Raw genomic sequence first — 115343 nt, forward strand, 5'->3', positions numbered from 1 at the left:
GCAAATCTCAGACCGTGCCGCTCAAGTGCATTTCCCAACACAGGACTTTTCTGGAGCGCGTAACGAATCAGCCGATTCAAGCAGTGTTTCTACTGTCATTGAAGCCGGAGAAGTGCAAATCACCCAAAGCGTTGACGTCGTCTACCGTTTGCAATAAGAGCGGAGATGCCGAATGAAAATGATAAGAGGGGCTGGAAAATAGGTATAAAACAACCTTTATCCCAGCCCCTAAGCAATGGGTAGAACCGTCACGACCTTTTTATGTAGGATGTAATCCATAAAAACTGAAGGCCATTATTCTTTTTCTTTGAGCTTCAATAAATAATGAGTATATCCCTTAAATGTATCCTCTGTTTCTCCATAGGATATATCTTCATTTGCAACATAAATATTGTCATTTGTAATATAAAACGCAGGATTTGCCAAAATCCCATCTTCTACATACATAATATAATGTTCGATTTCATTAACACCTAATTCTTTTTTAATCTCTTCATAATCAAATAGAGAACTCAAGCCCTCAAAGTTTTCAAGATTTTCCCCGCCTACCTCATCATAATATATATCATCGTAGTCCTTCATGGTGATGAATTCAAATCCTTCTGATGGATTTCCTCCAAATCTTCCTGAGGTTTCAGAAAAATAACTCTCTCCTATGGAAAACTCTACACCTGTGAACGTTTCTGTTACTGCTTTTACGTCATTTTGATAATCTTCTTCACTTTTTGCAGAATACTTGCGCATATACGCTACTTCCTCAAATGTGTATTCTCCATAAAAATCAGCTATATTTAAAGACGGATGATCTGCAGATTGATTAGAAGCCCCTCCACACCCTGTTAAAAAGAAAATAATGATACTGTGCAAAATAATGTTACACATTCTTATCTCCCCCTCCTTTTATACGTAGTATACTCCTTTTTTGTCACTTGATAAACAGTTATTCCAATATATTCATTCAATTTACTTTTATTAGTATATTAAAAGCGGATCTTAAAATCGACAGGCGTCAATACATCCAGATGACACATGTCATTACTTAAACTATAGACAATATAAAAAACAGTGAACTTATTTTACAATTTCTAACAAACCTTTTAATTTATTTATTTCATAAGTAGGTTTTAAGGATGTAGGATTTTCTTTGTACGCAGGATTGAACCAACAAGTATCCATACCATAGTTCATTCCACCTTGAATATCTGAAGTCAACGAGTCACCCACCATTAGTGCATTTGATTTATCTGTAATCTGCAGCTTATGAAAAGCATAATCAAATATTCCTGTTTGTGGTTTTTGGAATCCAGTGGATTCAGAGATAATAATATGTTCAAATATATCTTTGAAAGGAGAACCGTTAATTCTTGATGTTTGCACAATCGTGTAACCATTTGTAATAACGGCTAACCGTTTATGTGAGAGAGCCTTAATAACTTGTTTTGCACCTTGAACGAGGTGCGTTTGTTCTCCGAGAAATTTTAAGTAGTCCTGATTAAATACAACTGCGTCAATTTCAAGTTCGTGCTCTAAAAATAATCTCCTAAATCTCTCCGAACCTAGTTCAACTAGTCCCATTTTTCCATCTTCTAAATCTCTCCATAATACTTTGCTAATTTCCTGGTAACTCTTTTTGTACAAGTTTAAACCAGTTACTAAATTATAGTGATTAAAGACCTTATAAAAAGCTACTTGCTCCGATTTAGCAAAATCAAAAAGCGTGTCATCTATATCAAAAAAAATAATATCGTAATTCTTCATTTTATCCCCTTTACTTTCTAATTTTGTTAAGGATACTTAGAAATGTAGACACGTCCCGAGATGTTTGGGTGTTGACCTTCTCTCCAATCACCTGCTCTATTTAGTGAAAAACGCTTCCGTCAGCTTATCGATTAATTCTTTATCCACAAGACAATCTCTTATCGAAACAACAGCAAAGTACGGAGGGAGATCCAATTGTGCCAGTAAACAATCGTCATAAAGTAAACTGAGCGTCAATTCTTTCTGCGGCGTAATGCCTTTTTCGAGCAGACATTCTGCCAACTGCGTGTAAATCGTCTGCCCCTGTTCAGAAATCGAACTTTCCACTGCAAATTGCCCGGCCATGCTTTGCCACCATACGTTAAAAGAGTGATAAATATCATTATATTCCTTTAACGTATCCTCGCTTTGAGCGAACAGGCGTTGATAAAATAAGCTTTTCTCATCGATGAAAATTCCCAGGTCATTTGTTGGGTTTTCAGAAATCCGCCTTGCTACTTCACTCCACACCTCTCGATACCGCATTTCAAAGTCTTCTTGAAACTCACCTCTTGATGGCAGGTAGGGAAATTTCCATTCATCCTTATTTTGATAGCGATTTAGAAAGAGATTTTGGATATAAACTAAAAAGTTCAATGAATAACTGGCTTCAATTTTCATTAACAACGCATTTTTCATATAAGCTCCCTCCTCCTTCAAATTTGCTTTACTAAAGATATATTTCTACTTCTTTCTTTAAGAAAAAAACCCTGCTGTTACAGGATTTTTCAAACCGTAGACAAAACTTGTCTCTTTTGGGTTGGTAACGCTGGAGGATGTGTGTTTCTTCAGTGCCGGTGCCAGTTGGCTAATTTTTTGGTCCATGGCAGCAAAAACAAGCATCGCCTGCATCAAATTTTTTCCTACCCTTTTAGGTTTGTCCAACGCATCCATTGCTTTTTGTTTCAACTCTGCAAAGACACGTTCAATCGTTGCTTACTGTCTTACAATAGATCGCTCTATTTATGGTCAAGCAACCTCCCTTTTTTCCCCTTAGACAAAGCGGACGGGATGGGAGGGCCGACTCCTGCAGGAAGAGAGGGCAGGTTGAAATCCACCGGCGTGCCGGTTAGTTCAACGCCCTCCTGCGGAAAGCGTGCCCCCATCCCGGGAGCGGGTTCGAAGCTCCGGATCGTGACAAATCCTTCTACCAAAAAAGTCTGTCGACCGTCTCGCTTTTGCGAGACTTTGTCGACAGACTGAAAAATCCTGCTGTAACAGGATTTTTCTCAGCGTATTAAAATGTCACCACGGCAATAAAAGCCGGATTCCACCGATTCCCGCTAGAATCATGATGATCAGGTTGAAGTTTTTCTGCGGGATATATGGCAGGATTTTGATGCCGATTAATGAACCGAGCAGGATAATTGGAATAAACCATAAATAAAAGACAAACGTTTCTCCGGTAATTAAATCGAGATTCACGTACAGTGGCACTTTTATCAGATTAACGGCTAAAAAGAACCACGCGCCTGTGCCGATAAAGACGTTCTTCGGCAAAGCGAGCGCCAATAAAAAAATAGCCATCACTGGCCCGGCTGCGTTCCCTATCATCGTTGTAAAACCGGCCAATGTTCCCATTACGCCGATAAACACCTTCGATTGCGGGACATTCGTCAGCCATCCCGATCTGGCTCTTGCCCGATAAATTTGCAAACTGACCATACTAATGATAATAAGTCCTAGAATAACTTCAATCGGCCTGCTTACGGTGACAAAAAATAATAGCACATAGCCGGCGGCCAGACCTCCGAGAACCCATGGCAGCATCCGCAGCAACGTTTTCCAATGGACCGTATGACGATAATAGGTGACCGCAATCAAATCAGCGGTAATCAGCATCGGCAGACTGATTCCAATTGAATCGCGTGCCGGAAAAATCGAAGCCATTGTTGCGACAACGAGAATCGTTAGCGCCGGCAGGCCCGTTTTGGCAATTCCGATAAAGATGGCACAGATGCCGACAAGGACAATCTGAAACCAGCTTAACTCTAACATAAAGCTCTCCCTCTCCTTCTCTCCTCTTTACAACCTCTACCAGTATACCACTACGTTATTCATTAGACCCCCTAAATATGTCGAAAACATGACTGTGGCAGTCGATTTTCGCCTGAATTTGCTCTTTTCTTTTTCGTTTTCTCCTTTTTTCGCAAAAATTTAAGCATCCTACTTGAAAGTCAAAAAAGGTCAAAGTATAATATAGTCAAAGATAGTCAAAGTCAAACTAATTTCAAGGAGGGTCTATCAGATGAAATGTCAACAGTGTAACCAACGTGAAGCAACCGTAAATGTGAGATTTCAATTGAATCAAGATGTCCACCAGCTCCTTTTATGCCATACATGCTATCAATCGTTACAAGCCGGCTCGAAGATTCCTTCCGGGTTTGGAGGCGGGTTTTCGTCAATGTCGTTTGATCAGTTCTTGAAACAATTCGGCGGAGCGCAACCAGCTGGGACTGAAGGAGCTGCGGCTGTTCAGCAAGAAGGACGCGGCGGTGGCGGCTTTTTGGATCAATATGGCCGTAATCTGACACAAGCGGCAAAAGCTGGTCTGCTCGATCCGGTAGTTGGCCGCGATGATGAGGTGGCGCGCGTGATTGAAATTTTAAATCGCCGCAACAAAAATAACCCGGTGTTAATCGGCGAACCAGGTGTCGGAAAAACAGCAATTATCGAAGGCTTGGCGTTACACATTCATGAAGGGACCGTCCCATCCAAGCTTAAAAACAAAGAGGTTTATTTGCTTGATGTCGCTTCGCTTGTCGCCAACACGGGCATTCGCGGTCAATTTGAAGAGCGGATGCAGCAGCTGATTGCCGAGCTGCAAAGCCGCAAAAACATTATTTTATTTATCGATGAAATTCATTTACTCGTCGGCGCCGGCTCAGCGGAAGGCTCAATGGATGCGGGAAACATTCTCAAACCAGCTCTCGCCCGCGGGGAGCTGCAGGTTGTCGGAGCGACAACCTTGAAGGAATATCGCTCGATCGAGAAGGATGCCGCGCTTGAACGCCGCTTCCAGCCCGTCAAGGTCGACGAGCCGACAGCAGAGCAGGCAATCGAGATTTTACAAGGTCTAAAGGAAAAATACGAAGCTTATCACAACGTCCAGTATACGGACGACGCCTTGGCAGCCTGCGTCACCTTGTCACACCGTTACCTTCAGGATCGCTTTTTGCCAGATAAAGCGATTGACCTGCTGGATGAAGCAGGCTCAAAGAAAAATTTAGAAGCCGGTCTGACAAGCAGCGATGAAATCGAAAAACGGTTGGTCGAACTGGAGCATGAAAAGAAAAAAGCGCTTCAGGACGAAAACTATGAAGCAGCTGCCAAGCTTCGTGACGAGGAGGCCGCGCTTGAAGCCCGTATTCAGTCAAAAGAAGATGTGAAAGCTGCGATTGAAGTTGCGGATATTGAAGCGATCATCGCCAAGAAAACTGGTATTCCGGTCGGAAAGCTGCAGGCTGATGACTCGTCGAAGCTCAAGCATTTAGCGGAAAACCTCAGCAAAAAGGTCATTGGGCAAAAGGAAGCAGTCGAAAAAGTCTCCAAGGCGATCCGCCGCTCCCGGGCAGGCCTGAAAGCAAAGCACCGGCCGATCGGTTCCTTCCTTTTTGTCGGTCCTACCGGCGTCGGGAAAACAGAGCTGACAAAGTCATTGGCGGAAGAATTGTTCGGCTCGAAGGAGGCGCTTGTCCGGCTTGATATGAGTGAGTATATGGAAAAGCACGCCGTCTCGAAATTAATTGGCTCCCCTCCTGGCTATGTCGGCCATGAAGAAGCCGGTCAATTAACCGAGAAGGTGCGGCGCAACCCGTATTCCATCATTCTTCTCGATGAAATTGAAAAGGCGCATCCCGATGTCCAGCATATGTTTCTGCAAATTTTGGAGGATGGTCGCCTGACAGACAGCCAGGGCCGCACGGTCAGCTTCAAGGATACCGTCATTATTATGACAAGCAATGCCGGGATCGCCGACAAAAAAATAACCGTCGGCTTCGGTGCGACCGATGCCGTCAAGCAAACATCCGTGCTTGATTCGCTCTCCGCTTACTTTAAGCCGGAATTCTTAAATCGCTTTGACGCGATCATCGAATTTAATCATCTGAACAAAGACGAACTTGTCCAGATTGTTGAGCTAATGCTGAATGATCTTCAGCAAAGTCTTGCTGAACAGCAGATTTCCTTATCCGTTTCAACCGAAGCGAAGGAAAAGCTGGTCGAGCTTGGCTACCACCAGGCGTTCGGCGCCCGCCCGTTAAGACGCGCGATCCAGGAGCAGCTCGAAGACAGAATTACCGACATCCTGCTCGAAGAAGGCACAATTACGGCAATCGACGTCACCGTGAAGGATGAAGAGATTTGTGTACTGTCAACTAAGTAAGGCTTTCGCAGCCGTTACTCTCCTTTTGGCAAAACAAGCAAAGGCAGACTCAACAGGAATTTTTTCGATTGAGTCTGCCTTTTTATGCTGCTGGGAAGCGGTTTACGCCTCCGCCACGGCACCATTCAGCTCTTCGGCCGAGGTTGCGACCTCAAAGCTTGCTTTTTCAATTTCCATGACGGCCATCATCAATTCTTCCATCTTCTCCTTCACATTGCTGAGAGTCCGGCCGCTTTGATCAATCGAGAGCACGATGTCCTGATACACCTCCTGCATATTTTCAGAAGCGCTTAATCCCGTTGAAACAGCTCCTTCCACATGCTGCAGGGACTCGATGACTGCTTCGGTCAGATGGTTCGAATTCTCGATTAAATTTTGGATTTGCCCGATGGAATTTTCGTCTGTTCGGCCAGTTTCCGGACTTCATCGGCGACAACGGCGAAGCCTTTGCCGTGCTCACCGGCCCGGGCGGCTTCGATTGCTGAATTTAGCGCCAGCAAATTGGTTTGGTCGGCAATTCCTTTCACGAGTGTAATGACATTCGTAATTTCTGTCGTCGAGGAACTAAGCTGGCCGATCGCTTTATTCATATCCTCCGTGTATTTTTCAATTGAACGAATCTTTTCGAGCATCGCCCGGAGTGTATTCTCTCCCTCCACGCTCTTTGATGTAGCTGTCATAAATGTTGCATTGCTTTCACCGGTTTTGCCATTAATCGCTGCCAGGTTCGTAGTTAGCACTTTGGTTGCGGCCTGTGTTTCTTCAGCTAGAGCGACCAGGCCTTCACTGACGATTAAAATTTTGTTGCGCAAGTCTTTTTTCCCTTCGTCGTAGCGCCCGTGAATTTTGGCCACCGTCTCCTTCTCATACGCTTCCAATACGATTTGCTGTTCAAAGCTTAGCAGCTTGTTCATAGCTGAGATGATCGTATAACGCTCCGTTTCGATCTCCACTTCTTTGCTAATGAGAGAAAATAGCGCCTGCTGTAAATTTTGGAACGCGCCCATGTGGATTTGAGCGACTCGTACTCTCTTTTCAAGAAAGGCTGATCCATTCGGCAATGAAACAATTCTCTCAAATGCAGTTGCAACGTTTTTTCCAGTTTGGCAACCTCTGTATGCTGCTCAATCATCTCTCTTAATTCATTTGTTTGCAGCATTTTTTCGTAAAACGTCTTTACTAACCTCCCGCTATGCTGCTCGATTAACGGCTTTACTTGTTTTATCGCTTTTAAATCCTCCTGTTAATTGAATCATCGCCAGCTTGTCCTGCATGCTTTCATCTTCGATCTCAATAAGGACATCAACTTGATGATTATTGAGCCACCTTTTTAGCTTGTTGTTTCTTTTCCTGCTTCCAAACAAATTCACTTTTCTCTCTCCTTCGTTTGGCCGGTTGCGCTACTCACTCCAACTCTCCCAAAGCGCCCATTTCCAGAAGAACCTTCATTGTTCCCAAGTTATTTGTCTCAAGTATAAACGAAAAGAAAAAAGAAGATAACTCATTTTGTAAAATTCAGATTTATCCTGATTAGCACTGTGAAAACGGTTGAAATAGCGATGGAAGGAAACCAAATGCTCTGCTTGTCTGTTTAGATTATTTCGTAATTTAAGTCGCTTGAGTTGAGGGAAAAAAACGCCAATTCTTCAACTCGGCTTCGGTGGCTTACGTGAAGAACAGATTACAGAGGAGGTTTTGAAGCTTTATGATGCCTGTTTTTTTATAAACCAGATAAATTTAGTTAAGGAAGTACCTGCTCGTTGACCGATTGTCACCCTTTTTCATTTTCCCTACAGCCACACCGTCTTTTCCTGATACGGCGTTCGTTTCTTCTCCGTCGCCGCTTCGGTTTCGCCTTCTGCCGGGTAGCCTAAAAAGATCGTTCCGACGACCTTTTTGTTCGCCGGCGCGCCGATGAAGTCATGAAGCCGCTGATCATGGACGAGGCCGACGCCGCGTGTGCGCCAGACAAAGCCGAGGCCGAGCTCCCGGGCGGCGAGCCACATCGAAAAAATCGCGCAGCAAACCGCGTATTCGTTGTCCTTCGTATCCGCTTCGTTTTCCGCGATGTCGGCAGTGGCGATGATGATCACCGGGGTTGTTCTGACGACTTTGAGCGAGCTTTCAATGAGCGACGGCTTTGTCGGAAAACGCTCCTGCAAATAGCTGTGAGCGAGCTGTTCGTATTTTTTCTTTGCTTCACCTTGGATGACGTAAAAGCTCCATGGCTCGCGCAGCCGGTCATTCGGCGCCCAGGTCGCGGCTTCAAGCAGCTGTTCGATTTTCTCCCGTTCCACTTCTCTGTTCGCATAATTGCGAATCGCCTTGCGCGCTTTTAACAGCTCAAATCCATTCATGCTTGCTTCTCTCCTTTTTCTTTATCCTTCACTTTGGCAATCCCTCTAAAGCGCTCCGTTGTAAACGCGGGCGTCATTTTTTCTTCCTCAAAACGATAAATTAATGAACCCTCCAGGCGAATCGACGGATCAAGATGGCGTTGAATGATTGCGCGCCCGACTTCCGCCGAAGATGCGGCGTACCAGCTTCCTTCCGGGTATACAAGCAGCACACAAGCATCCTTGCAGCGGCCGTTACATCTTGTTCGTGTCGTATGAATTTTCTCGTCAAGACCGAGGCGGCTAATTTCATCGCGGACAGCCTGGGTGACTTCCTCACCGCCATGCTTCATGCACGTCGAGCCGTTGCAAATGAGAACATGCTTCTCCGTCCCCGTTAAATTCCATGTCGTCATCGTTAAACTCCTCCTTGTTTTTGAAATTGCGTATGAGACTGAAAGCTGTTATTTTCTCGAAAATTAAGAAAGGATAACATTTTCGGGGTAATTCGAGGAAGGGCGTCGGCTTCGCACGTTACGTGGAGGGCTGAAAAAAGCCCGTTTTCAGCCCTCCTTAAAAGAATTGTAACGGCTCCGCACGCCGCTTCTATGAAAAGCCGCTGCGCGGTTTTCTTAGAAGCGGTACCGGCTTCCAGTCAATCAGTGCGGCGTAAAAGTGATGCTCGTACGTAAAGACGCCATCCTTTTCACGGACATACGGCGCGAGTGACTGCCTGATCACCTTTTCATCAATATCCGCAGCCAGTAGACGGCGGCTGTTATCTTTGAGTAACGCTTCCTCACTCGTGAATCTGTATGTTTTCGTCAGCGGCACAATGTTGCAGCTGGCGTAAATGCCCATTTCATATAACAGATGAACAAGATGAATATAATCGCGGCGCGGATACTTCAGGTGATAGCCGTGGGCAGCTTGCAGATCGAGATAATGCGGACGCATCGGCGCGGTCGTCATACCGATGATCGCCCGTTTTTTAGCATGAGCGTTCATGCGCTCAAGCGCGCGGCGGATTTCCTTGATCCGGTAATAGCAATTGACGCCGATAATCACATCATGCTGCTCCGGCTGATAGTCCTCCCATTTCGCCAGAACATATGTAAGCGGCAGCTGCTTCTCCTGATTAAGCCGCTGTAAAAATTGCAGGCAGCTTTCCGAGCTGTCGACACAGGTCAAAGCCGCTGCTTTTTCGGCCAAAGCAAATGTATAATTGCCCCAGCCCGGACCGATTTCAAGCACCGTATCCCCTTTTTCGACATACGTCAGCAACGCTTGCGTAATTTCCTTCGCATACTCGTCAACATGCTCGCCACTCCGCTTTTTTTCGAGGTGGCGGCGCCAAAATTGCTCCTCTTCTTCGTCATCTTCCATTCGTGTTGGCAGCCTGCCGTTTTCATCCTTCATTCCGTCAAGCCAAAGCTGTTCCAGCTCGGATATCGTCTGCTTCACCGGCTCACCTCCGCTACAGCGGCTACCGACCGGACAGGCAAATAGGTAATGTGGACGCTGTTCGTTTTCGGATGAATGATCACATCTGTTTCCACCTGAAATACGCGGCGTAGAAGCTGCTCGGTCAGCACCTCGACCGGCGTACCGGAAGTGACGATTTCACCGTTATCGACGACATAAATCCGGTCGCAATAGGCCGCGGCGATGTTCAAATCATGCAGGGCGGCGATGACGGTAACGCCAAGCTCGCGCGCGATTTCCATCACCTGTAGCTGATGATGGATGTCCAGATGGTTCGTCGGCTCGTCGAGAACGAGAATTTGCGCCTGCTGGGCAATCGCACGGGCGATCATCACACGCTGCTTTTCACCGCCTGATAGCGTGATAAAGCTGCGCTCACGGTCCTCCCACAGGCCGACCTGCTCCAGTGCCCGCTTTACAACGAGGCGATCATCGTCGCTATCAGCTTCAAACCATTTTTTATGTGGTGAGCGTCCCATCAGCACCATTTCCTCGACAGAAAAGTCAAATTGTGCCGCTCCCTCCTGACTGACGACCGCCATATACTTCGCTGCTTCCTTCGCCGAGCAGGCCGCCCAGTCAATCCGGTCGACATAAATTTCTCCCTCATCGAATGGCAGGGCCCGGTAAATGGATTTCAGCAGCGTTGACTTGCCACTCCCATTCGGGCCGATGATGCCGATAAACTCACCTGAGCGGACGTCAAGAGACATGTCCTGAATAATCGGACGCTTTTGAATCGAAGTTGTTACGTTCTGAACGGCAATTTTCATTTTCCTTCCCCTCCAAATGAGTACTTGCTTTTCCGCAGCAGCCAAATAAAAAAGGGACCTCCGCATAGGGCGGTAACGATACCGATCGGCAGTTCCTGGGGCGCGACGACGAGCCGGGCGAATACATCAGCCCAAATAACGAAAATCGCCCCGGCAAGTGCGCTGATCGGCAGGACACGGCGATGATCCGAGCCGACGGTCAGCCGGACTAAATGAGGAATCATCAGGCCGACAAAGCCAATCGCCCCGCTCACCGCGACGACGACGCCTGTCAGCAATGCGGTGATAACGATCATCCATTTGCGAAACCTGTCCATATCAACACCTAGCGTACCGGCTGTTTCTTCTCCTAATAAAAGCAGATTCAGCGGCCGGAACTGGACAAGCAAGCAAATCAAACCGAGCGTGACGGCGATCACTGGTATGAAGAGATGATCCCATCGCGCCCCGGCAAGGCTGCCCATCATCCAGAACATCGCATCGCGAATTCCGCGCTCGTTCGGACTTGAAATGACGATAAAGCTCGTGATCGCTGATAATATCATCGAGACGACGACGCCGGCAAGCAAAAGCCGGGTCGTCGTCAGCCGCCCGGCGACATGGGCGAGCATATACACGAGCAGTAGCGAGAATAGTGCACCAAGAAACGCCGCTGTTGAAAGAGCATACTGGCCGAACACACCGAAGGCGCCAAATAATATGACGAGCGTCGCCCCGACGGAGGCTCCTGACGAGATCCCCAAAATATACGGGTCGGCAAGCGAGTTGCGAACCAGAGCCTGAATGACGACACCGACGACGGCGAGCCCCGCGCCGACAGCGACGCCTAGCAGCACACGTGGAAAGCGGATATCCCAAATAATCCGCTCCTGCGCCAATGTCCAGTCCCCCTGAAAAGAGACCGGCAGCAGCGTTAGCTGATTCAGCGCGATTTTCCAGACGGTAAGCGGATGAATCGGCACCGGGCCGAGCATGACACCAAGCGTGATGGAGACGAATAGCAGCAGAAACAGAATGAGAATGGCAGCCACAAGCGGAAAAGGCTTGCTCTTCGTTGGCCCTTCTTTGCTTTGAAACCGATTTTTCTCCTTACTCACCATACCTCTCCTATCTATTCGTTGTCATAAAATCCTTCCACAAGCGTTTCCAGTGCGAGCGCGATCCGCACCCCTTCCGCCGCCGTGCTTAACGGCATGACGACAAAATGCTGATTTTGAACGGCAGTCGTGTTGGTGAGCATCGGGTTTTCAAGCAGAAAATCAATCTTCTCGTCGGCTGCTGTCGTGCCGTAATCCATAATGACGATGATTTCCGGATCACGCTCAACCACTTCCTCCCAGCTGACGTCCGGCCAGTGCTGCTCAAGCTCAGAAAAAATGTTCTCCCCGCCGGCGACGGAGATCAGCTCATTCAAAAAGTTCTGCCCGGCTGTTTTCGGAGTCGTGTCGCCGCTGTCAAACACAAATACCCGCGCCGCTTCATCAACCTCCGGAATGTCGGCTGTTAATTCAGCGATCCGCGCGTCAGTTTCAGCAATAAACTGTTCAGCCCGATCCTCCACTTGGAAAATCTCGGCGACATGGCGAATATCCGTGTAAATATCCTCAAGCCTCGGTGCCGTCTTCATTGAGGATTCGTGCAAATACGGAATAATCCCGTATTCAATCAGCTCCTCCTGTGTCCCAAGACTGTCCTCGCGAAACGCGCTCGGCCAGCCGGCATAAGCGAAGTCTGGCTCGACCGCGAGAAACACCTCCTTCGATGGATAGGTGTCGGATAATACCTCGACCTTCTCATACGCCTCTTTGTACCCCGGCAGAATTTCATCATCCAAATAAGCAGTACCGACCATCCGGTCTTCAAGACCGAGAGCGAGCATCACTTCGGTGACATGCTGATTCAGGCTGACCGCCCGTTGCGGTGATTCGCTCACTTCAAGCGTGATACCGTTATTTTCAATTTCAATGACTTGTCCGCTCTCACCTTCGGAAGTGGCCGGCTCTCCTTGATTACAGCCGGCCAGCAGCAAAACGAGACTAACGAGCAACCCGCTGCACTTCACGATATTCAACTTCATTTCTTTCTCCCCTTATGAAAATCGTAATCATTACGTTTTATTTTACTTCATTTTTTGTTGATTGCAACTCTTTTTTTACAAAGTCATCCGCTGTAAACCAGGATAACGTTGGATAAAGGGAGGCTACCTCGCCGACGATAATGATCGACGGATTGCGAACGTCCGCCTGTCTGGCTTCAGCGACAAGCTGATTAAGCGGCGCAGCAATCACCCGCTGGTCGGCCAGCGTCCCCCACTCGATTACCGCCGCTGGCGAATCAGGACTGCGGCCATATTCAATCAGCCTGTCAACGATGTTCGGCAAGTTTTTCACCCCCATATAAAAGATGACCGTATCAATACCGGTCGCAAGCGCCTGCCACCGTTCGGCCGACAGCTCCCCTCGCGCCGTATGGCCGGTGACACAGGCAAATGACTGACCGAGTTCGCGATGCGTAACCGGGATTCCAGCATATAATGGGGCAGCAAGTCCGGCAGTAATGCCCGGAACGATTTCATACGGAATGCCGTGCCTGCGGCAATGCTCCGCTTCTTCACCGACGCGGCCAAACACCCCCGGGTCACCGCCTTTTAAGCGGACGACGACCTTACCGGCCTGCGCATGGGCGAGGATCAGCTCATTCAGCTCCTCCTGCCTGAGTGTATGATGATCGGGCAGCTTCCCACAGTAGATTTTTTCACTGTCTTCTCTCGCATGCCGAAGCAGTGCCGGATTGGCAAGGCGGTCGTAGATCAGCACGTCAGCTTCCTGAATGCATTCCAATCCGCGGACGGTGATCAACTTCGGATCACCCGGTCCTGCCCCGACAAAATAGACGATTCCATCTTTACGCATGATCACAATTCCTCCCCTGCCTCACGGCGACGTTTCTGATAGGCGGCGCACGCTTCCACCCAATTTGGCGCAAGCTGCGGCGCCGAAGCAAAATGAAGATGGGTATAGCCGGCAACGAGCTGCTTCATCTGATAGCCTTCCTGCTTGCTGCCGCGGAGGCCGTTCGTTTCATAAACCGCCATTTGCGGTCCGGAAAACGTAGCTGCCGAATAATGAAATTCATGGCCGCGTATGTGTTCGCCCCGCTTCAGCAGAAAGCTGTCTTCGAGCAGAGTGGCCTCACGATAGCCGAGCGCGGCGAGTCGCGCTTGCATGCGCACCTCCATCGGAATCAGCCCGACCATCGGAAATGTCTCTCCCGCTGTCGTCGTCAGACTTTCCCCTAAATACATATAGCCGCCGCATTCGGCCAGCGTCGGCATCCCGTTGCTAACCGCTTGCTTGATCGCCTGCTTCAGTCCCGTATGACCGGCAAGCTCCTTTGAAAATTCTTCTGGAAAGCCGCCGCCGAGATAAAGTCCGTCACAATTTTCCGGCAACGATTCGTACTTCAGCGGGCTGAAAAAGACAAGCTCAGCCCCGGCCTGACGCAGCAGGGTGAAGTTTTCCTCGTAATAAAAATTAAACGCTGAATCATAGGCAACTGCGATTTTGACGCGGGGCTGCGGCATCGTCTGCTGAAAAAAATCCGTTTGTCGTTCGAGCAGCGGAGCCGCTTCGGCCTGCTGCTTCAAGAGTGACAAATCAACCTGAGCGCTGATCACATCGGCTAGCCTCGTAAACAGCTGATCATGCTCACCGCGCTCCAACGCGGGTATGAGGCCGAGATGACGTTCGGGAATCGCCGGGACATCGCCTTTTTTCAAGTAGCCGGCGACCGGAATGCCGCATTCCTGCTCGATCGCGTCTTTGCACATTTCAGCATGGCGCGCACTGCCTGCCTGATTGAGAATGACCGCCGTAATGCTAACCTCTTGATTGAGCGCCTGATAGCCTTTCACAATCGCCGCGGCGCTGCGGGCCATGCTGCCAATGTTGACAACGAGCACGACAGGCGTTTTCAGCAAAATGCTGATGTCGGCACTGCTTCCTTCATCACTCAGCGTCGACTTTCCATCATATAGCCCCATGACCCCTTCAATCAGCGAAAGATCCGCTCCGCGGCTGCCTTCAAGGAAAATGTCGGACACAAGCGGACGCGAAAGCATCCAGCTGTCCAGATTGCGGGAAATTCGCTTCGTCAACGCCGTATGATAGCTTGGGTCAATATAATCGGGACCGCATTTAAAGCCCTGAACGGTCAGCCCCTGGCGCTGAAATGCCGCCATCAGGCCGAGTGTAATCGTCGTTTTTCCTACGCCGCTGTTCGTTCCGGCAATCAGTAAACGTGGCTGCATCGGCCTCACCTCTCTTCTCCTTTTCGGGCAATCGAAATCGTCACATTGCCGCTTTTCTTCTTTTCAAGCAGCAGCTGCCTGCTTTCTGCCGTCCGCATCGCGGCCGGCTCACTGACGCCATAGGCCCCTGTGTAGCGAAACACCGTTTCCGAAGGGTTCGGGAACGGAATTTCATTCAGCTCCGCCGGGCTGTAGCAAATAAACTCCCATTGAAACTTTTCACAGACGGCAAGCAGTCCGACCTCATCCTTTTTCAAATCAATCGTGCTAATACTCACGACTGAGTTAGGTGAGAGTTCAAGCTCCTGCAACGTCTCGAAAATAACCGCTTCAATTTCGTCCGCCGACGTTCCGCGGTTACAGCCGATCCCCAGGCAAAGTGTCTTCGGCCGGTAGAGCACACCCTTTGTCCGTAAAATGGTCATCCACTTTTTTGACAGCAGCCGGTCTGAAATGACGAGAGTGGCATGAAAGCGGTCCGGCTCAGTCTCCGCTAACGAGGAGACAAGTGTAAAGTGAGACGGCAGCGGTTTGTCATGCTTCCACCAGTGACGCTCCCCCGCCTCCTGGACGATCAGCACCGGCTCTTCATTGACAATTGCCGCACTGACCGGCGTTACAGCCTGTTCATCCTCAATCGTCCAGCCGAATTCCCGCCCGAAAATGTCGACCGGAATCGTTTTCTGAACATCGGAAGCCGTCGTAATTACCGGGGTCGCGCCAAGCAGTCCGGCAATCTCCTCCGTCAGCTCATTCGCTCCGCCGACATGACCGGAAAGCGCGCTGATCACAAATTGACCGCGATCATCAACGACAACAACAGCCGGATCGACTTTCTTTCCTTTCAAAATCGGGGCGATCATCCGGATGACGGCACCGAGCGAGATCACGATCACGAGTCCGTCATATTCGGCAAACAGCCGCGGCAGCTGAAGCTTGACCGAGCCTTCAAACAGCTGAAAGCCCTTTTCTTCCTCATCGCCATAAGCATGCTTCGTCATATAGTACAGGTCGGCATCCGACCGCTTCTGCCAAAGCTGGCGAATCAGTTCGGTGCCATGCTTCGTGATTGCGACAAAAGCGATCTTATCCATTGGCCGGCTCTCCTTTCCGAAAGCCGTGCGTAAACGTTTTGTCATAGAGCTTTGACTCGTATTTGCCGCGCTGTTCGAGCAATGCTTGATCCGCGGCCTTGCTGATGATCACCATTGCCTGCTTGCGGATGCCGGCTTTGCGCATCTCCTCATCCACCGTGCCGAGCGTCGCCCGGACAATTTTCTGATCAGGCCATGTCGCCTTGTAGACAACGACGACGGCGTCGGATTCCTTCCAGCCGGCAGCCAAGCATTCGCGCACGACTTTTTTCATCAACGTCGCGCTTAAAAACAGGGCGAGCGAGCATTGATGCTTGGCGAGGTCGATCAGCTGCTCTCCTTCCGGCATCGGCGTCCGCCCTTCCGCCCGCGTCAAAATGACGGATTGCGTCAGCTCCGGTATAGTCAGCTCAATTCCGGCCGCGGCAGCCGAGGCGAAGACCGAGCTGACACCGGGAATGATCTCATAGCCGATGCCGCGCTCCTTCAAGTAGGTCATCTGCTCAAAAATCGCACCGTAGACAGCCGGATCGCCGGTATGGACGCGCGCGACGCTGTGCCCCTTTTCCACTTCCGCGGCGATGATTTCGATGATTTCCTCCAAATGCATCCCGGCCGTCTTGATTACAGCTGCTTCCGGCTTTGCCTGCTCCATCAGCGCCGGGTTGACGAGCGAGTCGGTGTACAGCAGGACATCAGCCTCCTGCAAAATCTTCTGACCCTTCACGGTAATTAAGTCGGGATCACCGGGCCCGGCGCCGACGATATACACTTTCGCTTCAAGCATGAACGCCACATCCTTTGCGCACGAGCATCAGCGTTAAATATTCCAGCTCTGCGGTTTTTAATTCCGTCACATCACGCCAAATGTATTCCTCGGATGAAGTGACCTTCGTTGCGACCGCCGCATCCTGTACGAGGTCAAGCTCCTCGAGAAGCTCGATCATCATCGGCAGCACCTTGGCGACCTTGATGAAGACAAGCCCGTCATGGTCCAGCAGCGCTTTTTTCATCTGCTGGCGATCTTCGGTTGCCGGAATGACCGCCATCCAGTCATCGCCGTCCGCCAGTGGAATGCCAAGCTGTGACGCCACGCCATTGACCGAGGAAATGCCGGGGATCGATTTGATCGGCACCTCCGGATGGGTCGCTTTCATCGTCCGTTGCAAATGAATAAATGTGCTGTAGAGCATCGGATCGCCCTCTGTCACGAAAGCAACGGTTTTGCCGGCGGACACATGCGCATAAATCTCAGCGGTAATTTGCTGCCATTGCTCTGTCAGCACAGCCTGATCCTTCGTCATCGGAAAGACGAGGCCGAGCATCTCTTTTTTGTTCATGTCAACAAATGCTTCAATAATTTGATGGGCGTAGCTTTTACTGCCCTTTCTTTTCTTCGGATAAGCGACAACATCAGCCTCCTGCAGCTTCCGGTATGCTTTTAACGTAATCAGCTCCGGGTCGCCAGGGCCGACGCCGACGCCGTACACTTCACCTGTTGCCATCTGTCTCCTCCTTCGTTGCTGTCAGAATATAAATCGGATTTAACGCATCAAATCTTGTCATATGTAAAATCGGCTTGCTCCGCGACAGCTGGGCAAGTGTCATCTCAAGCGCAAGTCCTGCCTCCTTGAAAGCGTCCTGTGCTGTCGCCAGCGTTTCGATCGTTACGGCGTTCAGCACAATCCGGCCTCCCGCTTTTAACCGTTCCGCACAGGTTCTAATAATTTCCGGCAGCTCTCCTCCCGTCCCGCCGATAAAGACGGCATCCGGATCGGGCCAGCTGTCAAGCTGCGCCGGCGCTTTGCCATGAACGACGGTAAAATCGGTGCGAAATGTTTTCATATTTTCATAGCAATTGGCCAGATCGGCTTCGTTTTTCTCAATTGCAAACACTTGACCATCCGTGGCAATCCGCGCCGCTTCGATCGCGACCGAGCCTGTACATGTGCCAATATCCCAGACGGTGCTCGTTTTTCTCAGCTTCAGCGCGGCAATGCTGAGCGTGCGCACTTCTTTTTTGGTAATCAAACCTTTATCTGGCTTGCGCTGACTGAAAAGATGATCATCGATCCCGAGCGGGAACGAAGGCGCCTTTCCGGTCTGCTTCAGGATGACCAGATTGAGTGGGTTCGCATCGTAGCGCGTAAGCTCGTCCAGCTCAAACCAGCCTGTTTTCTCATTAGCGCCGCCGAGCGCCTCTGCTACGAACGCTTTGTATTCGCTCATACCATAGTCGAGCAAATAGGCGGCGATTGCTGCCGGACTGTTCGTTTCATCCGTCAGCAGACAGACCTTCTTCTGCCCGTCGATTTTTTGCGCCAGCCCTTTCATCGCCCGTCCGTGTACGCTGAGAAACGTCGCATCATGCCAGCTTTCCTGCATTTTCGCAAAACCGGCCTGAATTGAGCTGAGCGCCGGATATAGTTCAATACTCGGTACTTTTTTCGCCAAATAGCCGCCAATCCCATAAAATAGCGGATCACCTGAAGCGAGAATGACCGTTTTTTTCTCCGTTTCGAGCAGACGTTCAACCGTCGCCTTCAACCCGCCTTTCAGTCCGATTTTCTCCCCCTGATATTCTGGAAAGAACGCCAGCTGGCGCTCACCGCCGACGAGCCGCTCGCTTTCCGCTACCCATTGCTGGTAGAGCGCCGGCCAGGCAGCCGGTCCCTGCTCACTCATGCCAATGACCTTCATTGTCGCGGCCATCTCACCGCCTCCCTTCCTAATAGCTCATTTTTCATCGTCAACAGAATCGTTTCAATCGTCAGCCCACCGTTCACTTCCTGCAACCCGGCCTCTGATGCATAGCGGCACAAGCGCTGAAAGAAGTCAGAATATCCCGCCTCATAGAGCATCGTCCCGACCTGAGAGGCGGTATTCGCCTGCAAAATCTCCTGCTGAAGCTCCGACGGGACTCCACTATCCGCGGCGACCTTGGCGAGAAATTCAAAGCTGACCGGAGCGCTTTTCGAATGGACCATCATCACGCCCTGGGCGACTTTTGAAAATTTCCCCATCATCCCGACGAGGGTCACCTGCTTCATCCGTTTCGCCTTGCACTGCTTCAGCGTAAAGCCGACAAAATCACCCATTTCGATAAACGCTTCTTCCGGGGCATCCGGGAAAAGCTCCATCGCATATTTTTCACTCCGTCCGCCCGTCGAGCAGATGACATGCTCGCAGCCGCTTTCCTTGGCGACCTGCAGCGCCTGGGCGATGCTTGCGCGAAATGCCGAAGTCGAAAACGGCACGACCGTTCCCCTCGTACCGAGAATCGAAATGCCGCCGATAATGCCGAGCCGGCTGTTTAACGTTTTCTTGGCGATTTCCTCTCCATCCGGCACGGAAATGATGATCGAAATGCCCCGCTCGACGCCAGTCTCCTCCAACACGTCCTGTGCAACCTCAAACAGCATCCGGCGCGGCACAGGGTTAATCGCCGCTTCCCCGACCGCTACCGGTAACCCCGGCTTCGTCACCCGGCCGACGCCGACGCCGCCATCAAGCGTAATACCAGGCGCGCTCTCCCAGGCAACACGAGAAATAATTCGTGCCCCGTGTGTCGCATCTGGATCGTCGCCGCCATCCTTAATGATTGCCGCCTCGGCATAGTGTTCGGTAAATTGAACAGACTCCATTTGGAAGGTGACAATCTCTTTGTTCGGCAGCTTAATCGTCGCTTCGTTAACCGTTTTTTGCGTAATTAAGCTCAGAAGCGCCGCCTTCGTCGCCGCCGTTGCGTTGGAGCCTGTCGTATAGCCATGCCGCAGCTGCTTTGTTTCCTTTTGCCCGCTTGCCATCTTTTCAGCCTTGCTGCTCCGCCATCAGGGAAATCGCGTTGATCGCCGCCACGGTTACCGGACTGCCGCCTTTTCTGCCAATGTTCGTAATAAACGGTAGATCAAGCTTCGCCAGCTCTTCCTTCGATTCAGCTGCCGAGACAAAACCGACCGGCATCCCGACGATCAGCGCCGGCTTTGCTTCCCCATTTTTCACGAGGCGAATCAATTCAAGCAGCGCGGTCGGCGCGTTTCCAATCGCGAAAATGCCGCCCTCCGCCAGCTTGACCGCCTTGCGCGTCGCCACAATCGCTCTCGTCGTGTTGAGCCGTTTCGCTTCCTCGATCACATCGGGATCGGAAATATGAACGTGAACGCTTCCGCCAAACTTTTCGATACGCGGCTTGCTGATGCCGCTTTGAATCATTTGCACGTCGGCGATTACCTTGCAGCCAGAACGAATCGCCGCCACACCGGCGCGTACCGCATCAGGATGAAAGAGCACGCTTCGCCCGAGCTCGAAATCAGCCGAGGCGTGGATCACCCGCTGAACGACCGGGTATTGCTCTTCGGTAAAGGAGTGCTCGCCCAGCTCCTCGGTAATCATCTGAAAGCTCTTTCCTTCAATCTCCTGCGGCTGTACGGTCAACGGTTTAAATTCTGTTTTGAAATCCATTTATTTTCCCTCCATCAGCTTAGTGACTGTTGCTACAACATCTTCCTTCGTATGAACGAGATCGTGGACATCCTGCTTCGGCCGTTCGATGACGATCACCTCTAAGCCAAGCTCCCTGGCGGCTTCCAGCTTCTCATCGACCGAACCGACCTTGCCGCTTTCTTTCGTAATCACGAGTGTGACGCCGAACTGGCGGTAAAGCGCCTTGTTAAGCTCCTTTGAAAAAGGGCCCTGCATCGCGACGATGTTTTTTTGCTCAATACCCAATTGTTCACAGCGCTCCATATTGTCCTTGCGCGGCAGCATCCGCGCGATCATACGTAAGTCAGGCAGCCCGAGCAGCTTGTCCGCGAAGACAGCGAGCGTCTTGCTGCCGGTCGTCAGCATAACGACCCCTTTATGCTGACTCGCAAGCTCAGCTGCCTCGGCGTAGTCCGCGACGAAGCTGATCCGCTCATCCTCGGCAATCTTGCTCGCCTGCCGCTCAAACCGGACATAAGGAATGCCTGCCTGTTCCGCGGCCGCGTGCGCATTTTTTGAAGCCTCCTCGGCAAAAGGATGGGTCGCATCGACAAGGAGAGAAATGTGCTTTTCCTGCAAAAGCGCCGTCATTTCCGCGATCGTCAGGCGACCGACGCGCACCGGAATTCCGGCCTCGCTGACGCTTGCCGCCCCGCTCTCCGTCACGACGCTCGCCAATAACGGATAGCCCGCATCCTTTAAGGCGATGGCCACTTCGCGGGCATCACTCGTTCCGGCCATAATAAAGATCATCCGCTTTCACCTCTCTTTTGCAGATTTGTTTTGCAAGCCCCACATCCACCTATGAAAGCAAATACGTTTTAATGATGATGGTGGTGATGATGATCGTGGTTGTGGTCAAGCTCAAGATGCTCCTTCGCGAATAAACGGTACTGACAGTTATCGCAGTTTAACGCGGCCAATCCTTGTAATGCTTCCTCGGCTCTTTCCTTGAAAATCGTCGCCAGCAGCGGATGGAAGCCAAAAAACTTCGTCATCAGAAACGATGCGTCCGGATAGCTTCGCTTGAACCCCTCAAGCTTCTCCTCCATCCGGTCCATCAGCACGCCGCTGAAAAAGAAGTAAGGAAGCAGGCAAACCGAGCTTGCGCCGAGCTTTAAAGAGCGCTCGACAGCTTGTTCCACCGTCGGCGAAGTGACGCCGATAAACGACAGCTCGACATCGGTCATATTCAGCCGTTCACTAAGCAGGCGCGAAATTTTGTACAGCTCACTGTTCGCATCACCGTCACTGCTTCCGCGTCCAACGATCACGAGGCTGCTCCCTTCCTTCACCTGCCAGCCGGCTTCTTTCAACCTGTCGGCTAAAATATCAATCACGCCCGGATGCGACCCGATCGGCCGGCCATATGTAAAAGAGACGAGCGGAAACTTCTGCCGCGCCTTGTCCATGTCCGCCGGAATGTGGATTTTCGCATGCCCGGCCGAGAAGAACATCATCGGCACGAGCGCGACCTTCGTCGCCCCCTGCTTCACGCACGCTTCAATTCCAGCGGCAATCGACGGCTCGGCAAATTCCAGAAAACAGGTTTCGACAATATCAGCCTTGACCTGGTGCTTCATCCCATTGACGAACTCCTGCAGCTGCTCGTTTCCCTCCGGCTTTCGGCTCCCATGGCCGATAAATAATACAGCTTCCATCTTTTCTCCTCCTTTTGTTAATCGCCGCACACATTGTCAACAGCGATCGGCTCCGGCACGTCACGGTACTGATAACCGGCAACGACCTGGACCCGTTTAAAAAACTTGTGAAACCGTTCATTCGGCATGCCGCGCTGCTGGAAATCGCGGACAACCTTGACGACTGTTGCGACGAGCTGCTCCTTGCTCATTCCTTCGGCGACGAGCTGGCCGACATGGGCGTTTCTCCCTGTCGTTTTCGCCCCTAAAAACAAATCAAATGCTTTTTTGCGGTAAATGATGCCGATATCGTTCGTCGGCGCGCCGTAGCACGCCATTCCGCAGCCGTTGAAGCCGATCGTCAGCCGCTTCGGCACGGGATCGCCGCCAATTGAGCGAAAGATCTCATCAAGCTGCGGCAATGATTCGCCCTTGTCACCATCACAAAAGTCACACGCCTTAATCGTGACGACATCGCCGACCGGATGCAGCAGCAGCCCCTCCCGTTCAAGCTCGGCCGTCACCTGCGCCGCGTCCCCCGTTTTCATCGTCACCTTCATTTGATGATCGGGCGTATATTCAATCTCGCCTTTATCGCCAATTACCTCGCCAATCAGCTGCATTTGCGCCGCGCTGAATTTTTTGTTGGCAAGACCTGGCGAGAGCGCAAATTCAAACACCGTTTCCTGCCTGAACAGGCTTTCCGGCTCCAGCTCAACGTCACGCTTCCCGCCACTTTCCTCCCCATTCAGGAGAGAAAGTGCTTCTTCTGCCAGCTCGCGCAGCGATCCCCGCGCCGGTTCGGGTCCTGCTTCCTCGGCAAGCTTTTGAAGCGAAGATGAAGCCGGTTCAACTTCCTCTTCACCTTGATGAAGCGCCCACGGCTCGTGCTCCGGCTTTAAGCGCTGATGCGGCCGCAGAGCCTGCTTCGCTTCTCCAAGCGTATATTTTTTCTGATAGCCGCGCGGCGTGATCATCTTGCCGTCGTACATAAACGTCGATCCATTGCCGATGATGACCGTCGTCAGCATCCCGATCTCATGCTCAAGCATCTCGCCGAGCGTTGTCATCACGATATGCTGCCGTTCGCGATAGGCGCTTTTGACAAGTCCGACCGGCGTGTCGGCAGAACGGTATTGCAGCAAAATCCGCTGCGCCTCCTCAATCTGTCTCGTCCGCCGCCCGCTTTTCGGATTGTAGAGCGCAATCACAAAATCAGCCTTGCCCGCAGCGTCAAGTCTGGCTTTAATCAGCTCCCACGGCGTTAGATGGTCACTGAGGCTGATCGTGCAGGCATCATGCATAATCGGTGCGCCGAGCAGCGAGGCACAGGAGTTAATCGCTGAGATCCCGGGAATAATTTCAACCTCGACCCCATCCTGCTCCGTCCAGCCTTTTTCAATTAACACCTCATAGACGAGACCGGCCATGCCGTAGACGCCGGCATCCCCGCTTGAAATAACCGCAACCGTCTTGCCCTCTTCCGCCTGACGCACGGCTTCCTGTGCCCGGCTCACTTCCTCCGTCATTCCGGTCCGGATAATCGCTTGATCCGTCAGCAACGGTTTAATCAAATCCACGTACGTGTTGTAGCCGATAATTGAATCACTTTCAGCGATCGCTTCCCTCGCCCGGCCTGTCATATGCTGCTCGTGGCCCGGCCCGAAGCCGATCAATAAAAGCTTTCCTTTCGCTCCCATCGGATGTCCTCCTTTTTGACCTTCGGGGAAAGCGGGGCAATAAAAAAAGCCTCCACCCGCAAAAGGGTTAGAGGCTAGTCCTTTTTTATCATCATCTGAAAAGGAATCCAGCAGAGACAGCATTGTCGTCTCCTGCTCTAACACCTCCCCATCTCCCGTAGGTCAATCAGTGTCGTTGGAAAAGGCAGGTCTCCTGGCTCAAGGTCTTACGCTGCTGCTCCTTCCCGTCCGATGGACAGTGGCTCGTGCATACAGCAATCCTTTTACAGTGGCGGGACCGCGTCGGCTTTTCACCGAACTTCCCTTTTAGAAAGTCAACGATGACTTTCACCTTTTCCCAAACATATGCAATTTCATGTTTCTTTTACAGTACGTAACAATCTGATAGAAGTCAACTATTTTTTCCTGCTTTCATTGTTTCACAGCTTACGAGAGATTCACTGTGATAAACCGGATAATCGGCGATTTCAACTAGTGGAGAAGGACTTTTTCTCATTGACAACACAGCTTTTAAAAAGATAATGATAGTAGGATTCTTTTTCCATTCTAACATTATTAGAAGCCATTCCTCATAAAGGAGTCATAGAGATGAAACGGAAAAAAGCAATGATGATTTCGGCAATTGTTGCTCTAATCGCAGCGACGGTTTACGTGATCGCCGATGCGACAGTCGTTAAAACGGCTCCGCTACAATTGGGCATGATGGAAACATTTGAGAATTACGAAGAACGACTGGAGGGCAGCGATTTAGCGGTCGTCGCCGTTTTGAATGGCGAACCGGAAAACGTCGTTTACTATGAAGATGGACTTCCTGATGGTCACCGTTTGAGCGATATTTTCATCCAAAAAGTGATCAAGGGCGACGAAAGTTTGGAAGGTTCTACGATCACGATACGTGAACCGTATTACATTGTCGATAATGGTTTGGCGCCAAGTGTTACGGAAATCTATTACGGCGACTATACCGCTCTGCAAAAGGGCGCTGAATATTTGCTGTTCCTCGGATGGACGGAAAGCTGGGGGCAATACGGAATCGCTTCCGCCCACGAAGGGAAATTTGATTTAAGCCAACTCGATGAAGAAGAAAAGCGCGCGGTGGAACAAAACCCTCGTTTGCAAAAACTAAGAAGCGACATTTTAGCCAATGTGGAGCTTGAGCTTGACTGATCGGGTGGTGAGGACGGTGTAACTGCTAGACTAGATTTGACAGTTTCTGCTTGATCATGAACCCAATCCGTTAAGCTATTCTTCGTACAATCAAGATGGTTTGGGGGCTAAAGAGAAAGTGAGAAACCATGATCAAATGAAGCTGCTGAAAAAGGACGATTTTCACTTTTTCAGCAGCTTTTTCGTAATGAGCGGAGCCATTACGAAAAAGGGTGCTGAATATTTGCTGTTTCTCGGATGGACGGAAAGCTGGGGGACAATAAGGAATCGCCTCTTCCATCGTTCTGAGGTTGTTCATTTAAATGGAGAAAGCCATCGAATTAAAAAATAGGAAGTCGCTATTTTTAACGAGCAAAAATTGTTCAAAACCACTTGACGGTTACAAAGCCCTGCATCACGAGTACCAGGCTACATTTTTACACTATATTCTTTAATAATGGCCACCACTTCATCAAATTCATATTTTTGATTCACGACATCCACAACAAAATCCTCGGCTTGCTTTTGACTCATGGTAAACTGAAAACCGTTGTAGGCAAGGAATTGAATCAGTGCCAAAAAGGCCGTTCGTTTGTTTGCGTTATGAAAGGTATGATTTTTGGCTAATGACTCAAACAAAGCTCCCGCTTTTTCGAAAATGGTCGGGTAAGCCTCTTCCCCAAAAGCGGATTGTTTGGGGCGGTTGATGGCTGAATTGAGAAGATCCGGCAACTTCACACCTTTATGTTCCTTGGGACTATATCGTTCAATGACTAGTAAATTGATGGCAATCACTTCTTGTTCAGTTAAATAACGAATCAACGGTCTACCAGCCCTTTAATGGTTTCATCATACTGTTTCATGTTCTTATCTAAAATATCAAAAAAGTCGTCGCTAACACCTTTTGGCAACTGTACTTTTTTACTTTTGCGGATCACAATCGCGCCATCCTGTTCCTCAATAAAAACGTCATCACCATGCGCTACTCCAAGACGTTTTAATAATTCTGCTGGAAACGTCACACCTAAACTATTTCCGATTTTCGTTATTTTTCGTTCCAAGTTTTTCACCGCCATTCTTTTTCCCTCCTTCTATGCTATTCAAACTCCTATATTTTATAACTGTTCTAACAATTATAATTGAACACAAATCAAAATGCTATTGAAAACCTTTTACATTTACTGTTATTATTTTTTATTGTTTTAGTTACACTTTCTACCCTTATGGATTATTTTGGAAAATTGTACAAGTCAATTTTGGAACCGCTCATATAAATAGAAGGGAACTTTAGACAAAGGCTGTTTAGGGTGGGAAAAGGGCAAATCCTCTCTTTTGGCCCGGTCCCTCCCTTTTATCATTTACTTCCCGGCATGATACAACGTCAACAGAATGATATAAACGGCGAAAAACAGCAGCGTTCCTTTGATGATCATCCTGCCAAAATATTTGCGCCACACATGGCGGTCTGTTTGCACCGCCTCTTGTGATAGGATAGCGGGCACCGGCAGAGGGGCAACCGTATCGTCCGAGCGCAGTTCCGCCAGCAGCTCCTGGCAGCCGTGGCAAGTCGAGAGATGCTGTTCAACCAGCTTCTCCGATTCAGGGCGGCATTCTGCTTCGACATAGTGCGGCAGCAAATCTCTAATAATTGAGCATTTCATCGCTTCCGACTCCTTTCTTCCCGGCTTCCTTTTTGTACTGTAGGCGCGCGCGATGGATCGTCGTCTTGACCTTGCTTAACGACCAGCCGAGCACATGGGCGATTTCCTGGTAGGACAGCTCCTGCATATCACGCAAAATTAAAATATCGCGAAAAACCGGCTTCATTTCATCAAGAATGCGGTAAAGCTCGTCCAGCTTTTCTTTTTGTAAATAAAAGTCTTCAGGTGAATGAACAGCGCTGAGAAGCGGATACAAATTCGTATCTTCCATCACAGTCACGACTTGCACGTCTTTTTTGCGAAAATAAGAGACATAGTGATTATGGGCTATCCGGTAGAGCCATGATTTCATCGTTGCGTCTCCACGAAAATGCGGCAGCGCCTCAAATGCTTTTAAAAAGACATCCTGACAGAGATCCTCGGCCGTAGCGGTGTTTTTCGTCTGTCTGAGCAAGTAAGCATAAATTGCCGGCTGATAGGCTTTGTAGATCGATTCCAATTTTTCTAAATACGAGGTCATTTTTCAAAAGCCCTTTCTTTAACACAAGTCATTTAAATATACAGCCAAATCGACACCCATATTAGGAAAAGTGCGATCATGCCGACCCCCACCGCTAAAAATCTTCTCGCTTTTTTGATCGTTTCCAGCTCTGAGCTTTCGTTTTCATTACTGGGCAGCTCCGGCTGTTGCTCCGCTCTGTTTTGCTCACTCCAGTCAGGGCAGAAGGGACAGCTCATTTGATGATCTGCCATCCATTCAGCGGTTTCCGATTCCACCATCCCCTCCTGCCAGTCTTCTTTCAAGTCCCGAAATACAGCGCATTCCCGTTTCATGATCTCACCCCGTCAATATCGTCGTACACATCGGTAATTTCCCCTGTTTCCATGTCAACAAAATGAACCTGCTTATGCGGCTTCGCGAATGGAACGACAACAATCATCCAGACAAGCTCCGCCTCTCCCTCGCGGTTATAAATCAGCGCCAGCTCCCCACGCTGGGCATAAATTGAAAACATCGGATACTCATCAGCCACGAGCTTCATTGCCTTGCTCATGGAAACAGCTTTTTCAGCGAGTACGGTTTGATTGATCTTCTTACGATGTTGCGACGGATACCAGCCTTGATAAAAAGAAATCAGTTCGCCATCGGCCGTAAGATTGACTTGGACATGATGAGACAGAAGGCCATTGTCATACTCCCACGAATAATCGCCATATTCACCCTGCTCATATTGCGCCCCCTGCTTCGCAAACTCAGGAGATAATTTTCGCGCAAAATAAGTGGCTTGCTTTACAAAAGCTCCTTCATCTCCTGCTTTGTCTTCACTTAGTTCCAGCTGCAAAAGCTCACCAGTTTCCGCGTGAAGGTAAATCGTTTCTCCATTTTTCGTTTTGATCGTAATAGTCGGCTGCGATTCGTAAGTGAACGAGCTCCACACATGGTCAATATAAGTCGGTGAGGAAGGCCGGCCAAGCACGTTCAGAACGTCCTCTACTTTTTTATTCAGCTCTTCCTTTGTCAGCTGGACGACAGAATTCTCCAGCTCTAACGGAGCGCCGATCGGAGTCGGTGAAAACGAAATGAGCCGCAAGTCATAATCCCAAACGATCAAACTCACATCAGTGTTTACCCTTTCGCCGTCTGACCATAATGGCAGAACGGAAACTTTGGCTTGCTTTGCTGCATCATCAAATTGAACGTCGATCTCAAACCGTTCTTCATCATAATTAATTCCTGCTCTTTCAAGCAGGCCCTCCGTCTGCTTAAGGACGTCCTGTTTGGTAGGGGGCGTAGCCGTCGATGACGCTGCCTCCTCTGAATCGGTTCGTGACAGGCCGAACAATTCGCCCGAACTGTCAAATCTAATCGAATAACCGCCCCCGTCCAGCGTATAGGCATTATAAAAATCTTCCTGAATGGAGGAATGGGCATCAAAGGTCACTTCACCGCCAATAATCTGTCTCGCCCGATCCTGCATCTCGGCAAGTGAAGGCATATTCGTTTCGGCCCGATACGCAGTATGAATATAATAGTTTGCGTTTGCTTCGACAACATTCCATAGGTTATAGAACGGGTTGGCGATAACTACCAGGGCGACACTGATGCTTGCAACGGCAGCATACCACCCCTTCCCTCCGGTTAGCGGGCGGCGTTCCAGCAGCTGCTTGACCCACTCTGATCCGCCAAGCAAAAGCAAAAATAGCGTCAGTGGAAATAACGCCTCAAACTGATTCATTCTCGTAAAGATAACCGTGCCAGTGCTGACGGCAAAGAACACGCCCCACATTGCCTTGCTTTGGCGCCAGTAGCTCTGAAACAGCACGTAGATGACGGCAAAGCTGGCGGCAATCAACGCCAAAGCCACCCACGTGTACCCGTCGGACAGATCCGCAAGCGTCAGGCTCGGAAGCATCAAAAGGACCGGGATACAAAGCACGATCACATCAAACAGATAGAAAAATCCGTGCAGCGCCCGGAAAGGCAAAGTGATGATATAATGCATCCCGACGACAAGTATGTAACCGTAAAAAATAACATTAATAATTTGAGTAAGTACATTATATTGAAAGCTGACATTTTCCCCGCTGATGAGAAAATGGTGAAAGAATTCAAGCGTAATCGCCAGAAACATCAGCGCCCGCAACACTACCCCTGCTCTGATCATCCCAGTCTCCCGATTATTCGCAGATGGACGCTGAACCACCAAAGCAGTCAGACTTAAAAGCACAAGCGCAATTCCAGTCAGAAACAGCGTCCATAAGCTAACCGGGATGTAACGCTGGATATGATTAATGACACTGTACAAAACATCCCACATCTTTCCTCACTCCTTTGTATTGTCTGTTATATAGACACATTAGAATGTTAAAAGTTTCAGAGTGGTGAACGATTTCCTGATATTTTTAGCATGCAGCTTCAGCGCCGGTCTGAAGACAGGCAGATCATTCCTTGTAAAGCTGGGAAAAGTCTGGTTTTCTTTTTATCCTGTTGTATGATAAAGGAAGAGGGGGATGATGCGATGGGAAACAGCAAAAAATATGTAACCGCCGGGCTTTTAGCCCTTTTGCTCTTGCTTGGCTTTGTCATTGCCAATCAACAGAAGGAGATCAAAACATACCGCACCTTGCTGTCAGAAACCGTGACGACGAATATTACTAATCTGTCTATCAGACTGGATCGTTTTGAACGTGCCAATCATGAGGCGGATGACCCTCGCTATCTTGCTGATTTATCTTCTGATTTCCATTATGCCGCCTTCGAGGTTTACGATAATCTTTCCTATGCGTACAAACTAGGCTATATTGATCTGGACACGTATGATAAAGGCTATTTATTAGGAAGTCAGTTTTTTGCGATCCACCTCTTTCTCACCTATATCGACCGGGAAAATTGGACGGATGAAGAAGCCGAAAAAATCAAATTGATCCGGTCGCTTAATGGCCGGTTACTTGCACACCTGACAGACAATCTAACCGGGCTTGGGTCAGGTGAGCTAAACGATCATTATCGCCAGCCAATTGTCGGGAAAGAAGACTTCTGGTATCAACGATTACTGGAGCTTCAGGAAATCAGTGAAGCTTTTATACGGGAACAGCTTCCCGGCGGGCGAACGCTTGACGAATACTTGAACTGATGACGCGTTTGTATCACCGTGCGAAGAAAGAAAAAATGCCCCTGAACCATCAACTATGGCAGGGACATTTATCGACTTATATAAACAGCAACAAACTAAGCGCCATGACGGCCATTCCGCCAATCAGGCCGTAAATTGACGTATGGGCTTCATCGTACTTTTTCGCCGCCGGCAACAGCTCGTCGAGCGAAATAAAGACCATGATTCCCGCCACTGCCGCAAAAATGATTCCGAACATCACATCATTCAAATACGGCATTAAAAACAAAAAAGCGACGAGCGCGCCGAGCGGCTCGGCAAGCCCGGAAAGAAACGAGAGCTTGAACGCCTTTTTCTTGCTTCCGGTCGCGAAATAAATCGGCACCGAGACGGCGATTCCTTCAGGAATATTGTGAATCGCAATCGCCACGGCGATCGCAACCCCGAGCGCCGGGTCCTGCAAAGTCGAAGTGAATGTCGCAATTCCTTCAGGGAAGTTGTGAATCGCAATCGCCAGGGCGGTGAACGTCCCCATTTTCAGCAGCTGGTGGTCTTTCACCTCCGGCTTCGCTGTTTTCATGTCCTCAACCTTCTTGATCTCGTGCGGATTGCCCTGCTTTGGGAGAAGCCGGTCAATCGCCGCCGTCAGCACCATTCCTCCGAAAAAACCGGCGGCCGTCAGCCAGTGACCAAGCTCCGTTCCAAGTGAAGCAACGAGCGCCTCCTGGGCCTTGACAAAGATCTCAACCATGGAGACATAAATCATCACCCCGGCTGAAAAGCCTAAGGAAAAGGACAAAAATTTCGTATTCGTTGTCGAGGTAAAAAAGGCAAGCAGGCTGCCAATGCCTGTTGCAAGGCCTGCCATTAAAGTTAAACCAAATGCCAAAAGCAGATTTTCCGTCATGATGTCCGCCTTCTTTCAAGGGCTTTTTAGCTCTATCATTTAGACTATATGTGATCCAAATCGAAAAAGTGTTTGTTGCACCCATTTTTTTATTTTATCGAAAAACACCCTTGAAAGAAATCTTTATTTTAGCGGTTCCTAAAAATCAGCTAGCTTGCTGTATAGGCGACAAACATCGAGAGATTGCCGGTGATCGCCTCTCCCACTCTGAGAAACAGACCGGCCGGCTCTCCATTGAGTACATGGGAGCCAATCAGTAGCTTGCCCGTATAGGGGCCGTCCCATGTCGCAATCGTCTGCTCGGGCATCGGAAAATAGTGCTGATAAATCACTTCCTGATCCTGATAATGATCAACATCTTCATCAAGAATCGCCCCGTTCTTCACAATCTGGATTCCGCCACCTTCCCGGCCAAGCACCGGCTTTTTCACATAGGAAGACATTCCGTTCGCCGTATGAAAGGTCGGCAGAAAATACGTTTCAATCGCCCTCTGTTCACTGCGCGAATACCATTCGTGGCGCTTTTCCCAAATCAGGGCGAATACCGCCTTCGACTGCATCAACAAGGCGGAAGGCGGGTTAATGATGTTCAGCTTGCGGTCAAGCAAATGAACGAGAAATTGCTCTCCAATCAATTCCCCGGTATGGCTCTTTTCCGCGAGAAAATAGTCAAGCGGGTACAGCCGGTAGAGGAATTCGATCTTTTCACCATTCGGTGTCCGCACGTCGTCTTTTTCCACAACGATCTCCTCCAACGGGATGTATCTCGCTTTCTGTGGATAGTGCTTCATCAGCAAACCGACCGTTTGCTTGTCTTCTTCATGCCAATCGGCACAAGTAAAATAAAGCGTATCGCCACTGCCGATCTGATAATCCTTGATCACTTGATTCCACGCTTCGGCCAGCTTTTTCGTCAGAGCGGCGTTCGGATTGCGCGCTCCATGCTCGCGGCAGATCACCTCTTGGGCGACAGCCGCCTCGACGAGACCGACCGGCGTATCGGTATTGGCCTCAATCACCTTTAACCCGTCTGCTGAAGCAATGAAATCAAAGCGGCAAAAATAGGAAAACGCCGTCTTCACCTCGGCTAACAGCAAATCCCAGACATAGACTGAGATTCCCAGCCGGTGGATCAGCGAATGATCGGCGAGAATACGCTGATACGTTTTCGCTAAAATATCGTATACGGCGCGCGAGGCATTTTCGACTTCCTGAACGAGCGAGGCCGGCAGATGGAGCAGTGAATCGCTCATATATTGATTGTCTTCATAGTTTTCGTACAATGTCGCCCAGGTAAAGCCCTCGCTGGCGACCTTCTGCTCAAGCTCCAGCCACCTTTTCAGGTACGCTTCCTCAGAAAATGGCTCTGTTAATGATTGATGGGGTAGCATAGGCAAGCCTCCTTTTAATAGCTGATCGTCGCCGCCACGATCAGGCCGACAAGGACCGATACGCCGCCGAGCAAGAGGCCGACTGCCGTGTTGCCGTTTTCAACCTCTTTCGCTAAATTCGTCTTGCGCGTCAGTCCGTATTCAATAACGAGATGGAGAACAATTTGAATCACGATCGCGATAAACGCCCAAATGATCAAATCAAGTAAATTAATCGAATGGCGGATCGCCGACTGCAGCACGACAACGACCCCTGCCATTTTGCCGAGCAGCTTTAACGTCACGGCGATGTTGCCGCTCTTTATTAGCTGTCTTTCGGAATACGGGGTGATCAGCTTGAAAATATATGTCGCTATCGCGAATAAAGCGAGGGCGACAAGTAAATAAATGAGAAACCGGTCGAGTGTATCCAAATAATAGGAAATGTTCATGTTATACTCCTTTCACTCCACAAGGTAAGAAATAAGCCAGATTATCGGTAATTTGCGCTCCGGCGCGAATGCCGAACGCACTTGCTTTTCCATTGACAATAAAGCTGCCAAACAATAGATGAGCCTGCTTTTCGCCTTTTTCTGTCCGTATCGTCCCTGACGGCAGCTGACAGAAGGATTGATACACTTTTTCATAATGCTCATAGCTCGCCGCCTGTTTTTCACTCGTAAGCTTGCCGTGCTGCCTGATCTCGACCGTATCTCCTTCACGACCAAAAACCGGCTTTGCCACATAGCGCTCACCTGATTCGATAAACGGCTCCTCATCCAAATAGGTCGGTAAAAAATAACGGCTGATCGTCCGATGCTCAGCAGCCGTAAAATAAGGTGACTGCTGCTCATGCATCCCCCAGATTGCCCCCAGCACCGCCTTGCTTTGCAGCAAAAAAGCAGAAGCCGGGTTCAGCATCGCCACCTTTTTTTCATGCACAAGGTTCATAAATTCAAGCCCGATCGGAAACCGGTCATCCGCTTCGTCCTCAATCAGCGCTTCAAGTGGATATGTATGCCTGTACACAACATCAATCCGGCGTCCTTCTTGATCAAAAACGCCAACTCCTTCTACAATCTGCAATTGATCGAGGGCGACGAAGGCGGCGTCTTTCAGCTGGGTGATTTTCAATAAATAGTTCATCGTTTCCCGGTCTTCAATATCATCCGCATGAGCGGTAAAGACAACATAAGGATGACGGTCCAAGGCGATTGACGTCATACTGTGGTAAATGCTGTTACGGATCGCCCGGCCAAGCCGTTCCTCTTCGCCTTCATTCGGGTCAGCAACAGCAAAGGACCGGCAAACACGACCGTTCACCTCAAACAGCTCGCGAATAAAGGTCGGTGTATCGGCGTTAAATTCCAGCAGCTTGAAGCCGTCTTTCACCGGTACAAAATCAAAGCGACCGATCACCGTCTCATAAGGGATCGTTTTCATTTGTAGAAAGGGCACCGCCTTAGCCGGAAAACCGAGCTCGTGTAACGTTTCCATAGAAGCGTTCCGCAGAAGCGGTCCCATTTTGGCAAAAATCCGGTAAGCGGCCTCGGTCGCCGTACGAATCTCTGCTACTTGACCCGCTTTAACCATATAACAGTCATATAATGCATATTCCTCGCCGTACAGACGATCCCAAAAAGCGGGGATCTCCTGATAAAACAGGTCGCGGCTGCTTAGCTGCCTATCCGCCAAAGGAACCACCACTTCCCATTCCTGAGCGCGGATTCGTTGCCCTGTTTGGCGTCCGCTGCTGGTCGTTGTCCTGCCTTGGCGGCTGGTTCACATTTTGATCCGGACGGTTCGGCGCCGGCTGTCTCACCTGCCCCGAGCCACCACCCATAGCCCGTCCAGCCATAAAAGCAGCAATCGTCGGGAACCACACCCCTCCGTAATAATAGTGACCATAGTTCTCATTGCCTTCTTCCGCGCACTGATAGCCTTGCGCTTCTTCATCCCACGTCCATGTCTGGCAGTCCGCTTCCTCCGGTGATGGCAGGGCGGCCGGGTCAGGTTCCACCTCTTCGGTTTCCGGCACTACAGAAAAGAACTCCTCCTGAATGCCCTGTGAACAGCCGGTCACACCCAAAAGCGCCACGCTGGAACCAACCAGTCCTTTCAGCAGCCTGTCTGTTTTTGGCTTTTTCATCCTTCACACCCCCTCGTTCTTTCTACGCATTGCTTTTTAAATGGTTTCACTCTGTTTTGATTGTACCAATAGTATGACAATCGATTGAAGCTTTTTATCCCTTTTTTCTTTCCTGGCGCAAAAAAAGAGCAACCGCAACTCCTTTTGCAGTCTGCCCTCATTCAAGCCATCTTTATGAATCGATAAATATCTTCCCCGGATTCATGATTCCATTTGGATCAAGCGCTGTTTTGATCGCCTTCATCACCTCATAGGCGGCGCCATGTTCCTGACGTTGATAAATCGCCTTCCCGACGCCGACACCATGCTCGCCTGTACATGTCCCGCCGCGGGCCAGTGCATAACGAACGATATGCTCGTTGAGCCGCTTTGCCCGCTCCACTTCCTGTTCATCCTTCATATCAATCATGAACAACGCGTGATAATTCCCGTCACCGACATGCCCCAAGACAGCGCCATCAAGCCCCTCTTTCTCAATCGCATTGCGCGTATCCTGAATTGCCCCGGCCAGTTCGGTCAGCGGCACGCTAACATCGGTCACCATCATTTTGCGCCCGGGAGAGCCATGGATAAAGGCATAGGCCAAATTGTGCCGCACCTCCCACAGCCGCGCCTGGGCTTTCGTGTCGAGTTCAAATTGCAGCTCCTCACAGCCAAAATCGTTCACGATTTCGCGCGCAAAGGCGACATCCTGCTTTAATCCGGCTTCGTTGCCGTGAAATTCAAGAAAAAGCGTCGGGCATTAGGCGTAATTCAGTCCGTTGATGTTATTCACCTGTTGAATCGAGCGGGCATCGACAAGCTCCATTCTCGCAATTGAGATTCCTGACGTGCGGATCATCGTCACCGCGTCCACAGCAGCTTGAACTGTCGGAAATGTCGCCCGGCCCGCCATAATCGCTTCCGGAATGCCATACACTTGCAAGGTCAGCTCGGTTATCACTCCAAGCGTCCCTTCAGAGCCGACGATCAATCCATTTAAATGGAGACCGGATGACGATTTAGCGGCCATTCCGCCTGTATGAATGATTTCACCGTTTGGCAAAACAACCTCGAGATCCTTCACCTGGTCTCGCATAATGCCGTATTTGACCGAGGTTGTACCGCTCGCATTCGTCGCCGCCATCCCTCCCAGCGTGGCATCTGCCCCTGGGTCGACTGAGAAAAACAAGCCATGCTTTTTCAATTCTTTATTAAGCTGTGTCCGCGTCAGGCCCGGCTGTACTTTAACGAGAAAATCCCGCGGCCTGACGTCCAATACTTTGTTCATCATCGAAAGGTCGAGTGAAATTCCGCCCTGATACGGAATCACATGGCCTTCGAGGCTCGTGCCAAGGCCGAACGGAATGAGCGGAATACGGTGTTCGTTCGCAAAGGTGACGACTTTTTGGACGTCCTCCGTAGAAGCGGGGAAAACAACAACGTCCGGCAGACTGACGGGATGATAGCCTTCATCCCGTCCATGCTGCTCAAGCATTGTCTCATTGGTCGAAACCTGTTTTGGCGAAAGGAGTTGCTGCAATTGTTCGATATAACTCATGGATAAATCAGCCCCTATCGTAGTGTGATTATTCAGTAAATAAAGAATGGAACAAAAGGTCGTTTTTTACCTTTTGCCGAGCCGTTACAACGGTATTCGTTCTCCATGAAAGCGTGGGTCTTTCATGGAGAACGTAAGCGCGGTGCGAAGTGCCTTTCTGGAATCTTCCCGCAAAATTAATCTCTTTTCTGCAAATCAGCCTGCGAGACAGTCCTGCTTTTCCCTGTCCTGTATCGTTCAGAGGGCACTGCCGCTTACTTAGTTTGATTGCTTCTGCCCAATTTGCCATTTGGCCGGCTGAAGAGCGAGTCCCTGCTCTAACGCGTAGCCGATTTGATACAGCAACGCCTCATCCAGAGGACGGCCGACCAGCTGCGCTCCGATCGGCAGCCCGTTGTCAGCTCGGCTTGACGGTAGCGATAAACTTGGAAGGCCGCTAAAATTCGTCGGTGCGGTCAGCTTCATAATCGACCAGCGGATGTGCTGCTTTTGATAGGACTCGATATCAACATGGCGCCCATTAATTTCAGGAGCTAAAATGGGAACCGTCGGTGTAAGCAGTACATCTACCTGCTGTAAAGCCGCGGCGAACTCTTCTTTCGCCTGCTGACGTATTTGCAGCGCTTCAGCGTATTCAAAGCCTTTCGTCTCCAACCCGGTCAAAAGCCGCTCTTTGACCTCATCATCCCACTCGTCGGGATGGGCTGCCAGCCGCTCGCGGTGAACTGCATAGGCATCCGAACGGAGAATCACTTTATGCGCTTCTGCGAACTGCTCGATATGCGGCACGTGCACCTCTTCGATCACCGCTCCGCTTTCACGCAAGACGGCAATGCTTCGTTCCATGCTTTCCCTCACTTCCGGATGCAAATCCGTATAGTAAAAGCTTGATGGAAGGCCGACTTTTACTCCTTTGATGCTTGCTCCGATCTTTTTTGACACATTCTCTTCTTCGGCAGCGAGGCTGTAAGGATCGCGCCGGTCGTAGCCCGTAAGCACCTGCAACAGCAGCGCATTATCTGTCACCGTCCGCGTCATCGGCCCGACATGATCGAGCGTCCAGGAAAGCGGGAACACCCCGTGCTTGCTCACTCGGCCAAAGGTCGGCTTCATCCCGACAATCCCGCAAAAAGCCGCTGGCACACGAATCGAGCCACCCGTATCGGTCCCCAAAGCGCCAAAGCACATGCACGCAGAGACGGCGGCGGCCGAACCGCTGCTTGATCCGCCTGTCATTTTCGTCAGATCGTACGGATTCTTAACCGGACCCGCATGAGAGCGGTCGCCTGTAGGACCGTACGCGAATTGATGCGTGTTCAGCTTACCTATGATAATCGCTCCGGCCTCTTGCAGCCTCTCGACGACTGACGCATCAATAGATGGCACGTAGTCAGCAAAGAGCGGCGAACCCATCGTTGTTTTCATATCCTTTGTGTAAATCAAATCCTTAAGCCCGATTGCAACCCCATGCAAGGGGCCTTTATAGCGGCCGGCCTGTATTTCCTGTTCCGCCTCTGCCGCCTCGCTCATCACCCGCTCCTGATCAACCGTAATAAAAGCATTAATCTCCGGGTCGACCTCCTCAATCCGCAAAAGCAGCTGCTTCGTCACTTCCACCGGCGAGAGCTTTTTTTGCCGGAAATGCGCTGCAACCTCTGCCAGGCTTAATGTCAGCATCTCTTCCTGTCCCTTCATCCGCGTCTCCTCCACCATTTCTACTTTTTCAGCTGCTCACAAATCGCAGCCGTCACTTCTTCCGTCGTTGCGCTTCCGCCGATATCAGGCGTCTTCACCCCGTTTTTCGTTACTTCTTCGACCGCTGCCAATATCCCGGCGCCAAGCTCGGTCTCCCCTAAATGGTCAAGCATCATTTTCGCCGTCCAAATTTGCCCGATCGGGTTGGCGATATGTTTGCCGACAATATCCGGTGCTGAACCGTGGACAGGCTCAAACATCGATGGAAACTCACCGCTTAAGTTGATATTGGCTGCCGGGGCAATACCGATGCTGCCCATGACCGCTCCACCGATATCGGTTAAAATATCGCCGAACAAGTTGCTCGCCACGACGACATCAAACGCTTCCGGCTTCGTCACAAAGAAGGCGGCGAGCGCATCGATATGCGTGCTCTCGGCTTCAATCTCCGGATAATCAGCCTTCACATCGGCAAATACTTCATCCCAGAACGGCATCGTATGGACAATTCCGTTTGACTTCGTCGCGCTCGTCACATGACCCTTGCGCCCTTTAGCCAGCTCAAACCCGTAGCGCAGCGCATTTTCAACTCCCGGCCTTGTAAAAATCGAGTTTTGGATCGCGATTTGCGAGGACCCTTGGTGAATCCGGCCGCCGACTTCACTGTATTCCCCTTCGCTATTTTCACGGACGACAATGAAATCAAACTGTTTCGGATCAGCTAACGGCGAGCGCAGCCCTTCAAAATATTTCGCAGGCCGAATGTTGATCGATTGCTGAAAGCCGCGGCGGATGTTAATTAACAGCCCCCAGAGGGAAACATGATCTGGAACGAGCTGCGGATTCCCGACCGCTCCAAGGAGAATCGCATCAAACTTCTTTAATTGCTCCAGCCCATCTTCAGGCATCATCTCGCCATGCTCCAAATAATATTCGCAGCTCCAGGGGAACTCCGTATAATCAAAGGCAATGCCGCCATGGGCGGAGGCCGCTGTATCAAGCACATTAAGCGCGGCAGGCACAACCTCTTTTCCGATTCCATCCCCCGGTATTACAGCGATTGAAAACCTTTTCATAAATGCACACTCCTCTAGTATTCTATTATTTTATTTATGTACAATGACCGCCTGAGACGAGTCAATTTTACCGAGCTTCCCCCTGCACGGTTGCAGGGGAGAGTGCTCAACCAAGAAAGACGTCTTACTGCTGCTTTGACTGCTTGCCTCGTTTTACGAAACGGTAGGCAAGATAAGCAATATAAATCGGCGTTGCGATGTAAATCAAGTATGGAAACGAGCTGTACGTTCCTCGATAAATAATCACGAGAAGACAGCCTAAAAACAGGGTCACAATCGTCCCGTATTTCGGCAAGGGCACTTCCTTCAGGCTGGGGATTCTCAGCTTGCTGATCATCAAAAAGCAAAGCGCGGTAAAGATCACCGTCGTAATAATTTGCGGAATATGATTGCCGAATAATGTCAGCAGCGCTAAAATTCCGCCCGCCGCCGTAATCGGTACCCCAATAAAATAGCTGGTCGACTGCTTCGGCGAACCGATGTTAAAACGCGCGAGCCGATACGCCCCGAATAAAGGAAACAAACCGGCAACAGCCAGTCCTAAAAGACCGAATTGATAAAAGTAGGTATAATACATTAAAAAGGAAGGAGCGACGCCGAACGTAACGACATCGGCTAATGAATCCAATTCCTTTCCGAGCTGACTGTCCGCCTTCAGCATTCTTGCCAAACGCCCATCCATACTGTCCAGCATCATTCCGATTAAAATTAAAATCGCCGCATTGTTAAACTGACCGTTTGCGGCAAAACCGATCGAGAGAAATCCGCAATAAAGATTCCCCTGGGTAAACATATTTGGAATGCTTTTTGTCCAACGCATATTCTATCTCACTTTCCAACATCAATTTCATCGCCCATAGAGACATCCTTTATCTCTCTAGTATAGCATGGGGATTTAGCCTTTACTATGGATGAAAACAATTACAGGTTGATTCAAGTACAAATTGCTAGACCAGCAATGGCTTTGCGCTGAATTCAAAAAAGAAAAATTGTAAAAATGTCAAAAAACGATTATGATCAGATAAGAACAAATTGATTATGACAACATGGCTGGTGGACACTATTCATAAATATATTCGTAAATTCAAATTTTTATTAATCCGTTTGTTACGCATTAAAGATAATGCCCATCACATTGCAATTGGTTTTACTGCTGATCTGTTAATTAATTTCGTCCCTTCGTTCGGAATTGGCCCGATTATCTCCATTGCCAGCGCCAAACTTGTAAGGGGAAATTTAACGAGCGGTTTCATCGGCGGCATATCAATTATTTGGGCGTTCCCGCTCTTGTTTTATTTAAATATGGTCGTGGGAGAAAAGCTCATTCCTATTGAGCTTGATGAATTAGGTGAAAGTATTGAGGAGACGGTAGAAGTCCTGAAAGTAGGCGTCCGAATCGGCAAGGCTTTTTTTATTGGGATGTGTATGAATATGCTCGTATTTGGTCTCATTATCTATTTCCTGACGTATACGATTATTAAACGCTATCGCAAAAGCGCGCTCACATTTCTCACAAAGAAATGGAAAGTCCCCAAGTCATCATAGTCAGCTGTCACGCTACTACAAAGGAGAATCATCTTATGTCAACCGTGATTAGACAGATTATCTTTACGTCCAATCAAAGGAATCGAAAAGTGATGTGGCTTGGAACTTTTTTCTTTGTTCTCTTATTATTGGCCTGTGTCGCGATCTACCATTATCTTAAGCCATTGCCGGCCGGGCTTTCCTATGAGAGCGAGGTCCATCACATTGAACATATTGAATTCCTTTATGACTTGACTTATATGAAGGAAGGCGTCCCTTATCAGGAACAAAGGATCTTTCAAAAAATGAATACGATGATTGAGGAAGCTGAGGAGTTTATTCTGCTTGATATGTTTCTCTTTAATGAAGAGTACGACAGCTCGCTTGAATTCCCTGCTCTCTCTCAATCTATCACCAGCCTGCTAGTAGAAAAAAAGCAGCAGCAGCCGGATCTTGATATTATCTTTATTACGGACCCGATCAATACGTTTTACGGCTCATACGCATCGCCGCTGCTCAGCGCGCTGGAGCAGCAAGGAATAGACGTCATCATCACCGACCTGACGAAGCTGCGTGATTCAAACCCCGCTTACTCCGGCGTTTACCGCACCCTTTTTCAATGGTTCGGCACAAAGGGAGACGGCTGGCTGCCAAACCCATTCAGCGATGTGGCTCCGCCTGTCACCCTGCGTTCATATTTGCAGTTAGTCAATTTTAAAGCGAATCATCGCAAAATCATCGTGACGGAGAAACAGGCGATGATCAGCTCAGCGAATCCACATGATGCGAGCAGCCATCACTCCAATATCGCCTTTGTTGTCGAAGGAGACATTATGCGTGACATTGTTCAGTCAGAGCAGGCCGTCGCCCAGGCCAGCGGCTATCGTGGCACTTTTTTTGACCGGGTTGCTATCCCGGCTTCGCCTCCTCCTGCCGGCGAAGGCTATCAGCTACAGCTTTTAACGGAAGGCCGGATTAAAGAACATTTGCTGACAGAGATGGGGGAGACAGCAGAGGGCGATGCCATTACCATTGGCGCCTTTTATCTTTCTGACCGCGATCTGCTCGCAAGCCTGCTCGACGCCTCGGAACGCGGTGTCGATGTGAAGTTAATTCTGGACGCCAATAAAGATGCGTTCGGGCATGAAAAGAACGGAATTCCCAACCGTCCCGTCGCGGCTGAATTGAAGAAAAAGTCAAAGGACCGCATCCAGATCCGCTGGTACGACACTCATGGCGAGCAGTACCATAGCAAGCTCGCTTTGATTGAAAAAGAAACAGAAGGAATCGTAATCGGCGGCTCCGCCAATTTTACAAAGCGTAATCTGGACGATTTCAACCTCGAAACCGACGTAAAAATCACCGGTCCAGTGCACGAAGGTCTGATCGCGGAAGTCGCTGATTATTTTGAGGTATTATGGACAAATGAAGCGGCCAGCTTCACCCTTGATTACGAAGCCTATGCCGATCACTCCACCCTCGCCCACTTCCTCTACCGCTTCCAGGAATGGAGCGGCTTCTCGACATTTTAAAAGGGTTGCCCGAGGGCAACCCTTTTTAGGCTATTTCTCCGCGTGCTTGAATATATCGATGGCGATTTCAAGAGGTAGGGCTAAGTATTAAGGTTATTTTTTCAGATTTTTATTAATCGTTTATATTATTATGTTACTCTTTATCTAAGATAAATTTAGAATGCAAGGTGGTCATTCCTTTGTATAAATGCACGAAATGTGGAAATTTACTAAGTATGAAAGTTGAATTATGCCATGATTGTTCAACAAAAAAAGAAAAAACAAGTACATATACTAGTTTCAACATAAAACCTGTAGTTAAAACCGTATGCTTTAATTGTGGCAAGAGCGCTTACGACGGTAGTTGTTCTACTTGTGGATATTCGAATATAAGAAACGAAGTATATCATTGCCCTAATTGCAATAAACGGCGTACTGATGTTTTCTGTATGTGTGGATACTGCTTCCAACAAAATAAGATGATAGCTAGCGAATTATACGAAAAAAAAGTAGAGATCCCCTATTACAAAAGGGTGAAGCCTTTTGAGTATCTTCAGGTTCATCATAAAAGGTTACCGTATTCGGATAAACATGAAATCAGTTTTGGCTCCGGGTTTGAAATTCCAAAAAGTATGTATAAACGGAGTAACCCGTATTATATGAATGCTCTCATTCGTAAAGTAGAAAACAATGAGGCAGTTGTCTCGGCATCACAGATGCCATTTAAACTACTTATCAAAATAGCAGAAGAAAAAAATAAAAAAGAAGAAAATGAAAAAATTATCCTTGAACGTAAAATCAACCTTCAAATAGAAGTATACGGAGAGAGATATGCTCGATGCTTCAGTTGCAGAAGGTCTTTATCTACCGGGACAAATCTAATTTGTGAAAAATGTAAATGGTTAAAGTGTACCTGCGGTTCTTGTGGTTGTAATTACACAGGGAAGAAAGATTATTACGACTATCAATATTAATTAACTCACAGGAATAGCTTCCTCCTCTTCACGAGTTGGAAGCTTATTGTGGATTCTTTACGAATTGTCACTTACTCATATTAAACACCATTGGAACCAAGCCATATGTTTATTTTATGTTACTAGTGAATGCTTCGGCTGATTCTCCCACCCAAAGGCGGGGCTTTGCTCGGGCTTCCTCGGCGCCGGGGGAGGAACCCCACCTCCCCCTTTTAAAAAGCCTGCGCCGCTCCGCCCAAACCTTTCCCACTGGCTTTAGCAGTGGCTTCGTTCGCTACTCGCCCTGAGAGGAGAAAGCCGCCTCTCAGGGCTTTTAAAAAAATGTAGCGACTTCGCTCACTGCTTCGGCTGATTCTCCCACCCAAAGGCGGGGTGGGAGAATCAGCCTGTATTCACGAGTCCGGCGGCGATGCCGCTGATGGTGAGGAGGACTTCGGTGAGGAGTTCGTCCGATTGCTCGTCGGACTCCCTCATCTGCTGAATCAGGTTGACCTGCAGGAAGTTTAGCGGGTCGACGTACGGATTGCGGCGGTGAACCGATTCCTGAATGTTCGGTGTGTGATCAAGCAGCTGCTTGCTGCCGGAAATTTTCAGCAGTATCTCTTCCGTCCGCTTGTACTCGGCCTGAATATCATCAAAAATCCGCTTGCCCATCGCTTCGTCCTCGACGAGTGTAATGTATTCCTTTGCCGTTGATAGATCCGCCTTCATCAACGCCATTTGCAAATTATTGACCGTTGACTGGAAGAACGGCCACTTTTGATACATCTCCTGCATCAATGTAAGGTTGTCCTCGCTCTTGGCCGCAAAAGCTTCAAGACCTGTCCCTGCCGCATACCAGGCCGGAAGCATTTGTCGGCATTGCGTCCAGGCAAACACCCACGGAATCGCGCGCAGATCCTCGAAGCGCTCACTGTTTTTGCGGCTCATCGGCCGCGAGCCGATATTCAGCTCGCCAAGCTCTTTAAGCGGCGTTGCCTGCTTGAAATAGGTGAGGAAATCCGGATCACCGAATACGAGCTGCTGGTATTTCTTGAGCGAATGCCGGGAAATTTCCTCCATCGCTTTTTCCCATGCTTTCTCGCGGAAATGACGCGGCTCGGCCTCGTTGCTCACCTTTGCCGACGCTGACAAGAGTGCGGATGCTGCTTGTTCGAGGTTCCGGTAAGCGATATCCTCAAGCAAATAACGCGAGGAAAGCACTTCGCCCTGCTCGGTAATTTTCACGCCGTCGCCGAGCGTTTCCACAGGCTGGGAGAGGATGCTCCGGTAAAGCGGTCCGCCGCCCCGTCCGAGCGATCCTCCTCTTCCGTGGAAAAACTTCAGCCGAATGTTGAAGTCCTTCGCCATTTCATGAATTTCCTGCTGCGCTTTAAAGAGCTTCCAGTTCGCCGTCAGCGTTCCACCATCCTTGCTGCCGTCCGAGTAACCGAGCATAATTTCCTGATGATTTCCGCGCTGCTCAAGATGCTTTTTGTACACATCCATCTCAAACAACTGCTTCATAATCTGCGGGCCGGCAATCAAGTCATCAACCGTCTCCAGAAGCGGCGCGACATGCAGACCGCTCTCAACCGTCCCGTCAGCGTGCAGGCGATAAATTCCCGCCTCCTTCGCCAGAACAAGCACCTCCAGCAAATCGCTTGCTGATTGCGTCATGCTGACGAGGTACACTTCAATCGAGCGGCTGCCAAATTCCTGATGGGCCTTTTTAATCATTTGGAACACTTTAAAAATTTCTTGCGTCTCTTTTGAATAATCTTCCTCAAGCAGCATCAATGGCCGCGGCTCACTTAGCACCTGCTTTAAAATACGGACCTTCTCGTCTTCGTCAAGGCCGGCATAGTTGTCACAAAGGTTGACGACGCGTAAAATTTCCGCAATCGCCAATTCATGCTCGCCGCTATGATTTCGAATATCGAGCGTCGCGAGATGGAAGCCAAACAGCTGGACCTGCCGAATCAGCTTACGCAATGTTTTCAGCTTACGTCCGGATGGCTGATGCTTTTCTGCACTGTCCTGGATCTGCTCAAGATCTTTTAGCAACTCTCCGGCCGAGTGGTAGCCGGCAGCCGATTGACCGACATGGCGCAGCCGCTTAAGCATAATAGCAAATTTCCGCCGGTAAAGCTCTCCTTCAACCGGCCACCCTTCCCCTTCCTCCAAATAAGCATCCTCTTCGCGTTCAATAACAGAGAGAAACTCCGGTTGAAGCTCGACGCGCATCGTTGACTGGCTGAAGCGCCGCATCAGCTCAATCACAGCCTCCTCATACTTATCGAGAACGAGCCTGCGCTGCAGCTTTAATGTCTCCCACGTAATGTCAGGGGTAACATTCGGGTTGCCATCACGGTCCCCGCCGATCCAGGAGCCAAAGTGAAGAAAGTTCGGTATATTCCAGCCATGTCCAGGAAAATAATGCTCCAATTGCGTCTCTAATTCCTGGTGAATATCCGGCAGCACATCAAAGAGCGTTTCCTTAAAATAATAGAGCCCATTTTTCACTTCATCGAGTACGGTCGGCTTCCGCTGCCGCAGTTCATTCGTTTGCCACAGCGCCGTTACTTCATTAAACAGGCTTTCATCCAGTCTCGCTTTTTCTTTTTTCGTCAGCAGCGGATGGTCAAACTGCTGCAGAATTAGCGAAATCCTTTTCTGTGTCTCTAATACGGTCCGCTTCGTCGCCTCCGTCGGATGAGCCGTCATAATCAGTTCTATTGACAGGTCATCAAGCACTTCCTGTACTTGCTGATCAGGCAGACCATACTGCTTGACCGCCAGGACAGCCTCTTCAAGGGAAAACGGCTGAATGCCTTCCTCATCCTGAAGCTGATACTCACGCCGCCGGCGAATCCGGTGCGTCTGCTCAGCAATATTGACTAAATGAAAGTAAATCGAAAATGCCCTGATCACCTGCTGGCGCTCCGGCGGTACGAGTGTCTGAATTTGCGCCTTCAGCGCTTCATACGCATCCTGATTGTAATTCTGACGCAACTCTTTCGCCGCTGCGCGAATATCCTCCACTTTATTGAAAAGAGACTTTCCGCGATGGTGGACTAAAATCTCGCCTAAAATGCTTCCTAACTTGTTGACATCACGCCGCAATAACGCATTATGATCTGCTGTTTCTACCATTTTCTCTCTCCTCCTAGCCACAACTTTTCTTTCTGACAGGGACTATTATAGTCCCGATAGGACAAAAAACGTCCCTTAATGAGTACAAGACTCGGTATTGTTTATTATCATACTGAAACAGCTGATAAAAATCAATTATTTCTGATTAATCGAACAAACTCATAAAAAGGCAGCCTGTCGTAAAGAAGAGAAGCGCTATCTTCTCTACAACAGGTTCGCAATATAGATGACGACCGGAATTGACACTAGCGACAGCAGAGTAGAATAGACCGTTGTCACGACAGCGGATTCCTCATCATTCGTGTAGCGGGCGATCAGCACCGTTGCCAGCATAAAGGTTGGCATCGCCACCTGGATATAGGTAATCTGCTTCAAAAGATCAGAAATAGTAAGCGTTTGCAGTAAGGCGATTAAAACAAGCGGGATGACGACAAGCTTCATCGTCACCGAAGCCGTAACAAAGCGAGCGGCAACTTTCCTTTGTTTATTCCGCAAAAATCCTGGAATTAACAGGCCAATATAAATCATTGCCAGCGGAGCCGCCAAGTTAGCCAAAAAGCCGGCCAGGTCCTTTACGACAGCTGGCGGCTGGTAATTAATCATCGCCATTGTCAGCCCGATCGTAATCGCGATAAATGGAATATTGACAAGGGCTTTCAGCTGGCGGAATGAGAAAACCCGGCCCTGCTGAAGTAGCATAATAACTAAAGAAAATGTGACGACATCAAGTGCCGAATCGAAAATCGCCGCCAGCAGACCTCCGACTGGTCCGAAAATTTGCGCGCAAAGTGGAATACCGATAAAGCCGGTATTGCCAATCCCGGCCAGCACGGCCAGCTTCTTCGCTTCCAGCGAGCGGAAGCCGAATAGATAGGCGGCTCCCCAGCCAAGCAGAATACCGATCGTGTTAAGCGACACCGAAAGCAGAAAAATCGTCAGCATATCTGCCAGCAGTTCATTTGTAATCTCGGTATTGAAAATTCCGTTAAAAATAATCGCCGGTACGGCGACATTGACGATGATCGTCATCAGCAGCTGCTTCGCCTCAGTCGTAACCGCCAGCCTTGAGCCGATCAGCACACCGATCAAAATGATAATCGCCATTAAAGAAATCGAGGTTAGGATAACCGTAATGTCCATGCTGCTTATCCTTTCTTTACAGAACGCGGGGGTTGCCCCGAAATCCTCATAGGAGGAAATCGAGTGGCAGCGGTGCCATCCTGCGCCACGAGAAAGAAAAGAACCCCACTTTTCTTTCTGTCTTTCACCTTTACGCAGCCTTCACACACTGCTTGAGGATGCCGCAAAAGGGAACCTCCCCCCTTCACGGCATCCTCACATTTACTGTCAGCTTTTTGATTCTTTTACTATATCATTCTTTCCATCACTTGCCTATAGGTTAGTTGATTCGTTCAACTGACATGCTTCCGCCAGCAATTCTACTAAATGAACAACCTTCACCTGTTCAGTCAGTCCTTCCCGCTCCACCCCTACTTTCATTTGCAGGTGGCAGCCCGGATTTGTCGTCACAATCAGCTCGGGCACGGTCTCCTTTACATGCGCCATTTTCTGATCCAGTATTTTCATTGATTCATCGTAATGAACCAAATTATAAATCCCGGCTGATCCACAGCACATATGAGGCTGCTTATGCTCCTTGTAGATAATGCCCGGAATCGAAGTTAAAAGGGCTAAAGGAGCGGCGGTGTTTTTTTGCACGTTGGTCATATGACAGGAAGGCTGGTATGTCACGACCTTGTTCACTTCTTTTTTCATTGGCAGCTCAAGCTTTGCCAGCAAATAACTGATGTCTTTATTTTTAGCGGCAAAGGCTTTCGCCCGTTCGTACCATTCAGGCTCATCTTCAAATAAATGATCGTACTCAACGAGCATCGCTCCACAGCCGCCGATGCTGTTGATGACGTAATCAAACTCATACTGTTCAAAGGCGGCAATGTTCTTCTTGGCCAGCTCCTGCGCGATTTCACGATCACCACTGTGGTTTTGCAAAGCGCCGCAGCAGGTCTGCTCTTCGATTAAGACGACTTCGCAGCCGCTCTCCTGTAACAGCTTCATGCTCGCATCATTGATCTCAGCAAACATCGTATCCATAATGCAGCCTTTAAAAAAACCGACGCGATAGAGCGGCTCTCCCTGCGGCTTCAGCTCCATTGGCCGCTTTTTCTTCCGCCCGGGACTTGCGACGGCCGGTGTCACCTGCTCAAAAGCCGCCATTCTTTCAGGAAAGAGCTTTAACACACCGAGCTTTTGCGCAACTTTTTGCAAGCCGGTTTGCTGATAAAAGCGGAGTCCGTAGCCGACAAGATCAAGCATTCGCTCATTTGGAAATGTGTGCTTAAACAGCGCTTCATTGACGAGCCGCGTCCGCTTCGATTGCTCATATTTCTCCTTTTGCAGCACCGTTTTCGCCGATTCGAGAATTTTCCCGTATTGGACATTTGTCGGGCAGACCGTCTCACATGCCCGGCAGCCGAGACAAAGGTCGATCGGCTCCTTCAATGTATCGAGCGACACTTTGCCTTCAGCGGCCATCTTAACGAGATTAATCCTACCGCGTGGCGAATGCGTTTCCTTTTCCATCGACTGGTAGGTCGGACAATCAGGGAGGCAGTAGCCGCACTGTACACAGCTAAATGTTTCATGATAAGCGAGTTCTGTTTGATAGCTCTGCTTACTCACTGCGCAACACGAACCTTTGACCTTCTTCAGGGAAGATTTTCCCCGGATTCAAAATATTATCCGGATCCCAGCTTTGCTTCATTCGCTTCATCATCTCCAGCCCCACCTTTCCTAATTCAAGCTCCATAAACGGCGCCTTCATCGTCCCAATACCATGCTCCCCGGACAAGGTTCCTCCCAGTTCAATCGCCGCCTGAAATATCTCTTCAACCGCCTGCTCGACGCGGCGCATCTCCTCCTGATCACGCTGGTCGGCAATGATATTCGGATGGAGATTTCCGTCGCCGGCGTGCCCAAAGACGACGAGATCAATTTGATACTTGGCGCGGATCTCCTTCAGCCGTTTGAACATATCCGGAATTTTGCTGCGCGGCACGGTCGCATCCTCAGAGATCTTTGTCGGCTTCAGCCGGACGATTGCCGGAGAAACGAGCTTGCGCGCCTTCCACAGCTCCAGCGATTCAGCGGCATTGCGCGCGACCTTGACTTCCCGCGCTCCGACTTCAAGACAAATCGTCTGCACGCGTTCGATTTCTTCTTTAATCGCCTGCGGATGACCGTCAAGCTCGATTAAAACAATTGCTTCAATATCAGTCGGCAAACCGAGCGGCTGGTAGTCTTCAACAGCCTGAACCGAAGCCTGATCCATAATTTCCATTTTTGCCGGCATAATCCCTGAGCTTAGCACCCGCGAGATCGAGCTGCCGGAATCGACAATATCATCAAAGACAGCCATCAAGGTTGCCGTCGCCGGTGGCTTCGGAATCAGCCGCAAAATCGCTTCGGTAATCACGCCCAATGTGCCTTCCGAGCCGACAAGGAGCTTGGTCAAATCATATCCTGTTACATTTTTCACCGTGCGCCCTCCTGTCCGAATGACGTCCCCCGCAGCGGTCACCACTTCCAGACCGATGACGTAATCCTTCGTTACACCGTATTTCAGCCCTCTCGGACCGCCGGCATTTTCCGCTAGATTGCCGCCGATCGTCGAAACATTGGAGCTGCTCGGGTCGGGTGGATACATTAGTCCAAACTGATTGACCTTCTCGTTAATCGCCGCCGTTTTGACGCCGGGCGAGACGATCGCCACCATATCATCCGGGTACACATCCAGCCTGCTGTCCCACTGTGAAAAATCAAGTACGATACCACCTTTTACCGGCAATGGACCGCCGCTTAAGCTTGTTCCCTGACCGCGCGGATAAACTGGAATTTTATAAGTGCTTGCGATTTTCATAATCTCCTGCACCTCCGTCGTTGCAAGCGGTTGCAGAACAACCTCCGGAATATGGACGCCGAAGGAAGCGTCATACGAATAACTTACCCGATCCTCCTCTTTCGTTAAGACTCTGCTTTCATCAAGAACCTGCTTCAACTGTTCAATGACCGCACTCTCTACCGTGCTTTTCATGCCTGTTTCCCCCGTTTCTCCTGATCTTGCAGTCGTTTATCACCGAGCTTGATCCGTGCTGTTTCTAAATGCTGCTTCATCGCCTGTGAAGCTGCTTCCGGCTCACGGCGGCGAATCGCTTCGAAAATCGCCTGATGCTCTTCAAACACACTTTTTCGCTTTACGCGCAAGCCAACATTTTGCTTCAAGGAAAACGCCATCGCTCTTTGATAAAGATCAGCAATATTTTCCATCGTCTGAACGAAGAACGGATTCCCAGCCATCCCGACAATCATCTGGTGAAACTCGTAATCAACTTCACTTCCAACCGCCTCAACATCATCGAGCATCTGCTTCTCCAACCCTTGCAACGCCTCGGCCAGCTTCTCAATGTCTTCTTTACTGTGCCGGACGGCCGCCAATGCTGCCGCTTCGGTCTCAATCGTTGTCCGCAGTTCGAGCAGATCAAAAATTTGCTGCGCATCGATCATTTCCATCGTCATCGGTTCAAGCATATTGACCAGCTCTACTTTCCGAACCCAATTTCCGCCTCCCTGACGCGACTCGACGATTCCGCTTGCCGCGAGGACACTGATCGCTTCTCTAACCGGTGAACGGCTTACCTGAAACAGCTTGGCCAGCTCCGTTTCGGAAGGAAGCTTGGAATCAGCCGGGAATGTTCCATCTTTAATCAATGCTTTGATTTCATCTAAAATTTGTTCCGACATTTTACGCCGTTGAATAGGTGAAATGATGTCCATCTGCTTTCCACCTCCTGAATTCGTCTACTTGTATTACAAGTATACAACACATCCCTTTATTTGCAACTCTTTTCTGAACATTCACTTTGATGTTTAGCTTTTGCCAAGCCGGGTATTTTTTCTACCAAGGAGGCGATAAACATGAACCCATTCTATAAGGAATTTCAAAATGACGAAGACGTGATTCAAGCGGTAAGACGGTTGCAGGCTGACGGGGTCAAAGACGACGATATTTATGTGATCACCCATGACGATGACCGGACGAAGCGTCTGGCCGAACAAGCGGAAGCAAATCAGGTTGGAGCAAGTGAAGTGGGAGTTGGGACCTCTTTAAAAAATCTGTTTCGCAAACAAGGGGACGAGCTCCGTGCGCAATTTAAAGAGCTTGGCTTCTCGAAGCACGAGGCGGAGCAGCTCGAAAAGAAGCTCGATGCCGGCAAGGTGATCGTCGTTGTCAAAAACCAAACCGCATCCATGAATCTATAGGTTAGTAAGGGCTGGGTAAAAGGAAAAAACCTTTTACCCAGCCCTTTAAGCCATGTGCAAACCGCCACGATCTTTTAAAGTCCGCTATGAGAACCTCACTCACACCGGACATGTAGGACGCACTGCTATTCTCGCACGTTAAAACCCAGCTTCCATTAAACAAGGGCTGCCAGCAGGAGTGTTTCTCCTATTGGCAGCCCGATCTATTTTTAACCTTTATTAGATTAGCGCTGGCGACTGGCTGGATACGTCGCACGTTTCTTCTGATTCCGCTTCGCCATCCATTTCTTAACAAACGGGTAAGCGATCACACCCCATTTGATTAGCTTTGAAAGTTTTCCCATCGCAAAAGCCTCCTATGTCCGTTTTCCTTGTTATTCCCCGCTTACGACAAAGCTAAACAACTTCCACAGTCGCCTATGCTAATGCGAATTTCCGGATCGCGACGGCTACTCCATCATCGAGATTCGTTTCCGTTACCCAATCAGCAGCATCCTTGACGACTTGCTGGGCATTCCCCATCGCCACTCCGAAGCCGGCCGCTTGGATCATCGCTAAATCATTTAAGCTGTCACCCATCGCCATTACATTTTCCATCGTAAAGCCGAGGCGTTCGCATACCTTCTCAATCGCCGCCGCTTTATTGACACCAGCCGCATTGATTTCCAAATTCGTCGGACTGGAATTGCTGATTTCCAATGCTTTATTTTTTTTCAGCTCTTCAAGAATGAGATTTCGTATGTGATCATCCTCAATGTCGAAGCCGAATTTCATCCATTGATGACTAGAAAGATCCTCCGGAAACGGATCGCGCCACACTTGATCAACCGTGGCCGCCCAGCATGCTGTCTCGTATTTGTTTTTCAACGACCACATTTGTTCGATATGCTCCAGATCAAGCAATTGGCGCTCAACCAGGTTGCCTTCTCCATCCCAGATTTCGCTGCCGTTGACCGTAATCAAGTATGTACCGAGCTCTAGCGGCGCAACCAGATCGCCACAGGACATCCGGGTTCGGCCCGTGCTAATCACGACATGAATTCCTTGATCGCGCGCTTCTCGAATCGCCTCGCGGTTCCCGTCCGAAATTTCCTGGCGGTCATCCAGCAATGTGCCGTCCATATCAATCGCAATAAGCTTAATGTTCTTTGTCATGGTTTCATCTCCACCTCTACTCCATTTGCTTCTATTCTAACAGAAAAAAACAAGCAGGATAAGAAAACCGCATAATGGCTTTTCTAAGGCTCTTCGATCTCGCTACCGGGATGGGGGGCACGCTTTCCGCAGGCTGGCGTTGAACGAACCGGCAGGGCCATCTCCGGAAAACCAAATAAAAAATACAAAGAGCTTGAGACAAAACTAGCTTTGGACCTACTGGCAATGGCTTCACACGCCACAAGCCCGTTATGAGAAACCCACTCACAACGGGCTTTAAAAGATCGTGGCGGTTCCGCTCATTGCTTAAAGGCTTTGACAAAAGGTAAAAAAACAACCTTTTGTCAAAGCCTCTTGTCTACGGTCTGAGGCGTATAATGGCTTTTTTATACAAAAAAAGAAGAGAGGCGACGGTTATCCAATCGCGATCTCTTCTTTGATCTTCTCTTTATCGGCCGCGGTCAGTCGCGGACAGGTGACACATTTCCGTTTTGCCTGTTCCGTCTGATAGTACAGACAGCAGGTCGGCTTCATCCGCTTCATCACCCCTGGCTCCGTCAGGCTTTCTACAAGCCGGTGCGGGAAGTCCAATGCATTTTTGCGGCTGGCAAACAGCGCCGGATCAGCTTCCTTCATCAGCCAATGAAAGTCCCTTTCAATCCGCTCCGCTTCCTCATGATCCGCTGCAAGCGACAAACCGACCGTTTTGCCATACTCCATTCCGGCGGCAACCTGGCCCCACAGCTCGCGCGGACGAATGTCAACAGCCTGCGAGAAATTCGTCACAACTGGGGTGAGAAGGCTTTCAATCAGCTGCCCGATTTCAGCGCGGCGCCACTCTTCTGTACGCGGCCCCTCCTGCCAGTGGAGCGAATTGATCTTGAAAACCATCCCATCTACCTGATAAGTATCATCCCAATAAAATTGTGCGCTTAGCGACGCCGGCGTCATCGGTAAAAGCAGATGATGACGGGCAAGCATCGTCACAATTCCGGCAACGGCGATCCCCAGTTTACTGCAAAAATATGTCGCCGGCGGATGAAGCGTCAATGCTTTAATTTGCTTTCCGTATTTATGTAAAAAAGCTTTTGCTTCCATCTGCTGCAGCAGTTGCTCAACGGCAAATTCCTGATGAACGACTGTCTGATCTTTCGTATAGAGAAAAAAACGCGCTTCTAATTCCGTAACCATCTGATTGTCGCTCACATTCTTTCTCTCCTTTATATGTTTCATCCCGTTGGACAGGTAAATAAAATCAATAATCATTCTCAACTAAAGTATACGCGTCCTCACCAAAAAAAGTCAACTGAATTCAGTTGACTTTCAAAAAAGACAGACGCCGTCTAAAGGACAAACAGCTCTTTTGAGGCGCCCTTCCATTCACTACTTACTTTGATCAGACAAGCCATTTAAATAAACGATCGCTCCTTTTCGACCAAGCCCTTTGATTTGCTGAAGGGTTCCGAGGACATTTTCTGAGCTTCCATCCTTTTCAACCTGAAGAAGCAGCTCTCTGACAACGACTTTTTTATTCGTTACCGGAGAGATCAAAATGTCTTCCTTCATAATTCCAAAGGAATCCTCTAAGTATTGCTCGAGCATTTCATCCCTCCTCAAAAAATGTCATTTCGGTCGTCTGGCTATAGTGTATCGGCGCGCACCGTTTCGATCAACTTCCCTGTGAGATAATCTCCCGCAAAAAAACTATTCAATCTCAACCAGCAAAGCATTCCCGCTCTCCGCCACTTTCACATAGGCATATTCCGCCTCTGCTTCAGCTTCACTCCCGCTTCCCTCTTCAATAAAGTAGCTTTCAATCCCGTATGAAAAGCGGTTATAGCCCGTCGCCTTTCCGTTCACCAGCACATCCTCCTCCTGAAGCGTATACGGCTGATTATATGCACCATTTTGCTGGTAAATGCCTGTATAATGATAGACGTTCTGATCGTCAGGAGACAGAACAAGCTTCAGCTTTTCCCCTCGTTGAACCTGGCCTTCCAGCTCAGGAAGATGGGAGATCGAGTATTGCAAAGTCAGATAATCTCCCTGCAGGAGCGAGCGGGGATCAAGCGGTTCCAGCTCAAGCTTAATCAAGGTTCCATTGGCAAGATGCGTTTCATACTGCACATATTGAAAGCCGATAAAGGCGAGCTGCAGACAAATGACAACGACCAGCGCCCATTGTTTGGCAAAAGGTGCCGCTGACGAATTGTCTCTCTCTGCCTTCCATTTCCGGTCAAGTATGATCGCGACAGCAAGCAGCAGCAGGCCGAGCAGGAGCAAGGCGACTGATTTATGAAGCAGCCTCCAGACGAGGTCATAATATTTATAAAACAGAAAGGCGAACCAAAAAACGAGCACCGTCCCTGAGAGCAAACGTTCATTCCGCCGGACAAAACGGAAGCCGAGATAAGTCGTGACAGCAAAAAACAGCGCATTATATAGATAATAGACCGACGGATGAGCCGTCGTTAAAAATGTCAGCACGAATCCGAACAGCAAGCCGTAAAGCATGACCAGCGCGGTCAGCCGTTTTTTCAACAGCGGCTCCTTCAGCAGCGGCCGACCGGCCAATGCGAGTAGATTCAGCCCGACCATCAGCCACATGACCGGCTCGGTTGAACGATCAGGCCAAATAATAAGCAGAAGAACGACATTAGTCGCCCCATACAGCAGCAGATGCATCCAGAGACTCTCCTCTTTATACCAGAGCAGCAAAAGCAGGAGCACACTGATCAGCGCAAGGTAAACAGGGACATCCCAGACAAAGGCGAGGGTAAGCAGCACGCCTACATGAACAGTTGTATGCCGCCAAACCTCCTCCAGTCTTTTGCCAAAAATCAGCACCGCCACCAAAAGGGCGGCTGCAAGCAGGACATACAAGCCTGAAAGCAGCGATTGGGCAACCATCGTCATCAGGCCGATGAAAGCGGTAGTCGCCACAACAGCACTAACCGTACTGACGGCATGGACGAGCAGGCTTTGCCACCAGCGCACCTCCTGATTCTTTTGCTTTTCATAAACAGTCCGCAGCTTTTTTAGCACAAAGCCTGCCACAAAGACAGTCAGCCCGGCGAGCAGCAAAATCAGCATAAAAAAGAGCTCAGACCCGTGCTCAAGCATCCAGAGAATTGCTTTAGCCGCCACGTAAACCGCAACTCCGGCAACCGTGAGCAATAAAAGAACACGATTCGGCCTTTTTTTCCAAAGCCAATAGAAGAAGATGATCGAAACAAGCAGATAAAGGCTGTTAAGCAGATAGGTGTACGACTCAAACACCCAGCGCATCGTGATCACAAGCCAAATAAGCTGACTGACGAGATAGGACAAATACGACAAGGCGCGATAAGGAATCCGCCAGGCTGCAAGCCCCAGCCCGAGAAAAGCGTTACCGAGCGCCAGACATACAAGCCAGACAACAAGCTCTCCTTCAGAGCGGTACATAGCAACAGAGCTTGGGAATAAGAAAAAGCCAATCGTCACATGCAGCAGGAAGTAAGATAAAAGAAAAAAGGATTGCAATCTCGTCAGCACGGCAAACAAAAAGGCCGGCACAAGCCAGACGAGAAACAACAGATAACTGTCCGCATGTGAATTGTACATTTGACCAAGCAGAGCAACACTAACGCCAAAGGCGATCACCCCTCCAAGTAAAAACAGCTTCGCGACAAACGGGCGCCATGGCAGGCGGTAACGAAAGAAAAACGCAATGCCGTAGAAGCCAAGCAGCAAGAGCGTGATCAGGCTGATTTTGCTGCCGTGACCGAGCGCTCCCCAATTGGCGGCAAAAAAATAAACAATCGCAGCCACCAAAAGCGAAACACCAAAGAGGTACGCCAGATCAATGACACGGGAAATTCCCTGTTTCTGTTGCTCCTGTTCCATTCCGATTCCCTCCTTTTTTCTTTCATTGTACTCCATTTCAATCAATGTGTGGCAATACTTTTATGAAGAGACCGGCCGGGGTGGAATTCCGATAATAAAGAACGATCCGCCTGGCACCGTAATGAGTTCCATTTGAAAACCTCCGTCCCTGTTCCCAGCGCACTTTCGCCGGTCCCCCTCAGTCTTTCGTCTAGTCCTCATTCTCATTCGCTAATTGGTCTCTTTTTCTAATTCTGAACTAAAAAAGGATGCCATAAAGGGTGATTTTCCCTTTTTACGACATCCTGAAACAGCAGGTCAAAACGAGCTGCTGAAAGCTTATATTTTAAACTCCAGGCACGCCCGGATGCACCTCTAAACAAATAACATCGACCTTCTCGCCTGCTCGCAGCTTCTCCGTCCGCGGTGGGACGACGAGCAAGGCGTTCGCTTCGGCAAGAGATGACACGATACCGGACTTTTCCAGTCCGACCGGCGTGACAGAGAGCGTTGCGTCTTCCACCGTCAATCTCGCGCGGACAAAGCGGGCAAACTCGTTCCGCCGGCCGAGGTCCGTTGTAAGCAGCGCTGCTGTTTTGTGCAGATGCGGTGTTGAGGAACCTAAATAGGTTTTGACAATTGGACGGACAAACAGCTCAAAGCCGACAAAGCAGGCCGACGGATTGCCGGACAAACCGAAAAACCATTTATCCCCGACCGTCGCCACCGTCGTGACACTGCCAGGGCGCATTTCAACTTTATTAAACAGCACTTCGGCCTGAAGCTTGTCCAAAATTGCCGGCACATAATCAAAATCGCCGACTGACACCCCCCCTGTCGTGATCACATAGTCGACCTCTTTCAACGCCCCGGCAACTGCCTCATAGCTTTGATCGAAGTCATCAACAAGAATCCCGTAATAACGCGGGATCGCGCCTGCCTGCCGAATTTGCGCCTCAAGCATCGGTGAATTGCTGTTTCGGATCTTCCCCGGAGCAAGCGGCTCATCAACAGAAACAAGCTCGCTTCCTGTCGCAAACACACCAATCACCGGCTGCTGAAAGACGTTGATTTCGCCATAGCCAAATGTCGCCAGCAAGGCGATTTCCCCCGCTCCCATTTGTCTGCCGGCCTTAAGAAGCACCGTTCCCTCCTTCATATCTTCGCCGCGGCGGATAATGTTTTCTCCCGCTGCGACCGGTGAGGTGATTTCAATCACCGGCTGCTTCCCTTCCAGCGTTTCGGTCACATTCTCCAGCATAATCACCGCATCCGCACCTTCCGGGATTGGCGCTCCGGTCATAATCCGCACCGCTTTTCCACCAAGCACCTGCCGGGTGGCGACATAGCCGGCGCCGATCGTTTCGACAACCTCCAGCCGCCGCGGCGTATCTGGGCCGGCCGCCTTCGTATCTTCGGCTTTCATCGCAAAGCCGTCAACCGGCGAACGATCGAAAAAAGGGACATCGTGCGAGGCGACGATGTCCTCCGCGAGAAACCGTCCTTGCGCCTCCGCGAGCGAAATACGCTCTGCCGGTCCCGTCTTGACATGCTCCATAATTCGTCTCACTGCTTCATCTACCGGAATGCTCTGCCGAATTTCTACCATCTTCCCACTCCTTTACCCGCCGCTTACCGGCGAAATGATGGCAAGTGTATCGTCGGAACTGAATGTTTCGCTTAACTCGGCATATTCCTCATTTTTCGCCCAGATCACCTGCTCCAGATCAGCGCTTACTTCAGGATGCTGTTCAATCAGCCACTCGCGCACTTCAGCAATTGTGTTCAGACCCGGGTCAATCGTTAATGCATCTGTCCCCAGCTTTTCTTTTAATGAAGCAAACAGCAATAAACTTGCCATTATTCCACCTCCGGCTGCCCTGTTTTGTAAAAGGTTGTTTCCTTTTGGTCGCCAACCCAAAATTCCCCGTCTTCCCAATGCTCTTTTTTCCAGATTGGAACAATTTCCTTGATACGCTCAATCGCGTAGCGGCTCGCTTCAAATGATTCCGCCCGGTGCGGGGTGGCGACCGCAATGACGACAGCGATATCTGAAATGTCGAGGCGTCCGACACGGTGCGAGATCGCCACCTCTGCTCCCGGCCATTTTTCCTTGATTTCCGCACCGACCTTTTGCAGCTGTTTTACCGCCATCGCTTCATATGCCTCATAAATTAAATATAATGTCCTTTTTCCTTTTGTCAGTTCACGAACGGTTCCAATAAACGTGTTCACCGCTCCGGCATTAGGGTGCACGACCTTTGCCACAACGGCCTCAATCGAGATCGGTTCTGCTGTAATCTCAAATAAAGTTGCTGTCAAAGATAAACCTCCTCTGCTGTCTCTTCCTGGCCAAGCTTAGCCGCCAATTCGTGACATTTCGACTTTTTTCTTTCTTTTCTTTGTCTGGCTTAAACGCTCTTCTGAATAGCGGTCTGCCCGACCGTTCCAAATCTGACGAATCCGCTCCTTTACCTGTTCATCATCGGCCTCATCCCGTAAAACCGGTAACAGATCATGGCCCTTGGCGGCAAATAAACAATTGTACATTTTGCCATCGGCCGACACGCGGGCGCGAGAGCAGGTCGAGCAAAACGCATTCGTCACCGAGGTGATCAGGCCGATTTCCGTCGTCGTTCCGGCATAGCGGTAGCGCTTGGCGACTTCGCCGTAATACTCAGGTCCAACCGCTTCAAGTGGATGCTCACGATTGATCATCTCGACGATTTCCCGGCTTGGGACAACTTGATCCAGCTTCCATCCGTTTGAATTGCCGACATCCATGAATTCGATAAAACGCAGCGTATGGCCCTTTTCGCGGAAATAGCGGGCCATCGGCATAATTTCCTGGTCGTTGACCCCTTTTTGCACGACCATATTAATTTTAACGTCAAGGCCTGCCTCAGCTGCTGCTTCAATCCCTTCCAGCACCGGGCCTGTTCGAAAACCGCGGCCGTTCATCCGGCCAAACAACTCATCATCAAGGCTGTCGAGGCTGACATTTACCCGCTTCAAGCCGGCTGCTTTTAGCGCCGCGGCATGCTTTTTTAACAGCACGCCATTTGTCGTCAGCGCGATATCCGTGATTCCGTCTATTTGCTCAATATCCGAAATAAGACCGGCAATTCCTTTGCGCAGCAGAGGCTCTCCCCCTGTAATCCGGATTTTGTTGACACCGAGCTCCGCAAAAGAACGGATGAGCCGCAGCATTTCCTCAAAGCTCAGCAGCTCGCTGTTTGTCAAAAAGGGATAATCATTATCAAAAATTTCCGCAGGCATACAGTAGCCGCAGCGAAAATTGCAGCGATCTGTAACCGATATCCGTAAATCATGGAGAGGACGATTCAGCTTATCAACAATATGTTTTTCCATACGATCACCCTTTCCCCCGATATCGTTTTCTCTTAATTATCCAGCTGTCTTTCATAATCTCCGCTTTTTCCACCTGTTTTTCTCACGACGTACGTCTGGCCGATTTCCATTTCTTTCTCAACAGCCTTGCACATGTCATAAATCGTCAGCGCCGCAACACTCGCCGCCGTCAACGCTTCCATCTCAACCCCTGTTTTCCCTGTTGTCTTGACAGTTGCTTCAATTGTAATAACCGCATATGTGTCGAAGCGTTGCGGACGGAAGATAATATCAATTCCCGTCAGCGGCAGCGGATGGCACATCGGAATAATTTGCGCTGTATTTTTCGCCGCCATTACTCCAGCAATTTGCGCTACCGCGAACACATCACCTTTGCCGATTTCCTGCTTTTCTATTTTTTCAAGGACAAGCGGTGCGACTTTGATTTCACTTCGCGCCACCGCCACTCTTTTTGTTTCTTTTTTCTCAGAAACATCAACCATTTTCGCCCGTCCTTGACTGTTAAAATGTGTGAACTCCATCATCCATCTCACTTTCTCTCATTTACGAGCAATCAGCTTCCCGGACTATGATAAGCCCTCTTTGTACCCATTGTAGCACCAAATGGTGAGATCACTCCAGTAAAACCGCGTTTTCCTAAAGCTAGTGAAAAAGGACGATTTACTCTTTTTCACTAACTTTTTCAGTGGTCTCATTTTTATCGTTCTTTAGCGAGCCTTGGCATCCTTGTAGATCTCTCGCATCACGTGTCCGAGCTCGGGAACGATTAGCTTCGTCATCGCCAGGCGAACCGCTCCAGAGGAGCCGGGAGTAGAAAAGACCGCTTTATCCCGGTAGATCCCGGCGACGGCCCGGCTGAGCATCGCCGCCGAACCGATATCCTCGACATAGCTCAAATAACGAAACAGATCACCGAACCCGGGCATCTCTTTTTCCAGCAGCTGAGATACGGCCTCATACGTCCGGTCGCGAGAAGCGATTCCCGTGCCGCCATTAATTAAGATCGCTTCGACATCTTCACGGCCGGCCGCTTCCTTAATCACCGCCTGAATCTCCTGTTCACTATCCTTGACAATCGCATAGCCGGTGACACGGTACTGTCCTTCCTCCAGCAATTGCTTCATTAACGCTCCACTTTTGTCCGTCTCCTTCGTCCGTGTATCAGACACAGTCAGAACGAAACAGTTTACCGTCTTCGGTGCTTCTTGTTTATGCTCAGATACTGACATGGCAAAGCTCCTTTTCCAAAATTCTAAATGTAGCTTCTATTTTACCATTTTTTTAATAGACGAGATACTAAACAGCCGGAAAAACAGCATTTTCTCTTTCTTCCGGTTCAGGCTGTAAGAGAGATCATTCCGGCGCCAAGAAAGATCAAACATGCACAGACGAGCAGCGGAACCGTCACCTTTTCTTCAGAACCGAGCATCACTTTACTGAGCATAATCGTCACAATCGGTTCAATCGCCAAAATCGCCCCCGCATAGGCGACCTGGATGAAGGAAATCGAAATAAAAAATGATAAAAGCGCAAGACTGGTGAAAATACCGCCAAGAATATAGTAGCGATTCGGCAAGGTAACATTGTTTTTGAGCGTTTGCAAAAGCTCCCTTTTGAACGCCGTGATCAAAACAAAGCTGAGTAATGCTGCTAAGGCGCCAAAAAAAGCGCCGGCAAAAGGATCGGGATAGTAATCAAGCGCCTGCTTGCGAACTCCTTGCCCAATCCCGAAGCCAAGCGCAGCTCCCAGGGAAATCAGAAAGCCGAACTGATCGACTTTGTTTCCTTCCTTTTTAAATAGGACATAGCCTTGCACAAACAGCCCGAGAAAGATCAAGCCAATCCCGAGCCAGGTCATGCCGATAATCGTTTCATCTAAAATAAAAATGGCAAACAACAGAGTAAAAATAGGAGCTGAGTTTTTAATTCCCGCTGCACGAGATGATCCTATTTTCCGAATGCCGCTAAAGAGCATCATTCTCCCTAAAAAGGCGGTTAAAAATCCAGCAGCCAAAAATAACCAAAGTCCCATTTCATCGCCTGTGTTTCCGTTCACCGGAGCCAACCAGCGGGAAATCCCGAGCAATGAACCGAGCAAGCAAATATTGATACAGAGGGTAATCAGCATTCCATTGTCTGTTGCTGAGTGCCTCATTCCTTTTTTCATCAGAACATTGCTCAACGAATAAAAGACCGCTGACAAACCCGCAATCAAAAAGCCCACACCTGATTACTCCCTCTCTTCTCATTTTGTCGTCTGTAGTGAAAGCTGTTCAGCAGCATGAATCGGACCTGCTTTATCTTTTAGAAATTGCAACTGTCTGTTGTTTTTTCGGATCATGATTTCTGACAGAATGCTCACAGCGACTTGTTCCGGTGTTTCAGCTCCGAGATCAAGGCCAACCGGGGCATGGATATACGGCGATAGCCTTTCCATCTCGGTCTTATCTAAACCAAGAATCTCTCCGGCGATTTGCTCCATTCTTCGTTTCGGACCTAAAAAGCCGAGATAGCCCGGTGCACAGCTTCGATAAAAATCAAAGGCAAGCGCATCGTGATCAATACGGTGCGTCATAAATAAAACATAGTCATTTTTTTCAGCTACGATCTTCTGCCGATAGTCTTCTGACCGGGCAAGAATTAGCCCAGCCGCTTTCGGAAAGCGCTCCTTCGTTAAAGCGCTCTCCCGGTGATCAACAACGACGACTTCAAAACCGCATTGGCCGGCCAAATCAACGACCGGCACCGCGTCCTGTCCGGCACCGAAGATGACCAGTCGGGCGTCCGGATTGATTTTTTCACAGAACCCGCCTGGCGTCGGTTTTGCTTCACCAGCGTGATACGACCTCGCAAACGCCACTTCTTCATTAATAAAAGGACGGGAAAAGGTAAGCTCCTTTGAAAATGCGTGGCTGATGGTCAATGCACGCTTTGTCGTGAGCGCCTGCGTGACTTCGTTTCTCCATTCCCGGCCCTCGGCTGTTTCCAGTGACTCAATCAAGATGAAGACGCTGCCATTACAGCCGAGGCCGAGCCCCCAGACGCTCGTGTCACTTAAGTGATACAAGTGCAGGCGCGGCTTCCCAGTTTTAATCACTTGCAGCGCAACCTCGATCACATCCTGATCAAAGCAGCCGCCGCCGATCATTCCGGCCGATTGACCATTCTCCGCAATAAGCAGACGGGCTCCCGGTCGCCGGTAGGCCGAGCCGTTAATCGCGACGACAGTAGCCATCGCGACGCGCTCGCCCTGCTCCTTCCATTCATCCAACTGCTTCAGCAATCCACGGAGCTCATTCATCCGTATTCCTCCCTTCACTCAAGAACTCGATTTTCCGTGACCAAATCCACTTCCTTCATTTTATTCTCTACCCATGCCGGGAGAACCTGACCGGCCGCAATCTCCGCTACCCGTTGCTCTTCCCGTTTCTCAATCGCGCCAAGCTGTTCGATTACGGCGGCGACATTTTCCTGCTTGATGACAACGATGCCATCGTCATCCCCGACGATGACATCACCGGGGCGGACCGTTACGTCCCCGCAGCTGATTTCACCATTGACGAAGCCGGGACCATTTTTTTCAACGCTGACCGGAACCGCTCCCTGGCAAAAAATAGGAAGGTCTCTTTCCTGATTGGCCGTTTTATCGCGAATTAAGCCGTCAATCACAATCCCGCCAAGACGAAGCGCCTGCGCAGATTGCGTCATTAACTCCCCCCACACGGCCTTTGTTTGATTCCCTTGCGTCGTGACGACGAGAATGTCACCTGGTTCAGCAAGCTTTAATGCGACATAAAGCATGAAATTATCCCCCGGTGGCAGTTCCACCGTAAGGGCGTTCCCAACGAGCCTGCTGCCGGCAGCGATCGGCTTGATTCGCGGATGCATCGTTCCTGTCCGGCGCTGCGCATCGGTAATCGTGGAAGAAGCAACCCCTTCCAGCTGTTTCAGCCGGGCAGGCGGGGTACGCTTCACTTTTTCGTTATAGCCAAATCCGATAGTTCCTTTCATCGCTCTCCTCCTAAAATAAATGGGCCCATTTTTTTAACGTGCTTTCTTGCAGCTCCTTGCTCGCTTCGGCGACTTCCGGAAATTCGTTTATATAATCATATGGCCGGCATGCATCGATAATTGCTCTTGAGCTGAAGGGCGCTTTATATGGATAAGCAATCTTCATCGGATCATTTTTCGATCCCATCGCTCTTTTAATAATATCGATATCAAGCTCCGGATCCGTTCTCGTCGAAACAGCCCACATCACTTCAGCCAGATTCGCAGGATCAATATCCTCATCAACGACGATCGAATATCTTCCTAAATAGGATCCCACGCCGCACTGACTGAGCACATGACCGGCCTGGCGGGCATGACCTGCATACCGCTGTTTGATCGAAATCACCGTAAACATGCGGGAGCCGCCGATTTCATGGGCCCATACTCCCTTTACGTCCGGAATCCCGGCCGCTTCGACCGCATCGAACAGCAGCGCTGAGCGCATGACCGCTTTTGAATAGGAATAATCATTAGGCGGCTTCGCAGGAGGACTTCCCATAATAATCGGGTTGTCGCGGTAGTAAATCCGTTCGATTTTGACAACAGGAGCCGGCGAGGCCGCGGCAGGATAATAGCCGTGGAATTCGCCAAACGGCCCTTCTATTTTCGTCTCCCCGGGATGAATCCAGCCTTCGATCACGATTTCCGAGGCGCTTGGTACCGGAAGTCCAGTCAATTGCGTCTGTACGACCGAGACAGGTTCCTTTAAAATCGAACCGATGTAATGATATTCGCATTTTCCAAAAGGAACCTCAATTCCGGAAATAAGATAATGAAGCGGATCTGCGCCAATGACAATCGCTACCGGAAAAGGCTTGCCGGCTTTCTCGTATTTTTCATATTGAATATGACCATGCTTGCCGGGCACCATATCGAGTCCAACATGGTTTTGATCATGAATCATCACCCGATAGGTACCGACGTTGATCCAGTCCGAGTCATAATCCTTTGTGACGACTGAACAGCCGGTGCCGATATAACGACCGCCGTCCTTTTCATGCCATAAAGGAGAAGGAAAGGTAAAAAGATCGACCTCTTCCCCGCTTTGTACGTTTTCAAAAATCGGACCGTCCTCTGTATAAACAGGCTCGTAGTCAACAGATTCCTTTTCCCATTGTTTCGGCTTGCCTCTTAATCCTGTTACGAGGCTTTTATGCGTGCTGTCGACATCGAGCCGTAAAATCGAGGCTAACCGCTTCGGGCTGCTCGTGCTGCAGGTCAGCACCCTGAAGCCTTCTCGATAACCGATAATTTGATCGAATAATAGAGCGGAATTTTGCGCTTTTTTTACGTTCAATTCACTGATGGCGCCAATTTCTAAATTCCAGTCAGCTCCATCGACTTTCGTCAGCTCTCCCTCTGCCTCAATCTCCTCTAACCAGTGGCGTAAATCGAGCGGATTGCCTTCCTGTTTCTTGATCATCTTCCCACATCCTTATCTATCACAGCTTCACTTTCTCCTGTTTCAGGAGTGAAGCCGCTTCCTGAATCGCTGCGAAAATTTGTGCATAGCTGGCACAGCGGCAAATATTTCCGACCATATAGTCTTTTATTTCGTCTTCTGTCGGGTTTGGATTTTCTTCCAAGAGCTTTTTCGCCATTAAAATCATCCCGGGCGTACAGTACCCGCATTGGAATGCTTTTTGTTCATAGAAGGCTTCCTGAATCGGATGAAGCCCTTCTTCGGTTTCCAGTCCCTCAATCGTAACGATCTCTTCCCCGTCAATCGAAGAAGCGAAATGGAGGCAGCCGCTTACCGGCTTGCCGGACACAAGGACGGTACAAACGCCGCAAAGTCCCAAGCCGCATGTCTCCTTTGCACCCGTTAATTGAAATGTATCGCGCAATAGATCAAGCAATGTTTCATGCGGAGCGACATCCGCTGTCACAGGCTTTCCATTCAACGTAAACTGTATTTGTCTTTTCATTAACGCTCACCCTTCGCTTCATTAGTCACACTGACCTTCTGACGGCTGTTGCTGCTTTCTTCCGCTTCTTTTATCGCCGCCAGCACTCTTTCAGGCGTGAGCGGCATATCTTTAATCCGCACACCGAGAGCATCGTGGAGTGCATTGGCAATCGCCGGCTGGACACCAAAAGAAGCCGTTTCTCCCACCCCTTTTGCTCCAAACGGGCCTTCCGGATGCGGGTCTTCGACAATAATCGTTTCAGACCGGGCCGGCAAATCTTTGAAAGTAGGAACTTTATAATCTGCCATGCTTGCATTGATCATCTGTCCATGATCATATTTACATTCCTCGAACAGCGCCTGGCCGATTTGCATAATCGCCGCTCCATACAATTGCTGATGAACTTGAAACGGATTAATCGCCTTTCCGACATCACCGAGCGATACCATATTCAAAATGTCAATTTTGCCCGTCTCGCGGTCAACTTCGATTTCTACCGCAGTTCCACCGGCAAACCAGAAGATCGCCACATCATCAGATTGACCGGTTTCCGGATCAGGGCTTTGATAGTGGCTTTCAAATACATAGCGCCCGATAATGCTTCCGGCAGGCATCTTAAATATTTTCTTAATCACTTCGGTAATGGCCAGCTTTTTATCCGGCTCGTTGCGGACAAATATAGCTTCGTCCTTCAATTCCAACTCTTCTGAACCTACTTCGTAATATCCGCTCACGAACTCAAACAATTGACGTTTGACATCTTCCGCCGCTTTTTGAATCGCATTTCCCATATAAAAAGTTGAACGGCTCGCAGCGGTGATCGTATCGTATGGCGTCACATCCGTATCCGGATGAACGACGCGCACCTTATCACTCGGAAGTCCGAGTACTTCTGCGGCAATTTGCCCGAGGATCGTATCAGAGCCTTGCCCCATATCAACCGTGCTGGAATAAACAGAGGCGCTTCCATCAGCAAACAATGTTACCACTGCTCCTGAAATCGATGGCGTAAGTACGGCCTTCAGTCCGATCGCCATCCCCCGGCCACGGATTCTTGGGTTTTGCTGATCTGGTTGCTTCGCTGTGCTACGGTACGTTTTCCAATCAAGCCGGTCATCAATTTTTTCTAAAATTTCGCCGAAGCCAATCGAGTTCATAATTTGCCCGGTTGCGTGCTCTTTTCCTTCGATTAGCACTTGCGATTTGCGAAATTCGAGCGGATCCCAGCCCATCTTGTCGGCGATAATATCCATCTGCGATTCATAGGCCCAGACTAATTGCGGGATGCCGAAGCCACGGAACGCCCCGGCCGGTGCGTTATTTGTATAAACGCAGTACGAGTCGATCTGCACATGCGGGATGTCGTAGGGACCGGCTGCTGTGAAGCCTGATTTTTGCGTAATACGCGGGCCGATGTCAGCATAGGCGCCTGTATCCCAGGCAACGGTACATTTTCTGGCGACGATTTTGCCGTCATTCGTCACTCCCGTCTTCAACGTGAAAACCGTCGCATGCTTCGTTAGCGTAATAAACACTTCATCCATCGTCAGCGCCAGTTTAACCGGCTTTTTCACAATGAGCGCTAACACGGCCGTCAACGCTTCAATTTTCACATAGAGCTTCGTGCCAAACCCGCCACCTAAATAAGGGACACGGACTCTCACCTTACTTTCAGGAAGCTTCAATACATGAGAGACCTCACTTCTGACAAACGATGGACTTTGATTGGCTGTCCAAATGTTCATTCTCTCTTCGGCATCGAGATAGGCGAGTGCGACATGCTGCTCCATCGGTAGATGAACCGCCGCCGGTGTCGTAAACGTATCTTCAAAAATATGATCTGCTTCTTCAAAGCCTTTCTCAATATCACCGTGTCTTAATTTATAATGAAGACAAATGTTACTTCCGCTTTTCGGCAACAGCGACTTTAAATCTGCAAAGCTTCCGGCCGGCCGGATCGTGTCATGAACAATGGGCGCGTCTTCCTTCATCGCATCCAATACTTGAAATACCGGCTCGAATTCCTCATATTCCACTTCAATGTAGTTAACTGCCTTTGCCGCTATTTCAACCGACTCGGCGATAACGGCTGCGACCGGATCTCCGACGTAACGAACTTTGTCAATCGCAATGACAGGCTGATCGCGAAAAGCCGGACCGTAGTAATAGTTAATATCGAGCTTTTGCAAATCTTCTCCGGTGACGACTTTAATAACGCCTTCGATTTCTTCCGCGGCTCGTTTATCGATGTTTTTAATTTTCCCATGCGGAATTGTGCTCCGTAACAGCTTGACGTGAAGCATTTCCGGCATCGTCATGTTCATGACATAGTCAACCTTGCCCGTCACCTTCGCCTTTGCTTCGACTCGACGAATTGATTTTCCTAACGCCACACCTATCACTCCTTTTAGCTTTCAGTCTTTAGCTGCTCTAGCGCCCGTTTTATATGAACTTTAATCATCTCTTTTTTGTACCAGACCGAGCCTCTTAAATCTTCTAACGGTTCTACCACTTCGTACGCTTTTAGTGCAGCTTCCATGATGGTTTCTTCATTTAACGATTTGTTTCGTACACATTGCTCGACTTCAGGCAATTGGGTCGGTTTATCCGTTGCGGCGCTGATCACGATCCGGACATCGGCGACAATCCCTTCGATCGTCTTCAGGAAAACCGCAACCCCTACCGTCGGCCAGTCGTCATTTGATAACGTCGTATATTTGAAATACGTGCCGCGCAGTCCGGCGATTTTTTTCGGAATGAGCACTTCGGTTAACATTTCATCAGGCTCGATGGCAGTCTCATAATAGCCTTGAAAAAAATCATCCAGCTCCAGCCATCTGTCCCCCTTGCTGCTTTCAACCTTAATTTTTGCGCCGAGAGCCATGAGAATCGGTGGCAAATCCAAATGTGCATCCCCATGCGCCAAATTCCCGCCGAGGCTGGCGACATACCGAATCCGCGGGTTGGCGACATGGGTTAACGCTTCGGCAATGACTGGCTGTTCCGCTTTCACAAGAGGATCGATTTCGATTTCCCGCAATGTTGTCATACTGCCGATGCGGATGTTCTGCTCCTCATCGTGTCGAATATAGCTCAATTCGTTTTTGACCTTTTTTAAGCTGACCATCTTTTTCGGGTCGAACATTCCCTGCTTCATAATGAGCGACAGAGCGGTTCCTCCACTTACAACCCTGATTTCCGGGTCTCCCTGGGCCAGAATCTCTTTAACATCTTGTAACGTATCAGGTTCCATCCATACTGTTTCTTCCATTTCATCTCCTCCTCTCTTTACCGTTTTACCGTGTTCTCCTCAAGAGCTTCTCTAATATTGGCCGCAAATTCCGCTCCCATCTCTGTTGCCTTTGAACGAAAAGCAGACTGACCGATTGAGCCCAGCTTCCCGGCCAAACTTAAATCCATAAAATATTGAACATCCGTCGATCCTTCCTCAACTTCGACCAAATCCAATTTCGCTTGTACTTTCAATTGACCGACTAATGAAAATGGCTTTCCTACAATCTCTGATTGCAGCTGATTCGGCGGATCCAAATCTGTGATACGGACATTGAGATTGAACTTTAACTTCATAAAGGCGATCTGCACTTTGGCAACAGCCTGGTAAACACCATCTTCCACTTCATCGACTTCTTCGCAGCCCGGCAGGCAGCGTGCTAATTGTTCTGTATCCATTAAAAATGTCCACACATCCTGTTTTTTTGCCTGTACGTTAAACTGATCTTCAATAATCATCGTAGGCCTCCCTCTACTATCTCAGCATTTAAAATCGCTGCCGCTCTCGTTAATCCGGCTGTTCCCTTTTTAATTTTCAATGGGAATCCAATGTAAAGGAATCGCTTGCCGGCAACCTCGCGCAAATCTCCGAGATTTTCCGTGTTTAATAGATTCCGCTCTGCGCAAACAGTATGAGCGGGCTTCCATTCCTCTCCTTTATGAGGGCTGACGTCAATGCTGACGGCGTCAATTCCGATATGCTGCACCCCTTGATCGGCGAGCCATTCTGTTGCTTCGCGGTTCAAACCTGGATTCTGCTTGTTGTAGACCGGCTTTGGAAAATGCCGTTCATACGTGCCTGTGTACAATAAGACGACTTTACTCCCTGTCAGATCCAAATGCGCTTGTTCACATGCCTTAATCAAATGATCCTTTGTAATGAAATCTGAATCAGGTACAGCGGAGACGTCTAAGCAGACCGCAGGCCCGGCAAACCGTTCCAATTCGATCTCCTCAATCGATTTCGCATCCGGGTTGCCGTCCATGTGAATAAAAGAGTCGGTATGAGTTCCGGCGTGCTCTGACATTAAAATGGTATTAACGGCAAACGACCGTTTCCCCCCGCCGATTTCCTTCAGCTCGGTCATCGGAAAGACAACAGTCGGCTGATGACCGGGATAGACCGGCTGTCCTTTGAAAATTTCCTGTGAAAGATCAATGATTTTCAATTTGCTCACCTCTTTTTTTAATCAACTTCAAACATATCCTGCAATTCCGCGATCCGGTTATGAATATATTCAATGTTCTCCCCGAATTCCTCGGCATTCCGCGTGCTGACAATAAACCCTGAATTGGTCCCCATTTCAATGAAGGACTCTTCTTCAACCGCCTTTGTAAAAGCGCTTTCAAGAATTTCGATTATGTCAGCCGGCGTTCCTGGAGGAGCAAAAAAGCCGTAAACAATTTCAAAATAGGCGTCCTCATAGCCTAGCTCAACCATTGTCGGGACATCAGGATAAACTTCAGAACGCTGCTCGCCGAGATAGCCGATAATCCGGACTTGATTATCTCTTACCAAAGCTTCGGCCCCGGCTTCACTAATAAGTCCAAAATCAACATGTCCTCCAGCGACCTGCGTCGATGCCCCGGCGTCGCCTTCAAACGGGATATATTGATGCTCAAGACCGCTTTCACGTAAAAGAATACTGGCGAGCGTTGAGTTCGTTGCCGCCCCTGTTCCTGCAGCGGTAAGTGCCTTTCCCTTCGAAGCGTTAAATAAATCTTCCATCGTTTCAATTTCTGAATCAGACGGAACGGCGACAACGGTGGAATTATTACCGAAGATTTGGTAAACAGGTTCAAATTCCAGCACTTTAAAATCATCGTTATTAACGAGCTCACCAATCGACATTGACGGCATCGGACTTGTTAAAATCGTGTAGCCATCGGGTTCTTCGCCAAATACTTGCGCTCTCGCAATACTCCCCCCAGCGCTTTCAACATTACGAATGACGACAGGTACCCCCAAATGCTCAGACAATTGCTGGGAAATCGAACGCGCGACGAGGTCATTACTGCCTCCAGCTGCATTAGGGACGATAATCTCAATTTCATGCTCTGGATAATGACTGTCTGCTGCTGCGGCTTGATCACCTGATCCTTCCTGCTGTCCACTTCCTTCACTTTCGGCATTTTCTGTGTTGGACCCACAGGCTGCAACCACTAAAAGCATCAATATGGCTATGATGACGAGCAGTCCTTTTTTTACGTTCATTACCAACCCTCCGTTTCTTTCACTTTGTGTGTTGATTTCCTCTCGTTTTTCCTATCCTCCTCTCTACACCTAGTTGTATTAAGTAACTTATTTTTAAGAGGAAACTTTGTTTCTTATTTGATTATAGTATGATCCGTTTTAACAATCAATGAAAAAATCAAAATTATTTAACAATTTTATATAAGAAAAACGCCTGAGTCGTTTTTCTTTGAAGCGGCGTGCAGTGCCGTTACAATTAGGGATGCTTTCAGCCACCCTCGAATAACTTTAAAAGGTGAGGAAGGCAAGACAAAACAAAGGTTACCAGCTCGTGACTGTCCAGCACATTGCTTAAGGCCGGGCAAAAGGTTGTTTTTAACCTTTTGGCCCGGCCCCATCACCCAGCTTTATTCAATTGTCGGCAGCTGATCCTTCAATGGTCCAATCGAGTCGTTGCATGTTTGAACAATTTGCTTTATTTTTTGTTCAGGCATTCTGACAGTCGGAGCCGTAATGACAATACTGGCCATTAATTGCCGTTCCTTGGCGTTGGAGTAAACTGGGACCGCCACTCCTGTAATTCCCTGGTTAAACTCTTCGAGTGAGACTGCATAATCAAGGTGCTTTATTTTTTCCAGCTCCTTCAACAATTCGTTCAGATCCGTAATTGTATTCTCTGTATAACGCGACATTCCATGCTGGCTGACAAGCCTGATAATCTCCTCCTGCGGCAAAGTCGACAACCACATCTTCCCCGCGGCCGAGCAGTGAAGAGGCGCTTCCTTCCCCAGCATATCAGCGACCTTCAGCTGATTGTCCCCTTCAATTTTTTGCACAAAATAGACTTTCTCCTGACTTACGACAGACAGCTGCACAAGCTCCTTCACTTCTGCTGATATCGTTCTTAAGGCCGGGAGAAATATTCCATCTACCCCCAAAGCGTTAAAATGCTTCAATGACAGTCCGATAAAATCATAGGATAAACGGTAAAATCTCGTGTCAGGGTCCTGCTCGACATAATTGTTATCCTTTAAGGTTTTCAAAATTCGTGAAACGATGCTTTTGGATATTCCTGTTTCTTCGACGAGCTTGGAGACGCTCAATCCATTCACTTTCCCGACAAGTGTTTTAATAATAACAAACGTGCGCTCTACTGCAGCTAAAGAACTGTATTCGGCCATCGACTTGTATTACCTCCTAGTTTCCTACTTTTTCTATTGGTTAAGTAAGGTATATAATAACACTATTTTTTTTCAAATGCCCACATATTAATTTTATTCTTCCCTCCCAATATATAAGAATTAAACGCTTTCCAGAAATCTATCCTTTCTTCTTCTCGTATTCTTTTCATTTTTTCATATGCTTGCATATTTGGCAGCATAAATTGTTCGACAAAAAGACCAGGCTGATCTACGCCCTCGTAAATAATCACTTCCCGGCCTCCTAAAGCTTCGATTTGCTCCTTTAATTCATCTAGTGCCTCCAGCACGTTTTGCTTCTTCCCTTCCTCCGCTTTATACTCTGTTAACACCGTTATCCTTTTCATCCCTCTTCCTCCTTTTATGATAAATAATGCAAGCTTTTATAAATAGACAATACAATATGTATAAGCATAAATACAACTGAGTCCGGCAAGAGACTCAGTTGTGATCGCTTTCTATCAATTTTATTCCTGCTCATCCTTATACCATTTCGTATCCTTGTTGATCCATTCCGGACCAACCCGCTGATTCACCTGCTCGGCTCCTGTTTGGAAATATTCTCCTCTGACCGCCCGTTCCGCCATCTTTTCATTAAATTCATCCCAATCCCCCATCGAGAAGCCATACCATGGCCATTCCGGACGCAGCGTTGGCAGTTCCAGCTCCTCCCAAATCTCTTTCGCTCTTTCCATATATTCTTTCTTCGGCAAAGATAACGGTGGCAAATCTTCTTTTTTCGTCGCATTCATCAGCATCGCACCGTCCGTTGCCTCATCACCCCGTTTGGCTCCGGACGTCCTCGGTCCGTGTCCCGGCTCTCTTCCGTGCAAAATTTGGACGTCCTTTGTCGGATTCATCCGATAGCACATTGACCAGAAAATCGCATCACTATTCTCGGGGTTAATATCATCACTGACAGCGATGACAAGCTTGCCGACAGCCGGCTGAAAGGACGCGGCTCCCGTTAACGCCCGCCAAACATCCGTATCGGTCGGATCGCTCATTTGAATAACGACAAGCTTACGCAGATTCGTCAGCGGCTCATGCATCACGACACGTTTTACACTGGAAATGCGCAATGTGTTTTTCAAATGATCAAGAAAAACCGGCTCAAACGCCACCTTTTTAATTAAGCTGCTTTCACTCGGCGTTACCTGGCTAATAATCGAGACAAAATTAGCCTTTTTCTTGCGCGTAATCGCCGTCACATTCATATATGGGTTAAATTCCTGTAAATTGACATGGCCATGGGATTCACCAAATGGCCCTTCCGGCTCAAGCGAGTCTGTCGGCACATACCCTTCTATGACGATTTCCGCATCAGCCGGTACAAGCAGGTCTACCGTTTTTGCTTTTACGACTCTGAGCGGTTCGCCCAATAACGCCCCCGCGACGGAAAATTCATCCGTATTATATGGCAACTTTTGCACAGAACAGTAGGACACGGCCGGGGGTCCACCGATAACTAAAGCGGCGGGCATCGGTTTGCCCATCTTCTTATATTTCAGCCAATGCTGATAGATTCCTTGCCCCATCTCAATTGACGGATTCATGCCGACCCGCTTTGAGCCTTTTATTTGAGCCCGGTATGTTCCCATATTTTGAATCCCGTTCTCCGGATCGACTGAAATATATTGTGAGCATGTCGTGTATGGCGCATTATCAAAGCCCGGCGTCGAAATCGGCACCGGAATATGCTCAAGACCCTGACCGTCGACATCTAACTCATCCTCGCTATAGACGACCTCCTGGCAGGCCGCCTCTTCCACTACGACCGGAGCGATCGGATTGGCCCGCGCCTCCGCCCATTTCTTGCCGATATCTTCGACTTCCACCCCCATTCCGATGCTGTACACTTCACGGTTAACCGATAATCCACCAACGACGACCGGCATTTCATATTTACGCCCATTGCTGTCTGTCACATTATGAAACACGAATACTTTTCTTTCACTCTCCGGAATTCCGCCTCTAAATTGCCAGCGCACTAATGGATGCAATTCCGTATCTTTGTTAATTTCTTTATAAATATGTCGAACGAGACCCTTCTCTTCTAACTTTTCCAAATGTGTTTGAAAACTAGGATAAAGTTTGGTTGTTGTCATAATCATTCTCCTTTTTATTAATTTTTTTTATCGTTTTTATCAAGAATGGAAACACCAGAATCAGAATCGTAACAATCAAGATTGTCAGCGGGAACGGCGTAAAGAAGATACTATGAGAGCCGTCGGACATCAGCAAGGCTCTTCGGTAATTGCTTTCCACCATGCTCCCGAGCACGAGACCGAGAATAAGCGGAGCAAGAGGATAACGATACTTCACCATAATATAGCCGAGGACGCCAAAAGCAATCGCGATAAACATGTCGGTAACCTTATACTGGTACGCGTAAGAGCCGACCAGCGCCAGTGTGATAATCGCGACACCGAGTATTTCATTCGGCACCAATGTCACCTTGACGAAATACTTCATGCCGATCATCGCCAAAACAAAAAAGGCAATTTGCGATAAGAGCATGCCGACAAAGACAATATAGGAAATCGCCGAATCGCTGGAAAAGAAAGCAGCTCCCGGCTGAAGACCATGCAATGTAATTGCCGCCAAGAAAATCGCCGACGTGGCCCCCCCGGGTAGCCCGAGCGTAATAGCCGGAATTAATTCAGCCACGGATGTCGCATTGTTCGCACTTTCCGGTGCGATGACACCTCCGACATTCCCTTTCCCATATGATTTAGGCTTTTTCGAAGAGCGCTGTTCAAATAAGTAAGCCACAAAGTTGGCAATTGAAATTCCGACTCCCGGAATCGCGCCCAAAACGACACCTAATGTACTTGACCGTATCAGGTTGACCGGTCTCTTGAACGTTTCCACCATTCCATCACGCACTTTGGAAATCGTTCCTTCGATTTTGGAAATTGTCCCGCCTTTTCCCAGCAGGATAAAGGCCTGCGACAAAGCAAACAGCCCAATTGCCGCCGGTACAAATGAAATACCATCCTCCAAATAAACATTGTCAAATGTAAAGCGCAGACCGCCACTTACCGGATCACGGCCAATGAAGGAGATAATCAGTCCAAGCCCTGCCAGCATTAACCCTTTTAGCGTGTTCCCTTGAGAAGCAAACGCCACCATCGATAAGCCGAAGATCGCTAACATAAAATAAGTCGCCGCGTTAAATTGCAGGGCAATGCTGGCGATTAACGGAGACAGACCTGCCAGTGCAATGAAGCCGAAAATACCACCGATTAAAGAGGCGGTCGCTGCTGCTCCTAATGCTAGTCCACCCTTTCCCTGCTGGGCGAGTGGATAGCCGTCAAACGTTGTCGCCACAGACCCCGGTGTGCCGGGTGCGTTGATCAGAATCGCGGTTATCGCTCCGCCGAACACACTTGCGGAATACAAGGCACCTAAAAAGACGAGCGCAACAGCAGGGTCCATTCCGAAGGTTACCGGAAGAAACAAAGCGAGCGTAAACGCCGGCCCCAGACCCGGCAAGGCGCCAAGTGTAATGCCGATAATCGTTCCTCCGAGAAGAACGAGAAGATAGTCAAAACTTAAAAACATACTAAAAGCTTCCAACCACAAATAAATCACCTCACATTTCTCGTAAAATTACAGCAGCAATCCGCTCGGAAAGCGAACATTCATCAGCCACGAAAAGCCGACCCAGTAAATGATGAGCATCGAAATCGTGGAGATAATAATCAGCTTCCAATTCCTGAATTTATACACATAAGGAATAACGAGCAAAAACAGCACGGTTGAGACAAAAAAGCCGATATACATAATCAGCAAATAGTAGACGAGTGTCAAAGCTAATATAAACCACATCGGCTTTTGGCTTTCTTCCGCCTCTTCGGCCACTCCTTCCCCTTCTTCCACTGTCACCGGTTTATTCTTTTTGCGATAATCTTCAACGATCGCCAAAGCAGCCACGATGATTGTAAGCGAGCAAACGAGTATCGGCGCAGACGCAGATTCAGGAGACAGGCCGGTTATCGCTAAAATTAAAAACAAAAGCGAAAGAAGCAGGATAAACAGATTGAGTAAAATCGGGATCATCACTTGATTGCGTGTCATTCAACTTCCCCTCCTTTTCTTCTTAATCGAGGGCAGTCCCACTATCGAAGCTGGGACAGCCCTTTCTTTATTCAACCTCAAATTGATCTTTAAGCTTTTCCACTAACAGATAGTCAATATCTCTTCTCTCTCTGAATTCATAAGGCATCAAAATTTGCTCCACAAACCCGACTCTTTCTGCAGCTTCACTGAAGGCAGGATCCTGGCTCGCCTCAAGGAAAGCATCGGCTAAAATCTCAACAACATCAGGTGGTGTATGAGGCGGCGCCCAAATGCCGTATAAGATTTCAAACCCGAGCTCCGGATACCCCAATTCAATTAAAGTTGGCGCATCTGGAAAAATACTTAAACGCTCTGTTGCAGTCGTGGCAATGACCTTTACCAGCCCTTCCTCTTCAAGGGATTTCGCCGCAATCTCACTTGCGATCCCAAAGTCGACATGTCCGCCGGCCACCTGCTGGGCCGACTCGCTTCCGCCTTCATAAGGAATGTATTGATGATCGACACCGATTTCCTTCAGGAAAATACTGCCAAGAGCTGTATTGGTCGCCATCCCGGATCCGGATGCCCGCAGTTTTTGGTTTTCTGAAGCCGCAATTAAATCTTCAATGCTTTCAATTTCTGAATCAGCGGGAACAATCACCACATTCGAGGAGTGACCAAACATATTAAATACCGGCTCAAACTCCATCGTCTGGAAATCTCCATCCGCTACCAGTTCGCCAATCGACATGGACGGAATTGGTGTTTTCAGCAATGTGTAGCCATCTGGTTCAGCATTAAAGACCTGGGCCCGCGCGATATTCCCTCCTGCTCCGTCAACGTTTTCGACGACGACCGGTACACCGAGCACCTCCTGCAACGGCCCTGCAATGGAGCGGGCTGCCAGGTCATTGCTTCCGCCGGCGCTATTACTTACAACGATCGTCACCTCTTTTTCCGGAAACGATGACTCATTCGTTTGAGCACCCTCTGCCGCTGCCTGCTCACTTGTTTCTTCTCCTTCCTCCTCCGTGCCCTCTCCCACAGATTCCTGATTTGTTTCCCCACATGCCGTCACCATAAGAAAGGAAAGTAACATAACAAAGAATCCAGCCATCCATTTCATCTTTTTATTCATCTCATACCCCTCTCCCTTTTCATGTCTGGTGCAACATTTCTCTGCTATACCTTCTCCTCCATCCCATCCCCCCTTTCACTGTCTCAGAGGAACTGCTTAAGACCGCTGCAGCCAGCGCTTCGTCATTTGATTTGGAATGCCAAATTGATCTAATGTCCGGGCGACGGTATGGTTGACGATGTCTTCAATGGTTGCAGGATGGTTATAGAAAGCGGGCATCGGCGGTAGAATAACGGCGCCCATCCTTGCCAGCCGCAGCATATTTTCCAAATGGATTTGGCTCAGGGGAGACTCTCGGGGCAGTAATACGAGCTTTCGGTTTTCTTTTAAGACAACATCCGCTGCCCGGCTCAGCAAATTATCAGCAAGACCATAGCTGATCGACGCCAATGATTTCATACTGCATGGCGCGATAATCATCCCGTCTGTGATAAATGAGCCGCTCGAGATAATCGCTGCTTGATTCGCGGCGCTGTATGTATGCGTCGCCAATGCTTTTACTTCTTCAACCGAATAGGAGGTCTCGATCGAGATCGTCTTTTCTGCCCAATTGCTCAAAATCAAATGGCTTTCGATCTCGGCATACTGCAATGCCTGCAAAAGCTTAATTCCGTAAATGGCGCCCGTTGCACCGGAAATGCCAATAACTAATTTCATCGTACCCGCTCCTTTAATCAAATGATGATACCGCTTACAAATAAAAGTTAACTTAATTTCCACAAGAAACAAAGTGTCATATAAATGTTAGTTTATGTATTCAGAAAATTCAAGGTTTTTTTTCGAATTATTTTTTTATCTCCTTGTTTGGATGATTTCCTTTCTTTACCCGTTAACTTTTTTGAAGTTCAGCTTGAAAAACAAAAATTTATCAGATAAACTTACTAAAAAATCAAACTACTTGACGGAATGCAATGTCTTGTTTATTGTTTGGTGAGGATTATGAGATAAAAAGGAGTGGGAGTAGTTGAGCGAACAGAAAGTAAAAATACTTGATTGTACGATTCGCGATGGAGGGTTAGTAAATAATTGGGATTTCGAGGTGTCCTTCGTTCGTGATTTATATGAATCCTTGAACAAAGCCGGTGTTGATTACATGGAAATCGGCTATAAGAATTCACCAAAGCTGCTGAAAGCGAAGGATTCAGGTCCATGGAGATTTTTGGATGATGATTTTATCAGGGAAGTCATTCCTGAGAAAAAAGCGACGAAGCTTTCGGCATTAGTTGATATCGGCCGCGTTGATGAAAATGATATTTTGCCGCGCGAAGAAAGCCTGATTGATTTAATCCGTGTCGCCTGCTACATCAAGGATGTCAAAAAAGGAATTGAGCTCGTCAAGAAATTTCATGAGCTTGGCTATGAAACGAGCATTAACATTATGGCTGTTTCCAATTCGCTTGATCATGAAATCAACGAAGCGCTTGAAGAGATTAACAACAGCCCGGTGGACGTCGTCTATATCGTCGATTCGTTCGGCAGTCTTGACGGCAAGGATATTAAAGCACTCGCTGATAAATTCCGTTCGTATTTGCCTGAAAAAGAACTTGGGATCCATACGCACAATAACATGCAGCTCGCTTTTGCCAACACGCTTGTCGGGATCGATCATGATGTAACCTTCCTTGACTCTTCCGTTTACGGAATGGGACGGGCTGCTGGAAACTGCCCAACTGAGCTGCTCGTCAGCCATTTAAAGGATGTTAAATATGACGTTGCACCGGTAATCGATGTTATCGAGCGTCTGTTTATCCCTCTCCGCCGCAAGGTTGAATGGGGCTACATCATCCCTTACATGATCACTGGTATTTTGAACGAGCATCCACGCTCGGCGATGGCGCTGCGCAGCAGTGATGACCCCGATCAATTTATGGCCTTCTACGACAAAATGACCTCCGTCGAGCCGAATATAGAGTAGGATCATCATTTAAACAGGGCGTATCGATTCATAGCGCGCCCTAAAGACAAAAAGGAGAAGACTCAAACGGTTAACAACCCTTTGAGCCTTCTCCTCTTTTTATTCGCTGCTGTGCCAGTCTTCTTCCACCAGCTCGTGATTCAGGGCGATCCCCGCTTCATAGCCTTCACTCGCCGCGCCCATCAGCCCTGTAAAGCGTTTGGCCGCATCGCCAATCACATAGACGCCATCCACTTCTGTTTTGCCATGGTTTTGCGTGGCAAAGCTCCCTTTCTCCGTAAGCGGAATACCAAGCTTCTCTGGCAGAAATGTACTCTGCTTCGCTCCCGTATCGAGTAAAAACCCCGCCTTCCTCTCAAGTAGCTGCTCCGTTTGAAAAACAATTTTCTGCAGCTGGCCTTCGTGTGCAATGAGCTCCCGGATCGGTGTTTCGACTAGTGGGATAGAGTGACGCCGCAATTCGTTCTTCTCTTCCGTTGAAATCGTAGCTGCCCCGTTCGTGCAAACTACCAAATCGCTGCTCCAATTATGAATAATTCTCGCATAGGCTAACAGCTTCCTGCCGTTGCCAATGATCACAAGCGGCTGATCCTGAAACTCCCACGCGTCACAATAGGGGCAGGAAAAAAACGATTTCCCATATACGTCGCTCAACCCTTTAATGTCAGGCAGCTCTTCCTGCAGTCCTGTAGCGATGATCAACTTGCGGCTGGTCAGAATTTGTCCCTTGCTCGTTTTCGTAATAAACCGATTTTGCTCCTGTACAATATCAATTGCTTCATCCTCGTGCAGTCTGACCGTCGGATATTTCTCCATTTGTTCTCTTGCTATTTGCCGCAATTCAAACGGCTTGGCTCCATCTCGCGTTAAGAAACCGTGCGAGCGCTTTGTGATTGCGTTACGCGGGTGTCCCTCGTCGACAAGCGCGACGGTTCGCCGCGCTCTGCCCAGCACCAGCGCCGCACTCAGCCCCCCTGGTCCGCCGCCGATAATGACGACATCAAGCATCGCATCGCTCATGTTTCCCCCTCCTTTTTCGAAAGCTTTCTCGTCTACATTCATTCCCAACCGCTCCCTTTCTAAACCTTGCCTGTCCATTCTGCTTCTTAATAAAATAATCTGAAAAAATAAAAAAAGGATTTTAATATATTAGTGTAGAAAAGTATATTTCTAAAGTGTTAGTAAGCAAAATGATTGGGAGATTACCTGCCAATGACAATGTTAATTTTTCACAGTTATAGTAGGATAAAGGGCAGTTAACAGGCCATATACGCCTGCTGATCTTCCACCTATTCCATCATGTAAGGAGGGATATACTTCAACACTTTCGATTCTTCACAATTAAAATCGATTCAGGAGGAAGCAAGATGGTAGAATTTTTACAAGCAATTAATAATGTACTATGGAGCACACCTGTCATTTATATTTTGCTTCTTATCGGCTTAACATTCAGTGTGCTGACTCGTTTTTTGCAGTTGCGTTATATCAAGGAAATGTTTGCTCTAATGTTTAAAGGAAAAAGCTCGGAGGCTGGCGTTTCCTCGTTTCAGGCCTTATCGGTCGCCCTTGCTGGACGTGTTGGAACCGGTAATATCGCCGGGGTGGCGACAGCGATCTACTACGGGGGACCCGGAGCAGTTTTCTGGATGTGGACGATTGCCTTTTTAGGGGCATCAAGCGCCTTTATCGAGTCGACGCTTGCCCAGATTTATAAAGTAAAACAAGGCGGGCTGTATCGCGGGGGTCCTGCTTTCTATATCGAGAAAGGAATTGGAATTAAATGGTTTGCTGTACTCTTTGCGATTGCCGCTCTTTTAGCGATGTCTTTTTTAATGCCTGGTGTCCAGTCAAATTCCATTGCCGTAGCGATGAATAATGCTTTTACTATTCCAAACTGGGTTACCGGCCTTATCCTGATTGTATTTCTCGCTCTCATTATCTTTGGGGGGATTAAACGTATCGCCAGTACGGCAGCCTTTCTTGTTCCGTTTATGGCGATTGGCTATATGATTATGGCCATTATCATTATCGCCCTGAATATCACCGAAATTCCGGCGACGATCAGCTTGATCATCAGCAGTGCTTTCGGGATGGATTCGATCTTTGGCGGCCTGCTTGGAAGTGCAATTTCCTGGGGCGTCATCCGGGGGATTTATTCAAACGAGGCAGGCCAAGGGACAGGACCGCACCCGGCGGCGGCGGCTGAGGTTTCCCACCCGGCGAAACAGGGGCTTGTTCAGGCAGCCTCCGTCTACATTGATACATTGCTCGTCTGTTCGGCTACGGCCTTTATGATTCTCTTTACCGGCCTGTATAATACAGAGGCTCCAGATGGCACGATGATTGTCAATAATTTGCCGGGCGTGGAAGTTGGTCCGGGATTTACCCAGGAAGCGATTAACAGCGTCTTCTCCGGCTTCGGAACCGGGTTTGTCGCGATCGCCCTTCTGTTCTTTGCTTTTACGACGATAATGGCGTACTACTATATTGCCGAAACGAATGTCACCTATCTTCTGCGGGGCAGACAGCTCGACTGGCCGATTCTGCTCGTTAAGCTTGCCCTGCTTGTCGCGACGTTCTATGGCGCCCTGCGCACGGCTGATACAGCGTGGCTGCTCGGTGATATCGGGCTTGGCATTATGGTCTGGCTTAATATTATCGCGATCGTCATCCTCGCCAAACCGGCGCTCAGAACGCTTAAGGACTATGAACGGCAAAAAGAGGAAGGACTCGATCCAGTTTTTAACCCGAAAGATGTCGACATTCAAAATGCCGATTTCTGGGAGTCTTATCAGACCGACAATAAGCAGGAAGCGCAGAAGCAACAGCGTTATTAACAAAAAAGTTGTCTCAGACTCTAAGCAATGAGCGGAACCGCCACGATCTTTTAAAATCCCGTTGTGAGTGGGTTTCTCACAACGGGCTTGTGGCGTGTGAAACCATTACCAGAACCAGGATCAACCGGTTGAATCACTCTTCTTCTAAAAAGATGTGTAAGTCTTCGAGGGTGACAGAAACACTCTCTTCTTTGGTTGAATACGCCGCGATGATCACCCCTACGACCTCATCCTTCTCATTAAGTACAGGTGCTCCACTAAACCCCCTCGGTGTAAAATAGCCGGTAATCATCCGGTCATTTTCAGTGCCTACTTCCCCATTCGCTTGTCTAGTCCTCACCCATCTGGACAGTTCTGATACACGTCCTTCTATCCGGTAAAATTCTCGTCCGGCACTTCTGCTGCTGCCTATTGTATAGACCGGTTCTCCCTGTTCTACTTGCTCCGCTATCGTGTAAAAGGGATGGTCCTTTTTCTCCGTTAAAAGCAACGCCAAATCTCTCTCCCTGTCCAATTTAATCAGTTCGGCAGATAAATAGTCCCGACCGTCAAAGACAACCATCCGCTCCCCTTTAATAACATGCCCGGCAGTGATCACATATCCATCCTCAATAAAAAAGCCTGACCCTTTAGAGTATCCCTCTTCTACATAAATGATCGCATCCGGAGAGGCGACCACACTGAATGTCGCTAACATCCAGATGACAACATGTTTTATCATCAATTCCACCTCGCATGCTTGGTCCTAACAATATATTCCAGACGCGGTGTGGCGTGTGGACGCTTGTCCCTGTTTCTTTGGAATAAAAAAAACCCCTCACATATGGAGGGGCTAGTGAACGTATTCCTATTATTCTTCCCAGACCTTTACTTCCTTCATGACATCGCCCTGGTTGATCCGAAGCACGGTGTCCATCCCTTCTGTCACTTGTCCAAAGACAGTATGGACGCCATCAAGATGCGGCTGCGGCTCATGGACGATGAAAAACTGACTACCGCCCGTATCTTTTCCGGCATGAGCCATCGAAAGCGAGCCCGCCACGTGCTTATGCGGATTTCCTTCTGTCTCGCATTTGATCGTATAGCCTGGGCCGCCCGTGCCGTTTCCGATTGGACAACCGCCCTGGGCGACGAAGCCAGGGATGACACGGTGGAATGTTAAGCCGTTATAGTAGCCTTCATTTGCTAATTTCTCGAAGTTTTCCACTGTTCCCGGTGCTGCCTCCGGATAAAATTCAATCACAATCTTTTCTCCGTTTTCAAATTCAATGGAACCTTTTTTCATATGTATTGCCTCCAATTTCTTTTAGATTCATCTTATTGTACATGATTCCCGCCGACATGTGAAATCGAACGAATTGAGGTCTGGACAAAAGCGTTCCGGCTGCGAATGCACCGCTCTTGAAAGAGGGACTGGTTTTTTGACCGGTCCCTCTCTTATCGCTCCATCATCGCATTGTTTTATCTTGTTTATGATTCCAGCCACTACATTCAGCTCACGCAGAGGCAAGAAGGACCGAACTCCGCCTTCCTGCCCATCCGCTATTTTGTCACGTTATTTGTCAGAGGAACATCGAGCCGCAATAAATCCTGATAGCTTTCGCGCTTGATTACTTCCTGCGCTTCGCCGTTTTCAACAAAGATGACCGGCGGGCGCGGAATGCGATTATAATTATTGGCCATCGCATACCCATAAGCTCCTGTACAGAACACTGCTAAAACATCCTCATGGTTGGCATTCGGCAGCGGCAAATCCCAAATCAGCATATCGCCGCTTTCACAGCACTTGCCGGCAATGGAAAAGGTATCTGTCGGCGCTTCATTGGCCCGGTTGGCAAGGATCCCTTCGTATTCTGCCTGATAAAGCGCCGGTCTGAGGTTATCGCTCATTCCGCCATCAACCGCCAAATAGTCGCGCACATTTGGAATATGCTTCTTGGAACCGACCGAATAAAGCGTCGTGCCGGCATCCCCGACAAGCGAGCGGCCCGGTTCGATCCAGATTTCCGGCATATCGATCGCAATTTCGGCTGCCTGCTGCTTGACCACCTCGATCATCTTCTGGACGTACTCTTCAGCAGGAAGCGGCGTATCCCCTTCGATATAGCGAATGCCGAAGCCTCCGCCCAAATTTAGCACCTGAGGCGTAAAATCAAACACTTCCCGCCAATGCTTAATCAGTTCAAACATTTTTTCAACCGCCATCACAAACCCGGTAGTTTCAAAGATTTGTGAGCCGATATGGCTGTGAACCCCGAGCAGGCGCAGATTGTCGTCAGCCTGAGCGACTTCAACAGCCTGGTGTACCTGGCCGCTGATCAGATCAAAGCCGAATTTGGAATCCTCCTGTCCGGTCGAAATATAATCATGTGTATGCGCCTCGACGCCCGGAGTGATCCGCAGCAAAATATTCATTTGCACATTCCGCTCCCCACAAATCCGGCTCAGCTCGCGCAGCTCATAAAAGTTATCGACAACGATGCAGCCAATTTGCGCTTCAACCGCCATTTCCAGTTCAACCAGGCTTTTGTTATTGCCATGAAAATGAACTCTCTCCATCGGAAAACCGGACTGGATCGCCGTATACAGTTCTCCACCGGAAACGACATCAAGGCTCAGCCCAAGCTCATCGGCAAGCTGAAACATCGCGATGCAGCTGAACGCCTTACTTGCATAAGCAACCTGATAAGGCACCTGCTCTTCGATAAACGCCTGCTGGAAGCTGGCGGCCCGTTTCCGGATCAGGGCGACATCATAAATGAAGAGCGGCGTGCCATAATCCCGTGCCAGGGCAGTCGTATCAACCCCGCCAATTTCAAGATGTCCCTGGTCGTTAATCGTGCTAGTCCCATGTAAATACATACTCGTTCTCTCCTTCATTTATCCTATAAAGAAAACAGCTAATGTCACTACACTAGCTGTTAAAAGGTTCGATCCTTACCTTACACCAGAATAGTTCTCCACTACTGTTAATAAGCAGTGACAGTCCGCTGCTTATTCAACAGCGACCCAGCTGTGGATGAGTTGGCGCTCATTCCACGCTTCGGCAATAGACCTTTCCACCTTGTTCATCGCTGCCAACGCTCCAAAAGTGTACTGATTCCACTTGCGCCTCTACCCCATTTTTACCTGAGGTTTATGAAATTAGTCGCTATTACTTTACCATACCAAACAAAATAGTTCAATCCTTATTCAGATCGCTGCTTGATCGGATCCTGAGGATTAACAATGCTCGGTCGGAAGCGGACCGACGGCACCGTCGCCCTGATCAGAATTTGCCACATCGCCGGCGGATCAAATGGAAGAAACGGCCATAAATACGGCTTGTTAAGAGCTTTAATCATCGTCAGGAGAAGAATAAACAGCGTCCCGCCGATAATGAATCCCGGCGCTTTAAAGAACGCCACGGCTAAAATCAGCATAATCCGACTCACCCTTAGAGCAACGCCCAGCTCATAGCTCGGAGTGGCGAAAATACCGATCGCGCCAAGAGCGACATAAAGAATGACTTCTGAGGTGAAGTAGCCGACCTCGATCGCAATTTCCCCGATTAACAGGGCGGCGACGAGACCGAGGGCCGTTGCCAGCGGTGACGGTGTATGAATGGCAGCCATCCGCAGTAGCTCGATCCCAAGCTCGGCAATCAAAATTTGCAGGACGATTGGCACGTTATTCATATCCTCCGGCCCAATAAAATCCAGTCCCGCCGGTAAAAGACTCGGCTGAACCACGAGCAGCAGCCAGAACGGCAAAACAAAAAGGGAAAAGAAGATTCCTAAAAAACGCGTCCAGCGGAGAAATGTTCCAATAAAGGCCGCCTGGCGGTATTCCTCGGCATGCTGAACATGGTGAAACAGCGTCGTTGGCGTAATGATCACGCTTGGTGAGGCATCAACCATGACCAAAATATGGCCTTCCAGCAAATGCGTTGCCGCGACATCCGGACGCTCTGTATAGCGGACAAGAGGAAAAGGATTCATCCCCTGCTTGACAATATATTCCTCGACGATTTTATCGGCCATCGTCAACCCGTCCAAATTAATCGATTCAAGCTCCTTCCTGACAATTTCCACTAAATCAGGATCGGCAATTCCATCGATATACGACAAACAAATGTCGGTCTTTGACCGTACCCCGACCTGCATAATTTCATTGCGCAGCCGTTCATCACGGATACGCCTCCTCGTCAATGCGGTGTTGAGGATAATATTTTCCGTATAGCCGTCACGCGCTCCACGCACGACTCGTTCTGTGTCAGGCTCTTCCGGACCGCGTCCCGGATAGCTTCTGACATCGACAACAAAGGCCTCATCTTCTCCTTCAACGAGAATAAAGATCAAGCCCGAGAGCATCCGTGTGATCGCTTCATCAAGCGACGATGTATATTCAACCTGGACATGGGTCAAATGATTTTGGATCGCTTGTCGCACCTTCACCGACGGAGTTTTCCGTCCGCGGGCATCGAGCAGCATCAGCTCTCTCATGATTTCAATAATAAACTCAATATCACATAAGCCTGTTACGAAATAAATTTGAATTTCTTTATCAAGAACAGGAAGCTTGCGTACTCCGACATCAAACGATTTATCAAAGCCGAGCCTCTCTTTCAGGATCTCCTCGTTTACCTTAATATCCCGTGATATCGGTGTCTCTTTCTTGTCAAACTTCTGACTCATGATATCCGCTCCGTTCCAATATAATTTCGATTGCCAGCTTCGTGATCGGCGCGCCTTTTTCGACAGTGTCAAGACCGGCCATTTTGCCGATATCGCCGACGCCGACGACTACTGGAAGGGATAGCTCGTCCAGCACATACACCGTATCTCCATTAATCCGACCAACCTCCAAGTCGGCCAGACCGTCTTTATCAATGCCATATTCAGTTAGATTGCCATAGCGATCAATGCCAACATCAATATGGGCCCACTCACTGGCGTGAGTCGACGAAGCAACAGCGACGGCGCCAATCACTTCGATATCAGGATGGTTGGCCAAATAATGCATCGCCGTCTCACCCATTCCCGATTCACGGTAGCCGCCATCATCAAACATCACAAGCACTGGATCGGTAGGAGTTTGTAAAATGAGAGAAGCAAGCTCCTCGCCTGTTAAATGCGAAGGATTTCCTGACGAATGACTGATACAGCGTCCACCAATCTCCCGGCTCGCCTGCTCGACTGCTTTTCTGGCAGCCTCATCTCCGTCCGTCACAAAAATAACCTTAGGCTTTCTCTCCATTTTCATCACCCCTTTGGCTTAAAAAAGATTGCAATTAAAAAACTGAATAAAATCGTCGAGGAAATGCCGACAGAGGTCACTTCAAACACGCCCATCCCGACACCCCAAAAACCGTAGCGATCCCCTTCCGCCATCGCCCCGTGGACGAGGGAATGACCAAAGCTGGTAATCGGCACTGTCGCCCCGGCCCCGGCAAAATCAATCAGGCGATCATAAAGCTGAAAGCCGTCCAATAACGCCCCCGCGACGACAAGAGTGCTGAGGGTATGCGTCGGTGACAACTTGCCAACATCCATTAACAATTGTCCCAACAAGCAAATCAACCCTCCCACAACGAAAGCGATCACATAATCCAGCATCCCGGTTACTCCTTTCGTTCGAATGAAATGGCATGAGCAATGCAAGGAATCGTTTCCTTCTGCTGGATCATCAGCGGGCTCAGCAGGGCCCCTGTCGCCACAACAAGGATTCGGTTGAACTTTCCTCTTTTCATTTCCTGCAGAAGATGACCATATGTTACAACTGCCGGACAGCCGGCCCCACTTCCACCCGCGAAAACAGGCTGTTCCTGCTGATAAATCATAATCCCGCAATCCTGATATTTATTCACAAGATGAATCCCTTTTTCTTGTAGTAGTTTACGCAAAATTCCACTTCCTACCCGTGATAAATCGCCGGTTACGATTAAATCATAATCATCGACTGTCCGCTTCGTTTCCATCAGATGCGTTAAAATCGTATCAGCCGCGGCCGGAGCCATCGCCGATCCCATATCAAATGGGTTCGCCAAACCGAAATCAATCACTTTGCCGACTGTCGCCTCCGTAATTTGAATCGCTGACGGCTTCGTTCCGATCACAATCGCTCCCGCCCCGGTTACCGTGTAGGTTGACGTTTCAGGTCGCTGGCTGCCAAATTCAGTCGGATAGCGGAATTGCCGCTCCGCCGTCGCATTATGGCTGCTTGCCGAGGTTAGCACGAGCTTCGCCGCCCCCGTATCAATGAGCAGGCTGCCAAGAGCCAGACCTTCCATCGCTGTCGCACAGGCGGCAAAAAGGCCAAAGTAAGGCCGCTCCAGCTCTCGCGCATGGTAATTGGATGTCACAATCTGGTTCAGCAAATCCCCGGCTAAAAAAAAGTCGATCTCCTCCGCTTTCTTTTCAGCTTTTTTCAGAGCGGTCTCAACCGCGTCCTTCATCAGTTTCCGTTCAGCGAGCTCCCAATTCTCTTCTCCGGCATACAAATGGTCATAGGCTGTATCAAAGCTTGCGCCTAAAGGACCTTTCGCTTCCTCAGGCCCGACCGCTGTCCCCGTACCCTGTACAAATACCGGATTGTCAAAATGCCATGTTTGCCTTCCTCTTCGTTCCACCAGCTCCACACTCCTACGATTGAATCAGCATTTTTACGAGCAGCCTCGTCAAGCCGACGATATAGGCTGATAATACACCGAAAGCGATCACGGCCCCGGTCAGCTTGAACATATTGGCGCCGATGCCGAACACAAGCCCTTCGCTTTTATGCTCTAACGCCGCACTCGTCATCGCATTGGAAAAGCCTGTGACAGGCACTAATGAGCCGGCGCCGGCGAATTGACCGAGTTTGTCATACAAGCCAAGACCAGTCGCCAGCGCGGCCAGCAGAATAAGCGTCGCCAAAGTCGGCCCCATCGCCTCCTTTTCCGTAAATGGAAGATACGTCAAATACAAGTTGTTCAGCCATTGACCGAGCGTACAAATAAGGCCGCCGATCAAAAACGCTTTAGCGCCATTTCGCCATACCGCCCGCTTCGGCTGATACATTTGAATGTTTTTTTGGTATTGTTTTTTCTCCGTCGTCGTTGCCATCCTTCATCCTCCTACTTAATAAAAAAAAGCCAGTGAAAAAGCGAGCCGCACACCTTGCCGAGCGCAATCGCCATTAAAAAGCGGACAATATGACCATCGAGTCCGATTCGCTTCGCTAAAATCGGCAAAACATTCAGCACTTCCGTCAGGGCGGCGGCCAGCATGCCGACAAAGGCGCCCGCCGCCAGACCAACCGGAATCAGCCAGAGCGGTGAGGCGTGCAACGTAAACGTGTAAAAGCTCGCCCACGTTCCAACCTGGACCCCAATGATCAACGCCCACTCGTAGAAGCGGATAAACGAGCCGGTTTTGGTTAACTGCGTCATGCGCGGCGCTACTCCGAGCACGGTCAGGAATGCGACGAATCCTCCGCCGACAGCCAACCCGCCCCCGAAACCGATCAGCATGACCAGCACCGATTCAATGGCCATTGTCTTTCCCTTGCTTGTTTTCATGGTGAAGCAGATAGGCATCGAGCGATTGCTGGTACTGAAACATCTCTACCTCTAATGGACTTGGCTCCTCATTTAACCGTTTGCGGAAAAAATGATTGAAAAACAGCACCATACCGAGCCCTAAACCGATTGAATAAGGAATTTGTAAAAGCAGGGGCTTCGCCTCTTCATTGCCGGTAACAAGCTGAAAGATCCGGAGGTGAACGGCCCGCATGCTGACATCCTCATGAAAGTTCATAATCGCCAGGCCGGCGCCAATAAATAATAAAAACCAAACGAGCATCACATAAACAGGCGCCAACGCCGACTTTGCCTGTTTTATTTCGACAAGCGTCTGCGGCGCACCGACGGCTTGGATCGAAAGGTGAGGAAATACTTCATGAATTTTTTTGATGACATCAATGATATCAATAATCAGATGGCTCTGATCTTCAGGTGAAATCGAATAAAGAGGAAGCCCGGCCAGAGCAGCCTGCCTCGTTTCAGCCGCATTCATATGAGCGATATCACGAAGAACAAGCACCTGATTGCAAGTAGCAGAGATTCGCGGTTTCAGCCGCAAATACAGCTCCTCCTGTGCCACTCGAATCACCTCCATTTTGCTTTTAGTATGACAGAAAGCCTTCCACTTCATTCTCTTCCGTCCGCAAAATCTGTCGCTCCCACTTGGCTGCTTCTTTTTTTGACAATCTTTCAGATAGTCATTTCCTTTTATCAGAAGATTCGCTACACTGATAGTAAACCGGTTTGTAAAGGAGTGTTTGTATGGCATTTGTTCCTTTTTCGTATGCAAGAAAAGCCATTTTACAAGTAGTGACGTCAATTGACGAAGAAAAGCTGGATGTGATCCCCCCAGGCTTCGCCAACTCAATCCGCTGGAACGTCGGCCATCTGCTCGTTGTCGCCGATCGCATTTTGCGCCATGCCGCCAATTATCAGGCGGTTGTGCCTGATCATTACACGAGCTTTTTCGATATGGGCACCTCGCCAGCGCAATGGTCGGAGGAGCCTCCGTCGCTCGCGGAGATTGTCCGCTATGCCGAAGCCCAGCTCGAGGCTGTACAGCGGCTTTCTGACAACGGCTGTGACCTGCCGCTTGCCAAAACATTCGACCTGCGCGGGACAACATTCACGACGCTTTCCGACCTGCTCGGTTTCTTAAGCTATCATGAAGGCCTTCATTTAGGCGCCTGTAAACTCATAAAAAAACACGCCGGCGCGTAAATAAAACAAACGATATTTGTCCGGATTTTTTCCGTTGAAAACTGTAGCAAAAAAAAAGACTGATTCTCGCAACCACAAAACAGTGTTGTGGTTTTTGAGAATCAGTCTTTTCATCTGTCATATTCGCCTATTTCCTGCTTCATGTACTCAAGGATCTTCTTTTCAAGACGAGATACCTGGACCTGGGAGATGCCAAGGCGTTCCGCGACCTCGGACTGCGTCTGGTCCTTGTAGTAGCGGAGATAGACAATTAAGCGTTCCCGTTCATCCAGATCGCGAATCGCTTCCTTCAACGCGATCTTATCAAACCATTTCGTCTCCGATTGGTCGGCAATTTGATCTAGAAGTGTAATCGGATCCCCGTCATTTTCATACACCGTTTCATGAATCGAGGACAAGGAACGGCTCGCTTCACCGGCAAAGACGACTTCTTCCGGCGAAATCTGAAGCTGCTCGGCGATTTCTGCGACCGTCGGGGTCCGCCCGAGTGTTTTCGTCATTTCATCTTTCATTTTGCGAATCTTGTTGCCGAGTTCTTTCACAGAACGGCTGACCTTGACCGTCCCGTCATCTCTGAGAAAACGCTGAATTTCACCAATGATCATGGGAACAGCGTACGTCGAAAACTTCACCTCATAAGAAAGGTCGAATTTATCGACGGATTTAATTAAGCCAATGCAGCCGATTTGAAATAAGTCATCCGCTTCATAACCCCTGTTCATAAAGCGTTGGACGACAGACCAGACCAGCCTGGTGTTACGGTTGACAATTAAATCGCGTGCTTCCTGATCGCCGGCCTGGCTTTTTTCAATCAGCTTCCGGACTTGCGCATCCGTAAACGGGGCTTCCTTTTTCTTCTGCTGTTTCACCTCGACATCCATAGGCAAAACTCCTTAATTACACATAGCTTTGCTATTTGTAAGTGTTTTTTTCAAATAGACCGTAGTTCCAATCAGCGGTTCCGAAACGACTTCAATCTCATCCATAAAATTCTCCATGATCGTAAATCCCATGCCGGAGCGCTCAAGTTCAGGCTTTGTCGTATAGAGAGGCTGCCGGGCCTCATCGATATCCTGTATTCCCACTCCTTCATCGCGGATCGTCAGCTCAATGACATCATCCTCAATCGTTACGTGAATGTAGACCATGCCGTCAGGCTGATTTTGATAGCCGTGAATAATTGCATTCGTGACAGCTTCTGAGACAACTGTTTTGATTTCCGTCATTTCATCCATCGTCGGATCAAGCTGGGCAATAAAGGCGCCAACTGTTACGCGGGCAAAGGATTCATTTTGACTTTGTGAAGAGAATTGCAAATCCATTTTGTTTTTCATTGGTTACGCCACCCCCAATGTCAAAAGTGCATACTGTTCACTTTCTTCAAGCCGGATGATTTTAAACAATCCAGACATTTCAAACAAGCGCTTAACAGCTGGAGAAATCGCGCAAACGACCATTTCGCCGCCGATCGCTCTTATCTGCTTGTACCGGCCCAGAATCACGCCAAGCCCCGAGCTGTCCATAAAGGTCAGCTGCTCCAGATTCAATACAATATGCTTAATCTGTTTTTTCGCCAGGTTGTCTTCAACCTGGTGCCGCAGCTGCTCAGCCGTATGATGATCAAGCTCCCCAACCAAACGAACCAATAGCACACTGCCTTTCTGCTGTAGATCAATTTGCAAGCTCATTCGATCACTCCCTCTCATAAATAAGGTTGAATCCTTTTTACTGACGCTTGAGAGAGTTTCGGTATTGCCTTAGCTCGTTCCTGCCCGATGACAAAACTAGTCCTCATTCGTAAAAAGCTGTCAAAACCAGTGCTATGCTGCTCCAAATTTCGAGAATACTCGTTTAAATAATGTCCACCATGTCGCTTCAACAATATCATCGCCTGCCACGACCGGTGATTTACTTACAACTTCCCCGTTCTTTTCAAGGACAAGCTCGCCGACCTCATCGCCTTTTGTGATTGGAGCGCGTAAATCACTAGTAATCTCAAGACGTTCGACTACATCATCGATTGTTTCCCCTTTTTTCGTAAGCAGGGAAACGGATTCAGACGTTACAACAGGGACGATGTCCTTATCGCCTCGGCTTACCTCCACCTCAGCCAATGTATGCTCACGCTCGTACAGCTTATGGGTTTGGAACTGATTAAAGGCATAGTCAAGCATAGATGTTATTTGGGCATTGCGTTCCTTTGGCGTCGGTGCCCCCATAATGACCGAAATGACGCGCATGTCATTTTTCTCCGCAGTGGCGGTTAAACAATACATCGCCTCACGGGTAAAGCCGGTTTTCAATCCGTCCACTCCTGGATAAAAGCGCACAAGTTTATTCGTGTTGACGAGCCAAAATTTATCGTCTGTATCAGCCCGTAAGTAATCCTCATAAATGCTTGTGAACTTTGTAATATCTTCATACTTCAACAGCTCTTTCGAAATCATCGCCAAATCATAAGAGGTCGTATAATGATCCTCGGCAGGCAGTCCATTTGAATTCATAAAATGAGTGTTCTCCAGTCCGAGTTCCCGCGCTTTTTCATTCATCATATTGACAAATTCTTCCTCAGAACCGCCAATATGCTCAGCCATTGCGACAGAGGCGTCGTTTCCTGAAGCGACAGCGATCGCTTTAAGCATATCGGTAACCGTCATCTCTTCTCCCGGCTCTAAAAATATTTGCGAGCCCCCCATCGAAGCCGCATATTCACTCGTTCGAACGGTATCATCATAAGAAAGAGAGCCTTCATCAATCGCTTCCATAATGAGCAGCATTGTCATGATTTTTGTCATGCTTGCAGGCGGTAATTTTTCATGACTGTTTTTTTCAAAAAGCACCTTGCCTGTATCACGCTCAATTACGATTGCAGACGTGGCATTCTCCGCCAGTTCAATCTGTTTTTCAGCGGCGTTGACAGCCGGCGCCATCATTCCTGCTAACAAGCAAATACTTACCATACTGGATAGAATTTTTTTCATCCCCATCCGACCTCCATCTCAAATTATCATACTTCGTCCCCAGGTAATGCTGCCTCTTGGCTCCACGAGCATGAGACATCCCAAGTTTGCTACCTCCCATTTTTTCCAATTTCCTTGCTTTTATACATAAAAAAAACAGCTTCTCTATCTTTTAGCTACGCTAATAGAGAAACTGTTTTGCGACATCTGGGTGGAGCAGGAACCGGACGGCGGCCAAAAAAGGTGAAAATGTCAAAGAGAAAGGAAGAAGCCCATTCCGAAGTCGCTTTCTTCAGAATGGGCTTTCTGCTGGCCGTACTGCTATTTACATTCTGCCATAGTACGCATTTTCAATGATTGCCTGAATGTCCTGATCACGGGTCAGCCGCGGATTGATTAACACATTTCCGCTCCGCATGGAATCTTTTACAAGCTGATCAAGACGGTCCAGCGTCACGCCAAGGTCTTTAATATTATCAGGAATGCCTAATGAGTGATTCAGCTCGATCACGGCCTCCAATGCCAGCTGTCCGGCATCGATATCCGATAAGCCTGTGACATCCTTTCCTAAAGCGACCGCAATATCCTTCATCTCAGCCGGGCAGGCCGGAAGATTATATTTCATCACAAATGGCAATAATGTCGCGTTGGCAATTCCATGAGGAATGTTAAACACACCCCCGAAGGAATGAGAAATGGCGTGAACATTTCCTAAACGCGACTGCGAAAAGGCATAGCCTGCGATCATCGAGGCGACAAGCATCTTCTCGCGGCTCTCCATATCAGTGCCGACAAAATAAGCCTTTTGAATATACTGGCCAATCAGTTTAACGGCATGTATCGCCAGCGCCTGGCTAATTGGATTAGCGGTTTTCGACGTATAGGACTCGATCGCATGTGTCAGAGCATCCATCCCCGTCGCCGCAGTGATGCCTTGCGGACAATGCTTCGTCAGCTCGGCATCAAGGATGGCGATTTTCGGGAAGAGATAAGGACTGATGATCGCCGTTTTAAACAATGTTTCCTTATTGGTCACAATCGTCGAAGCCGTCACCTCACTGCCCGTTCCCGCCGTTGTCGGCACGGCGATTAATGGTAACGTCGGCTTCGGCAGCACGCCGACCCCTTCGTAATCAAGGATATCCCCTTCATTCGTCGCCATGGCCGCGATCGCTTTCGCCGTATCAATGCTGCTTCCTCCGCCAATCGCCAGCACAACATCACAATTGTGCTCGTTCAGAAAGGCGACTCCTTTTTGCACGACTTCGGCACTCGGATTTGGTTCGACCTCATCAAAAATATCATAAGCAAGCTGACTATCATTCAGCGACTTTTCAATATTCTCCAAGAGACCGGCCGCCCGTACGCCCTGATCCGTAACGAGCAATACTTTTTTTGAGACAAGCGGCTTAAGAATTTCTCCTGTCTTTCTCGCATACCCGATTCCGCATTCGACTTTCGTGGGCATATAATGCTGATACGATGCTATGCTCATTATTCTTCGCTCCTATTCCTGAACTGACTCTCCCCAGCTATTATTTAATAAACGTCTTTAATGTGCCGAGGTTTTCGATTTCAACCTCTAGTACATCACCTGGCTTTAGCCAGTCACGCTGTCCTTCAGGATCCCCCATAATAACCCCTTCAGGCGTTCCCGTTAAAATAATATCTCCAGGGACAAGCGTCATATGTTCGGAAATATAGCTGATGATTTCAGAGGTATTGAAAATTAAATCTGATGTATTAGAGTTTTGGCGCAGCTCTCCATTCCGCTTTAATTTAATTGATAAATTATCCGGATTGTCGATATGCTCCCCGCTTACAAGGTATGGTCCGATCGGACAGAAGTCATCTGTCGTTTTGCCAAGCAGCCATTGCGAGCTGACAAACTGCAAGTCACGGACAGAAAGATCGTTTCCGTTTGTGTAACCGTAGACATAGGAAAGCGCGTCCTGTTCTGATACATTTTTCGCTTCTTTGCCGATAACGATCACAAGCTCTGCCTCATAATCAAACTCTTTTCCTTTTGTCGGCAGCTTCACCTCTGCATTATGAGCCGTTAACGTATTGGCAAATTTACTGAAAATGATTGGCTCTTTCGGATAAGCCATATTACATTCATCGGCATGACGCTTGTAGTTCAAGCCAACGCAAATAATCTTTTGTGGTGCCGGGACCGACGGACCGAAAGTCAGACCATCTTCTGCAAGAAACAGCGCATCATTTCCTTGATTCGTTTCAACTAAATCTTCAAGCGCGCGCTTGCCCGCTTCTCCTTGTGCAATTAATTCGGCAACCGTTGTCGGCGCGTTCTCATTTGCAGCCGCTTGTACATCAAAAATTCCTTTGTCTGTTTTTACTCCCAATACGAGCTTATCATCCTTATAAAACGTAACTGTAATCATATTCTTCCTCCTATGGTGTTTGTAGTTCTTTCACAACATGCTTAGGCTGTTCTCCGGTTAAAGCCCGGACGAGATCCTGGGCGGCAAGCATCGCCATGTCATAGCGGGTCTTTGCCGTTGCCGAACCAATATGCGGCAGAAGAACAGCATTTTTTAATTGCAGTAACGGGTTGTCTTCATTGATCGGCTCTTCGGCAAAGACATCCAAGCCCGCCGCTCTGATTTCGCCTGTTTGCAATGCTTTGATTAACGCCCGTTCATCAACCGTACCGCCTCTTGAAGCGTTGATGAAAATCGCCGAATTTTTCATTAGCTTAAATTGCTCTTCTCCCATCAGATGCTCTGTCTCTTTTGTCAGAGGAGTCATTAAAACGACGTAGTCCGACTCCTGCAGCAAAGCGTCCAGTTCCAGATAGTCGATGCCAAGTGATTCTTCAACATCCGGCTTCGGTGTACGGCTGTAATAGTTCACATTCATGTCAAAGCCGTGCTTTGCTCTTTTCGCAATGGCGGCGCCAATTCGGCCCATGCCGATAATGCCGAGGGTGGCATGGTGGACATCAACCCCGAAAATAGCCCGTTCCGGTACTTTGCCCCATTTCCCTTCCCGGACGAAGCTGTCCAGCTCCGGTACCCGGCGCGCAGTCGATAAAATCAGGGCAAATACAAGATCGGCGACCGTATCATCAAGTACAAATGGAGTATGAGTGCCAATAATGTTGCGTGCTTTCATTTCAGCAAGATCAAAGTTGTTATAACCAACTGACATATTGCTGATCACTTTAAGATTCGCGGCACGGTCAAGCAATTCCGGATCGATTTGACGACCGGCTGTTGTTAATAACCCATCGGCGTTCTCCAGCTTCTCCAGCAGCTGCTGCCTGCTTTGATTGTGTGCATCCTCCCACTTCTCCACTTCACAATGCTCTCGAATAAAGCTTTCAATATCAGCGGCAATCGGCTTGTCTATAAATACACGTGGTTTCATAGATTTACACCCTCATTTCTCTATCATCGGTTTCGCTGCCAGGCGAATTCTTTTCTATTTAAGTATGTATGTCTCTCTCCACATAGATAGAAAAGAACCGCAGCGTGATAGGTTGTTATTATGCGCTTACAGTTTTTATTATTCTGATTTTTCTGGATGAAAAAAGAGCGTTACTGTGCTTCATTTCCTTACAAATATGAAATGATTGTTGATGTTTGAAAAAGAGAGGAATGTCTCAAAAGCCTTCCAAAATGAGACAGCAGACTCACCCTGCCACTTCAGGGGTGCACCAAAAGGAAACCCAGCTTTTTGGCACACCCCCTCTTGTCGTGGAGGAAGCAGCAAGGGTCTGCTGCTTCAATGGATTGCTGTAAAACTTAACCTTTTACAAATACTGTTTTAATCGAAGTGAAGAATTCAATCGCAGCCTGACCTTGCTCACGTGAATGCGAACTTGACTGCTTCATTCCTCCGAACGGAGCCTGGAGTTCTACCCCGGCGCTTTCCGCGTTGATCCGGACGAGGCCAGCATCCATGTCTTCGATGAACGAAAGCATGTTGCCAATGTTTGTCGTAAAGATGGAGGCACTTAATCCAAATTTGACGTCATTCGCCACCTGTAAAGCCTCTTCAATTGTCTCAACCTTCATAAGAGCTAAGACTGGTCCGAAGATCTCCTCTTGGGCGATCGCCATATCACTGCTCACATTATCAAAAACTGCCGGCTGTACATAGAAGCCTTCTTCCAATCCCGCTCCCTGAACTTTTTCTCCGCCGTAAAGCAGTGTAGCGCCTTCTTCTTTTCCTTTTTGTACATAGGAAAGTACTGTATTCAGCTGGCTTTCACTTGAGCAAGGCCCCATCCATGTGTCACCTTGAAGTCCGTCACCAACTTTCAGCTCCTTCACTTTCGCGACAAGCTTTTCTCTAAATTCTTCATAAACACCGCTTTGCACGATCACACGGCTTGTTGCGGTACATTTTTGACCCGTTGAACGAAGGCCGCCGCTGATTGTTGCCTCTACCGCTAAATCAAGATCAGCATCATTTGCCACGATAACTGGGTTCTTACCGCCCATTTCAAGCTGGTATTTTGCTCCGCGCGCTAATGCTCCCTGACCAACCTGTTTACCAACCTGGTCCGATCCTGTGAATGTAATACCGTTAACATCAGGGTGATCGATAATACCTTGACCAATAACAGAGCCTGACCCAGACACCATGTTTACAACACCTGCAGGAAGTCCAGCTTCCGCAAAGCACTCGATTACTTTCGCAGCTGTCACGACAGTTTCACCCGCCGGCTTAAGCACAACTGTGTTTCCGTAAACAAGAGCAGGAGCCATTTTCCAAATTGGAATCGCTACCGGGAAGTTCCAAGGAGTGATTACGCCAACAACGCCAAGCGGTGCACGGGTTGTGAACATAAGAGCTTCGCTGTCCGTTGACGGAATCACGTCGCCAACCTTTCTTAGCCCCTCGCCTGCATAGTAACGAAGGATCGCTACACCGCGGGCTGTTTCTCCCTTTGCTTCAGGCAGTGTCTTTCCCATTTCTCTAGTCATTGTTTCAGCGATATCGTCAAGGTTCTTTTCAAGGATGTTTGCCACCTTGTATAAGAATTCCCCGCGTGCCGCTCCCGAAAGCTTTCTCCAAGAAGCTTGAGCCGCCTTTGCCGCTGCAACCGCTTTATCCAAGTCTTCTTTTGTAGACTTCTGAACATAGCCGACTACTTCATTCTTGTTAGCCGGGCTGATGCTCTTTGTGACCTCCTCACTTGAACTGGCAACCCATTCCCCGTTAATATAGTTCAAATAAGTTTTTGCTTCCGTTGTTACTGCCATGATATTAAACACCCTTCCTCGATAAAATATAAGTCTACATTTCTATTATACAATAAATGATAGATGAAGCGAGTGACTGAACTCAAAATTTTCAGATCAGTTCATAAAATCCCGCTATTTTCTCTCTTGCTTTTTTTTATGATGTAGCCTGAGCCTTTCTTACCTGGCTCTTTACCGGGTTGTTCAACGTACCGATACCAGAGATTTCAATTTCAATCCGATCTCCATCGCCAAGCGTGAATTCATTTGGAGGCACGATGCAAGTACCTGTAAGAAGAACAGTACCGTCGAAAATCTCGTTGTCTCTTGTAAGGTAGGAAACGAGCTCGTCAAATTTGCGCTTAAGCTGACCCGTTGTTGCCGAACCTTCAAATTCTTTCTCCTCATTGCGGAAAATACGGCAAGTAATCGTAAATTGATAAGGGTCTTCGACTGTTTCGGCAAGGCGGATAGCTGGTCCGATCGAGCAAGAGTTTTTCCAAACTTTCGCCTGCGGCAAGTAGAGTGGATTCTCCCCTTCAATATCACGGCTGCTCATGTCATTTCCGACTGTGTAGCCTAGCACTCTTCCATTTTTATCAATCACAAGACCAAGCTCAGGCTCAGGAATTTGCCAGTTGGAATCAGAACGGATGTAAAGGTCCTGATCCGGTCCTTGCGTCCGCGCAGCAGTCGACTTAAAGAAAATTTCCGGACGTTCCGCATCATAGACTTTATCATAGAACGTGGTCGCATCTAACTTTCCGCCAGTTGCTTCGTAATTTCTCGCTTCCTTACTTTTTTGGTACGTTACGCCTGAAGCCCATACTTCCGGAGCTTCGATTGGAACAAGCAGAGTAAGCTCTTCCAGCTTAGCTGCGAGCGGCGTGCTGTCCTTGATCAGTTCCTGAACGACTTGCAGCGGAGTCAATCCTTTATCGTCGGCCTGCTGGACAAGCTCTAAAAAGTCTTGCTGTGGCAATGAATAAACCGCGCCTTCATCTGTAACTGCAGCTAAGGTCGCCTGATTATTTTCTGCAAAACGAATAATTCTCATAATTGTTTTCCTCCTATTTGGAACTCATATTTTTGTGGTTTGGAAGCCGTAACCAAGCTTGCGCGACAGCTCCACTGCTGTTGCTTTCAAAATTTCGATATTCTTGTCCAGCTCATCATCCGTTAACTGGGTCGCCGTGCTTGATGAGCTGATTGCTGCCACTACCTGGCCGGTGTAATCTCTGACAGGAATCGCGACACAGAACACACCGGGTTCATTTTCCTGGTTGTCAATCGCGTAGCCCTTTTCCTGAATCAGCTTGACTTCCTGCAGAAAATCTTCTTTATTCGTAATCGTGTTCTCTGTTTGCCTTGTATATTCATAGTTTTCGAGAATTTGTTCAAGTTCTGCTTCGGATTTAAAAGCAACAAGCGCCTTCCCTACCCCGCTACTATGAATCGGAACCCTCCGACCGATTTTTGAATAAAGCACGGATGCTGTGGAGCTTTCCACCTTGTCAATATAGACACCTTCTTTGCCGTCTAAGATAACAAGGTGAATCGTCCTTCCCGTTTCACGAGAGAGTTCAACTAAGTGCTCCTTCGCAATCGCCCGCAAGTCGAGGCTCTGAATGACAAAGTTACCACGTTCGAACAATTTCATCCCGAGCCGGTAGCGGCCGTTTTCCGGATTTTGCTCAATATAATGATGCTTCTGTAACGTCTTTAATAGAGAATGAACCGTGCTTTTGTGAAGCACCATCCGCTCACTAATCTCTGTAATTTTCAGCTCTGTTTCATACTCGTCAAAAAGGTCGAGAATCCGCAGTGCCCGATCGACAGACTGAATAATTGGCATAATCGTTCATCCCTTACTGTTATACTTATCTTTTCTCCCTCATAATAGCATGGTTAGCACGAAAAGATAAGCATATCACTGGAAAGACTGTGGTTTGAAGCTTAGTTCGCAGAAACCTTCTGAACTGGAACGGCTAAGCCTTCAGCGCCCTTTTCAGACGTTTTCAGCTCTGGAGCGTAACGCTTCAGTAAATCGAGACCGATCTTCGCCCGACGGACGCGTTCTTTACAAAGAGCGATTGATGTGCTTTCAAGATGCGTGCCGGACGGATAAATATTCGGCGAGTTGCGAAGCCCGAATTTAATATAGACAGGAGCGGCAACACGAATAATTTCTGGAATCTCATAATGACGGATGTAGCCGCCGACATCATCCGGCGCTTCAACATAAATATCAATCGGAATGTCGATGGCCTGACGGATTTCTGATAGCTTCGCCAATGTTAAATCAGTCGGCACATTGTACGTATCCGCTCCAGCATCCTGAATCAATTTAATCGAAACCGGATTTGATTGAGCCATTTGCACAGAAATTTTCACAATTAAATCATCCGGAAGCTCGCCGGCTTTCCGAAATTCATTCACTAATGCCAAAAGCCCTTCATCAGAAACGAGAATACTACGAATACCGAAGCGGCAAGCGCGCTTAATATCCTCAATTGCATAAATGAGCTGATCCACCCCTTGAGAACGCAGACCGGCAATTTTCCCGGCGCTCGCATGCTGCATCGGCGTGATATCAAATGTTCCCCGCGGACCGACAAACAAGCTGACTTCAAGATTTTCCTTTCTTCCGATTTCAGCCATCTTCTCAAGCTCCTCGTCGGTGAGCAGCATGATTCCGCTCCCTTGAGAAATCCGGTGAATATGCACATCATACTCCTTGCATGATTCAACAAGTGCCTCGAATGAAGCAGGGCCTTCTACGCTTGGTAGTTCAACGCGATATTGCGCTCCGTCCGGGAATGTTTTTGTTGACGTTGGTAGATGCTCGCTTCCCCCAGTAGCAGGATATCCTAACTTTTCAATAAATCGACGTGTTTCTTCCATTTTTTATTCCTCCTTAAGGTGTTTAATCAATATCAGTTTTATAGTCAAGGACTGCTTCTTCTGCAACCGCAAACGGTACTACACCATTTGCAGCGTCCGTATGACCGGCTAAACGGTTGCTTGCCGCGACTAGGCGTTGACGCTTGTTAATCGACGCCAGTCTTGTTTCCGCCAGCTCCGCCCGTTCCTCGCGGATATGGTCAAATTTGAACTCCAGTTTACCTCCACGGAAAGCCGCTTCATCAATAAACTCGATTTTACGCTCGCGCAGACTTAAGTAGAGAAGATCGCCAGTCTGCAAGTATAGAATACCGCCGCCTTCTTTTGCCTCAGGCGTCATATGACCTATTGCCGCTCCATAGGAAACCCCGGAATAACGGCCATCACTAATTAAAGTAACAAGGCGTTTCAGCTTGCGATTGGCGTTGATGTGCTGCATCGGCGTGAACATCTCCGGCATCCCGAAAGCAACAGGTCCCTGACCGGAAACAATAATCGCGATTTTCAGGACACTTTCCTCGACCATCTTATCAAACAGCGTTTCGTAGTCGTCATTTTTCCACGCTTCATAATGCTCCGATCCGTTTTCTCTCAAAAGGGCAAGCAGGTTTTCATGAGCAAAATGCTTTTCTGTTTTTATTTTCGTAAGAAGCTCTGTGTCCAGCAAATTGCGGTTCGCTTCATCCTCATTTTCGTAATAAAGGACAAAGGCCGCCTTTTTATCAAATTGATCGAGCTGCGGTGTTGTCATACCGCTGATTTTGACGACCGCACTTTCAAAGAAGTTTCCGGTCAGCACATCCACCCCACTGAACGGGCGGCGCGGCTTCGACAAGATTACCGGATTATCCTTGACATTGTCCGCAGCCAAATTATCGGTATTTGCCAATCGCTCACGCCAAGTTGTTCCTGTAACGGTTGGCGCATCGACATCCATTGGCACACCGTTTTGCAGCAACTCGTAGAACAGGCTTTCCATTCCGCGGCTTTCGCTGTCACAGCACTGCATCGCCAGTGAGAAAATGTCTCTTCCTTCAGTCAGGCTGTAATTAAATAAATCCGGAACGGGATGAGCGTGGTGTATCTCATCTAAATCCCAGAGGCTGAACTTGTAACCTCCGTACAGCATCCCTGCTACGACATGCATCATTAAATTCGTTGATCCGCCTGACGAGCTGTGTATCCGGATCGCATTGCGGATATTGCGCGCCATCAAGTTGGAAGCGCCGAATACCGGATTGTTGATCATCACAGCAAGACTGTCGAGCGCTTGGTTAACCTGTTCCTGATTCGGAGACTCCGTTAACAGCTCAAGTGCTGGATGTACAAGCCCCATTCCGGCTACAATGTGACGTGAGCTGTTTCCTGTTCCGTTGAAGGCGCAGACACCGCCGCTCCCATCACAGGTCGCAACCGCTAGGCGTTTCTCGTAATCCTTATGGGCCGCTTTTGAAATTAATCCTCTTTCGACAGCCCGTTCTAGTACTCCCTGGAAAGCCGTATTTGATGAACATTGAAGAATATAATCCATCGCATCTCGCAAATCATAGGCGACGTCATCAGCTCCCTGCTTTTCCGCCTTTTTGGCGACTTCCTCCAGCTCGGCGAAAAGCTCTTCCGGGATCGTGCCGCCCTGCAAAACATGAGCAGGGGCAAATGTCGCAAAGAACGGTGCTTCTCCCCGGTAGCGGCGCAGGCGATCCAAATGGGCCATCGCACTTACCACACCAAGCGGCTGCTTATCACAGCCTTGAATAACGAAGGCACCGTGATAACTGTGCGCTTCTATTTGGTTCACTACCATCTGGGCAACAGCATTTCTACTTTGCAGAGAATAACTCATTCCCTGATTGTTTTGCGCTGTTCCATCACACATAACAGGCGTTGAAAAATAGAACGGAACCCCGCCGTTCTGCCAAATGCGGATTGCCGCATGGGCGGATGTTTTGAAATCCATAATATGAGCCGGGTGATCCGAGGAGCCGCCGATGATCGCGATACGCGGAGCATTTTCTTCAAGGCGATTATAAATCTCCTCCAGCGACCAATCCGGTTGCGGCCCTTCATATGCTGGGCCGAGAATTTGCTTCGAACGATCAAGCAGACCCGCTACAGTAATCGGCTCATTGGCCTTTCCTTGGACATTGTCACGATATGGATTAATTGAACCTTCGATTTTAGGATATAATGCCATGTAATCCCCTCCTTATTAAAATAGGCGTTTCATAATAAGAACAAAGCAACGATTGTCCCCGCCCCGCCAAACAGAAATGCAAACGCAATGTTCCAGATCGAAATACGGTACGGGTTTTCTTCAAGCAGGACACCGGTGATTGACACAGAAATATTAAAAGGTCCGGCCATAACCGTCGCCAGGCTAGATGTAATCAGAACAACAGCCATGCTCAGTGGTGAAATTGCTGTCAGTACCGGGTAGATCACCTCTCCCAAAAGACTGAGCGTCACTAGAGGATGAAATCCAACCATTGCCAGCGCCAGAAAGATGACCTGGACTGAAACAAACAGCAGGACCGGCCAATCCGCTAACGCCATAAAAGGCCGCTGCAGCACATCCATGTAACCGGATTCACGAAGAACACTAATAAAAAAACCGACGGACAAGAACAACACCATAAAATTTTGCAAATTCGCCGTACGCTTCTTCCACGTCTCGACACTATAAGCAGCATAGGACCGTAAGCGCTTAATTGTAGAGGCCCACAGAATTGAATATGGAATGATCAGAAACGCTACCGCTTCAAGGAAGCTGAGTTCTACCAGCCTTTTCACCAGAATAATAGTGGTAATAAAGACCACTAGATAGATGGCGAGAGCAATGATTTTCATCACAACTTTACGGTCGATCGAATGGGACTGGCCATTTTGTTCAGGATAGGCATCTAGCGCATAGCGCTTATACCTCCAGCCAATTCCCCAGTCAGCCAGCAGCAGCAAAAACGAGACGAGTAAAAGCCAAGGTAAAACCGTTAAATAGTTAACCCCCGTCATATCAATGCTTAAAGCTACCAGTACCTCCATCGGACTCCAGACGAGACAAAGTGCGTAGCCCCGTAACATTGAGCGGCTGATAAAAACGGATCTGAGCCTTTTCGTTTTTTCCTTAAGGTTCTTTTCGAGCACATGATGAACCAAAGGCAAAGTGCCGATATTCAGGAAGCTCCCGAGCAAAAAGCTGACAAATGAACCACGGTAATACAGCTGGCCCAGATGATTTGTTTTTGCCTTAAGCAACCGATTAACGCTTTGATCATAGCGTCCGACGATAATAATACTGTTAATAAAAGGAAGTACCAGAATAATCGTGACAATAATGACAGTAGACGTCATCAAAAACGGTACATGATGAAGCGGTCGTTCGATGAAAGGATACAGAGCCGCCCCAATGACCAGAAACAGAAACCCTGAAATTTTATAAAGTCCTTTTGCCGCTTTAAAGGAAAACATCAGAGAAAGAATTGCCAGAATGCCGACAATATAATTAAGCTCCTGACTTTGAACAAAAACATTCAGCATATATAAAGCAACTAAACTACTATATAAAAGAAGCATCATATCTACCTTCATTACGAGCTGCGGCACATAAGGTTTCCAATTGTCTGATCCCTATGAAACATCCGTCAACATCTCTCATTCTTATCCTCTTTTCTCGATAGCTAATGGATATGATGGCTCGAACGAAATCGTGTTTTATAATATCAAACCACGTTCCGAAAGAACCGAATCGATCACCCTTCCCCTTGTTTTATAATACAAAACGATGTTTTCATTTCGTCTGATCAAGAAACCGGTCGCAACCGGCTTCTTGTAAACGAATTCATTTCTTATAACTTAATATATTTAACTGAAAGTGTCAACAGAATTTTGACAATTCCGCCCTATTTTTATTTCATCAATTCGACTAAGAACAGCGAAATTTGCGGAACGAAAATGACAATAAACAGGGTAAACAACATCGCCAGGAAAAACGGTATAATTGATTTTGACAATGTTTCAATCGATAAGCCCGATATCCCTGAACCGACAAACAAGTTAACTCCAAGTGGAGGTGTAATGAAACCAATCGCCAGGTTAACGACCATAATAATTCCGAAATGAATCGGATCGTAACCAATATTGACAGCAATTGGCAATAAAATTGGTGTCAGGATAATAATTGCGGCTAACGTGTCCATAAAACAGCCGACAATCAAAAGCAAAATCGTAATGAGTAAAATAATGACAATCGGACTTTCAGAAATTGATAGCATCCATGCTGCGATCTGATTCGGAATCTGCTCCATCGTTAACAGCTTTCCAAACGCAGTCGCCGTTCCGACAATAATTAAAATCGTCGCGGTCGTCAGTGCAGCATCAGCAATCACTTTAGGAAGATCACTGAATCTGATTTCACGGTAGAAAAGCATTCCCGCCAGCAAACCGTAAACGACAGCCACAACGGCTGCTTCCGTCGGCGTGAAAACCCCGCCATAAATACCACCAAGAATGATCACCGGAATCAATAGCGCCCATTTCGCTTCCCAGATTGCTTTTCCAATCAGAGCGAAACTTGTTTTTTCCCCGGTACCTGTATAGCCTTTTTTACGAGAATGGAAATAAGCATATACCATCAACGCGAGACCGACAAGAATACCTGGTATAATCCCTGCAATAAACAAATCACCGATCGACGTACTGCCGACTACCCCATAAATGACCATTGGAATACTTGGAGGGATGATAACCCCTAATGAACCCGCTGCGGCAACGGTTGCCGTCGCAAATCTTTTATCGTATCCTTGCCGGACCATCGCCGGGATCATAATTCCCCCGATTGCGGCAACGGTTGCCGGGCCAGAACCGGAAATCGCGGCAAAGAACATACATGTAATAATCGTTGCAATCGCAAAGCCACCTGTTTTGTTTCCGACAAGCGCATTCGCTACCCGGAACAAACGGTCAGAGATTCCACCCTTCCCCATGATCTCTCCGGCCAGGATAAAAAATGGGACCGCCATAAGAGGAAAGGAATCGATCGAGGTGACAAGCTCTTTCGTTAAAAAGTCGATTGGGAATCCTGAATAAATAATCGTCACAAGCGTTGCCAGACCAATCGCAATCCCGATCGGCACACTTAAAAACAAAAAGATCGCAAACGTTCCAAATAAAACTGCTGTCGTCATCTGTCTCCCCCCTTACTCCTCTTTCAATTTCTCAAATTCTGTTTTCGGATCAAAAGAACCTTTACCCATTAAGGCCTTAAATTGAGCAATCAAATTCTGGATAATCCGGATTGATGTAAGAGCCATTCCAAAAGGAGCCGCTAAATAAACAAGTCCCATCGGAATCTGGTTAGCCGGAGATTTTTGACCAAAAGCGAGCAGCTGCTCAGAAATTCGGTAGCCATAGATCACTACAAAAATCGCAAAAGCCAAGAATAACAGATTTGAAATAATATTAAACACGATTTTCCCTTTGTCCTTAAACAACAGCAGCAGAACATCAACCTTAATATGGCGCTGCTTCTTTACGCCGTAGCTGATCCCGATATACACGGCCCAAATGAAACAATACCGTGCCAGTTCTTCCGACCAGGGAAGAGAGTTTTGCATGACATATCGCATAAATACTTGAACAAAAATCACGATAACCATCACACTTGAGAGTAAAACCAGTAACACTTTTTCCGCATTCTCGTCAAGCCAATGTAGCGCCTTCATCTTCCTTCACCTCTTTAATTTGACAATATCCCTAGATGTTGAAACGAAGGGCTTGTGCCAAAGGGGCGGAAATCCACCCTTTTGGCACAAGCCCGAAGCAATGTGCGCTGTCTCTGCAGCTCTTTTAACATGCGAGTGGAGCCTGCACAATCGTATTCAGCGAGCAGGGAAACGGTTTCGTCCTGCTCGCTGCTACTTTAAACGGTGCCGCCTGTCACATCTTGGACTGTGGAAATCCTTCCAACATCCCTGTCATCTGGCAGGGCGGCATTCATTCAGTTATGTCATAGAACGTATTGACCCATTAACCCCCAGTAATCTCGGAAATCGTATTGAGGTACTCATCGACAATCTCTGCGCCAATGGAATCTTTATGCTTCTCAATTACTGGTTGAACCGCTTCCTGGAAACGAGCCCGTTCTTCATCTGTAATCTCAGTGAAAGTCATACCTTCCTTCAGTCTTTCCAAGCTTTCATCCGCTACTTCACGGTTGCGCTCACGGTTGAATAATCCAGCCTCTAACGCAGCCTCATGAATGATCGTTTGCTGATCTGCGGATAATTCATCCCAAATCGACTTACTGAATAAAAACAGGAATGGTGTGTAAACATGGTTCGTATCAGAAATATGCTCTTGCACTTCAGCGTATTGGCTTAAATCAATCGTCGGATAAGGATTTTCCTGTCCGTCAACTGTTCCTTGCTGCATCGCTGTAAAAAGCTCTGTGAACGCCATTGGCGTCGGGTTCGCACCCATTTCTCTCCATGCATCAAGATGGATCTCATTTTCCATTGTCCGGATCTTCAAACCATTTAAATCATCAACTGATGCAACTGGACGAACGCTGTTTGTCAGGTTACGGAAGCCGTTTTCCCACCATGCAAGTCCAACAAGACCTTGTGATTCCAACAACCCAAACATTTTTTCCCCGAATGGACCATCAAGCAGTTCATCAGCTGTTGCCGGATCAGAAATTGTAAACGGTAAATCAAACACTCCGTACTCCGGAAGGAAGTTAGCAAGCGGCGATGTTGATGTTACAACAATTTCCAATGTTCCTAACTGAAGCATTTCAATCGCTGAACGGTCATCGGCGATTTGTCCTGAGTGATACACCTGAATTTCAAAATCATCTGTTTGCTCTTCAACAAGTTCTTTAAATCTTAAAGATGCTTCATACGCAGGGTGCTGATCGTTAATTCCGTTACTTACACGGATAACTCTCTTGTCACCGGAACCAGCTGCCGCATCTTCGCCGCCTTCTGTCTCAGCAGGCGCGTCGCCGTTATCTGCCGGTGCCGGATCGTTTCCGCCACCTCCACAAGCTGCTAAAAATAAGACTAATACCATCAATAAACTAATCAATTTCACCTTCATACGAATTAACCCTCCTCAAATTTCTATATCTTTCTCCAATAATACTTTGCAAGCTTACCGGTCTCCCCCCACCCCCTTAGTGAAATTAATCTCTGAATATCTTTCGTTATTACGAGAATAGAAATAATAACGCTTACATTCACATTTAAAAAAGAGGTTGTTTCCCTTCCCGGATAAATCGCTTGAAAGCGCTACCGTATCAACTTCTTACATAATACCCCATCCTAAAATAATAGGCAAGATCTTTTTAGAAAATTTTTTTCAAAAAAAATATTTTTTGTGATAATTTATTCAATAATCTTTCATAGACAACTATTTTCAGGGAGAAAAGCGATTAAGAAGGGGAAAAACCTTCTTAATCCGCTTTTGAGATCCACACTCTCTCCTGCTGTAAAAAGAGTATTACTATCGCTTCTTTACAAGGTTTATTCATCCAGCTCAAAGAACACTAAAATTTTTTTCATCAAATTACTTTACTTCTTTTTCCTTAAGCTGAACGTTCTCTTTTACATCACGGTTGAACAAATAAGTCGGATAGAATCCTCCGAGAACATCAGCGACATTCTGAGCTGTTTTTCGTTTTAATTCATCCTGAGATTCCTCTGAATACCAGGCAGCATGCGGATTTAAAATCACATTGTCCATTTTCAGCAATGGATTGTCAGCCTGAATCGGTTCTTCTTCCAATACATCTAAGCCTGCACCGGCAATTTCTCCTGCTTCAAGCGCGCGGATCAGCGCCTGCTCATCAATCACCGGACCACGTGCCGTATTAATGATAAACGCTTCCTTCTTCATCGCTTTAAATTGGTCATCACCAATCATCCCGCGCGTTGCTTCAATGAGCGGCGCATGGACGGAAACAAAGTCGGAACGTTCACAAAGCTCATTTAAGTCAACAAGCTCGACATTAATTTCTTTCGCTACTTCCGCAGGTACAAATGGATCGTGGGCAATGACCTTAATTCCAAAAGCCTGCGCCTTTCTTGCCAACGTTTGCGGAATCTTTCCAAATCCAACTAAGCCGAGCACCCGACCAGGCAAACGGAAAATCGGCACACCGACCTTATAATCCCAGTTTCCGTTTTTCACAGCCTGGTTTAATTCCACTACCTTTCTGGCACATGAGATAAGGAGGGCAAAGGCATGATCAGAAACTTCATCCATGCAATAGTCTGTCACATTGGCGACGATTACACCGTGTTCATTAGCCGCGGCGATGTCAATTGTATTGACGCCGACTCCGTATCTTGAAACGACTTTAAGATTAGGCAGACTTTCGATTACTTTTCGCGTAATTGGAGCGTATTGATTAATGAGACCGACGGCATTCGCTTCCTTTGCCGCAGCGATTACCTCGTCCTCCGTCTTACATTGTGAACGGACGAGCGTAGCGTCGACCGTAGCAAGCACTTCCTCCTCCGGTGCCAGTGTCGCAAATTCAAAGTCCGTAATTAATACATTAAACTTACTCATCTCTTCCATCTCCTTTTTTATCTCTTTTACATGTTGTCATTGATAAAGCCGTTCTCATCGAACGAGAGCGGGAAAGGCCCTTCGATTAACTCAATGTTTTCCTGATCTTTGATTAGTTGATAAGCAGCTTCTGAAACCATGATTTCACCAAGCTCAAGCGTGTTGTGGATGCGGACAATTTTCGCTTCAGGTATGGTGATGCGGTTACATGTGCGTAAAGCTACTACTAACGCTTCTTTGTCATTATTCATCGCAACCGGAATTTTCGCCGGTTCAAGCACAGTCGAAGTAATGGAATTGGCATAGGTATAGTTAAAATCAATTTTTTCGACAAGACGTCTTGTCGTCACATCCGCCATTCCGATTCCGCACGCATTGCCGTGAGTTTTTTCCGTCAAATCAAGGACAATGACCTTTTGAATTGGCGGCGCTTCAAATCCCGGCAGGCCAGAGCCGACTTTTCCTGTAATGTTAGGGTCCATCCCTGATCCACTAATGTCCTTGCCGATTTCATTCACTATAAGCACATCAATTTCAGGCACAAGAATTTTTGGCAGCAAGGCTTTTGCTTCAACGAGAAGCTCTTTTTCACGCGAGGCAATCTCGCCAGCGGGGATTGCTTCGATTTTCTTTGTTTTGTCGTAGGCATTCTCGAGAATCGCCACTCCGAAAATGATCTTGCTATGCGCCAGTACATAATTCCCGACTTCAGGAATGACACGTTCAAACTGATCAAAGCCATACGAGTGCATTTTAGTCGCACCCTTATGCTTACCCAGTCCGATTCCCATCATTTTCATCAAGCCGCTTTCATAGTCAGCTTTAAAATCGGTATGCGGCTTGACCCGGTTAATGACGACTATCGAATCAGCTTCTGAAGCATATTTGTCCAGATAGACCGGCATCCCTGTTTCCGTCGTTCCAAGCTCAATGACTTCCATGCTTGACTTAATCTCGGCTCCAATAGATTCTTCGGTGATGCCATAGCTTGCCAGCACCTGCTTTTGCCCTTCATCCGTCGCTCCGCCATGGCTGCCCATTGCCGGCAGGACGAATGGCACAGCGCCCAGCCCTTGCAGCTCTTTGACGACGGCACGGACGATTTCAAATAAATTGGCAATTCCCCGGCTACCGACCGCGACCGCAATGGAATCTCCTTTTTTCACAGTGCGCTTAATACTCTCTTTGCCGATTTCCTGCTTGACCGCTGCCGGAATTGACTCAAGCTTCGCCTGATCAAACTTCTGCTTAACGAGGTACATTTTCGGAAGATCAAGCTCATAGCCGCCTGCAAGCTTTACATTCAATTCTTGATTTAACATTTTCTACACCTCCGCATTTTGTGACACCATACAAAAGATTACAAGATTTCTGAAAAACGATTGAATACGCTTCCACTCAAAAGAGTGTTTCAGCTGAGAGTTTGGCGAAAACAGCGACCTTCTGTTTGACTTGAAGAAAGGGGTGTGCCGCCGGCTGTTATTCTTTGGCACATCCCTTCTGTCAGGCGGCAAACAGATGAAACAGCTCCGCCTCCCCCGTTAAAAAAGCGTTGATAAACACTTTTCAATTCGACATGGCTCGCTTAATTTCCTCTTGCCTTCTGTACTTCCTCGACAAATGCGGCTGCTTTTTTCGTCAGGTCAGTCAAATACGCCTCGTTGATTTCGACTTTCGTATTGACAAGCGTGCTGCCGACTCCGGCAGCAACCGCGCCATGCTTAATGTATTCCCCGACATTATCCAGGTCGATTCCGCCGGTTGGCATGAGAGGAATATGAGGCAGCGGACCGTGAACATCCTTCAAATATCTCGGTCCAAAGGCATTCGCAGGGAAAACTTTAATAATATCGCCGCCAGCTTCATAGGCCCGAAGAATCTCTGTCGGGGTCATCGCTCCTGGAATGCTCACGACACCGTAACGCTTCGTTAATTTAATCGTCTCTGTATCGACAGTAGGTGAAAAGACAAATTTCGCTCCGGCCATAATGGCAGCCCTCGCCGTCTCCGCGTCGAGCACTGTACCCGCTCCGACGATGACATCATCACCTAATTCGGACGAGACTTGCTCAATTAACTGCAGCACTTTCGGTGTCTCAACGGTAATCTCGAATGTTTTGACCCCGCCTTCGCTCAATGCTTTAGAAATCGCTGAAATATTCTCCGGCTTTGCGCCACGAATGACTGCGACGATTCCGTTTTCCTTAATTTGATTTAAAAGCTCCATGTAATCCTCCCCTTGCCTTTGTATTATCTGCTGACGTCTTCTCCCGTCGCATTCATAAAGTTCTCCACCTCATATTTTTCAGGCAGTCCCTCGACATCTCCATTAATCATTGTGACCATTGCTCCGACCGCATTTCCGCGCTGGACAGCCTGCTCAATCGAAAGCCCATCAAGCAGCCCGGATGTGAAGCCTGCGGCAAAGCCGTCTCCAGCACCGACCGGATCCACGACCTGATCTACCTTAAAGCCTGGAACAAGCTTGCTTTCCTCGTTCGTAAAATAATAAGCCCCTTTGGCACCTACTTTTAAGATGACCAGGGAAGCACCTTGATCGAGGAAGAGGCGGCCGAGTGTTTCAGGGTCACTCTCACCGAACATAAACTTTCCTTCGTCGATTCCCGGAAGAATAATATCAACCTGTGTAGCAAGATCAAGCAGCACACGGCGCGCTTTTTCCTCCGACCAGAGCTTCTTTCTCAAATTCGGATCAAAGATGATTTTCACATCATGCTTTTTGGCGAGCGCGATCGCTTCTTTTATCGCTTCATGACAGCTTTCACTTAAGGCAGGTGTAATGCCGGAAATATGAAGATATTTCGCTTGGGCGATATATTCTTCCCGGATATCCTCCTTACTCAGCTGACTAGCGGCCGAGCCTTTGCGATAATACTGAACTCTCACTTCATTGGCGCTGCGGATTTCCTTGAAATAAATCCCGGTCGGCGCGCTGTCATCGACTTTCACCTGACTGACGTCGACTCCTTCACCGCGAATAAATGAGAGCATCGCTTTCCCAAGCTCATCATCACCAACCCGGCTGATCCAGCCGGCTTTATGGCCTAACCGAGTCAGACCGATTGCATAATTTGATTCCGCGCCGCCAAACTTCCGCGAAAAATTGTTCGCATATCTCATCAATCCAGTCGAATCAGGAGTGAAAAGCACCATCGTTTCACCTAAGGTAACAATATCCATATGACTCCCCCGTTTTCTAAGTAAATCATGCCTCGCAGTGGAAAGAAGGTTGCCTCCACACTTAGGAGACAGCCACCTTTACACGCCGGCACGAGCCTCATTCTCTCGTATTACCATTCAGCGACTGAACCATCGCGGTGACGCCAAACAGGATTTCTCCAGCGGTGGCCTTCATCAGCCATTTTCCGTACTTTTTCTTCATTAATTGTAATCCCTAAACCAGGTCCCTGTGGAATCTGAACATGACCATCCTTATACTGGAAAACAGATTGATCGGTAATATAGTCAAGCAAGTCGCTTCCTTCATTATAATGAATGCCGAGACTCTGCTCCTGAATAAACGCATTATGAGCAGTCGCGTCAACCTGCAGGCATGATGCCAGGGCAATCGGTCCGAGTGGACAATGCGGCGCCAGCGCGACATCATAGGCTTCAGCCATTGAGGCAATTTTCTTACATTCTGTGATGCCTCCTGCATGGGACAGATCCGGCTGAATCACATCAACATAACCGTCTGCCAGCAGGCTCTTGAAATCCCAGCGCGAAAACATTCTTTCGCCGGTGGCAATCGGTGTGCTCGTATGCTTGGCAATTTCCTTTAACGCTTCGTTATTTTCCGGAAGCACCGGTTCTTCAATAAACATTGGCCGGTACGGTTCAAGCTCTTTTACTAAAATTTTTGCCATCGGCTTATGGACTCGTCCATGAAAATCAATGCCAATGCCGACGCTGTTTCCTACGGCTTCCCGAACGGCGGCAATGCGGGCGACGACTTCGTCAACCTTGTCATAGGAATCGATGTACTGCATTTCTTCTGTTCCGTTCATTTTTACCGCTGTAAAGCCGGCATCAACGATATCCTTTGCCGCTTTCCCGACGTCGCTCGGGCGGTCCCCGCCTATCCAAGAGTAAACGCGAATCGAATCACGACAAGCGCCACCGAGTAATTGATAAACAGGCGCGTTATAATATTTGCCCTTAATATCCCATAGCGCCTGATCAATTCCGGCGATCGCGCTCATTAAAATCGGACCGCCGCGATAAAAACCGGCGCGATAAAGTACATTCCAGTGATCCTCAATCCGCAGAGGATCT

At 48.4% G+C, this 115343-nt stretch carries 113 protein-coding genes, 4 pseudogenes and 3 riboswitches (2 of these 120 cut by a window edge); of the genes and pseudogenes, 12 read left to right on the top strand and 105 right to left on the bottom strand.

Features of this window, described 5'->3' with window-relative positions:
• Window positions 1-157, top strand: the end of a protein-coding gene (locus M3212_RS05320; RefSeq protein WP_251192923.1) for an SIMPL domain-containing protein. Its footprint begins 602 nt before the window's first position; only the last 157 of its 759 coding nucleotides appear in the window; its start codon lies beyond the left edge, outside the window; the stop codon is at window positions 155-157.
• Between the two features lie 137 nt (window positions 158-294).
• Here M3212_RS05320 and M3212_RS05325 read toward each other — a convergent pair whose 3' ends face one another.
• The 5 genes and pseudogenes from M3212_RS05325 to M3212_RS05345 form a co-directional block, all read right to left on the bottom strand.
• Window positions 295-882: a hypothetical protein gene (locus tag M3212_RS05325; protein ID WP_251192924.1), complete on the bottom strand. Its 588-nt coding sequence runs from the start codon at window positions 880-882 to the stop codon at window positions 295-297.
• 189 nt (window positions 883-1071) lie between these two features.
• Complete coding sequence (locus tag M3212_RS05330) at window positions 1072-1758, bottom strand: YjjG family noncanonical pyrimidine nucleotidase (RefSeq protein WP_251192925.1); 687 nt, start codon at window positions 1756-1758, stop codon at window positions 1072-1074.
• 96 nt (window positions 1759-1854) lie between these two features.
• Window positions 1855-2436 (bottom strand): hypothetical protein, encoded by a 582-nt coding sequence (locus tag M3212_RS05335; RefSeq protein WP_251192926.1) that lies wholly within the window; start codon window positions 2434-2436, stop codon window positions 1855-1857.
• A gap of 161 nt (window positions 2437-2597) precedes the next feature.
• A pseudogene (locus M3212_RS22370) lies at window positions 2598-2730 on the bottom strand (transposase); the annotation flags it as partial.
• A gap of 312 nt (window positions 2731-3042) precedes the next feature.
• On the bottom strand, window positions 3043-3795 hold the full coding sequence (locus M3212_RS05345; RefSeq protein ID WP_251192928.1) for a sulfite exporter TauE/SafE family protein: 753 nt from the start codon (window positions 3793-3795) through the stop codon (window positions 3043-3045).
• Window positions 3796-4045: 250 nt separating this feature from the next.
• Here M3212_RS05345 and M3212_RS05350 point away from each other — a divergent pair, with 250 nt between their 5' ends.
• Window positions 4046-6181: an ATP-dependent Clp protease ATP-binding subunit gene (locus M3212_RS05350; RefSeq protein ID WP_251192929.1), complete on the top strand. Its 2136-nt coding sequence runs from the start codon at window positions 4046-4048 to the stop codon at window positions 6179-6181.
• 102 nt (window positions 6182-6283) lie between these two features.
• Here M3212_RS05350 and M3212_RS05355 read toward each other — a convergent pair whose 3' ends face one another.
• The 21 genes and pseudogenes from M3212_RS05355 to cobJ form a co-directional block, all read right to left on the bottom strand.
• Window positions 6284-6499 carry a hypothetical protein gene (locus tag M3212_RS05355; RefSeq protein WP_251193139.1) on the bottom strand — a complete coding sequence of 72 codons (216 nt, stop codon included), beginning with the start codon at window positions 6497-6499 and terminating at the stop codon, window positions 6284-6286.
• A gap of 79 nt (window positions 6500-6578) precedes the next feature.
• Window positions 6579-7095 (bottom strand): annotated as a pseudogene (locus tag M3212_RS22000) (methyl-accepting chemotaxis protein); the annotation flags it as partial.
• Window positions 7096-7406: pseudogene (locus M3212_RS22375) on the bottom strand (protoglobin domain-containing protein); the annotation flags it as partial.
• Complete coding sequence (locus M3212_RS05370; protein WP_251192930.1) at window positions 7372-7551, bottom strand: hypothetical protein; 180 nt, start codon at window positions 7549-7551, stop codon at window positions 7372-7374. The gene M3212_RS05370 and the pseudogene M3212_RS22375, both read right to left, overlap by 35 nt.
• A gap of 10 nt (window positions 7552-7561) precedes the next feature.
• Window positions 7562-7646, bottom strand: a riboswitch (cyclic di-GMP riboswitch).
• A gap of 325 nt (window positions 7647-7971) precedes the next feature.
• On the bottom strand, window positions 7972-8538 hold the full coding sequence (locus M3212_RS05375; RefSeq protein ID WP_251192931.1) for a nitroreductase family protein: 567 nt from the start codon (window positions 8536-8538) through the stop codon (window positions 7972-7974).
• The gene (locus M3212_RS05380) at window positions 8535-8933 is read right to left on the bottom strand and encodes a (2Fe-2S) ferredoxin domain-containing protein (protein WP_251192932.1); all 399 of its coding nucleotides are present in this window, start codon (window positions 8931-8933) and stop codon (window positions 8535-8537) included. The genes M3212_RS05375 and M3212_RS05380 overlap by 4 nt, the downstream gene beginning before the upstream one ends.
• Window positions 8934-9123: 190 nt before the next feature.
• Entirely contained in the window at window positions 9124-9981 is an 858-nt protein-coding gene (locus M3212_RS05385) for a class I SAM-dependent methyltransferase (RefSeq protein ID WP_251192933.1), read from the bottom strand.
• Window positions 9978-10775, bottom strand: a complete 798-nt coding sequence (locus M3212_RS05390; protein ID WP_251192934.1) for an ABC transporter ATP-binding protein — start codon at window positions 10773-10775, stop codon at window positions 9978-9980. Before M3212_RS05390 ends, M3212_RS05385 begins: the two co-directional genes overlap by 4 nt.
• On the bottom strand, window positions 10772-11875 hold the full coding sequence (locus M3212_RS05395) for a FecCD family ABC transporter permease (RefSeq protein WP_251192935.1): 1104 nt from the start codon (window positions 11873-11875) through the stop codon (window positions 10772-10774). The genes M3212_RS05390 and M3212_RS05395 overlap by 4 nt, the downstream gene beginning before the upstream one ends.
• 11 nt (window positions 11876-11886) lie before the next feature.
• The gene (locus M3212_RS05400; RefSeq protein ID WP_251192936.1) at window positions 11887-12852 is read right to left on the bottom strand and encodes an ABC transporter substrate-binding protein; all 966 of its coding nucleotides are present in this window, start codon (window positions 12850-12852) and stop codon (window positions 11887-11889) included.
• Between the two features lie 37 nt (window positions 12853-12889).
• Window positions 12890-13687 (bottom strand): uroporphyrinogen-III C-methyltransferase, encoded by a 798-nt coding sequence (gene cobA / locus M3212_RS05405; protein ID WP_251192937.1) that lies wholly within the window; start codon window positions 13685-13687, stop codon window positions 12890-12892.
• 2 nt (window positions 13688-13689) lie between these two features.
• Entirely contained in the window at window positions 13690-15084 is a 1395-nt protein-coding gene (locus M3212_RS05410; RefSeq protein ID WP_251192938.1) for a cobyrinate a,c-diamide synthase, read from the bottom strand.
• A gap of 5 nt (window positions 15085-15089) precedes the next feature.
• The gene (locus M3212_RS05415) at window positions 15090-16178 is read right to left on the bottom strand and encodes a cobalt-precorrin 5A hydrolase (protein WP_251192939.1); all 1089 of its coding nucleotides are present in this window, start codon (window positions 16176-16178) and stop codon (window positions 15090-15092) included.
• Entirely contained in the window at window positions 16171-16965 is a 795-nt protein-coding gene (gene cobM / locus M3212_RS05420) for a precorrin-4 C(11)-methyltransferase (RefSeq protein ID WP_251192940.1), read from the bottom strand. Before cobM ends, M3212_RS05415 begins: the two co-directional genes overlap by 8 nt.
• A complete protein-coding gene (gene cobI / locus M3212_RS05425) occupies window positions 16958-17683 on the bottom strand; it encodes a precorrin-2 C(20)-methyltransferase (protein WP_251192941.1) in 726 nt (241 codons plus the stop codon). Before cobI ends, cobM begins: the two co-directional genes overlap by 8 nt.
• The gene (gene cbiE / locus M3212_RS05430; protein ID WP_251192942.1) at window positions 17670-18890 is read right to left on the bottom strand and encodes a precorrin-6y C5,15-methyltransferase (decarboxylating) subunit CbiE; all 1221 of its coding nucleotides are present in this window, start codon (window positions 18888-18890) and stop codon (window positions 17670-17672) included. The genes cobI and cbiE overlap by 14 nt, the downstream gene beginning before the upstream one ends.
• Entirely contained in the window at window positions 18875-19984 is a 1110-nt protein-coding gene (locus M3212_RS05435; protein ID WP_251192943.1) for a cobalt-precorrin-5B (C(1))-methyltransferase, read from the bottom strand. Before M3212_RS05435 ends, cbiE begins: the two co-directional genes overlap by 16 nt.
• Window positions 19985-19988: 4 nt before the next feature.
• Window positions 19989-20639, bottom strand: a complete 651-nt coding sequence (locus tag M3212_RS05440) for a precorrin-8X methylmutase (protein ID WP_251192944.1) — start codon at window positions 20637-20639, stop codon at window positions 19989-19991.
• Entirely contained in the window at window positions 20640-21413 is a 774-nt protein-coding gene (cobK, locus tag M3212_RS05445; RefSeq protein ID WP_251192945.1) for a precorrin-6A reductase, read from the bottom strand. It lies immediately after the preceding gene.
• 68 nt (window positions 21414-21481) lie between these two features.
• A complete protein-coding gene (locus tag M3212_RS05450; protein ID WP_251192946.1) occupies window positions 21482-22321 on the bottom strand; it encodes a sirohydrochlorin chelatase in 840 nt (279 codons plus the stop codon).
• A 17-nt stretch (window positions 22322-22338) separates the two neighbouring features.
• A complete protein-coding gene (cobJ, locus tag M3212_RS05455) occupies window positions 22339-24000 on the bottom strand; it encodes a precorrin-3B C(17)-methyltransferase (RefSeq protein ID WP_251192947.1) in 1662 nt (553 codons plus the stop codon).
• Window positions 24001-24166: 166 nt separating this feature from the next.
• Window positions 24167-24350: riboswitch (cobalamin riboswitch) on the bottom strand.
• A 238-nt stretch (window positions 24351-24588) separates the two neighbouring features.
• On the opposite strand from cobJ, the gene M3212_RS05460 reads away from it, so the two are divergent.
• A complete protein-coding gene (locus M3212_RS05460) occupies window positions 24589-25167 on the top strand; it encodes a hypothetical protein (RefSeq protein WP_251192948.1) in 579 nt (192 codons plus the stop codon).
• Window positions 25168-25285: 118 nt separating this feature from the next.
• Entirely contained in the window at window positions 25286-25498 is a 213-nt protein-coding gene (locus tag M3212_RS05465; protein WP_251192949.1) for a hypothetical protein, read from the top strand.
• A gap of 77 nt (window positions 25499-25575) precedes the next feature.
• Here the strand turns inward: M3212_RS05465 and M3212_RS05470 are convergent, their stop codons facing one another.
• From M3212_RS05470 to M3212_RS05495, 6 genes are all read right to left on the bottom strand, one after another.
• The gene (locus tag M3212_RS05470; protein ID WP_251193133.1) at window positions 25576-25965 is read right to left on the bottom strand and encodes a type II toxin-antitoxin system death-on-curing family toxin; all 390 of its coding nucleotides are present in this window, start codon (window positions 25963-25965) and stop codon (window positions 25576-25578) included.
• Complete coding sequence (locus tag M3212_RS05475) at window positions 25965-26222, bottom strand: AbrB/MazE/SpoVT family DNA-binding domain-containing protein (protein WP_251192950.1); 258 nt, start codon at window positions 26220-26222, stop codon at window positions 25965-25967. The genes M3212_RS05470 and M3212_RS05475 overlap by 1 nt, the downstream gene beginning before the upstream one ends.
• Window positions 26223-26504: 282 nt before the next feature.
• The gene (locus M3212_RS05480; protein WP_251192951.1) at window positions 26505-26807 is read right to left on the bottom strand and encodes an anti-sigma factor family protein; all 303 of its coding nucleotides are present in this window, start codon (window positions 26805-26807) and stop codon (window positions 26505-26507) included.
• Window positions 26788-27327 carry an RNA polymerase sigma factor gene (locus tag M3212_RS05485; protein WP_251192952.1) on the bottom strand — a complete coding sequence of 180 codons (540 nt, stop codon included), beginning with the start codon at window positions 27325-27327 and terminating at the stop codon, window positions 26788-26790. The genes M3212_RS05480 and M3212_RS05485 overlap by 20 nt, the downstream gene beginning before the upstream one ends.
• A 32-nt stretch (window positions 27328-27359) precedes the next feature.
• Window positions 27360-27641, bottom strand: a complete 282-nt coding sequence (locus tag M3212_RS05490) for a hypothetical protein (protein WP_251192953.1) — start codon at window positions 27639-27641, stop codon at window positions 27360-27362.
• The gene (locus M3212_RS05495) at window positions 27638-29626 is read right to left on the bottom strand and encodes a hypothetical protein (protein WP_251192954.1); all 1989 of its coding nucleotides are present in this window, start codon (window positions 29624-29626) and stop codon (window positions 27638-27640) included. Before M3212_RS05495 ends, M3212_RS05490 begins: the two co-directional genes overlap by 4 nt.
• A 201-nt stretch (window positions 29627-29827) precedes the next feature.
• Here M3212_RS05495 and M3212_RS05500 point away from each other — a divergent pair, with 201 nt between their 5' ends.
• A complete protein-coding gene (locus M3212_RS05500) occupies window positions 29828-30442 on the top strand; it encodes a hypothetical protein (RefSeq protein ID WP_251192955.1) in 615 nt (204 codons plus the stop codon).
• Window positions 30443-30518: 76 nt separating this feature from the next.
• On the opposite strand, the gene zupT is transcribed toward M3212_RS05500, so the two are convergent.
• The 9 genes and pseudogenes from zupT to pssA form a co-directional block, all read right to left on the bottom strand.
• Window positions 30519-31328: a zinc transporter ZupT gene (gene zupT, locus M3212_RS05505; protein ID WP_251192956.1), complete on the bottom strand. Its 810-nt coding sequence runs from the start codon at window positions 31326-31328 to the stop codon at window positions 30519-30521.
• Between the two features lie 149 nt (window positions 31329-31477).
• Window positions 31478-32719, bottom strand: coding sequence for a glutathionylspermidine synthase family protein (locus M3212_RS05510; protein WP_251192957.1), 1242 nt, complete (start codon window positions 32717-32719; stop codon window positions 31478-31480).
• A gap of 14 nt (window positions 32720-32733) precedes the next feature.
• On the bottom strand, window positions 32734-33150 hold the full coding sequence (locus M3212_RS05515) for a DUF350 domain-containing protein (protein WP_251192958.1): 417 nt from the start codon (window positions 33148-33150) through the stop codon (window positions 32734-32736).
• A gap of 1 nt (window position 33151) precedes the next feature.
• Entirely contained in the window at window positions 33152-34393 is a 1242-nt protein-coding gene (locus M3212_RS05520; RefSeq protein WP_251192959.1) for a glutathionylspermidine synthase family protein, read from the bottom strand.
• Complete coding sequence (locus M3212_RS05525; RefSeq protein WP_251192960.1) at window positions 34383-34847, bottom strand: hypothetical protein; 465 nt, start codon at window positions 34845-34847, stop codon at window positions 34383-34385. Before M3212_RS05525 ends, M3212_RS05520 begins: the two co-directional genes overlap by 11 nt.
• Before the next feature lie 172 nt (window positions 34848-35019).
• Window positions 35020-36387 (bottom strand): annotated as a pseudogene (locus tag M3212_RS05530) (FAD-binding oxidoreductase).
• 258 nt (window positions 36388-36645) lie between these two features.
• Entirely contained in the window at window positions 36646-38082 is a 1437-nt protein-coding gene (locus M3212_RS05535) for an amidase (protein WP_251192961.1), read from the bottom strand.
• Between the two features lie 20 nt (window positions 38083-38102).
• Window positions 38103-39158 (bottom strand): tartrate dehydrogenase, encoded by a 1056-nt coding sequence (locus tag M3212_RS05540; RefSeq protein ID WP_251192962.1) that lies wholly within the window; start codon window positions 39156-39158, stop codon window positions 38103-38105.
• Window positions 39159-39282: 124 nt separating this feature from the next.
• On the bottom strand, window positions 39283-39978 hold the full coding sequence (gene pssA, locus M3212_RS05545) for a CDP-diacylglycerol--serine O-phosphatidyltransferase (RefSeq protein WP_251192963.1): 696 nt from the start codon (window positions 39976-39978) through the stop codon (window positions 39283-39285).
• 218 nt (window positions 39979-40196) lie between these two features.
• Between pssA and M3212_RS05550 the strand changes: the two genes are divergently transcribed.
• From M3212_RS05550 to M3212_RS05560, 3 genes are all read left to right on the top strand, one after another.
• A complete protein-coding gene (locus M3212_RS05550; RefSeq protein WP_251192964.1) occupies window positions 40197-40703 on the top strand; it encodes a DUF2062 domain-containing protein in 507 nt (168 codons plus the stop codon).
• A 35-nt stretch (window positions 40704-40738) separates the two neighbouring features.
• Window positions 40739-42214, top strand: a complete 1476-nt coding sequence (locus M3212_RS05555; RefSeq protein ID WP_251192965.1) for a phospholipase D family protein — start codon at window positions 40739-40741, stop codon at window positions 42212-42214.
• Window positions 42215-42429: 215 nt separating this feature from the next.
• Window positions 42430-43167: a hypothetical protein gene (locus M3212_RS05560; RefSeq protein ID WP_251192966.1), complete on the top strand. Its 738-nt coding sequence runs from the start codon at window positions 42430-42432 to the stop codon at window positions 43165-43167.
• A gap of 381 nt (window positions 43168-43548) precedes the next feature.
• On the opposite strand, the gene ppc is transcribed toward M3212_RS05560, so the two are convergent.
• The 5 genes from ppc to M3212_RS05585 all read right to left on the bottom strand — a co-directional run bounded on the left by ppc (window position 43549) and on the right by M3212_RS05585 (window position 51153).
• The gene (gene ppc, locus M3212_RS05565; RefSeq protein WP_251192967.1) at window positions 43549-46302 is read right to left on the bottom strand and encodes a phosphoenolpyruvate carboxylase; all 2754 of its coding nucleotides are present in this window, start codon (window positions 46300-46302) and stop codon (window positions 43549-43551) included.
• Window positions 46303-46506: 204 nt separating this feature from the next.
• Window positions 46507-47442 carry an AEC family transporter gene (locus M3212_RS05570; protein WP_251192968.1) on the bottom strand — a complete coding sequence of 312 codons (936 nt, stop codon included), beginning with the start codon at window positions 47440-47442 and terminating at the stop codon, window positions 46507-46509.
• Window positions 47443-47694: 252 nt separating this feature from the next.
• On the bottom strand, window positions 47695-49002 hold the full coding sequence (locus M3212_RS05575; RefSeq protein ID WP_251192969.1) for a (Fe-S)-binding protein: 1308 nt from the start codon (window positions 49000-49002) through the stop codon (window positions 47695-47697).
• Window positions 48995-50413 (bottom strand): FAD-binding oxidoreductase, encoded by a 1419-nt coding sequence (locus M3212_RS05580; protein ID WP_251192970.1) that lies wholly within the window; start codon window positions 50411-50413, stop codon window positions 48995-48997. The genes M3212_RS05575 and M3212_RS05580 overlap by 8 nt, the downstream gene beginning before the upstream one ends.
• The gene (locus M3212_RS05585; RefSeq protein WP_251192971.1) at window positions 50410-51153 is read right to left on the bottom strand and encodes a FadR/GntR family transcriptional regulator; all 744 of its coding nucleotides are present in this window, start codon (window positions 51151-51153) and stop codon (window positions 50410-50412) included. The genes M3212_RS05580 and M3212_RS05585 overlap by 4 nt, the downstream gene beginning before the upstream one ends.
• Window positions 51154-51294: 141 nt before the next feature.
• On the opposite strand from M3212_RS05585, the gene M3212_RS05590 reads away from it, so the two are divergent.
• Window positions 51295-51639: a general stress protein gene (locus tag M3212_RS05590; RefSeq protein WP_251192972.1), complete on the top strand. Its 345-nt coding sequence runs from the start codon at window positions 51295-51297 to the stop codon at window positions 51637-51639.
• Window positions 51640-52056: 417 nt separating this feature from the next.
• Here the strand turns inward: M3212_RS05590 and M3212_RS05595 are convergent, their stop codons facing one another.
• The 27 genes from M3212_RS05595 to M3212_RS05725 all read right to left on the bottom strand — a co-directional run bounded on the left by M3212_RS05595 (window position 52057) and on the right by M3212_RS05725 (window position 78537).
• On the bottom strand, window positions 52057-52794 hold the full coding sequence (locus M3212_RS05595) for a Cof-type HAD-IIB family hydrolase (RefSeq protein WP_251192973.1): 738 nt from the start codon (window positions 52792-52794) through the stop codon (window positions 52057-52059).
• 414 nt (window positions 52795-53208) lie between these two features.
• Entirely contained in the window at window positions 53209-54000 is a 792-nt protein-coding gene (locus M3212_RS22240; protein ID WP_251192974.1) for a (2Fe-2S)-binding protein, read from the bottom strand.
• Between the two features lie 177 nt (window positions 54001-54177).
• Window positions 54178-54396, bottom strand: coding sequence for a hypothetical protein (locus M3212_RS05605; protein WP_251192975.1), 219 nt, complete (start codon window positions 54394-54396; stop codon window positions 54178-54180).
• A 102-nt stretch (window positions 54397-54498) separates the two neighbouring features.
• Window positions 54499-56679 carry a GDYXXLXY domain-containing protein gene (locus tag M3212_RS05610; protein ID WP_251192976.1) on the bottom strand — a complete coding sequence of 727 codons (2181 nt, stop codon included), beginning with the start codon at window positions 56677-56679 and terminating at the stop codon, window positions 54499-54501.
• Window positions 56680-57004: 325 nt separating this feature from the next.
• A complete protein-coding gene (locus M3212_RS05615; RefSeq protein WP_251192977.1) occupies window positions 57005-58267 on the bottom strand; it encodes a molybdopterin molybdotransferase MoeA in 1263 nt (420 codons plus the stop codon).
• A gap of 12 nt (window positions 58268-58279) precedes the next feature.
• Window positions 58280-58519: a MoaD/ThiS family protein gene (locus M3212_RS05620; protein WP_251192978.1), complete on the bottom strand. Its 240-nt coding sequence runs from the start codon at window positions 58517-58519 to the stop codon at window positions 58280-58282.
• Complete coding sequence (locus M3212_RS05625) at window positions 58519-58980, bottom strand: molybdenum cofactor biosynthesis protein MoaE (protein WP_251192979.1); 462 nt, start codon at window positions 58978-58980, stop codon at window positions 58519-58521. The genes M3212_RS05620 and M3212_RS05625 overlap by 1 nt, the downstream gene beginning before the upstream one ends.
• 36 nt (window positions 58981-59016) lie before the next feature.
• Entirely contained in the window at window positions 59017-60030 is a 1014-nt protein-coding gene (moaA, locus tag M3212_RS05630) for a GTP 3',8-cyclase MoaA (protein ID WP_251192980.1), read from the bottom strand.
• 32 nt (window positions 60031-60062) lie between these two features.
• Window positions 60063-60554 (bottom strand): cyclic pyranopterin monophosphate synthase MoaC, encoded by a 492-nt coding sequence (moaC, locus tag M3212_RS05635; protein ID WP_251192981.1) that lies wholly within the window; start codon window positions 60552-60554, stop codon window positions 60063-60065.
• Between the two features lie 183 nt (window positions 60555-60737).
• Window positions 60738-61259 (bottom strand): MogA/MoaB family molybdenum cofactor biosynthesis protein, encoded by a 522-nt coding sequence (locus tag M3212_RS05640; RefSeq protein ID WP_251192982.1) that lies wholly within the window; start codon window positions 61257-61259, stop codon window positions 60738-60740.
• Window positions 61260-61366: 107 nt separating this feature from the next.
• A complete protein-coding gene (locus tag M3212_RS05645) occupies window positions 61367-62254 on the bottom strand; it encodes an EamA family transporter (protein ID WP_251192983.1) in 888 nt (295 codons plus the stop codon).
• Between the two features lie 21 nt (window positions 62255-62275).
• Window positions 62276-63331, bottom strand: coding sequence for an XdhC family protein (locus M3212_RS05650; RefSeq protein ID WP_251192984.1), 1056 nt, complete (start codon window positions 63329-63331; stop codon window positions 62276-62278).
• 14 nt (window positions 63332-63345) lie between these two features.
• Window positions 63346-64041, bottom strand: a complete 696-nt coding sequence (locus tag M3212_RS05655) for an RraA family protein (RefSeq protein WP_251192985.1) — start codon at window positions 64039-64041, stop codon at window positions 63346-63348.
• Between the two features lie 10 nt (window positions 64042-64051).
• Window positions 64052-65506 carry a UbiD family decarboxylase gene (locus M3212_RS05660; RefSeq protein ID WP_251192986.1) on the bottom strand — a complete coding sequence of 485 codons (1455 nt, stop codon included), beginning with the start codon at window positions 65504-65506 and terminating at the stop codon, window positions 64052-64054.
• 19 nt (window positions 65507-65525) lie between these two features.
• On the bottom strand, window positions 65526-66011 hold the full coding sequence (locus M3212_RS05665) for a (2Fe-2S)-binding protein (RefSeq protein WP_251192987.1): 486 nt from the start codon (window positions 66009-66011) through the stop codon (window positions 65526-65528).
• On the bottom strand, window positions 66011-68386 hold the full coding sequence (locus M3212_RS05670; RefSeq protein ID WP_251192988.1) for a xanthine dehydrogenase family protein molybdopterin-binding subunit: 2376 nt from the start codon (window positions 68384-68386) through the stop codon (window positions 66011-66013). Before M3212_RS05670 ends, M3212_RS05665 begins: the two co-directional genes overlap by 1 nt.
• A 14-nt stretch (window positions 68387-68400) precedes the next feature.
• Window positions 68401-69264, bottom strand: a complete 864-nt coding sequence (locus tag M3212_RS05675; protein ID WP_251192989.1) for an FAD binding domain-containing protein — start codon at window positions 69262-69264, stop codon at window positions 68401-68403.
• A 17-nt stretch (window positions 69265-69281) separates the two neighbouring features.
• Entirely contained in the window at window positions 69282-69743 is a 462-nt protein-coding gene (locus M3212_RS05680; protein WP_251192990.1) for a CoxG family protein, read from the bottom strand.
• The gene (locus M3212_RS05685) at window positions 69740-70453 is read right to left on the bottom strand and encodes a cyclase family protein (RefSeq protein ID WP_251192991.1); all 714 of its coding nucleotides are present in this window, start codon (window positions 70451-70453) and stop codon (window positions 69740-69742) included. Before M3212_RS05685 ends, M3212_RS05680 begins: the two co-directional genes overlap by 4 nt.
• A gap of 17 nt (window positions 70454-70470) precedes the next feature.
• Complete coding sequence (locus tag M3212_RS05690) at window positions 70471-71499, bottom strand: Bug family tripartite tricarboxylate transporter substrate binding protein (RefSeq protein WP_251192992.1); 1029 nt, start codon at window positions 71497-71499, stop codon at window positions 70471-70473.
• Window positions 71500-71885: 386 nt separating this feature from the next.
• Window positions 71886-72659 carry an IclR family transcriptional regulator gene (locus tag M3212_RS05695; protein WP_251192993.1) on the bottom strand — a complete coding sequence of 258 codons (774 nt, stop codon included), beginning with the start codon at window positions 72657-72659 and terminating at the stop codon, window positions 71886-71888.
• A 62-nt stretch (window positions 72660-72721) separates the two neighbouring features.
• The gene (locus M3212_RS05700) at window positions 72722-73024 is read right to left on the bottom strand and encodes a hypothetical protein (RefSeq protein ID WP_251192994.1); all 303 of its coding nucleotides are present in this window, start codon (window positions 73022-73024) and stop codon (window positions 72722-72724) included.
• A gap of 120 nt (window positions 73025-73144) precedes the next feature.
• Window positions 73145-74785 (bottom strand): UbiD family decarboxylase, encoded by a 1641-nt coding sequence (locus M3212_RS05705; RefSeq protein ID WP_251192995.1) that lies wholly within the window; start codon window positions 74783-74785, stop codon window positions 73145-73147.
• Complete coding sequence (locus tag M3212_RS05710; RefSeq protein ID WP_251192996.1) at window positions 74760-76244, bottom strand: tripartite tricarboxylate transporter permease; 1485 nt, start codon at window positions 76242-76244, stop codon at window positions 74760-74762. The genes M3212_RS05705 and M3212_RS05710 overlap by 26 nt, the downstream gene beginning before the upstream one ends.
• A 48-nt stretch (window positions 76245-76292) precedes the next feature.
• The gene (locus M3212_RS05715) at window positions 76293-76760 is read right to left on the bottom strand and encodes a tripartite tricarboxylate transporter TctB family protein (protein WP_251192997.1); all 468 of its coding nucleotides are present in this window, start codon (window positions 76758-76760) and stop codon (window positions 76293-76295) included.
• A gap of 67 nt (window positions 76761-76827) precedes the next feature.
• The gene (locus M3212_RS05720; RefSeq protein ID WP_251192998.1) at window positions 76828-77880 is read right to left on the bottom strand and encodes a Bug family tripartite tricarboxylate transporter substrate binding protein; all 1053 of its coding nucleotides are present in this window, start codon (window positions 77878-77880) and stop codon (window positions 76828-76830) included.
• A gap of 96 nt (window positions 77881-77976) precedes the next feature.
• Window positions 77977-78537, bottom strand: coding sequence for a UbiX family flavin prenyltransferase (locus M3212_RS05725; RefSeq protein WP_251192999.1), 561 nt, complete (start codon window positions 78535-78537; stop codon window positions 77977-77979).
• Between the two features lie 307 nt (window positions 78538-78844).
• On the opposite strand from M3212_RS05725, the gene M3212_RS05730 reads away from it, so the two are divergent.
• Window positions 78845-79795, top strand: a complete 951-nt coding sequence (locus M3212_RS05730) for an aldolase catalytic domain-containing protein (RefSeq protein WP_251193000.1) — start codon at window positions 78845-78847, stop codon at window positions 79793-79795.
• 99 nt (window positions 79796-79894) lie between these two features.
• Here M3212_RS05730 and M3212_RS05735 read toward each other — a convergent pair whose 3' ends face one another.
• On the bottom strand, window positions 79895-80815 hold the full coding sequence (locus M3212_RS05735; RefSeq protein WP_251193001.1) for an NAD(P)/FAD-dependent oxidoreductase: 921 nt from the start codon (window positions 80813-80815) through the stop codon (window positions 79895-79897).
• A gap of 347 nt (window positions 80816-81162) precedes the next feature.
• On the opposite strand from M3212_RS05735, the gene M3212_RS05740 reads away from it, so the two are divergent.
• On the top strand, window positions 81163-82632 hold the full coding sequence (locus M3212_RS05740; RefSeq protein WP_251193002.1) for an alanine/glycine:cation symporter family protein: 1470 nt from the start codon (window positions 81163-81165) through the stop codon (window positions 82630-82632).
• Between the two features lie 133 nt (window positions 82633-82765).
• Here the strand turns inward: M3212_RS05740 and M3212_RS05745 are convergent, their stop codons facing one another.
• The 10 genes from M3212_RS05745 to M3212_RS05790 form a co-directional block, all read right to left on the bottom strand.
• Window positions 82766-83353 carry a S1 family peptidase gene (locus M3212_RS05745; protein ID WP_251193003.1) on the bottom strand — a complete coding sequence of 196 codons (588 nt, stop codon included), beginning with the start codon at window positions 83351-83353 and terminating at the stop codon, window positions 82766-82768.
• A 129-nt stretch (window positions 83354-83482) separates the two neighbouring features.
• On the bottom strand, window positions 83483-83917 hold the full coding sequence (locus M3212_RS05750) for a peptidylprolyl isomerase (protein ID WP_251193004.1): 435 nt from the start codon (window positions 83915-83917) through the stop codon (window positions 83483-83485).
• Between the two features lie 257 nt (window positions 83918-84174).
• Entirely contained in the window at window positions 84175-85494 is a 1320-nt protein-coding gene (gene lysA / locus M3212_RS05755; protein WP_251193005.1) for a diaminopimelate decarboxylase, read from the bottom strand.
• Window positions 85495-85577: 83 nt separating this feature from the next.
• Window positions 85578-85757, bottom strand: a riboswitch (Lysine riboswitch).
• A 63-nt stretch (window positions 85758-85820) separates the two neighbouring features.
• The gene (locus M3212_RS05760) at window positions 85821-87308 is read right to left on the bottom strand and encodes a spore germination protein (protein ID WP_251193006.1); all 1488 of its coding nucleotides are present in this window, start codon (window positions 87306-87308) and stop codon (window positions 85821-85823) included.
• Window positions 87292-87870, bottom strand: coding sequence for a stage V sporulation protein AE (locus tag M3212_RS05765; protein ID WP_251193007.1), 579 nt, complete (start codon window positions 87868-87870; stop codon window positions 87292-87294). The genes M3212_RS05760 and M3212_RS05765 overlap by 17 nt, the downstream gene beginning before the upstream one ends.
• Window positions 87871-87875: 5 nt before the next feature.
• Window positions 87876-88226 (bottom strand): stage V sporulation protein AE, encoded by a 351-nt coding sequence (spoVAE, locus tag M3212_RS05770; protein ID WP_251193134.1) that lies wholly within the window; start codon window positions 88224-88226, stop codon window positions 87876-87878.
• Window positions 88227-88234: 8 nt separating this feature from the next.
• Window positions 88235-89242 carry a stage V sporulation protein AD gene (spoVAD, locus tag M3212_RS05775; RefSeq protein WP_251193008.1) on the bottom strand — a complete coding sequence of 336 codons (1008 nt, stop codon included), beginning with the start codon at window positions 89240-89242 and terminating at the stop codon, window positions 88235-88237.
• Window positions 89243-89255: 13 nt separating this feature from the next.
• Complete coding sequence (spoVAC, locus tag M3212_RS05780; protein ID WP_251193009.1) at window positions 89256-89717, bottom strand: stage V sporulation protein AC; 462 nt, start codon at window positions 89715-89717, stop codon at window positions 89256-89258.
• A gap of 11 nt (window positions 89718-89728) precedes the next feature.
• Window positions 89729-90148: a stage V sporulation protein AB gene (locus tag M3212_RS05785; RefSeq protein ID WP_251193010.1), complete on the bottom strand. Its 420-nt coding sequence runs from the start codon at window positions 90146-90148 to the stop codon at window positions 89729-89731.
• On the bottom strand, window positions 90138-90755 hold the full coding sequence (locus tag M3212_RS05790) for a stage V sporulation protein AA (protein ID WP_349774169.1): 618 nt from the start codon (window positions 90753-90755) through the stop codon (window positions 90138-90140). The genes M3212_RS05785 and M3212_RS05790 overlap by 11 nt, the downstream gene beginning before the upstream one ends.
• A gap of 182 nt (window positions 90756-90937) precedes the next feature.
• Between M3212_RS05790 and M3212_RS05795 the strand changes: the two genes are divergently transcribed.
• Complete coding sequence (locus M3212_RS05795) at window positions 90938-91396, top strand: DinB family protein (protein WP_251193011.1); 459 nt, start codon at window positions 90938-90940, stop codon at window positions 91394-91396.
• A 110-nt stretch (window positions 91397-91506) separates the two neighbouring features.
• Here M3212_RS05795 and sigF read toward each other — a convergent pair whose 3' ends face one another.
• The 21 genes from sigF to dgoD form a co-directional block, all read right to left on the bottom strand.
• Window positions 91507-92277, bottom strand: a complete 771-nt coding sequence (gene sigF, locus M3212_RS05800) for an RNA polymerase sporulation sigma factor SigF (RefSeq protein WP_251193012.1) — start codon at window positions 92275-92277, stop codon at window positions 91507-91509.
• Between the two features lie 12 nt (window positions 92278-92289).
• Window positions 92290-92730 (bottom strand): anti-sigma F factor, encoded by a 441-nt coding sequence (gene spoIIAB, locus M3212_RS05805; protein ID WP_251193013.1) that lies wholly within the window; start codon window positions 92728-92730, stop codon window positions 92290-92292.
• A 3-nt stretch (window positions 92731-92733) separates the two neighbouring features.
• Window positions 92734-93084, bottom strand: a complete 351-nt coding sequence (gene spoIIAA / locus M3212_RS05810) for an anti-sigma F factor antagonist (protein ID WP_251193014.1) — start codon at window positions 93082-93084, stop codon at window positions 92734-92736.
• A gap of 132 nt (window positions 93085-93216) precedes the next feature.
• Window positions 93217-94377, bottom strand: a complete 1161-nt coding sequence (locus tag M3212_RS05815; protein WP_251193015.1) for a D-alanyl-D-alanine carboxypeptidase family protein — start codon at window positions 94375-94377, stop codon at window positions 93217-93219.
• A gap of 304 nt (window positions 94378-94681) precedes the next feature.
• Window positions 94682-95851, bottom strand: coding sequence for an iron-containing alcohol dehydrogenase (locus M3212_RS05820; protein WP_251193016.1), 1170 nt, complete (start codon window positions 95849-95851; stop codon window positions 94682-94684).
• 40 nt (window positions 95852-95891) lie between these two features.
• Window positions 95892-96761, bottom strand: coding sequence for a fumarylacetoacetate hydrolase family protein (locus M3212_RS05825; protein ID WP_251193017.1), 870 nt, complete (start codon window positions 96759-96761; stop codon window positions 95892-95894).
• Between the two features lie 10 nt (window positions 96762-96771).
• Window positions 96772-97749 carry a 2-hydroxyacid dehydrogenase gene (locus M3212_RS05830; RefSeq protein WP_251193018.1) on the bottom strand — a complete coding sequence of 326 codons (978 nt, stop codon included), beginning with the start codon at window positions 97747-97749 and terminating at the stop codon, window positions 96772-96774.
• A gap of 377 nt (window positions 97750-98126) precedes the next feature.
• Entirely contained in the window at window positions 98127-99593 is a 1467-nt protein-coding gene (gene gucD, locus M3212_RS05835) for an alpha-ketoglutaric semialdehyde dehydrogenase GucD (RefSeq protein WP_251193019.1), read from the bottom strand.
• 136 nt (window positions 99594-99729) lie between these two features.
• On the bottom strand, window positions 99730-100629 hold the full coding sequence (locus M3212_RS05840) for a fumarylacetoacetate hydrolase family protein (RefSeq protein WP_251193020.1): 900 nt from the start codon (window positions 100627-100629) through the stop codon (window positions 99730-99732).
• A 24-nt stretch (window positions 100630-100653) separates the two neighbouring features.
• On the bottom strand, window positions 100654-101427 hold the full coding sequence (locus tag M3212_RS05845) for an IclR family transcriptional regulator (protein ID WP_251193021.1): 774 nt from the start codon (window positions 101425-101427) through the stop codon (window positions 100654-100656).
• Window positions 101428-101528: 101 nt separating this feature from the next.
• Entirely contained in the window at window positions 101529-102476 is a 948-nt protein-coding gene (locus M3212_RS05850; RefSeq protein WP_251193022.1) for a U32 family peptidase, read from the bottom strand.
• A 22-nt stretch (window positions 102477-102498) separates the two neighbouring features.
• On the bottom strand, window positions 102499-104670 hold the full coding sequence (locus M3212_RS05855) for a dihydroxy-acid dehydratase domain-containing protein (protein ID WP_251193023.1): 2172 nt from the start codon (window positions 104668-104670) through the stop codon (window positions 102499-102501).
• 29 nt (window positions 104671-104699) lie between these two features.
• Window positions 104700-106046: a hypothetical protein gene (locus tag M3212_RS05860; protein WP_251193024.1), complete on the bottom strand. Its 1347-nt coding sequence runs from the start codon at window positions 106044-106046 to the stop codon at window positions 104700-104702.
• A gap of 332 nt (window positions 106047-106378) precedes the next feature.
• Window positions 106379-107656, bottom strand: coding sequence for a TRAP transporter large permease (locus tag M3212_RS05865; RefSeq protein WP_251193025.1), 1278 nt, complete (start codon window positions 107654-107656; stop codon window positions 106379-106381).
• A 12-nt stretch (window positions 107657-107668) separates the two neighbouring features.
• Window positions 107669-108193, bottom strand: a complete 525-nt coding sequence (locus M3212_RS05870; RefSeq protein WP_251193026.1) for a TRAP transporter small permease — start codon at window positions 108191-108193, stop codon at window positions 107669-107671.
• Between the two features lie 304 nt (window positions 108194-108497).
• Window positions 108498-109571: a TRAP transporter substrate-binding protein gene (locus tag M3212_RS05875; RefSeq protein WP_251193027.1), complete on the bottom strand. Its 1074-nt coding sequence runs from the start codon at window positions 109569-109571 to the stop codon at window positions 108498-108500.
• Between the two features lie 468 nt (window positions 109572-110039).
• Entirely contained in the window at window positions 110040-111047 is a 1008-nt protein-coding gene (locus M3212_RS05880; RefSeq protein WP_251193028.1) for a C-terminal binding protein, read from the bottom strand.
• A 26-nt stretch (window positions 111048-111073) separates the two neighbouring features.
• On the bottom strand, window positions 111074-112369 hold the full coding sequence (locus M3212_RS05885) for a lactate racemase domain-containing protein (protein WP_251193029.1): 1296 nt from the start codon (window positions 112367-112369) through the stop codon (window positions 111074-111076).
• Window positions 112370-112632: 263 nt separating this feature from the next.
• Window positions 112633-113274, bottom strand: coding sequence for a bifunctional 4-hydroxy-2-oxoglutarate aldolase/2-dehydro-3-deoxy-phosphogluconate aldolase (locus tag M3212_RS05890; protein WP_251193030.1), 642 nt, complete (start codon window positions 113272-113274; stop codon window positions 112633-112635).
• Window positions 113275-113297: 23 nt separating this feature from the next.
• A complete protein-coding gene (locus M3212_RS05895; RefSeq protein ID WP_251193031.1) occupies window positions 113298-114248 on the bottom strand; it encodes a sugar kinase in 951 nt (316 codons plus the stop codon).
• Window positions 114249-114358: 110 nt separating this feature from the next.
• A protein-coding gene (dgoD, locus tag M3212_RS05900; RefSeq protein ID WP_251193032.1) for a galactonate dehydratase crosses the window boundary here: on the bottom strand, window positions 114359-115343 show its 3' portion. Its footprint extends 164 nt past the window's final position; the window shows 985 of its 1149 coding nt (coding positions 165-1149); its start codon lies beyond the right edge, outside the window; its stop codon occupies window positions 114359-114361.

This window comes from Halalkalibacter oceani (genome assembly GCF_023715705.1).
Lineage (GTDB): Bacteria > Bacillota > Bacilli > Bacillales > Bacillaceae_D > Halalkalibacter > Halalkalibacter oceani_A.

What these genes read in the sequence shown, in the direction of transcription:
- M3212_RS05675 (WP_251192989.1), bottom strand. Translation starts at nt 69,264, where the DNA reads ATGGAAGAAACAGTATGGATGGAACCTGATACGTTACAAGATGTTAAA.
- M3212_RS05595 (WP_251192973.1), bottom strand. Translation starts at nt 52,794, where the DNA reads ATGACAAAGAACATTAAGCTTATTGCGATTGATATGGACGGCACATTG.
- M3212_RS05740 (WP_251193002.1), top strand. Translation starts at nt 81,163, where the DNA reads ATGGTAGAATTTTTACAAGCAATTAATAATGTACTATGGAGCACACCT.
- M3212_RS05700 (WP_251192994.1), bottom strand. Translation starts at nt 73,024, where the DNA reads ATGAAAAGGATAACGGTGTTAACAGAGTATAAAGCGGAGGAAGGGAAG.
- cobA (WP_251192937.1), bottom strand. Translation starts at nt 13,687, where the DNA reads ATGCGTAAAGATGGAATCGTCTATTTTGTCGGGGCAGGACCGGGTGAT.
- M3212_RS05760 (WP_251193006.1), bottom strand. Translation starts at nt 87,308, where the DNA reads ATGAGTCAGAAGTTTGACAAGAAAGAGACACCGATATCACGGGATATT.
- M3212_RS05875 (WP_251193027.1), bottom strand. Translation starts at nt 109,571, where the DNA reads ATGAAGGTGAAATTGATTAGTTTATTGATGGTATTAGTCTTATTTTTA.
- M3212_RS05705 (WP_251192995.1), bottom strand. Translation starts at nt 74,785, where the DNA reads ATGACAACAACCAAACTTTATCCTAGTTTTCAAACACATTTGGAAAAG.
- M3212_RS05380 (WP_251192932.1), bottom strand. Translation starts at nt 8,933, where the DNA reads ATGACGACATGGAATTTAACGGGGACGGAGAAGCATGTTCTCATTTGC.
- M3212_RS05415 (WP_251192939.1), bottom strand. Translation starts at nt 16,178, where the DNA reads ATGGATAAGATCGCTTTTGTCGCAATCACGAAGCATGGCACCGAACTG.
- M3212_RS05480 (WP_251192951.1), bottom strand. Translation starts at nt 26,807, where the DNA reads ATGAAATGCTCAATTATTAGAGATTTGCTGCCGCACTATGTCGAAGCA.
- gucD (WP_251193019.1), bottom strand. Translation starts at nt 99,593, where the DNA reads ATGGCAGTAACAACGGAAGCAAAAACTTATTTGAACTATATTAACGGG.
- cbiE (WP_251192942.1), bottom strand. Translation starts at nt 18,890, where the DNA reads ATGGCCGCGACAATGAAGGTCATTGGCATGAGTGAGCAGGGACCGGCT.
- M3212_RS05570 (WP_251192968.1), bottom strand. Translation starts at nt 47,442, where the DNA reads ATGGACATTACGGTTATCCTAACCTCGATTTCTTTAATGGCGATTATC.
- M3212_RS05855 (WP_251193023.1), bottom strand. Translation starts at nt 104,670, where the DNA reads ATGGCATTATATCCTAAAATCGAAGGTTCAATTAATCCATATCGTGAC.
- M3212_RS05895 (WP_251193031.1), bottom strand. Translation starts at nt 114,248, where the DNA reads ATGGATATTGTTACCTTAGGTGAAACGATGGTGCTTTTCACTCCTGAT.
- M3212_RS05580 (WP_251192970.1), bottom strand. Translation starts at nt 50,413, where the DNA reads ATGAAAAGCACGGTAGAGAGTGCGGTCATTGAACAGTTGAAGCAGGTT.
- M3212_RS05890 (WP_251193030.1), bottom strand. Translation starts at nt 113,274, where the DNA reads ATGGAGCTTTTAAATCAAATTAAGGAAAACGGAATCGTCGCAGTCATT.
- pssA (WP_251192963.1), bottom strand. Translation starts at nt 39,978, where the DNA reads ATGCGTTGGACAAAAAGCATTCCAAATATGTTTACCCAGGGGAATCTT.
- M3212_RS05750 (WP_251193004.1), bottom strand. Translation starts at nt 83,917, where the DNA reads ATGAAAAAAGGTTCCATTGAATTTGAAAACGGAGAAAAGATTGTGATT.
- cobJ (WP_251192947.1), bottom strand. Translation starts at nt 24,000, where the DNA reads ATGGGAGCGAAAGGAAAGCTTTTATTGATCGGCTTCGGGCCGGGCCAC.
- M3212_RS05865 (WP_251193025.1), bottom strand. Translation starts at nt 107,656, where the DNA reads ATGACGACAGCAGTTTTATTTGGAACGTTTGCGATCTTTTTGTTTTTA.
- M3212_RS05655 (WP_251192985.1), bottom strand. Translation starts at nt 64,041, where the DNA reads ATGAAAGGAACTATCGGATTTGGCTATAACGAAAAAGTGAAGCGTACC.
- M3212_RS05485 (WP_251192952.1), bottom strand. Translation starts at nt 27,327, where the DNA reads ATGACCTCGTATTTAGAAAAATTGGAATCGATCTACAAAGCCTATCAG.
- M3212_RS05390 (WP_251192934.1), bottom strand. Translation starts at nt 10,775, where the DNA reads ATGAAAATTGCCGTTCAGAACGTAACAACTTCGATTCAAAAGCGTCCG.
- lysA (WP_251193005.1), bottom strand. Translation starts at nt 85,494, where the DNA reads ATGTATTTACATGGGACTAGCACGATTAACGACCAGGGACATCTTGAA.
- M3212_RS05495 (WP_251192954.1), bottom strand. Translation starts at nt 29,626, where the DNA reads ATGTGGGATGTTTTGTACAGTGTCATTAATCATATCCAGCGTTACATC.
- M3212_RS05615 (WP_251192977.1), bottom strand. Translation starts at nt 58,267, where the DNA reads ATGGTAGAAATTCGGCAGAGCATTCCGGTAGATGAAGCAGTGAGACGA.
- M3212_RS05585 (WP_251192971.1), bottom strand. Translation starts at nt 51,153, where the DNA reads ATGGACATCATTTCACCTATTCAACGGCGTAAAATGTCGGAACAAATT.
- M3212_RS05435 (WP_251192943.1), bottom strand. Translation starts at nt 19,984, where the DNA reads ATGGCAAGCGGGCAAAAGGAAACAAAGCAGCTGCGGCATGGCTATACG.
- M3212_RS05525 (WP_251192960.1), bottom strand. Translation starts at nt 34,847, where the DNA reads ATGAAAAAGCCAAAAACAGACAGGCTGCTGAAAGGACTGGTTGGTTCC.
- M3212_RS05330 (WP_251192925.1), bottom strand. Translation starts at nt 1,758, where the DNA reads ATGAAGAATTACGATATTATTTTTTTTGATATAGATGACACGCTTTTT.
- M3212_RS05640 (WP_251192982.1), bottom strand. Translation starts at nt 61,259, where the DNA reads ATGTCAGTATCTGAGCATAAACAAGAAGCACCGAAGACGGTAAACTGT.
- cobK (WP_251192945.1), bottom strand. Translation starts at nt 21,413, where the DNA reads ATGATCTTTATTATGGCCGGAACGAGTGATGCCCGCGAAGTGGCCATC.
- M3212_RS05735 (WP_251193001.1), bottom strand. Translation starts at nt 80,815, where the DNA reads ATGAGCGATGCGATGCTTGATGTCGTCATTATCGGCGGCGGACCAGGG.
- M3212_RS05325 (WP_251192924.1), bottom strand. Translation starts at nt 882, where the DNA reads ATGTGTAACATTATTTTGCACAGTATCATTATTTTCTTTTTAACAGGG.
- M3212_RS05785 (WP_251193010.1), bottom strand. Translation starts at nt 90,148, where the DNA reads ATGGCCATTGAATCGGTGCTGGTCATGCTGATCGGTTTCGGGGGCGGG.
- M3212_RS05680 (WP_251192990.1), bottom strand. Translation starts at nt 69,743, where the DNA reads ATGATTATTGAAGATCAGTTTAACGTACAGGCAAAAAAACAGGATGTG.
- M3212_RS05350 (WP_251192929.1), top strand. Translation starts at nt 4,046, where the DNA reads ATGAAATGTCAACAGTGTAACCAACGTGAAGCAACCGTAAATGTGAGA.
- moaA (WP_251192980.1), bottom strand. Translation starts at nt 60,030, where the DNA reads ATGGAAAAACATATTGTTGATAAGCTGAATCGTCCTCTCCATGATTTA.
- M3212_RS05345 (WP_251192928.1), bottom strand. Translation starts at nt 3,795, where the DNA reads ATGTTAGAGTTAAGCTGGTTTCAGATTGTCCTTGTCGGCATCTGTGCC.
- M3212_RS05715 (WP_251192997.1), bottom strand. Translation starts at nt 76,760, where the DNA reads ATGACACGCAATCAAGTGATGATCCCGATTTTACTCAATCTGTTTATC.
- M3212_RS05880 (WP_251193028.1), bottom strand. Translation starts at nt 111,047, where the DNA reads ATGAGTAAGTTTAATGTATTAATTACGGACTTTGAATTTGCGACACTG.
- M3212_RS05460 (WP_251192948.1), top strand. Translation starts at nt 24,589, where the DNA reads ATGAAACGGAAAAAAGCAATGATGATTTCGGCAATTGTTGCTCTAATC.
- M3212_RS05490 (WP_251192953.1), bottom strand. Translation starts at nt 27,641, where the DNA reads ATGAAACGGGAATGCGCTGTATTTCGGGACTTGAAAGAAGACTGGCAG.
- M3212_RS05535 (WP_251192961.1), bottom strand. Translation starts at nt 38,082, where the DNA reads ATGAAGGGACAGGAAGAGATGCTGACATTAAGCCTGGCAGAGGTTGCA.
- zupT (WP_251192956.1), bottom strand. Translation starts at nt 31,328, where the DNA reads ATGACGGAAAATCTGCTTTTGGCATTTGGTTTAACTTTAATGGCAGGC.
- M3212_RS05725 (WP_251192999.1), bottom strand. Translation starts at nt 78,537, where the DNA reads ATGAAATTAGTTATTGGCATTTCCGGTGCAACGGGCGCCATTTACGGA.
- moaC (WP_251192981.1), bottom strand. Translation starts at nt 60,554, where the DNA reads ATGATGGAGTTCACACATTTTAACAGTCAAGGACGGGCGAAAATGGTT.
- M3212_RS05440 (WP_251192944.1), bottom strand. Translation starts at nt 20,639, where the DNA reads ATGGATTTCAAAACAGAATTTAAACCGTTGACCGTACAGCCGCAGGAG.
- M3212_RS05690 (WP_251192992.1), bottom strand. Translation starts at nt 71,499, where the DNA reads ATGAACGTAAAAAAAGGACTGCTCGTCATCATAGCCATATTGATGCTT.
- M3212_RS05375 (WP_251192931.1), bottom strand. Translation starts at nt 8,538, where the DNA reads ATGAATGGATTTGAGCTGTTAAAAGCGCGCAAGGCGATTCGCAATTAT.
- M3212_RS05695 (WP_251192993.1), bottom strand. Translation starts at nt 72,659, where the DNA reads ATGGCCGAATACAGTTCTTTAGCTGCAGTAGAGCGCACGTTTGTTATT.
- M3212_RS05720 (WP_251192998.1), bottom strand. Translation starts at nt 77,880, where the DNA reads ATGAATAAAAAGATGAAATGGATGGCTGGATTCTTTGTTATGTTACTT.
- M3212_RS05555 (WP_251192965.1), top strand. Translation starts at nt 40,739, where the DNA reads ATGTCAACCGTGATTAGACAGATTATCTTTACGTCCAATCAAAGGAAT.
- M3212_RS05475 (WP_251192950.1), bottom strand. Translation starts at nt 26,222, where the DNA reads ATGGCGGTGAAAAACTTGGAACGAAAAATAACGAAAATCGGAAATAGT.
- M3212_RS05515 (WP_251192958.1), bottom strand. Translation starts at nt 33,150, where the DNA reads ATGAACATTTCCTATTATTTGGATACACTCGACCGGTTTCTCATTTAT.
- M3212_RS05710 (WP_251192996.1), bottom strand. Translation starts at nt 76,244, where the DNA reads ATGTTTTTAAGTTTTGACTATCTTCTCGTTCTTCTCGGAGGAACGATT.
- M3212_RS05450 (WP_251192946.1), bottom strand. Translation starts at nt 22,321, where the DNA reads ATGGAAGCTGTATTATTTATCGGCCATGGGAGCCGAAAGCCGGAGGGA.
- sigF (WP_251193012.1), bottom strand. Translation starts at nt 92,277, where the DNA reads ATGGATGTCGAGGTGAAACAGCAGAAGAAAAAGGAAGCCCCGTTTACG.
- M3212_RS05590 (WP_251192972.1), top strand. Translation starts at nt 51,295, where the DNA reads ATGAACCCATTCTATAAGGAATTTCAAAATGACGAAGACGTGATTCAA.
- M3212_RS05845 (WP_251193021.1), bottom strand. Translation starts at nt 101,427, where the DNA reads ATGCCAATTATTCAGTCTGTCGATCGGGCACTGCGGATTCTCGACCTT.
- M3212_RS05765 (WP_251193007.1), bottom strand. Translation starts at nt 87,870, where the DNA reads ATGGAGAGAAAGCCTAAGGTTATTTTTGTGACGGACGGAGATGAGGCT.
- cobM (WP_251192940.1), bottom strand. Translation starts at nt 16,965, where the DNA reads ATGCTTGAAGCGAAAGTGTATATCGTCGGCGCCGGGCCCGGTGATCCC.
- M3212_RS05650 (WP_251192984.1), bottom strand. Translation starts at nt 63,331, where the DNA reads ATGAATGAGCTCCGTGGATTGCTGAAGCAGTTGGATGAATGGAAGGAG.
- M3212_RS05605 (WP_251192975.1), bottom strand. Translation starts at nt 54,396, where the DNA reads ATGCTCGAGCAATACTTAGAGGATTCCTTTGGAATTATGAAGGAAGAC.
- M3212_RS05660 (WP_251192986.1), bottom strand. Translation starts at nt 65,506, where the DNA reads ATGATCAAGAAACAGGAAGGCAATCCGCTCGATTTACGCCACTGGTTA.
- M3212_RS05745 (WP_251193003.1), bottom strand. Translation starts at nt 83,353, where the DNA reads ATGATAAAACATGTTGTCATCTGGATGTTAGCGACATTCAGTGTGGTC.
- ppc (WP_251192967.1), bottom strand. Translation starts at nt 46,302, where the DNA reads ATGGTAGAAACAGCAGATCATAATGCGTTATTGCGGCGTGATGTCAAC.
- M3212_RS05840 (WP_251193020.1), bottom strand. Translation starts at nt 100,629, where the DNA reads ATGAGAATTATTCGTTTTGCAGAAAATAATCAGGCGACCTTAGCTGCA.
- spoIIAB (WP_251193013.1), bottom strand. Translation starts at nt 92,730, where the DNA reads ATGAAAAACAAAATGGATTTGCAATTCTCTTCACAAAGTCAAAATGAA.
- M3212_RS05795 (WP_251193011.1), top strand. Translation starts at nt 90,938, where the DNA reads ATGGCATTTGTTCCTTTTTCGTATGCAAGAAAAGCCATTTTACAAGTA.
- M3212_RS05830 (WP_251193018.1), bottom strand. Translation starts at nt 97,749, where the DNA reads ATGAAACCACGTGTATTTATAGACAAGCCGATTGCCGCTGATATTGAA.
- M3212_RS05870 (WP_251193026.1), bottom strand. Translation starts at nt 108,193, where the DNA reads ATGAAGGCGCTACATTGGCTTGACGAGAATGCGGAAAAAGTGTTACTG.
- M3212_RS05550 (WP_251192964.1), top strand. Translation starts at nt 40,197, where the DNA reads ATGACAACATGGCTGGTGGACACTATTCATAAATATATTCGTAAATTC.
- M3212_RS05510 (WP_251192957.1), bottom strand. Translation starts at nt 32,719, where the DNA reads ATGCTACCCCATCAATCATTAACAGAGCCATTTTCTGAGGAAGCGTAC.
- M3212_RS05410 (WP_251192938.1), bottom strand. Translation starts at nt 15,084, where the DNA reads ATGCAGCCACGTTTACTGATTGCCGGAACGAACAGCGGCGTAGGAAAA.
- M3212_RS05610 (WP_251192976.1), bottom strand. Translation starts at nt 56,679, where the DNA reads ATGGAACAGGAGCAACAGAAACAGGGAATTTCCCGTGTCATTGATCTG.
- M3212_RS05620 (WP_251192978.1), bottom strand. Translation starts at nt 58,519, where the DNA reads ATGGCAAGTTTATTGCTGTTTGCTTCATTAAAAGAAAAGCTGGGGACA.
- M3212_RS05400 (WP_251192936.1), bottom strand. Translation starts at nt 12,852, where the DNA reads ATGAAGTTGAATATCGTGAAGTGCAGCGGGTTGCTCGTTAGTCTCGTT.
- spoIIAA (WP_251193014.1), bottom strand. Translation starts at nt 93,084, where the DNA reads ATGAGCTTGCAAATTGATCTACAGCAGAAAGGCAGTGTGCTATTGGTT.
- M3212_RS05850 (WP_251193022.1), bottom strand. Translation starts at nt 102,476, where the DNA reads ATGGAAGAAACACGTCGATTTATTGAAAAGTTAGGATATCCTGCTACT.
- M3212_RS05815 (WP_251193015.1), bottom strand. Translation starts at nt 94,377, where the DNA reads ATGAAAAAAATTCTATCCAGTATGGTAAGTATTTGCTTGTTAGCAGGA.
- cobI (WP_251192941.1), bottom strand. Translation starts at nt 17,683, where the DNA reads ATGGCAACAGGTGAAGTGTACGGCGTCGGCGTCGGCCCTGGCGACCCG.
- M3212_RS05825 (WP_251193017.1), bottom strand. Translation starts at nt 96,761, where the DNA reads ATGATTACAGTTACGTTTTATAAGGATGATAAGCTCGTATTGGGAGTA.
- M3212_RS05500 (WP_251192955.1), top strand. Translation starts at nt 29,828, where the DNA reads ATGGGAAACAGCAAAAAATATGTAACCGCCGGGCTTTTAGCCCTTTTG.
- M3212_RS05820 (WP_251193016.1), bottom strand. Translation starts at nt 95,851, where the DNA reads ATGAGCATAGCATCGTATCAGCATTATATGCCCACGAAAGTCGAATGC.
- M3212_RS05335 (WP_251192926.1), bottom strand. Translation starts at nt 2,436, where the DNA reads ATGAAAAATGCGTTGTTAATGAAAATTGAAGCCAGTTATTCATTGAAC.
- spoVAC (WP_251193009.1), bottom strand. Translation starts at nt 89,717, where the DNA reads ATGGCAACGACGACGGAGAAAAAACAATACCAAAAAAACATTCAAATG.
- M3212_RS05560 (WP_251192966.1), top strand. Translation starts at nt 42,430, where the DNA reads ATGAAAGTTGAATTATGCCATGATTGTTCAACAAAAAAAGAAAAAACA.
- M3212_RS05665 (WP_251192987.1), bottom strand. Translation starts at nt 66,011, where the DNA reads ATGAAAAGACAAATACAGTTTACGTTGAATGGAAAGCCTGTGACAGCG.
- M3212_RS05860 (WP_251193024.1), bottom strand. Translation starts at nt 106,046, where the DNA reads ATGCTTCTTTTATATAGTAGTTTAGTTGCTTTATATATGCTGAATGTT.
- M3212_RS05885 (WP_251193029.1), bottom strand. Translation starts at nt 112,369, where the DNA reads ATGTTAAATCAAGAATTGAATGTAAAGCTTGCAGGCGGCTATGAGCTT.
- M3212_RS05540 (WP_251192962.1), bottom strand. Translation starts at nt 39,158, where the DNA reads ATGAAAAGGTTTTCAATCGCTGTAATACCGGGGGATGGAATCGGAAAA.
- M3212_RS05395 (WP_251192935.1), bottom strand. Translation starts at nt 11,875, where the DNA reads ATGGTGAGTAAGGAGAAAAATCGGTTTCAAAGCAAAGAAGGGCCAACG.